107 protein-coding genes and 1 tRNA gene (1 of these 108 cut by a window edge) are annotated in these 112,943 nt (G+C 69.1%); 40 read left to right on the top strand and 68 right to left on the bottom strand.

Annotated elements, in window-relative coordinates:
• Positions 1 to 182: 182 nt before the first annotated feature.
• Positions 183 to 1,388 (bottom strand): endo-beta-N-acetylglucosaminidase H, encoded by a 1,206-nt coding sequence (locus ACFC14_RS04155; protein WP_376101353.1) that lies wholly within the window; start codon positions 1,386 to 1,388, stop codon positions 183 to 185.
• Positions 1,389 to 1,614: 226 nt separating this feature from the next.
• Here ACFC14_RS04155 and ACFC14_RS04160 point away from each other — a divergent pair, with 226 nt between their 5' ends.
• Complete coding sequence (locus ACFC14_RS04160) at positions 1,615 to 1,860, top strand: hypothetical protein (protein ID WP_136042402.1); 246 nt, start codon at positions 1,615 to 1,617, stop codon at positions 1,858 to 1,860.
• A 71-nt stretch (positions 1,861 to 1,931) separates the two neighbouring features.
• Here ACFC14_RS04160 and ACFC14_RS04165 read toward each other — a convergent pair whose 3' ends face one another.
• From ACFC14_RS04165 to ACFC14_RS04255, 19 genes are all read right to left on the bottom strand, one after another.
• Positions 1,932 to 3,566: a fucose isomerase gene (locus tag ACFC14_RS04165; protein WP_376101354.1), complete on the bottom strand. Its 1,635-nt coding sequence runs from the start codon at positions 3,564 to 3,566 to the stop codon at positions 1,932 to 1,934.
• Positions 3,563 to 5,092 (bottom strand): FGGY-family carbohydrate kinase, encoded by a 1,530-nt coding sequence (locus tag ACFC14_RS04170; protein ID WP_376101355.1) that lies wholly within the window; start codon positions 5,090 to 5,092, stop codon positions 3,563 to 3,565. The genes ACFC14_RS04165 and ACFC14_RS04170 overlap by 4 nt, the downstream gene beginning before the upstream one ends.
• A gap of 115 nt (positions 5,093 to 5,207) precedes the next feature.
• The gene (locus ACFC14_RS04175) at positions 5,208 to 6,197 is read right to left on the bottom strand and encodes a LacI family DNA-binding transcriptional regulator (RefSeq protein WP_376101356.1); all 990 of its coding nucleotides are present in this window, start codon (positions 6,195 to 6,197) and stop codon (positions 5,208 to 5,210) included.
• 67 nt (positions 6,198 to 6,264) lie between these two features.
• Positions 6,265 to 7,188 (bottom strand): dihydrodipicolinate synthase family protein, encoded by a 924-nt coding sequence (locus ACFC14_RS04180; protein ID WP_376101357.1) that lies wholly within the window; start codon positions 7,186 to 7,188, stop codon positions 6,265 to 6,267.
• Positions 7,185 to 8,018 carry an SDR family oxidoreductase gene (locus ACFC14_RS04185; RefSeq protein ID WP_376101358.1) on the bottom strand — a complete coding sequence of 278 codons (834 nt, stop codon included), beginning with the start codon at positions 8,016 to 8,018 and terminating at the stop codon, positions 7,185 to 7,187. The genes ACFC14_RS04180 and ACFC14_RS04185 overlap by 4 nt, the downstream gene beginning before the upstream one ends.
• 27 nt (positions 8,019 to 8,045) lie before the next feature.
• Entirely contained in the window at positions 8,046 to 8,918 is an 873-nt protein-coding gene (locus ACFC14_RS04190; RefSeq protein WP_081860046.1) for a carbohydrate ABC transporter permease, read from the bottom strand.
• Positions 8,915 to 9,880, bottom strand: coding sequence for a carbohydrate ABC transporter permease (locus ACFC14_RS04195; RefSeq protein WP_376101359.1), 966 nt, complete (start codon positions 9,878 to 9,880; stop codon positions 8,915 to 8,917). The genes ACFC14_RS04190 and ACFC14_RS04195 overlap by 4 nt, the downstream gene beginning before the upstream one ends.
• 76 nt (positions 9,881 to 9,956) lie before the next feature.
• Complete coding sequence (locus ACFC14_RS04200) at positions 9,957 to 11,249, bottom strand: ABC transporter substrate-binding protein (RefSeq protein ID WP_376101360.1); 1,293 nt, start codon at positions 11,247 to 11,249, stop codon at positions 9,957 to 9,959.
• A gap of 227 nt (positions 11,250 to 11,476) precedes the next feature.
• The gene (locus ACFC14_RS04205; RefSeq protein ID WP_105711546.1) at positions 11,477 to 11,917 is read right to left on the bottom strand and encodes a DoxX family protein; all 441 of its coding nucleotides are present in this window, start codon (positions 11,915 to 11,917) and stop codon (positions 11,477 to 11,479) included.
• 123 nt (positions 11,918 to 12,040) lie between these two features.
• A complete protein-coding gene (locus tag ACFC14_RS04210) occupies positions 12,041 to 12,910 on the bottom strand; it encodes a dihydrodipicolinate synthase family protein (RefSeq protein WP_376101361.1) in 870 nt (289 codons plus the stop codon).
• A complete protein-coding gene (locus ACFC14_RS04215) occupies positions 12,907 to 14,562 on the bottom strand; it encodes a tripartite tricarboxylate transporter permease (RefSeq protein ID WP_376101362.1) in 1,656 nt (551 codons plus the stop codon). The genes ACFC14_RS04210 and ACFC14_RS04215 overlap by 4 nt, the downstream gene beginning before the upstream one ends.
• A complete protein-coding gene (locus ACFC14_RS04220) occupies positions 14,559 to 15,110 on the bottom strand; it encodes a tripartite tricarboxylate transporter TctB family protein (RefSeq protein WP_376101363.1) in 552 nt (183 codons plus the stop codon). The genes ACFC14_RS04215 and ACFC14_RS04220 overlap by 4 nt, the downstream gene beginning before the upstream one ends.
• Before the next feature lie 65 nt (positions 15,111 to 15,175).
• A complete protein-coding gene (locus ACFC14_RS04225; protein WP_376101364.1) occupies positions 15,176 to 16,144 on the bottom strand; it encodes a tripartite tricarboxylate transporter substrate binding protein in 969 nt (322 codons plus the stop codon).
• A gap of 109 nt (positions 16,145 to 16,253) precedes the next feature.
• On the bottom strand, positions 16,254 to 16,916 hold the full coding sequence (locus tag ACFC14_RS04230; protein WP_136042389.1) for a GntR family transcriptional regulator: 663 nt from the start codon (positions 16,914 to 16,916) through the stop codon (positions 16,254 to 16,256).
• A 52-nt stretch (positions 16,917 to 16,968) separates the two neighbouring features.
• Positions 16,969 to 17,382, bottom strand: coding sequence for a heat shock protein transcriptional repressor HspR (locus tag ACFC14_RS04235; RefSeq protein WP_376101365.1), 414 nt, complete (start codon positions 17,380 to 17,382; stop codon positions 16,969 to 16,971).
• Between the two features lie 133 nt (positions 17,383 to 17,515).
• Positions 17,516 to 18,499, bottom strand: coding sequence for a DnaJ C-terminal domain-containing protein (locus ACFC14_RS04240; protein WP_136042387.1), 984 nt, complete (start codon positions 18,497 to 18,499; stop codon positions 17,516 to 17,518).
• 7 nt (positions 18,500 to 18,506) lie between these two features.
• Positions 18,507 to 19,163 (bottom strand): nucleotide exchange factor GrpE, encoded by a 657-nt coding sequence (locus ACFC14_RS04245; protein WP_136042386.1) that lies wholly within the window; start codon positions 19,161 to 19,163, stop codon positions 18,507 to 18,509.
• A 2-nt stretch (positions 19,164 to 19,165) separates the two neighbouring features.
• Positions 19,166 to 21,031, bottom strand: coding sequence for a molecular chaperone DnaK (gene dnaK, locus ACFC14_RS04250; protein WP_376101366.1), 1,866 nt, complete (start codon positions 21,029 to 21,031; stop codon positions 19,166 to 19,168).
• Positions 21,032 to 21,259: 228 nt separating this feature from the next.
• On the bottom strand, positions 21,260 to 22,606 hold the full coding sequence (locus tag ACFC14_RS04255) for a DUF222 domain-containing protein (protein ID WP_376101367.1): 1,347 nt from the start codon (positions 22,604 to 22,606) through the stop codon (positions 21,260 to 21,262).
• A 167-nt stretch (positions 22,607 to 22,773) separates the two neighbouring features.
• Between ACFC14_RS04255 and ACFC14_RS04260 the strand changes: the two genes are divergently transcribed.
• Together ACFC14_RS04260 and ACFC14_RS04265 are read left to right on the top strand one after the other, a co-directional pair.
• Positions 22,774 to 23,574 (top strand): MerR family transcriptional regulator, encoded by an 801-nt coding sequence (locus ACFC14_RS04260; protein ID WP_376101368.1) that lies wholly within the window; start codon positions 22,774 to 22,776, stop codon positions 23,572 to 23,574.
• Between the two features lie 19 nt (positions 23,575 to 23,593).
• Positions 23,594 to 24,256: a hypothetical protein gene (locus ACFC14_RS04265; RefSeq protein ID WP_376101369.1), complete on the top strand. Its 663-nt coding sequence runs from the start codon at positions 23,594 to 23,596 to the stop codon at positions 24,254 to 24,256.
• 27 nt (positions 24,257 to 24,283) lie between these two features.
• Here the strand turns inward: ACFC14_RS04265 and ACFC14_RS04270 are convergent, their stop codons facing one another.
• Positions 24,284 to 24,745, bottom strand: coding sequence for a DUF3817 domain-containing protein (locus ACFC14_RS04270; protein WP_376101370.1), 462 nt, complete (start codon positions 24,743 to 24,745; stop codon positions 24,284 to 24,286).
• Positions 24,746 to 24,900: 155 nt separating this feature from the next.
• Between ACFC14_RS04270 and ACFC14_RS04275 the strand changes: the two genes are divergently transcribed.
• Positions 24,901 to 25,818 carry a helix-turn-helix domain-containing protein gene (locus ACFC14_RS04275; protein WP_376101371.1) on the top strand — a complete coding sequence of 306 codons (918 nt, stop codon included), beginning with the start codon at positions 24,901 to 24,903 and terminating at the stop codon, positions 25,816 to 25,818.
• 27 nt (positions 25,819 to 25,845) lie between these two features.
• Here ACFC14_RS04275 and ACFC14_RS04280 read toward each other — a convergent pair whose 3' ends face one another.
• A complete protein-coding gene (locus ACFC14_RS04280; RefSeq protein WP_376101372.1) occupies positions 25,846 to 27,042 on the bottom strand; it encodes an MFS transporter in 1,197 nt (398 codons plus the stop codon).
• Between the two features lie 125 nt (positions 27,043 to 27,167).
• On the opposite strand from ACFC14_RS04280, the gene ACFC14_RS04285 reads away from it, so the two are divergent.
• Entirely contained in the window at positions 27,168 to 28,286 is a 1,119-nt protein-coding gene (locus ACFC14_RS04285) for a hypothetical protein (protein WP_376101373.1), read from the top strand.
• A 189-nt stretch (positions 28,287 to 28,475) separates the two neighbouring features.
• The gene (locus ACFC14_RS04290; RefSeq protein ID WP_376101374.1) at positions 28,476 to 29,351 is read left to right on the top strand and encodes a serine protein kinase RIO; all 876 of its coding nucleotides are present in this window, start codon (positions 28,476 to 28,478) and stop codon (positions 29,349 to 29,351) included.
• 130 nt (positions 29,352 to 29,481) lie between these two features.
• Here the strand turns inward: ACFC14_RS04290 and speB are convergent, their stop codons facing one another.
• The 4 genes from speB to ACFC14_RS04310 are packed head-to-tail and all read right to left on the bottom strand — an operon-like array spanning position 29,482 to position 35,165.
• Positions 29,482 to 30,429, bottom strand: a complete 948-nt coding sequence (gene speB, locus ACFC14_RS04295) for an agmatinase (RefSeq protein ID WP_376101375.1) — start codon at positions 30,427 to 30,429, stop codon at positions 29,482 to 29,484.
• Positions 30,430 to 30,480: 51 nt separating this feature from the next.
• Entirely contained in the window at positions 30,481 to 32,097 is a 1,617-nt protein-coding gene (locus ACFC14_RS04300) for a thiamine pyrophosphate-binding protein (RefSeq protein ID WP_376101376.1), read from the bottom strand.
• Between the two features lie 10 nt (positions 32,098 to 32,107).
• Positions 32,108 to 33,775 carry an amidohydrolase gene (locus ACFC14_RS04305; RefSeq protein ID WP_376101377.1) on the bottom strand — a complete coding sequence of 556 codons (1,668 nt, stop codon included), beginning with the start codon at positions 33,773 to 33,775 and terminating at the stop codon, positions 32,108 to 32,110.
• Between the two features lie 52 nt (positions 33,776 to 33,827).
• Positions 33,828 to 35,165 (bottom strand): MFS transporter, encoded by a 1,338-nt coding sequence (locus ACFC14_RS04310; RefSeq protein ID WP_376101378.1) that lies wholly within the window; start codon positions 35,163 to 35,165, stop codon positions 33,828 to 33,830.
• 210 nt (positions 35,166 to 35,375) lie between these two features.
• Here ACFC14_RS04310 and ACFC14_RS04315 point away from each other — a divergent pair, with 210 nt between their 5' ends.
• The 3 genes from ACFC14_RS04315 (at position 35,376) to ACFC14_RS04325 (ending at position 38,931) form a co-directional block, all read left to right on the top strand.
• Positions 35,376 to 36,284, top strand: a complete 909-nt coding sequence (locus ACFC14_RS04315; RefSeq protein WP_240745098.1) for an Lrp/AsnC family transcriptional regulator — start codon at positions 35,376 to 35,378, stop codon at positions 36,282 to 36,284.
• A 150-nt stretch (positions 36,285 to 36,434) separates the two neighbouring features.
• Positions 36,435 to 37,841, top strand: coding sequence for an MFS transporter (locus tag ACFC14_RS04320; RefSeq protein ID WP_376101379.1), 1,407 nt, complete (start codon positions 36,435 to 36,437; stop codon positions 37,839 to 37,841).
• Positions 37,842 to 38,013: 172 nt separating this feature from the next.
• Entirely contained in the window at positions 38,014 to 38,931 is a 918-nt protein-coding gene (locus ACFC14_RS04325) for a cation diffusion facilitator family transporter (protein WP_376101380.1), read from the top strand.
• Positions 38,932 to 38,943: 12 nt separating this feature from the next.
• Here ACFC14_RS04325 and ACFC14_RS04330 read toward each other — a convergent pair whose 3' ends face one another.
• Complete coding sequence (locus ACFC14_RS04330) at positions 38,944 to 39,534, bottom strand: MarR family winged helix-turn-helix transcriptional regulator (protein ID WP_376101381.1); 591 nt, start codon at positions 39,532 to 39,534, stop codon at positions 38,944 to 38,946.
• A 103-nt stretch (positions 39,535 to 39,637) separates the two neighbouring features.
• On the opposite strand from ACFC14_RS04330, the gene ACFC14_RS04335 reads away from it, so the two are divergent.
• Positions 39,638 to 40,354, top strand: coding sequence for a MarR family winged helix-turn-helix transcriptional regulator (locus ACFC14_RS04335; protein WP_376101382.1), 717 nt, complete (start codon positions 39,638 to 39,640; stop codon positions 40,352 to 40,354).
• 59 nt (positions 40,355 to 40,413) lie between these two features.
• On the opposite strand, the gene ACFC14_RS04340 is transcribed toward ACFC14_RS04335, so the two are convergent.
• On the bottom strand, positions 40,414 to 41,058 hold the full coding sequence (locus ACFC14_RS04340; protein ID WP_376101383.1) for a TetR/AcrR family transcriptional regulator: 645 nt from the start codon (positions 41,056 to 41,058) through the stop codon (positions 40,414 to 40,416).
• A 73-nt stretch (positions 41,059 to 41,131) separates the two neighbouring features.
• Here ACFC14_RS04340 and ACFC14_RS04345 point away from each other — a divergent pair, with 73 nt between their 5' ends.
• A complete protein-coding gene (locus tag ACFC14_RS04345; RefSeq protein ID WP_376101384.1) occupies positions 41,132 to 42,088 on the top strand; it encodes an alpha/beta fold hydrolase in 957 nt (318 codons plus the stop codon).
• On the opposite strand, the gene ACFC14_RS04350 is transcribed toward ACFC14_RS04345, so the two are convergent.
• Positions 42,042 to 43,385, bottom strand: a complete 1,344-nt coding sequence (locus ACFC14_RS04350; RefSeq protein ID WP_376101385.1) for an MFS transporter — start codon at positions 43,383 to 43,385, stop codon at positions 42,042 to 42,044. The genes ACFC14_RS04345 and ACFC14_RS04350 overlap by 47 nt on opposite strands.
• Before the next feature lie 89 nt (positions 43,386 to 43,474).
• Here ACFC14_RS04350 and ACFC14_RS04355 point away from each other — a divergent pair, with 89 nt between their 5' ends.
• The gene (locus ACFC14_RS04355) at positions 43,475 to 43,891 is read left to right on the top strand and encodes a winged helix-turn-helix transcriptional regulator (RefSeq protein WP_376101386.1); all 417 of its coding nucleotides are present in this window, start codon (positions 43,475 to 43,477) and stop codon (positions 43,889 to 43,891) included.
• 48 nt (positions 43,892 to 43,939) lie between these two features.
• Here ACFC14_RS04355 and ACFC14_RS04360 read toward each other — a convergent pair whose 3' ends face one another.
• Positions 43,940 to 44,320 carry a winged helix-turn-helix transcriptional regulator gene (locus ACFC14_RS04360; protein ID WP_376101387.1) on the bottom strand — a complete coding sequence of 127 codons (381 nt, stop codon included), beginning with the start codon at positions 44,318 to 44,320 and terminating at the stop codon, positions 43,940 to 43,942.
• Positions 44,321 to 44,456: 136 nt separating this feature from the next.
• On the opposite strand from ACFC14_RS04360, the gene ACFC14_RS04365 reads away from it, so the two are divergent.
• Entirely contained in the window at positions 44,457 to 45,971 is a 1,515-nt protein-coding gene (locus ACFC14_RS04365) for an MFS transporter (RefSeq protein WP_376101388.1), read from the top strand.
• Here the strand turns inward: ACFC14_RS04365 and ACFC14_RS04370 are convergent, their stop codons facing one another.
• Positions 45,972 to 46,205, bottom strand: a complete 234-nt coding sequence (locus ACFC14_RS04370) for a MarR family winged helix-turn-helix transcriptional regulator (protein ID WP_376101389.1) — start codon at positions 46,203 to 46,205, stop codon at positions 45,972 to 45,974.
• A 212-nt stretch (positions 46,206 to 46,417) separates the two neighbouring features.
• Here ACFC14_RS04370 and ACFC14_RS04375 point away from each other — a divergent pair, with 212 nt between their 5' ends.
• The gene (locus tag ACFC14_RS04375; protein WP_376101390.1) at positions 46,418 to 47,443 is read left to right on the top strand and encodes an FUSC family protein; all 1,026 of its coding nucleotides are present in this window, start codon (positions 46,418 to 46,420) and stop codon (positions 47,441 to 47,443) included.
• Between the two features lie 24 nt (positions 47,444 to 47,467).
• Here the strand turns inward: ACFC14_RS04375 and ACFC14_RS04380 are convergent, their stop codons facing one another.
• Positions 47,468 to 47,944, bottom strand: coding sequence for a hypothetical protein (locus ACFC14_RS04380; RefSeq protein WP_376101391.1), 477 nt, complete (start codon positions 47,942 to 47,944; stop codon positions 47,468 to 47,470).
• A gap of 1 nt (position 47,945) precedes the next feature.
• Entirely contained in the window at positions 47,946 to 48,551 is a 606-nt protein-coding gene (gene dcd, locus ACFC14_RS04385; RefSeq protein WP_376101392.1) for a dCTP deaminase, read from the bottom strand.
• A 99-nt stretch (positions 48,552 to 48,650) separates the two neighbouring features.
• Between dcd and ACFC14_RS04390 the strand changes: the two genes are divergently transcribed.
• From ACFC14_RS04390 to ACFC14_RS04425, 8 genes are all read left to right on the top strand, one after another.
• Positions 48,651 to 48,724 (top strand) — tRNA-Gly (locus tag ACFC14_RS04390).
• Between the two features lie 216 nt (positions 48,725 to 48,940).
• The gene (locus tag ACFC14_RS04395; RefSeq protein WP_376101393.1) at positions 48,941 to 50,371 is read left to right on the top strand and encodes an MFS transporter; all 1,431 of its coding nucleotides are present in this window, start codon (positions 48,941 to 48,943) and stop codon (positions 50,369 to 50,371) included.
• Positions 50,372 to 50,550: 179 nt separating this feature from the next.
• The gene (locus ACFC14_RS04400; protein WP_136042366.1) at positions 50,551 to 50,763 is read left to right on the top strand and encodes a heavy-metal-associated domain-containing protein; all 213 of its coding nucleotides are present in this window, start codon (positions 50,551 to 50,553) and stop codon (positions 50,761 to 50,763) included.
• Entirely contained in the window at positions 50,760 to 51,719 is a 960-nt protein-coding gene (locus ACFC14_RS04405) for a heavy-metal-associated domain-containing protein (protein WP_376101394.1), read from the top strand. The genes ACFC14_RS04400 and ACFC14_RS04405 overlap by 4 nt, the downstream gene beginning before the upstream one ends.
• 73 nt (positions 51,720 to 51,792) lie before the next feature.
• A complete protein-coding gene (locus tag ACFC14_RS04410) occupies positions 51,793 to 54,057 on the top strand; it encodes a heavy metal translocating P-type ATPase (RefSeq protein ID WP_376101395.1) in 2,265 nt (754 codons plus the stop codon).
• 44 nt (positions 54,058 to 54,101) lie between these two features.
• Complete coding sequence (locus ACFC14_RS04415; protein WP_376101396.1) at positions 54,102 to 54,377, top strand: YHS domain-containing protein; 276 nt, start codon at positions 54,102 to 54,104, stop codon at positions 54,375 to 54,377.
• Positions 54,378 to 54,391: 14 nt separating this feature from the next.
• Positions 54,392 to 56,536: a heavy metal translocating P-type ATPase gene (locus ACFC14_RS04420; RefSeq protein WP_376101397.1), complete on the top strand. Its 2,145-nt coding sequence runs from the start codon at positions 54,392 to 54,394 to the stop codon at positions 56,534 to 56,536.
• 30 nt (positions 56,537 to 56,566) lie between these two features.
• Positions 56,567 to 56,878 carry a metal-sensitive transcriptional regulator gene (locus ACFC14_RS04425; RefSeq protein ID WP_376101398.1) on the top strand — a complete coding sequence of 104 codons (312 nt, stop codon included), beginning with the start codon at positions 56,567 to 56,569 and terminating at the stop codon, positions 56,876 to 56,878.
• A 69-nt stretch (positions 56,879 to 56,947) separates the two neighbouring features.
• Here the strand turns inward: ACFC14_RS04425 and ACFC14_RS04430 are convergent, their stop codons facing one another.
• The 5 genes from ACFC14_RS04430 to ACFC14_RS04450 all read right to left on the bottom strand — a co-directional run bounded on the left by ACFC14_RS04430 (position 56,948) and on the right by ACFC14_RS04450 (position 63,189).
• Entirely contained in the window at positions 56,948 to 58,921 is a 1,974-nt protein-coding gene (locus ACFC14_RS04430) for a twin-arginine translocation signal domain-containing protein (RefSeq protein WP_376101399.1), read from the bottom strand.
• 84 nt (positions 58,922 to 59,005) lie between these two features.
• Positions 59,006 to 59,869, bottom strand: a complete 864-nt coding sequence (locus ACFC14_RS04435; RefSeq protein ID WP_081859916.1) for a carbohydrate ABC transporter permease — start codon at positions 59,867 to 59,869, stop codon at positions 59,006 to 59,008.
• The gene (locus tag ACFC14_RS04440) at positions 59,859 to 60,788 is read right to left on the bottom strand and encodes a carbohydrate ABC transporter permease (protein WP_081859917.1); all 930 of its coding nucleotides are present in this window, start codon (positions 60,786 to 60,788) and stop codon (positions 59,859 to 59,861) included. The genes ACFC14_RS04435 and ACFC14_RS04440 overlap by 11 nt, the downstream gene beginning before the upstream one ends.
• A 4-nt stretch (positions 60,789 to 60,792) precedes the next feature.
• Complete coding sequence (locus ACFC14_RS04445) at positions 60,793 to 62,082, bottom strand: ABC transporter substrate-binding protein (RefSeq protein WP_376101400.1); 1,290 nt, start codon at positions 62,080 to 62,082, stop codon at positions 60,793 to 60,795.
• Between the two features lie 72 nt (positions 62,083 to 62,154).
• Positions 62,155 to 63,189: a LacI family DNA-binding transcriptional regulator gene (locus ACFC14_RS04450; RefSeq protein ID WP_376101401.1), complete on the bottom strand. Its 1,035-nt coding sequence runs from the start codon at positions 63,187 to 63,189 to the stop codon at positions 62,155 to 62,157.
• 122 nt (positions 63,190 to 63,311) lie between these two features.
• Here ACFC14_RS04450 and ACFC14_RS04455 point away from each other — a divergent pair, with 122 nt between their 5' ends.
• On the top strand, positions 63,312 to 64,922 hold the full coding sequence (locus ACFC14_RS04455; RefSeq protein ID WP_376101402.1) for an FAD-dependent oxidoreductase: 1,611 nt from the start codon (positions 63,312 to 63,314) through the stop codon (positions 64,920 to 64,922).
• Between the two features lie 15 nt (positions 64,923 to 64,937).
• Here the strand turns inward: ACFC14_RS04455 and ACFC14_RS04460 are convergent, their stop codons facing one another.
• From ACFC14_RS04460 to ACFC14_RS04490, 7 genes are all read right to left on the bottom strand, one after another.
• Positions 64,938 to 65,975: a LacI family DNA-binding transcriptional regulator gene (locus ACFC14_RS04460; protein ID WP_376101403.1), complete on the bottom strand. Its 1,038-nt coding sequence runs from the start codon at positions 65,973 to 65,975 to the stop codon at positions 64,938 to 64,940.
• A gap of 17 nt (positions 65,976 to 65,992) precedes the next feature.
• A complete protein-coding gene (locus ACFC14_RS04465) occupies positions 65,993 to 68,458 on the bottom strand; it encodes a glycoside hydrolase family 2 protein (protein WP_376101404.1) in 2,466 nt (821 codons plus the stop codon).
• Between the two features lie 115 nt (positions 68,459 to 68,573).
• A complete protein-coding gene (locus ACFC14_RS04470) occupies positions 68,574 to 69,485 on the bottom strand; it encodes an aldose 1-epimerase family protein (protein WP_376107096.1) in 912 nt (303 codons plus the stop codon).
• Positions 69,486 to 69,490: 5 nt separating this feature from the next.
• A complete protein-coding gene (araA, locus tag ACFC14_RS04475) occupies positions 69,491 to 71,014 on the bottom strand; it encodes an L-arabinose isomerase (protein WP_376101405.1) in 1,524 nt (507 codons plus the stop codon).
• A gap of 9 nt (positions 71,015 to 71,023) precedes the next feature.
• Complete coding sequence (locus tag ACFC14_RS04480) at positions 71,024 to 72,628, bottom strand: xylulokinase (RefSeq protein WP_376101406.1); 1,605 nt, start codon at positions 72,626 to 72,628, stop codon at positions 71,024 to 71,026.
• Entirely contained in the window at positions 72,625 to 73,344 is a 720-nt protein-coding gene (locus ACFC14_RS04485) for an L-ribulose-5-phosphate 4-epimerase (RefSeq protein ID WP_376101407.1), read from the bottom strand. Before ACFC14_RS04485 ends, ACFC14_RS04480 begins: the two co-directional genes overlap by 4 nt.
• Before the next feature lie 83 nt (positions 73,345 to 73,427).
• Positions 73,428 to 74,438 (bottom strand): LacI family DNA-binding transcriptional regulator, encoded by a 1,011-nt coding sequence (locus ACFC14_RS04490; protein WP_376101408.1) that lies wholly within the window; start codon positions 74,436 to 74,438, stop codon positions 73,428 to 73,430.
• 57 nt (positions 74,439 to 74,495) lie between these two features.
• On the opposite strand from ACFC14_RS04490, the gene ACFC14_RS04495 reads away from it, so the two are divergent.
• Positions 74,496 to 75,341: an NAD-dependent epimerase/dehydratase family protein gene (locus tag ACFC14_RS04495; protein WP_376101409.1), complete on the top strand. Its 846-nt coding sequence runs from the start codon at positions 74,496 to 74,498 to the stop codon at positions 75,339 to 75,341.
• Between the two features lie 102 nt (positions 75,342 to 75,443).
• On the opposite strand, the gene ACFC14_RS04500 is transcribed toward ACFC14_RS04495, so the two are convergent.
• A complete protein-coding gene (locus ACFC14_RS04500; RefSeq protein WP_376101410.1) occupies positions 75,444 to 76,703 on the bottom strand; it encodes an FAD-binding protein in 1,260 nt (419 codons plus the stop codon).
• Between the two features lie 78 nt (positions 76,704 to 76,781).
• Here ACFC14_RS04500 and ACFC14_RS04505 point away from each other — a divergent pair, with 78 nt between their 5' ends.
• The 6 genes from ACFC14_RS04505 (at position 76,782) to ACFC14_RS04530 (ending at position 83,436) form a co-directional block, all read left to right on the top strand.
• Positions 76,782 to 77,828 carry a LacI family DNA-binding transcriptional regulator gene (locus ACFC14_RS04505; protein ID WP_376101411.1) on the top strand — a complete coding sequence of 349 codons (1,047 nt, stop codon included), beginning with the start codon at positions 76,782 to 76,784 and terminating at the stop codon, positions 77,826 to 77,828.
• A 96-nt stretch (positions 77,829 to 77,924) separates the two neighbouring features.
• A complete protein-coding gene (locus ACFC14_RS04510; protein ID WP_376101412.1) occupies positions 77,925 to 79,262 on the top strand; it encodes an extracellular solute-binding protein in 1,338 nt (445 codons plus the stop codon).
• Positions 79,259 to 80,206, top strand: a complete 948-nt coding sequence (locus ACFC14_RS04515; RefSeq protein WP_376101413.1) for a carbohydrate ABC transporter permease — start codon at positions 79,259 to 79,261, stop codon at positions 80,204 to 80,206. The genes ACFC14_RS04510 and ACFC14_RS04515 overlap by 4 nt, the downstream gene beginning before the upstream one ends.
• On the top strand, positions 80,206 to 81,132 hold the full coding sequence (locus ACFC14_RS04520) for a carbohydrate ABC transporter permease (protein ID WP_376101414.1): 927 nt from the start codon (positions 80,206 to 80,208) through the stop codon (positions 81,130 to 81,132). The genes ACFC14_RS04515 and ACFC14_RS04520 overlap by 1 nt, the downstream gene beginning before the upstream one ends.
• A 52-nt stretch (positions 81,133 to 81,184) precedes the next feature.
• Positions 81,185 to 82,720, top strand: a complete 1,536-nt coding sequence (locus ACFC14_RS04525) for an alpha-N-arabinofuranosidase (RefSeq protein WP_376101415.1) — start codon at positions 81,185 to 81,187, stop codon at positions 82,718 to 82,720.
• A 236-nt stretch (positions 82,721 to 82,956) separates the two neighbouring features.
• The gene (locus ACFC14_RS04530) at positions 82,957 to 83,436 is read left to right on the top strand and encodes a hypothetical protein (RefSeq protein WP_376101416.1); all 480 of its coding nucleotides are present in this window, start codon (positions 82,957 to 82,959) and stop codon (positions 83,434 to 83,436) included.
• Positions 83,437 to 83,627: 191 nt separating this feature from the next.
• On the opposite strand, the gene ACFC14_RS04535 is transcribed toward ACFC14_RS04530, so the two are convergent.
• From ACFC14_RS04535 to ACFC14_RS04545, 3 genes are all read right to left on the bottom strand, one after another.
• Positions 83,628 to 84,032 carry a VapC toxin family PIN domain ribonuclease gene (locus ACFC14_RS04535; RefSeq protein WP_376101417.1) on the bottom strand — a complete coding sequence of 135 codons (405 nt, stop codon included), beginning with the start codon at positions 84,030 to 84,032 and terminating at the stop codon, positions 83,628 to 83,630.
• Positions 84,029 to 84,247 (bottom strand): type II toxin-antitoxin system VapB family antitoxin, encoded by a 219-nt coding sequence (locus tag ACFC14_RS04540; protein WP_136040552.1) that lies wholly within the window; start codon positions 84,245 to 84,247, stop codon positions 84,029 to 84,031. Before ACFC14_RS04540 ends, ACFC14_RS04535 begins: the two co-directional genes overlap by 4 nt.
• Positions 84,248 to 84,310: 63 nt before the next feature.
• Positions 84,311 to 85,321 (bottom strand): LacI family DNA-binding transcriptional regulator, encoded by a 1,011-nt coding sequence (locus ACFC14_RS04545; protein ID WP_376101418.1) that lies wholly within the window; start codon positions 85,319 to 85,321, stop codon positions 84,311 to 84,313.
• 164 nt (positions 85,322 to 85,485) lie between these two features.
• On the opposite strand from ACFC14_RS04545, the gene ACFC14_RS04550 reads away from it, so the two are divergent.
• From ACFC14_RS04550 to ACFC14_RS04565, 4 genes are all read left to right on the top strand, one after another.
• The gene (locus ACFC14_RS04550; RefSeq protein WP_376101419.1) at positions 85,486 to 86,781 is read left to right on the top strand and encodes an extracellular solute-binding protein; all 1,296 of its coding nucleotides are present in this window, start codon (positions 85,486 to 85,488) and stop codon (positions 86,779 to 86,781) included.
• Positions 86,762 to 87,700, top strand: coding sequence for a carbohydrate ABC transporter permease (locus ACFC14_RS04555; RefSeq protein WP_205828689.1), 939 nt, complete (start codon positions 86,762 to 86,764; stop codon positions 87,698 to 87,700). Before ACFC14_RS04550 ends, ACFC14_RS04555 begins: the two co-directional genes overlap by 20 nt.
• Entirely contained in the window at positions 87,697 to 88,590 is an 894-nt protein-coding gene (locus tag ACFC14_RS04560; RefSeq protein ID WP_376101420.1) for a carbohydrate ABC transporter permease, read from the top strand. Before ACFC14_RS04555 ends, ACFC14_RS04560 begins: the two co-directional genes overlap by 4 nt.
• A 95-nt stretch (positions 88,591 to 88,685) precedes the next feature.
• The gene (locus ACFC14_RS04565) at positions 88,686 to 90,938 is read left to right on the top strand and encodes a beta-glucosidase (protein ID WP_376107099.1); all 2,253 of its coding nucleotides are present in this window, start codon (positions 88,686 to 88,688) and stop codon (positions 90,936 to 90,938) included.
• A 6-nt stretch (positions 90,939 to 90,944) separates the two neighbouring features.
• Here ACFC14_RS04565 and ACFC14_RS04570 read toward each other — a convergent pair whose 3' ends face one another.
• From ACFC14_RS04570 to ACFC14_RS04580, 3 genes are all read right to left on the bottom strand, one after another.
• Positions 90,945 to 91,571, bottom strand: coding sequence for a DUF1684 domain-containing protein (locus ACFC14_RS04570; RefSeq protein ID WP_376101421.1), 627 nt, complete (start codon positions 91,569 to 91,571; stop codon positions 90,945 to 90,947).
• A gap of 9 nt (positions 91,572 to 91,580) precedes the next feature.
• Positions 91,581 to 92,423, bottom strand: a complete 843-nt coding sequence (locus ACFC14_RS04575; protein ID WP_376101422.1) for a hypothetical protein — start codon at positions 92,421 to 92,423, stop codon at positions 91,581 to 91,583.
• Between the two features lie 85 nt (positions 92,424 to 92,508).
• Positions 92,509 to 93,159 (bottom strand): MIP/aquaporin family protein, encoded by a 651-nt coding sequence (locus tag ACFC14_RS04580; protein WP_136040545.1) that lies wholly within the window; start codon positions 93,157 to 93,159, stop codon positions 92,509 to 92,511.
• 260 nt (positions 93,160 to 93,419) lie between these two features.
• Between ACFC14_RS04580 and ACFC14_RS04585 the strand changes: the two genes are divergently transcribed.
• Together ACFC14_RS04585 and ACFC14_RS04590 are read left to right on the top strand one after the other, a co-directional pair.
• Entirely contained in the window at positions 93,420 to 94,811 is a 1,392-nt protein-coding gene (locus ACFC14_RS04585; protein ID WP_376101423.1) for an APC family permease, read from the top strand.
• Positions 94,798 to 95,004, top strand: coding sequence for a multidrug transporter (locus tag ACFC14_RS04590; protein ID WP_376101424.1), 207 nt, complete (start codon positions 94,798 to 94,800; stop codon positions 95,002 to 95,004). Before ACFC14_RS04585 ends, ACFC14_RS04590 begins: the two co-directional genes overlap by 14 nt.
• Positions 95,005 to 95,012: 8 nt before the next feature.
• On the opposite strand, the gene ACFC14_RS04595 is transcribed toward ACFC14_RS04590, so the two are convergent.
• The 3 genes from ACFC14_RS04595 to ACFC14_RS04605 form a co-directional block, all read right to left on the bottom strand.
• Entirely contained in the window at positions 95,013 to 95,591 is a 579-nt protein-coding gene (locus ACFC14_RS04595; RefSeq protein ID WP_376101425.1) for an isochorismatase family protein, read from the bottom strand.
• Positions 95,592 to 95,665: 74 nt separating this feature from the next.
• Positions 95,666 to 96,682: a magnesium/cobalt transporter CorA gene (gene corA / locus ACFC14_RS04600; RefSeq protein ID WP_376101426.1), complete on the bottom strand. Its 1,017-nt coding sequence runs from the start codon at positions 96,680 to 96,682 to the stop codon at positions 95,666 to 95,668.
• Between the two features lie 38 nt (positions 96,683 to 96,720).
• Positions 96,721 to 97,998: a serine hydrolase domain-containing protein gene (locus tag ACFC14_RS04605; protein ID WP_376101427.1), complete on the bottom strand. Its 1,278-nt coding sequence runs from the start codon at positions 97,996 to 97,998 to the stop codon at positions 96,721 to 96,723.
• Positions 97,999 to 98,095: 97 nt separating this feature from the next.
• Between ACFC14_RS04605 and ACFC14_RS04610 the strand changes: the two genes are divergently transcribed.
• Together ACFC14_RS04610 and ACFC14_RS04615 are read left to right on the top strand one after the other, a co-directional pair.
• On the top strand, positions 98,096 to 98,407 hold the full coding sequence (locus ACFC14_RS04610) for a DUF2470 domain-containing protein (RefSeq protein WP_376101428.1): 312 nt from the start codon (positions 98,096 to 98,098) through the stop codon (positions 98,405 to 98,407).
• A gap of 81 nt (positions 98,408 to 98,488) precedes the next feature.
• Entirely contained in the window at positions 98,489 to 99,136 is a 648-nt protein-coding gene (locus ACFC14_RS04615; protein ID WP_029264391.1) for a heme oxygenase (biliverdin-producing), read from the top strand.
• A gap of 7 nt (positions 99,137 to 99,143) precedes the next feature.
• Here ACFC14_RS04615 and ACFC14_RS04620 read toward each other — a convergent pair whose 3' ends face one another.
• Positions 99,144 to 100,553 carry an ATP-dependent RecD-like DNA helicase gene (locus tag ACFC14_RS04620; RefSeq protein ID WP_376107102.1) on the bottom strand — a complete coding sequence of 470 codons (1,410 nt, stop codon included), beginning with the start codon at positions 100,551 to 100,553 and terminating at the stop codon, positions 99,144 to 99,146.
• A gap of 114 nt (positions 100,554 to 100,667) precedes the next feature.
• Between ACFC14_RS04620 and ACFC14_RS04625 the strand changes: the two genes are divergently transcribed.
• Positions 100,668 to 101,738: a hypothetical protein gene (locus ACFC14_RS04625; protein WP_376101429.1), complete on the top strand. Its 1,071-nt coding sequence runs from the start codon at positions 100,668 to 100,670 to the stop codon at positions 101,736 to 101,738.
• 33 nt (positions 101,739 to 101,771) lie between these two features.
• Here the strand turns inward: ACFC14_RS04625 and ACFC14_RS04630 are convergent, their stop codons facing one another.
• The 3 genes from ACFC14_RS04630 to ACFC14_RS04640 all read right to left on the bottom strand — a co-directional run bounded on the left by ACFC14_RS04630 (position 101,772) and on the right by ACFC14_RS04640 (position 104,920).
• Positions 101,772 to 103,781 (bottom strand): cytochrome c oxidase assembly protein, encoded by a 2,010-nt coding sequence (locus tag ACFC14_RS04630; protein WP_376101430.1) that lies wholly within the window; start codon positions 103,779 to 103,781, stop codon positions 101,772 to 101,774.
• Positions 103,782 to 103,868: 87 nt separating this feature from the next.
• Complete coding sequence (locus tag ACFC14_RS04635; RefSeq protein WP_017203554.1) at positions 103,869 to 104,156, bottom strand: HU family DNA-binding protein; 288 nt, start codon at positions 104,154 to 104,156, stop codon at positions 103,869 to 103,871.
• A 182-nt stretch (positions 104,157 to 104,338) separates the two neighbouring features.
• Entirely contained in the window at positions 104,339 to 104,920 is a 582-nt protein-coding gene (locus ACFC14_RS04640) for a TetR/AcrR family transcriptional regulator (protein ID WP_376101431.1), read from the bottom strand.
• Between the two features lie 147 nt (positions 104,921 to 105,067).
• Here ACFC14_RS04640 and ACFC14_RS04645 point away from each other — a divergent pair, with 147 nt between their 5' ends.
• A complete protein-coding gene (locus ACFC14_RS04645) occupies positions 105,068 to 105,895 on the top strand; it encodes an alpha/beta hydrolase (protein ID WP_376101432.1) in 828 nt (275 codons plus the stop codon).
• 267 nt (positions 105,896 to 106,162) lie between these two features.
• Here ACFC14_RS04645 and ACFC14_RS04650 read toward each other — a convergent pair whose 3' ends face one another.
• The 9 genes from ACFC14_RS04650 to ACFC14_RS04690 form a co-directional block, all read right to left on the bottom strand.
• Positions 106,163 to 106,987, bottom strand: coding sequence for an endonuclease domain-containing protein (locus ACFC14_RS04650; RefSeq protein ID WP_376101433.1), 825 nt, complete (start codon positions 106,985 to 106,987; stop codon positions 106,163 to 106,165).
• A gap of 464 nt (positions 106,988 to 107,451) precedes the next feature.
• Positions 107,452 to 107,757: a 30S ribosomal protein S14 gene (gene rpsN, locus ACFC14_RS04655; protein WP_017829734.1), complete on the bottom strand. Its 306-nt coding sequence runs from the start codon at positions 107,755 to 107,757 to the stop codon at positions 107,452 to 107,454.
• A 3-nt stretch (positions 107,758 to 107,760) separates the two neighbouring features.
• Entirely contained in the window at positions 107,761 to 107,931 is a 171-nt protein-coding gene (rpmG, locus tag ACFC14_RS04660; protein ID WP_017203558.1) for a 50S ribosomal protein L33, read from the bottom strand.
• A complete protein-coding gene (gene rpmB, locus ACFC14_RS04665; protein ID WP_376101434.1) occupies positions 107,931 to 108,167 on the bottom strand; it encodes a 50S ribosomal protein L28 in 237 nt (78 codons plus the stop codon). Before rpmB ends, rpmG begins: the two co-directional genes overlap by 1 nt.
• Positions 108,168 to 108,320: 153 nt before the next feature.
• On the bottom strand, positions 108,321 to 109,052 hold the full coding sequence (locus tag ACFC14_RS04670; protein WP_376101435.1) for a DNA-3-methyladenine glycosylase: 732 nt from the start codon (positions 109,050 to 109,052) through the stop codon (positions 108,321 to 108,323).
• A 1-nt stretch (position 109,053) separates the two neighbouring features.
• Positions 109,054 to 110,952 carry a hypothetical protein gene (locus tag ACFC14_RS04675; protein WP_376101436.1) on the bottom strand — a complete coding sequence of 633 codons (1,899 nt, stop codon included), beginning with the start codon at positions 110,950 to 110,952 and terminating at the stop codon, positions 109,054 to 109,056.
• Entirely contained in the window at positions 110,942 to 111,754 is an 813-nt protein-coding gene (locus ACFC14_RS04680; protein WP_376101437.1) for a TIGR03943 family putative permease subunit, read from the bottom strand. The genes ACFC14_RS04675 and ACFC14_RS04680 overlap by 11 nt, the downstream gene beginning before the upstream one ends.
• A complete protein-coding gene (locus ACFC14_RS04685) occupies positions 111,747 to 112,787 on the bottom strand; it encodes a permease (RefSeq protein WP_205820305.1) in 1,041 nt (346 codons plus the stop codon). Before ACFC14_RS04685 ends, ACFC14_RS04680 begins: the two co-directional genes overlap by 8 nt.
• Positions 112,784 to 112,943, bottom strand: the final stretch of a protein-coding gene (locus ACFC14_RS04690; protein ID WP_136041922.1) for a Fur family transcriptional regulator. 257 nt of this gene lie beyond the right edge of the window; only the last 160 of its 417 coding nucleotides appear in the window; its start codon lies off the right edge, out of view; its stop codon occupies positions 112,784 to 112,786. Before ACFC14_RS04690 ends, ACFC14_RS04685 begins: the two co-directional genes overlap by 4 nt.

The raw sequence follows: 112,943 nt of genomic DNA on the forward strand, positions 1-112,943 counted from the left end.
ATCTCCACCCGGCTCCCGGGGCCGCGGCGGCGCGCCGTCCGCGCGGGGCTCCTCGGGCGGCTGGTGGCCGGGCGCGGGGGGGTGGCGCGGGCGGTGGCGCCGCGCGGGGGCGGCGGCCGCCCGGCCCCCACGACCCGTCAGCTCGAGTTCTTCGACCTGGACTGATCACTCAGGTGTGCTGATCACGGCGTCAGGACGAACGGCACCTCGGTGCGGTTGCCCGCGACGTCGAACACCTCGAGCGTGTTCGACCCGGCGACGGCGCCGAAGACTCCGGGCTTCACGAAGTTGAGGTCGCTCCACTTGTCGTCCGTGAGGTCCTTCAGGACCCCGTTGACGGACACGCGGTCGATCTTCCCCGCATCGTGGAGCTTGAAGCTGACCTTCGAGTAGCCGCCGTCCGTTCCGGTCGTGAACGGTGTGCCCTTCTTGACGGTCACGGTGGGGGCCGTGGTGTCCTTCGGCGCGGCCCGGTACTCCGTCGCCTCGCCCTTGAGATGCTGCGTGATGCCGGAGAGGAGGTCGGACTGATCCGTCGCCGTGAGGTTGTACGCCACGTAGACGCCGTAGCCGTCTGAGACCGTGCGCTCGGCGAAGTCCGTCGCCGTCGCCGCGCTCACGTTCGAGAGGTCGATCGCCGCTGCTCCGAGGCGGGACCTGTCGTCGAGCCCGAGAACGGTGGGTGCGTTGTAGGTCGGGTAGTACGGGTTCCAGGCGTAGTCGAGCACCGCCGCGGCGTCGAACAGGCTGAAGTCCGTCACGGTGTACGTCTCGCCGATCGCGTACAGGCTGATGATCTTGTCGGGACCGAGACGGTCGCGGAGTGCCGTGGCCAGCCATCCGAACGACTGAGCGTTGGGCTGCGGGGTCCCGTTCGCCCCGTAGTTCGTCCACTCGTCGTCGAAGTCGATGCCATCGAGCCCGTAGGTCGTCACCGCATCGGCGAGCTGCGCGGCGAACGCATCCGCCTGCTCATAGGACGTGAAGTTCGCGAACCCCGCCCCCTGGTGATTGCCGAGCACCGAGAGCAGCACCTTCGTTCCGCGCGCCTGCACCGGGCGGATCTGGTTCGCCGCGTCATCGAGGGTCTCGGTGACGCGCTCGTTGAAGTGCAGGTACGCCTTCTCACCGTCGTAGTTGATGTTGGCGGCGAAGATCATCGCCAGGTCGACGGCCGGTCGACCTGACTCCGCGAGCGTGTAGTCGGCGACATTCACTAAATCGTTCGAGTTCACCTCCACGTAGACGGCGAGCTGCGGATCTTCCCCGGGCTTCTCTGTCGCTGCGGCCGGCGACACGGCGACAGCGCCCGAAGCTGCGAGCGCAAGACCTGCGACGACGGCGAAGCCCTTTCGGAACCTGTGAATCCTGGCGTGCGGCTGACTCATTGCAGATCGTCTCCTTCATCATCGATATCGAGATCAGGCCGCATCAGCGCGGCCTGCGGCCGACTATATCGCTTAAGTGGACGGAGGTGAAGAACGGCGATCGAGAGGCGAACTCCCGTTCTGCACCGAGACGCGAGCCCAGGGTTGCGCCCCCAATTGCCGGCCTCCCGGCGTCGCCGCACCGGAATACCGTGACAACGTGGGCACCCGGATTCAGACTGGAGGCATGCGCTTGAACGACCCACAGGTATGGACGCTGATCGGGGTGTTCGCCGCCGTGATGCTCGGTGGCATGACGCTCATGACGACGCAGCTCAGCCGAGTGATCCGCGCCGAGGTAGGCCGAGTCGACGCCACCCTCTCGGCGCGCATCGACGGGGTCGACGCACGCCTGGGGCGCATCGAGTCGAAGGTCGACGACCTCGACAAAGAACTCACGAACCTCGCCGTGCGGTTCTGGCGGTCACAGTAACCCTCCGCCAAAAACAGAAGACGGGGACGGATGCGCCGGCACCCGTCCCCGTCGTCGCAACCTCCCCCGGTTCAGACCGCGACGTCTCCCACGAGGTTGACCTCGATGCCCATGCCCGCGAACATCGCGGCCTTCGCGATCAGGGCCTTGTCGGCCGTCTCGGCATCCGGAGCGTAGACGAGCTGCGCATGGTTCGCCTTGTGTCGTGCCATGAACTGGTCGCGGGAGACGCCGTGCAGCACGACGTGCGCGATCGGCCACTCCGGGTTCGTGGCATCCTTGCGGCGCTGGGTCTCCTCCGCCGGCAGCTCGACGACCGACGCGCGGAAGATGTCGGCCTGCAGGATCCCGTCGGCGATGAACACACGCGACAGCACGATCTCGCCCGGCTTCGAGACACCGTTGATCGTGGCTCCGCCGGCGGGGAAGAACACGTGCCCCTGCCGCCAGCCCTCGGCGTTCTGCCATCCGCCCAGGTGAGATGCCGGAACGGAGCCCGAGATCTCGTAGACCCAGACGAACTGCCCGTCGTAGTCCTCGCCCCAGCGCACATCGTGCAGGGTGTTGTCGGGCACGAGTCCCATCGCGCGCCAGACACGGTCGGTCACGAGGGCATCGACCGCGACGCCCTCATCGGCCTCGTTGAAGTGCGGGAACGCGCGCCCCTCGTGCAGCACCCGCGAGCCGTCGCGCGAGGTCACCGGCGGCCGCTCGGTCGAGTTCAGGATGCCCTCGGCCAGGTCGGATGCCGGCACCAGGTCCTTCAGACCCTGCTGATACTGGATGCCGACCGCGTCGAGTCCGAAGTCGTCGGCGATGCGGAGCGCGGCGATGTACATCTTCAGCTGCCACTGCACCTGCTCACGGGTGAGTTCGGTGGTGGCGTCCTCGCCGTACCGGAAAGTCATGCCCGCGTCGATCAGCCAGTCGTAGGCGGCGTCCGCCTCGGCCTCGGTGACCTCGAGCATCTCGGCGTACAGCGCCGACTGCGACAGCCGCTCCTTGTAAATGCCCGTCTGGTTGAGCAGCTCGTCGTCGAAGATCGCGTTGTACATGCCCATGCAGCCCTCGTCGAAGACGCCGATGATGGCCTTCTCGGCGAGCAGCTCCGCGGCGAGCGCCTCGCCCAGCTGCTTCTCGGGGCTGTCAGGGAGGGCGGGGAGCGCGCGCACGTGCGAGGCGTCGTGGGTGATGGCACCCGTCTGCGTCCACTCCTCGATGCCCGCCTTGAACCAGTCGTCCGTGTAGTCGACGGACCAGGTCGTGGCGTAGGGCTTGTCCATCTTCGTCAGGCCGGCGTTCAGGCCGAGGAGTCCGACGAGGCCGGGCCAGTCGCCGGCGAAGTTCGCGACCGTGAGGATCGGGCCCTGGTGCGTGCGGAGACCGGCGAGCACGTGGTGGGAGTACTGCCAGTTGGCGATCGCCACGACCAGAGGGGCGTCGACCGGGATGTCTCGGAAGACCTCCAGGCCCATGCGCTGGCTGGAGATGAATCCGTGACCGGTCTCCGGGTCGACGCCGAAGGGGCGGATGACCTCCCAACCGAGATCCGCGAGCACGCCCGTGACGCCGGCCTCGAGCTCGACCTGGGTGGGCCATCCGGCGATGTTCGCGGATTCGCGCAGGTCGCCCGAGGTGATGAGGTACGCCGTCTTCGGAGCGACTGCCGGACGGGATGCCCGTGCGGGCAGGGTGTAGGTGGTCATGATGCCTCCGGGTTGGGGATGGGTGTGGTGCCGCGCTGCTCGGCGGCGAGTTCATGGACGACGCCCTTCGTCGCGTCGTACAGGCGCACGTAACGGTCGAAGAGGGTGTCGTAGGCGAGGCGCAGGTCGGGGTCCGGGGTGATGCGCTCCGTGATGGGGTTCCAGTCGGTGATGAGCGGCGCTTCGCCGTCGGCCGCCACGGCGACGGCGGCCAGGAAGGCGGCGCCGTAGCTCGCACCGATCGTGGTCTGCGGCACCTCCTGCACGAGGCCGGTGACATCGGAGACGATCTGCAGCCACAACCGGCCCTGCGTGCCACCGCCGACGGCGACGATCCGGCGGATATCGGCGCCGGCGGCCCGCATGGTCTCGACGTTGTGCCGCACGCCGAGCGCGGTGGCCTCGAGCGCTGCCCGGTACAGGTCTCCCCTGGCGTGCTCCAGAGTCAGTCCGGCGATCACGCCCCGCGCGTCCGGGTCCTGGATGGGAGTGCGTTCGCCGGCGAAGTACGGGAGCATCAGCACGCCGCGGGCGCCGACCCCCGACGCCTCCGCCTCGGCGAGGAGTTCGGGATAGTCGGTACCCGTCAGCTCCTTCAGCCAGGCGGTCAGCGCGCCGGACGTCGAGAGGCCTCCGGCCAGGTTCCGGGTTCCGGGGAAGGCCCCGGCCGTGGTCCACATCGACGGTGTGCGCAGCGCGGGCTCCCCCGGCGTCACCGCACTGGTGAACACCATGAACATGGTCGTCCCGTACATGAGCATGAGGTCGGCCGTCTCGTGCGCGCCGACGCTGACGGCCTCGGTCCAGGCGTCGATCGTGCCCGTGATGACGGGCGTTCCCGCCGGGATCCCGGTCGTCTCGGATGCCTGCACGGTGACGGCGCCGGCGATGTCGCCCGCCCAGGCCAGTCGCGGCTGCACGATCGTGGTGGCGTAGCGGCCCCAGAACGGGGCATGCCACCGCTCGCTCTCGATGTCGTAGAGCGGGGAGACCTGGCTCGCGGACTGGTGGTCGAAGACGTACGCGCCGGTGAGCCGACGGACGAGCCAGGATGCGGGCATGAACAGCCGTCGGGCGCGCGCCCAGGCTGCCGGCTCCTCTTCCGCGATCCAGGCGATCTTCGGGCCTCCCGCCTGCGAGGAGAGCACCGAGCCTCCGATGCGGGTGATCTCCTCGACGCCGAGCTCGGCGGTGATCCGCTCGATCTGGGCGGATGCGCGGGTGTCGACGCCGTAGAGGATCGCGGGCCGGACCGGCTGATCGTTCTCGTCGGCGAAGAGGATGCAGGGCCCCATCCCGCTGACGCCCACGGCGACGACCTCCGCGTCGGGGTGTGCCGAGAGAAGTTCGCGGGCGATGTCGACGAACTCGTCCCACCAGATCGAGGCGTCCATCTCCACCCAGCCGGTGCGCGGCCGGGAGACGTCGTGCGTCCGAGTGGTGGTGGCGATGATGGTTCCGTCGGCCGCCACGAGCACGCCTTTGGTGCTCGATGTACCGACATCCACCCCGAGGGTGCATCGCATGGTGTCCTCCTTGATCACGCCTGAGGAGATCGTAACTGAAATCGATTTCACAGCGCAAGCGAGAATGATGGTTGCGTATGCAGTCGGCCGACGTCAGGCCGGGATCAGCTCGATGTCAGGCCGGGCGCGGGGCTGTCGCGTGGCGGGTCTCGCCCCGAAGCACGACCGTGCGCGGGGCATGGGTGTCGCCGGCGATGCGCTCGAGGAGCATGCGCGCCGCGGTGACGCCCATGTGCCGGGCGGGCAGCCGCACCATCGTGACGGCGGTCGGCGAGAGCGTCGTGAAGGGCAGGGATCCGACGACGGCGACCCCGACGGCCGGCGGGGTGAGTCCGTGCTCGGTGAGCACCTGGATCGCTCCGACGCCGATGAGGTTGTTCCCGGCGACCACGGCGTCGGGCGGCTCGGGAAGGGCGAGCAGCTCTTCCATCGCCGCACGCGCGCCGTCGACACGGAAGGTCGCGAACCGCTGCAGCTGGTCGATGTCGGCCGCACGTCTCGCCGACGTGAGCGCCGCCCGCCAGCCGGCGGCGCGGTCGGCCGCGGTGTCGATGTCTTCCGGACCGCCGATGTAGGCGATGCGCCGGTAGCCGGCGGCGATCAGGGACTCGGTCGCCGCGACGCCCGCCTCACGGTTCGCCATCACCACCACATCGAGCTCGTGGCGGGTGACGCGGTCGACGGCTACCACCGGCCGACCGGTGGAGAGGATGCTCTCGAGATCCGTCTCCTTCGACGCGGCCGCGATGATGACGCCCGACATGTGCTCGGCGATCGCGATCTGCAGGTACGTCGCCTCTTTGACGGTCTGCGAGTCGGAGTTGCAGAGCACCACCGAGTATCCGGCCTCGGAGGCCACATCCTCGACCCCGCGAGCCATCTCGGTGAAGTACGGATTCTCGATGTCGGGGATGACGAGGGCGATGACTTCTGAGCTCTGCGTGCGCAGGGTGCGCGCGGCGCGGTTCGGCGTGAAGTTCAACTCCTCCGCCGCTGCCCGCACGGCCTCGATCTTCTCGGGCGAGACCCTGGTGCCGTTGAACACCCGCGAGACGGTGGCCGGCGACACGCCCGCGCGCCGCGCGACGTCGTAGATCGTGGTCATTTCCCGCCCTCTGCTGCCCGGATGCTTCACCCTACCGGCCCTCCCGGACGACGCCCGCGATCACACGTCACGAGCCCGCGCGGGCATCCTCCTCGGCGGTGACCGCGATGTTCTCCTGCAGCCGGGCGAAGACCACGTCCAGGCGCGCGCGCCCGTCGTCGTCGAGCGCCGGGAGCGGGGATCGGCAGTCGCCGAGCGGCACCGACAGCTTGCCGCCGAGGTACTTGGCCGCACCGAACACGCCGACCTCGACCATGCCCTCGACGGTGTCGTTGATGCGCACCTGCACGGCGCGCGCTCCCGCGAGGTCTCCCGCGTCGAATCGCCGCCGCAGCGAACGGAAGAGCTCGATCTGCAGACTCACGGTGGTGCCGATCGCTCCGCGGGCGCCGATCGACAGCGCCGGCAGGTAGAACTCGTCGAAGCCGTTGATCAGGGTCAGGTGCGGGTAGCGGCGGAGGATCCGCTCGGCGCCGTAGAGGTTGCGCGAGGTGTGCTTGACGCCGATCACCTGCGGCAGCGCGAGCAGCTCGTCGAAGCCGCCCTCGGAGATGTCCCGTCCCGTGAACTGCGGGATGTTGTAGAGGATGAAGGGAAGCTCGACCGCGTCGATCACGGTGCGCAGGTGCCGCACGACATCCGCGGTCGAATAGCCGTAGTACAGCGGCGGGATCATCGAGATCGCGCCGACCCCGGCATGCTTCGCCGCGGCGGCGATGCGGACCGCCTCTCCCGTCGACATCGCTCCGACGTGCGAGACCACGGGCACGCGCTCCGCGGCAGCCGTCACCGCGGTCTCCGCCACCGCGATGCGCTCGGCCTCGGAGAGCAGCACGCCCTCGCCGGAGGACCCGCAGATGTAGAGGCCTTCGACGCCGCGGCGGATGTCGGCGTCGAGCATGGTCGCCAGCGCCCCGTGATCGACGCTCTCGTCGCGGCGCATCGGGGTGACCGCCGCCGTGAACAGACGCGTGCCGAGCAGGTCAGTCACCACGCGGTCCACCCGCCGTCGACCACCAGGTTGGAGCCGGTCATGTACGTCGAGGCGTCGGACGCGAGGAAGACCAGGGCGCCGTTGTACTCATCGGCCTCGGCCATGCGGCCGATCGGCATCCGCGCGATGTAGTTGGCCTGGAACTTCGCGTCCTGCGTGTCCCGCCGAACCCCCGAGGGCGTGAGCGTGTTGACGCGGATGCCTGCCCGGCCCCAGTACGTGGCGCAGTAGCGGGTGAGGTTGTAGAGCCCCGACTTCGCGGCCGAGTAGGCGACCGGCTTGATGAAGGGGATGCCGGTGTCCTCGGCCTTGTAGGCGTAGATGTCCTGCACGGGAGACACCATGCCGTAGATCGACCCCACGTTCACGATCGAGCCGCCGACGCCGGCGTCGCGCATCCGCCGGCCCGCTGCCTGCGTCACGAGGAACGTGCCGACGAGGTTGGTGTCGACGACCTCGCGGAACACCTCGACGGGGAACTCCTCGAACGGTCCGGAGACCTCGGGCGGCGCGCTGGGCTGCGTGTCGAGACCGGCGTTGTTGACGACGACGGTCGGCACACCCCAGGTCTCGGCGACCCGGTCGAGCCCGGCGTCGACGCTGGCCTGGTCGGTGATGTCCATCGCCACGGCGAGCAGCCGCCCATCCGGGTCTTCGATGCCGAGACGCGCGGCGGGATCGGCCACCTCGCTGCGGGAGGTCACCGCGACGCGCGCGCCCCGCTGGTGCAGCGAGCGGACGAACTCCGCTCCGATCTGGCCGAAGCCGCCGGTCACGACGACCACCTTGTCCCGCACCGAGAAGAGCGGGTCGAGTCCTTCAGACATGTATCGATACTCCAGATTGCAGGGCGGTCAGCCCTTGACGGATCCCGCGGTGAGCCCGGACACGATGCCGCGCTGCGCCCACAGGAAGAAGATGATCGCGGGCAGCGCGAACAGCAGCGCGCACAGCATGACGATGTTCATCGGCGTGTAGAACTGCCCGAGGAACGACGACAGCCCGACGGATGCCGGCCACAGGTCGGACGACGAGATGAAGGTGTTCGCGAACATGAACTCGTTCCAGCCGTCGAAGAACGCGATGACGGCCGCGGCCGCGATGCTCGGCATGATCAGCGGCAGGACGATCGTGGTCAGGATGCGCAGGCGCGAGCACCCGTCGATACGGGCCGACTCCTCGATCTCGTATGGGATCTTGTCGATGCCGCTCTTGATGATGAACATGCTCACCGGCATCACGAACGCGGTGTCGGCGAGGACGAGCCCCCAGTGGCTGTTGAGCAGCCCGGCGCCGGCGAAGATCGCGTACAGCGGGACGATGATCAGCGCCTCGGGCAGCATCTGGGTGCTGAAGAAGATGAAGCCGGCGACGCCGCGGCCGTGGAACTTGTATCGGCTGAGCGCGTACGCGGCCATGGTCGCCAGCACGAGGCTGAGAATCGTCGTGCCGGCGGCGATCACGAACGAGTTGCCGAGCCAGCGCAGGATCGGGATGTCGGAGAGGAACCCGCCCCACTGACCGATGTTCTGCACCTCGGGGAGCAGCGGCTGGCTGCCGCCGTAGAGCGACGCCTCGGTGCCGAGCGATGTGGCCAGCATCCAGTACACCGGGAATCCGGCGAAGACGACCAGCAGCGTGATGAGGACGGCCTTGCCGAGGCTGCCGAACTTGGCGCCGATCCCGCGGCGACGCGGGAGATCGGTGGGGATGCGCACGGTGGTCATCGCTGGCTCTCCTGACGTTCTTGGATCTGCTCGACGATGAAGTAGACGACAGTCACCAGGAGCGACAGCACCAGGCCGAGGGCGCCGATCGCCGCGGCCCGTCCGAGGTTCTGATCCTGGAACGCGGTGCGGTACACGTTCACGACGAGCGTGTTGGTGACATCGAGCGGCCCGCCACCCGTGATCAGGAAGATGATCTCGAAGCGCCGGATCGACCAGATCGTCATAAGCAGCGTGATGACGCGGACGGTCGGCATGATGTGGGGCAGGGTGACCGCACGGAAGGACTGGAAGCGCGTGGCGCCGTCGACCCAGGTCGCTTCGCGGAGCTCGTGCGGCACGCTCTGCAGGGCGCTGAGCATGACCAGCATCACGAGCGGCGTGAGCTTCCAGACCGTCGCGAGTGTCACCGCGAACAGCCCGTACTTCGGATCGACGAGCCAGCCGTGCTCACCGAGGCCGAGCGCTGCGGTGGTGCGGTTCAGGATGCCCTGCTCGTTGTTGTAGATCCAGACGAAGATGAGGGCGGCAGCCACCGTGGGCACCGCCCACGGGATCGTGGCGATGGCGCGGATGATGCCGCGGCCCTTGAAAGCGGTGTTGAGCAGCAGTGCTCCCGCGGTGCCGATGCCGACCGAGAAGACCACCGTGAAGAGCGTGTAGAGGAGGGTCGTGATGACGGACGACCAGAACTTGTCGCTCGAGAGCAGGTACTCGTAGTTCTCCATGCCGACCGGCCGTCCCCCGGAGGGGTTGACGAGCTTTGTCGCGGTGAACGACAGCAGCACGCCGCGGATCAGGGGGAAGACCGTGAAGATCGCCAGGTAGGCGATCGCCGGGAAGAGGAAGAGGTAGGCGCCGTTGCGCTCGATGAAGCGTCCGATCGCGCCGGTGTCGCGGCGTCGCCGGGGCGGCGGAGCAGAGGGCGTCGTGGGTCGCGCCTCGAGCGTGGGGGTGGCCATGGCCGGGGGTCCTTTCGCATGTCGCAGGGATGACCGAGGGGCGGGCGACGGGGGTGAGGCCCGCCCCTCGGAGTGCTCAGCCGAGCTCGGCTTCGAGGCTCTCCTGCACCTCGGCGAGCTTCGCCTTCACGTCGCCGCCGTTGACCCGCAGGTCTTCGACCGCGGTGAGGACCTCACGCCAGACGACCTTGCTCTCGGTCTCGAAGCCCTCGACGAGGGTCGACTTCGAGGTCTTGGCGGCCTCGAGGAATTGCGTCGCCCACGGGTTCGTCTCCAGGAAGGCAGCATCCGGTTCGACGTCGGTGGCCATGGCAGAGGCGCCGAGGCCCGCGCGGATGGCGGTCTGACCCTCTTCGCCGAGCACCCAGCGCACGAAGTCCTTGGCAGCCTCCTTGTTGTCGCTGTTCGCGTTGACGGCGATGATCAGCTGCGAGTTCGAGCCGGGGTTCGCGAGGGGCAGCGGAGCCGCACCCATGTTCTGGCCGTTCACGGCGTTGTCCGGGTTGCTCGTGATGGTCGTCGCGACGCCGGAGTTCTCGAACAGCATTCCGACCTGCCCCTGTCCGAACTTCGCGCGGAAGGTCGACGCGTCGTCGCCGATGGGCGCGACGCCCGAGGCGAACGTCTCGAGGAACGCCTCGACGGCCTCGACGTTCTCGCCCTTGTCGATGGTCAGCTTCTTCCCGTCGCTGAGCTCGCCGCCGAATCCGTAGATCCAGTTGGCCATCTCCAGCGTCCAGCCGTCGATCTCGGCGGTCTGGTGACGGCCGGCCCAGCCGGCGATCCCCAGCTCATCCTTGATCGTCTTCGCCGTGGTGAGGAACTCGTCGAACGTCGTCGGGACCTCCAGCCCCAGCTCGGCGAAGATGTCCTTGTTGTAGATGACGGTGCTGTAGGTCGGACGCTCCCAGTTGAAGCCGTACTGCCCGCCGTCGAACACTCCGGCCTCGTTCGTGTTGTTGAGGGTGTCGCCGAGCTCGTCGGCGATGTCGTCGAGCGGCTCGAGCACGCCGGCGTCGACGAGCGAGGCGAACTGACTGTCCTGCAGCACCATCACGTCGGGGCCGCCGCCGGCACCCAGCTCGGTGCTGAGCTTGTCGGCGTAGTTCGCGAACGGGATCTCGACCTTGGTGAGCTCGATGTTGTCATCGGGGCCCGTGTAGCCCTTGACGGCGTCCCAGATGATCGGGCCCTTGCCGTCTTCGAGGAACTGCCAGTTGGAGAACGTGAGCTCCCCACCGGCGCTTCCGGCATCCGACGAGTCGTCGCCGGCGGCGCAACCCGCCAGGGCGATGGTCGCGACGGCGACGAGGCCGGTGATCCGCAGCGCGCGTGCGCGGCGGGACGGGTGTGCGTGGTTCGACTTCACTGTTCACTCCTTTGGGCAGCAAGTTCTATGCGACGGTGCATCCGAGTTCTCGCCGGGTCTGCGTGAAATCGGTTTCATCACCATAACTCCGCATTCACAGCGGTGTCAAGAATGAAATGGTTACGCAACCTTATCGCGTCTCATCCGTTCACCAGAACGCCGCACATCCCCCGCAGACGACGGATGCCGCGGGGTCACCCCGCGGCATCCGTGTCACTGCTCGCCGGTCAGGCGAGCCAGGCCGGCGCTCGTCCGCGCAGGAACGCGCCGTCGACCGAGAACCGCCCGGCGCCGGTGAACGCGAGGGCCAGCGCCGCGGCGCCGAGGACCGCGACGAACTCGTATCCGCCCTCCCCGACCCAGAGGCCGGCGGGAAGGTGCACGGCGACGAGCGCGACGATCATGTCGACCGCGAGCAGGATGCCGACGGGGCGCGTGAAGAGCCCGAGCATCAGCAGGAGACCGCCCACGAGCTCGACGAAGGCGACGACCGGCGCCGCGATCTCGGGGAGGGGGATCCCCATGCCTGCGAAGCTGCCGATCGTTCCGGGCAGCGTGAACTCGAAGATCTTCTGCGCGCCGTGCGCGGCGAAGATCGCACCGACGACCACGCGCAGGACGAGGAGTCCCAGCGAGGGTGCGGCGGAGGAGGCTTTGGTGTTCGTCATGAGGAGTTCTTCCTTCGTGGCAGGACACCCGCGCGCCAGGCGCGGAGCAGGGTCGTTCCCTGCTCCCACGCTAGGAAGCGCACTTTTCCATCTCCTGTGATCGCGCCTCCTGCACGATCCCGGTCAGCGGTGCGCGGCGACCACCTCGGCGACGGCGGTGCGCTCGGCGTCGGTCGGCTCGGCGATGGCCATGCGGCAGTGGGCGTCGACGACGTCGAGCACGCGGTATGCCTCCTTCATGCGGGCCATGTCTCCACCGATGAGGGAGACGACGTCGTCGACGGCGGCCTGCGCGGCCGCGATCGCCTCGGCATCACCCGATCGTCCGGCGTCCGCCAGCGCGCGGAACGGCTTCGGGGTGACCGACGAGACTCCGGACACGACCCCCTGCGCCCCCGCGTCGACGGCGGCGATGAGGTCGCGGTCGGCGCCGGTGTACAGCTCGAAGTCGGCGGGGACAACCGCGCGGTACGCCGCGATCTCGTCGAGGGACAGCTCGCTGAGCTTGGCTCCGACGATGTTGGGCAGCTCTGAGAGCCGCACCAGAAGCTCGGGCGAGACCGTGTTGCCGCTGCGCGCCGGATAGATGTAGACGTACAGACTCCCGTCGCCGACGGCATCCGACACCGCCTTGAAGTAGTCGAAGATCGCATCCTCGGTCGACTTCAGGTAGTACGGCGTGAGGGCGGCGAACTCGGTCGCACCGAGGCCCTTGGCGATGTCGACGAGCCGCACCGCCTCGAAGGTGCTGGGCTGGCCGACGTGCACGATGACGCGCATGCGGTCCTGCAGTTCCTCGACGGCGGCGGCGACGAGGGCCGTGAACTCGGTGACGTCGACGGCCGGGAACTCCCCGGTCGTGCCGAGGATGAACGCGCCCTCGTTGCCCGATTCGCCGACGAAGCGGAAGATCGCGCGCGACCCCTCCAGGTCGAGGCTGCCGTCGCGGCGGAACGCGGTCGGGACGGCGGTCAGGATGTCGTAGCGGGTCACTTCTCGGTCTCCTCGGAGTTCTTGCGGGACTTGCGGATGCGGCGCGCGGGGACGTCGACGTTGCGGACGGTGGAGGTGAGCAGATCCGGCTGAGCGGCGAGCTCGTCGTGCGCCTTCTCGATCTGCTGGATGCTGTCGTCGTGCAGGATCGAGTCCGCGAGTGCCGCGCGCTCGGCGCGGGGCTTGCGGGCCGCGCGGATGGCCGGCATCACGATCGAGAGCACGGCCAGTGCGAGCAGCACGAGCGCGATGGGGCTGACGACCTCGAAGAACGGCCGTGTGGGGAGGATCGCCAGCGTGCGGGCGAGGTTCTCCTCGGCGAGCGGTCCGAGGAGCAGGCCCAGCACGATCGGACCGGCGGGCACCTGCATGCGCTTGAGCAGCACGCCGATCACGCCGAAGACGAGCATGGTGACGACGGTCGAGAGGCTGTTCGAGGTGGCGTAGGTGCCGATGATGCAGAAGATCAGGATGCCGCTCCACAGGTAAGGCTGCGGCACGTCGAGGAGCTTCACCATTCCCTTCATGCGCACCAGGCTCAATCCGAGCGAGAGGATCGTCGCGATGAGCATGATGCCCACGATCGAGACCACGAGGTCGGGGCGGTTCGTGAACAGCGTCGGGCCGGGGGTGATGCCCCAGATGATCATCGAGCCGATCATCACGGCCATCACCGAGTCGCCGGGGATGCCGAGGGCCATGGTCGTGGTGAGCGAGCCGCCGAGCGTGGCGCTGGAGGCGGTGTCGCTGGCCGCGACGCCCTCGATGGATCCCTTGCCGAACATCTCCGGATGCTTGGAGGCCTTGCGCGCCCTCTCCCAGCCGATGAGGCCGGCGATGTCGCCGCCCGCCGCGGGGATGAGGCCGACGCCGAGTCCGACGGCGCCGCCGACCGCGGTCGCGCGGCCGCTCTGCTTCAGCTCGGCGCGGTTCGGCCACCAGCGGCCGAGGCTCGAGATCGGACGCACGGCGGACTTGCGGTGCGTGAGCAGCTGGTCGAACAGCTCGGCGATGCCGAAGAGGCCGATGATGACGGCGATGAAGTTCACGCCCTCGACGAGTTCGAGCACCCCGAAGGTGAAGCGCTGGTCGGCGGTCGCGGCGTAGGTGCCGACGCTGCCGAGCATGAGGCCGAAGAGTCCGGCGAGGATGCCCTTGAGCATCGACTTCGACGAGATGCCGATCATGATCGCGATGCCGAAGACGACGAGTGCGAACAGCTCCGGCGACTTGAAGTAGTCGCGGGCGAAGCTGGCGATGGGCACCGCCGCGACCGAGAACAGCACGAGCGAGGCGAGGATGCCGACCGCCGAGACGATCGCCGAGATGGTCAGGGCGAGACCCGCCCTCCCCTGCTTGGCCATCGGATACCCGTCGAGGGTGGTGGCGATGGAGGCGGGAGTCCCGGGGGTGTTGATGAGGATCGACGGCACCCGGTCGCCGAAGTTCGCGGCGACGTAGATGGTGAGCAGCACCGCGAGGCCCTGCACGGGTTCGAGGGTCATCGTGAATCCGGCGGCGAGCGCGACGGCCATGGTCGCGGTGATGCCGGGGAAAGCTCCGACCATGAAGCCGAGCACGAGGCCGACGAGCATGTAGAGCAGGATCGAGATGTCGAGGAGCGAGTTCAGCCCCTCCATGAGCGCGTTCACAGGGGGATCCTCAGGAGCATCCCGAACACGACGTAGACGAACGCCGTGACGGAGGCGGAGTAGATGATCAGGCTCAGCCAGCGGCGGTGGCCGTAGAGGAGCATGAGGGCGGCCATCAGCAGCGCGGCGGCGACGGGGAACACCTCGACGCGGTAGCCGAGCAGGATGACCGAACCCAGCGACCAGAGCGCGATGAAGGCGCCGGTGATCGCGAGGGTGGCGATGACGCGCAGGTAGCCGCCGGGCTGGATGCGCTCGAGGTCTTCGCGGGTGGGGGCCGGGCGGGTGATCGCGACGGCGAGCAGTGCGATCGCGATGACCACTCCGGTGACCCCGATGACGAGGGGCCAGAAACGGGCGTCGATCTGCCCGGCGGCGGCTTCGCGGCGCAGCGGGATCTGGGTCGAGAGGAAGAGATAGCCCGAGGTGAAGGCGAGGGCGACGACCGCGAACACGATCTCGAGGCGCCGGGAGGCGGGCGCGCCCTGGTACTCGCCGGCAGGTCCGTCGTGGCCCGCCGGTTCCGCAACGGTGTCGGGGGTGGACATCATTCTCCTTCTTTCGTCGACGAGGAACAGCTGCGGGGCCGGTCTGCACCGGCCCCGCAGTGTTCTCAGCCCAGGAGGTCCTTGAACAGGTCGAACTGCTCGTCCACGAACGTGGTCCACTCGGCGGAGTCGCGGTACACGACCAGGTTCCCGGCGTCGGCCTGGAACTTCTGGTAGCTGTCGGACTCGACGGCCTCCTTGACCGCGGCCTCGAGCGTGGACTTCACGTCATCCGGCAAGCCCTTGGGTGCGTAGATGCCACCCCAGCCGCCGAAGATGACGTTCTCGCCGATGGCCTCGTCGACCGTCTCGACGTCTTCCGCGTCGGGGTGGCGCACGTCGTTCATGACGGCGAGGATGCGCACGGATTCGCCCTGCGCCAGTGCCTCGCCGAGTCCGGAGACGGCGGCGACGGTCTCACCGGATGCGGCCGCCGCGACCGCTGTCGCTCCGCCGTCGTACGGGACCGGGGTGAAGTCGGCGTCGGTCGCACTGCCGAGTCCGACGGTTGCGGCCTCCCAGATGGAGCCGGCGCCGGAGTTGGCGACGGTGACGGCGCCGGCCTTCGCCTGGGTGACGAGGTCTTCCAGTGTCTCGATGCCGCTGTTCGCGCCGACCGTGACGACTCCGGGGGCGAGCATGATCTGGCCGAGCAGGTCGAAGTTCTCGGGCAGGACGTCGGCACCCTGCGTGGTGTTCAGCATCGCGATCTCGACGGGGGCGAATCCGATGACGTAGCCGTCGGGATCCTGTGCGCCCACGTACTCCATCGCGAGGGCGCCGGCGGCACCCGGCATGTTCTCCGGGATGACGCTGACGTCGAGGATCTTCTCGAGCTCCGTGGCGAGCGCACGCGACGAGAGGTCGGATCCTCCGCCGGGGTTGGCCTGGATGATGAGTCGGAGGTCGTTCTCGGGGAAGGCCGATCCGGCCTCTTCGCCCTCTTCGACCTTGGTGCAGGCCGAGACGATGAGAGCGGTGGCTGCGAGGGCGGCGATCGCGGCGGCCGCCCGGGTGATGCGCTTGCGGGGCATCTTTGCTCCTCTACGTGGGTCGACCTTGTTGTCGACACCCCGAGGCTAGCAGTGTTGACTGTTAACAGTCAACACTCGTGCGAGCTCGTCCACCAGCGGATGCGCCCGCTCAGGCGCGGGCGGCGAGCTCGGCGAGCATGCGTTCGCGGGCGCCGTCCAGGTGCTCCGACAGCACCTTCGCCGCCTGCGCGGGCTTCCCGCTGCGCATCACATCCATGAGCTTGACGTGGTCGCCGGATGACTCGTGCAGGTCTTCGTCGTGGTTGATCGTGACCTCGAGCAGAGCGGTGAACGTCGGGAGGTACTGGTTCCACGCACCCTCGAGGCGGGGGTGGTCGGCGAGGGCGTAGATCTGCGAGTGGAACTCGAGGTCGGCGACGACGAAGGCCGCGTGGTCGCCGGCATCCGCCGCCTCTCCCATGCGCCCGACGGCCGCCGCCATCGCGGTCCAGCGGGAGTCGTCTTCGACGCGCATCGCGCGGGACAGCGCGAGCTGCTCGAGGGCACCGCGCAGGCTGTAGAGCTGATCGACGTCGTCATGGGTGAGGCCGACGATGTAGACGCCGCGGGGGCGCTGCACCTCGACGAGCTTCTCGAAGCTCAGCTGTGTCAGCGCGTCGCGCACGGGTCCGCGGCTGACCGAGAACTCCTCCGCCAGCGCCTCCTCCGTGATGCGCGCGCCGGGGGCGAGTTCACCGCGCACGATGCGCTGCCGCAGGACTCGGGCCACCTGCGCGCCGAGGGATTCTCCGCGCTTCACGGACTGCGTCATGGTGACCTCCTGTTAACTGTTGACAGGATACACACCGCGGAGGGCGGGGTGCCTAGGCGCTCCCGCGCGGATCCCAGAGCACGACCTCGGTCGAGCGGCGGATGCGGCGGCCGGTCGGCATGGGCACCACTCCCGCAGAGCCGGCGGCGAACACGCGCACACCGGGACGATTCTCACGCTCGGCGCGCAGGGCGCCCTCGAGCACGGCGATGCGGCTGCGAAGCGCCCGGTTCTCGTCTTCGAGGTCGAGCAGGCGCGCGATCGCGGGAAGGCTCACGCCTTCGGAGGAGAGCTGGGCGACCTCGCGCAGCTGCTCGATGTTGCGAGGCGAGTAACGGCGGGATCCGCCTTGGGTGCGTCCGGGCACGACGAGCCCGATGCGGTCGTACTGCCGCAGCGTCTGCGGGTGGAGGCCGGACAGTTCGGCGGCCGCCGCGATCGCGAACACCGGGGTGTCAGCGTTCATCACAGGAACCTCTCTCCTCCCCCGTCGGTGGCGGGCAGAAGCGCCCAGGCAGGCAGACGCGCCGGAACAGGCGAGTTCTTCACAGAACGGCCTGATCCGGCGCGAACGCCTGCGTCGGCGAGAGTCCGGCTCGTCATCGCCGTGCCTTCGCCATGAGCTCGGCCCGCGGGTTCTCCTCGGGCTCGAGCTCTTGGAACTTCTTCAGTGCTTCGCGTGCGGCGTCGTCGAGGTGCGTCGGCACCGCGACCTGGAGCTCGGCGAGCAGATCGCCGGTGCCCTTGGAGGTGGTGACTCCGCGTCCCTTGACGCGCAGCACCCGCCCGGAGGGGGTGCCGGGTGCGACGCGGAGCTTGACCACGTCGCCGCTGAGCGTCGGGACCTCGATCGTCGCGCCGAGAGTCGCCTCGGTGAAGGTCACCGGCACGACGACCCGCAGGTTCAGACCGTCGCGCGTGAAGACCGGATGCGGGCGCACCGCGATCTGCACCACGATGTCTCCGCTCTCTCCGCCATCGGGCGAGGGACGACCTCGGCCGCGCAGACGGATCTTCTGCCCGTCGGCGACGCCCGCGGGGATCTTCACCTTGAACGGCTTGCCGTCTTCGCCCTGCAGGGAGATGGTCTCGCCCTGCACGGCGGTGACGAAGTCGAGCGTGGTGCGCGCCGTGACGTCGGCTCCGCGTTGCGGGCCGCCGAAGCCGCGGTATCCGCCGCTCGTCTGTCCGAAGCGGCCGTTGCCGAAGCTCGCGCCCTGCCCCTGGTTGAACATCGCGAAGATGTCTTCGAAGTCGGCAGTCTGCCCTCGGCCCTGCTGGCCGAACCGGCTGAACACGTCTTCGAAGCCGCCGGCACCCTGACCGCTCGCCGTGAAGCGAGCGCCGGAACCCATGGCGCGGATCTCGTCGTACTCCTTGCGCTGTTCGGCGTCGGAGAGCACGGAGTAGGCCTCGCTGATCTCCTTGAACTTGGCCTCCGCTTTGGCATCACCCTGATTGGAGTCCGGGTGGTACTTCCGCGCGAGCTTGCGATACGTCTTCTTCAGATCCGCATCGCTGACGTCCTTGGAGACCCCGAGGGTCTTGTAGAAGTCCTTGTCGAACCAATCCTGGCTGGCCATCGATCACCTACTCCGCAGGGACAGCGACGACGACCTTCGCGGGGCGCAGCTCGACGTCTCCGAGGCGGTAGCCCACCTCGACGACCTCGAGGATCGTGGTCTTCTCGGCACCGGGGGTCGGCTGCTGGAAGATGGCCTCGTGGCGCTGCGGGTCGAATTCCTCGCCCTTCTCGCCGTACGCGACCACTCCGAGACGCTCCACGACCGTGCGCACCTTGTCGGCGATCACGGCGAACGGGGTGCCGTCGACGAGGTCACCGTGCTGAGCGGCGCGGTCGAGGTCGTCGAGCACGGGGACCAGGCCCTTGGCGGCCTCGCCCTTCGCCCGCTCGATCTCGACCTGACGCTGCTCTTCGGTGCGGCGACGGTAGTTGGCATACTCGGCCTGGAGGCGCTTGAGGTCGTTCAGCAGGGTCGACTCGAGGTCGGCGAGCACGGCGTCTTCCGCCGCGGCCTCGCCGGTCTGCGTGGCTCCGAGGATGTCGTCGACCGTGAGGTCGTTCGGCGCACCGTCGACGGGGGTCTCGTCCGACCCCTCGGCGGCGGCCGCTTCACGGGAGTCCGGGTGGTGCGGCGCGGGGCCGGACGCCTGAGCGTCCGACCCCTCGCTGCGACCTTCGGCGGACTCAGGATTCTGGTTCTCGTCGAAGTTCTTGTCCGTCATGATTACTTCTTCTCGTCCTCGTCGTCGACGACCTCGGCGTCGATGACGTCTTCCTCAGAGGAGGGAGCGTCACCGGCCGGAGCCTCGCCCTCAGCCGAAGCGCCGGCTGCGGCATCCGCCTGCGAGGAGGCGTAGATGGCCTCGCCGAGCTTGGACTGGGACTGGTTGAGCTTGTCGAACGCGGTCTTCACGGCCTCGTCGTCATCGCCGGCCAGCGCCGTCTTGAGCGCGTCGACGTCGGCCTTGACCTCGGTCTTCACGTCTTCGGGCAGCTTGTCGTCGTTCTCGGTGATCAGCTTGTCGATCGAGTACGCGAGCGTCTCGGCCTGGTTGCGGACCTCGGCGGCCTCGCGGCGAGCCTTGTCCTCAGCCGCGTGCTCCTCGGCCTCGCGGACCATGCGCTCGATGTCTTCCTTCGACAGCGAGGAGCCGCCGGAGATGACGATCGACTTCTCGGTGCCGGTGCCCTTGTCCTTGGCGGACACGTGCACGATGCCGTTGGCGTCGATGTCGAAGGTGACCTCGATCTGCGGGATGCCGCGGGGGGCCGGGGCGATACCCGTCAGCTCGAACGTTCCGAGCGGCTTGTTGTCGCGCGTGAAGTCACGCTCGCCCTGGAAGACCTGGATCGCGACGGACGGCTGGTTGTCGTCTGCCGTGGTGAAGGTCTCGCTGCGCTTGGTCGGGATGGCCGTGTTGCGCTCGATGAGCTTGGTCATCATCCCGCCCTTGGTCTCGATACCGAGGCTCAGCGGAGTGACGTCGATGAGGAGGACGTCCTTGCGCTCGCCCTTGAGGACACCGGCCTGGAGCGCGGCTCCGACGGCGACGACCTCGTCCGGGTTGACGCCCTTGTTCGCGTCCTTGCCGGTCTCGCGCTTGACGAGCTCGGCGACCGCGGGCATACGCGTCGATCCACCGACGAGCACGATGTGGTCGATCTCGGACACCTTGATGCCGGCTTCGCGGATGACATCCTCGAACGGCTTCTTGGTGCGGTCGAGCAGGTCCTTCGTGAGGTCCTCGAACTTCGCGCGGGTGATGGTCTCGGAAAGCGACACGGGGCCCGACTCGGTCAGCGACAGGTACGGCAGGTTGATGCTGGTCGAGGTCGAGGAGGAGAGCTCCTTCTTCGCCTGCTCGGCAGCTTCCTTGAGACGCTGCAGGGCGATCTTGTCGCCCGAGACGTCGACGCCCGTGGTCTCCTTGAACTGCTTGATCAGGTAGTCGACGAGACGCTGGTCCCAGTCGTCTCCACCGAGGCGGTTGTCACCGGCGGTCGAGCGCACCTGGATCGTGGAGAAGTCGTCGTCCTTGCCCACCTCGAGCAGCGACACGTCGAACGTTCCGCCACCCAGGTCGAAGACCAGGATGAGCTCGTCTTCCTTGCCCTTGTCGAGGCCGTAGGCGAGAGCCGCCGCGGTGGGCTCGTTGATGATGCGCAGGACGTTGAGGCCCGAGATCTCGCCGGCCTCCTTGGTGGCCTGACGCTCGGCGTCGTTGAAGTACGCGGGGACCGTGATGACCGCGTCGGTCACCGTGTCACCCAGGTACGACTCGGCGTCGCGCTTGAGCTTCATGAGGATGCGCGCGGAGATCTCCTGCGGCGTCCACTTCTTGCCGTCGACGTCGAAGCTCCAGTCGGTGCCCATGTGGCGCTTGACGGAGGCGATCGTCCGGTCGACGTTGGTGACGGCCTGGCGCTTCGCGGTCTCACCGACGAGCACCTCCCCGTCCTTGGTGAAGGCCACGACCGAGGGGGTCGTGCGGAAGCCCTCGGCGTTGGCGATGACCTTGGGTTCGCCGCCCTCGAGGACGCTGACGACGGAGTTGGTGGTTCCGAGGTCGATACCGACAGCACGTGCCATGTGTTCTCTCCTTTGTTGGAAGTTCTTTGGTTGGGAAGTTCGTTGTGGTGGATCTCCGCTGTGGTGCGGAAATCCGCGGCGATCAGGGAAACCTGAGTCGCAATGGCTCAACTGTACGCCTGCCCCTTGACCGTGTCAAATCAACTTGATACGAGTCGACTCAAGTTTTCGGAACGCGGGCTCGGGGGCCTTCTGCGTCCGATCGGAACCTGCGCTCCGAGCTGCGGATCAGAAGGGCGCCGGGGAATGCTCCTCGACGAACGTGACGGCGTTCTGGGGTTGCGGTCGATCGATGTAGACCCTGCCCGCCGGGCTCGTCCACGCGTAGGTGCCGTCGCCGAGCGCCTCGATGACCCACGGCGAATGGTGCTTGAGCACGTGGTGGCGGCGACACAGATGGCCCAGGTTTCTCGAGGCGGTCGGGCCGCCGCGGGCGGCGTCGTGATGATGGTCGATATCGCAATCGCGTGCCGCGTGCCCGCAGGCCGGGAAACGGCAGCGTTGATCGCGTGCCCGGAGATACCGTTTCAGTTCGGAACCGGGCCGATAGCGATCGACCGCGAGGAGCGCCCCCGTGATCGGGTGGGTGAGGATCCGATCCCACCCGGACGCGGCACCCGCAAGAGCTTTTGCCGTGCCGGCGTCGATCGGCGTGCGCCCATCGAGTTCGGCCGGCGTCGAATCTTGTCCCATCAGGGTCGTGACCGGAACGGTGACCGAGACCGATCCGCGGATCGCAGCGAGGAGCCCGTCGGAGGTGTCATGCCCGGCGGGAGCGCCCGTGAGCAGCAGGTCGAGAGCGAGGTCGGCGCGGAGCTGCGCGGTGTTGCGCTGACCACTCTCCGCCGGCTCCGGCGATTCAGACTCGTGCGACGGCCCTTGCGCCTCCCCTTGCTCCTGCTCCGCATCCGGCGCCGACTCCGGAGACCCCGGCTTCTTCACCTCCTGCGCCATCTGCGTCAATCGCTCGAAGACACCATGAACAAGCGCGGACGGGCCGAGCAGTCCGAGTTGCGACATCCCATCGCCGACGTCTTTCACCCACACCGACCGCTTCTCCCGCGCATCCCGGTGCCGCTCGTCGACCGATCGCGACTGGAACCGCTCCGCCACCCGCCGCCCGTGCCGCGACACCCGGTTCGGGGATTCCGATTCGGCGAACGGGACCATCTCGGCGGAGTAGGCCGCCCGATCCCCCGCTTCTTCCAGATGCTCTGCCGCATCGCAGATCGCTCGCGCATGCGCGGCGCTGATCCGGCCGGCTCCCTGGGCGGCCCACACCAGCGGGAAGCGCTCCACTCGCCACACAGCGTCGGTCATCCGCGCCTGCATCGTGCGGTCGCTGACCCGCAGCGCCGCCGCCATCTCGGCCGCGACCGTGCGAGCCGCGAGGTCGCCGAAATCGGGATGAGCCGCCCCGTCGGCCACCTGCAGCGCCAGCCGGGAACCGACCGCGAGAACGCCGTCGCGCGCGGCCTGCAGACTGCTGATGGTGCGCTCCAACCCCACGAGCATGTCGGTGAGCTCGCCGAGCGTCTTCATCTGCTCGACCGTCGCATCTGCCAGTGCTGCCATATCCCGAGTCAACCAGGGGTCACCGACATTCAAAGGCCCAGATCAGAGCGAGAAAACAATATACCGATATGTGGTCATGGACGCTCCGCAACCGGCCGCGAAATCGACCACACCTTCCCGAACGCGATACTTGACCCTGACACTGTGGCAGACGGGAGAACAGAGACATGTTGTCCATCGGAGCGTTCGCGCAGATCGGCCAGGTGACCCACCGCATGCTGCGGCACTGGGACACGGCCGGCCTGCTCGTCCCCGCCCACGTGGACGAGTTCAGCGGCTACCGCTCCTACGACCCCTCACAACTGGATCGGCTGCATCGGATCGTCGCCCTGCGCCAGCTGGGCTTCGGCCTCGATGACATCTCGTCGATCCTCGACCGGGGAGTCGACGCCGATCGCATCGCCTCCCTGCTGCGGATCCGCCGCGCAGAGGTCGAGCTGGAGCACCGGGTCGCCGCGGAGAGACTCGTCGACGTGGAACGGCGCCTCCACCTCATCGAGAAAGAGAACCACATGTCCCGGATCGAGATCGTCGACAAGCCCCTCCCCGCCGTCCGCCTCGCCGCGATCCGCACGGTCGTTCCCGACCAGCCCTCGGTCGCCGGCGTGGTCGGCCCGTCGTTCGACGCGGTCGCCGCGATCATCGGCGACGAGCACTCCCTCTCCACCCCGATCGCCCAGTACGAGACGCTCGACGACGGCGTGCAGGTCATCGCCGGGTACACCTACTCCGGACCCGCGCACGACGGATTCGAGATCGTCGAGCTCCCCGCCGCAGAGGAGGCCGTGTGCGGCATCCACCTGGGGTCGATGGACCGCATCGCCGAGAGCTGGCACGGCATCCACTCCGAGATCTTCGCCCGCGGTCTGGTGCACGACGGGGCGTGCCGAGAGCTCTACGTGCGCGCCGTGTCGGATGACCAGTCGGACTGGGTCACCGAGCTGCAGCAGCCGGTCAGACGAGGCTGAGGTCGCTAGGCTGACCGGCATGACGTGGACCGCCTCCGCCACCCGCCGCCTCGGAACCGCAGCCGCGATCGTGACGCTCGCGATCCTGCCGCTGAGCGGATGCCTGTACGCGCAGATCCCGGTCGCGTCACCCTCCGAGGCGCCGTCGCCCGGTGACGAGACCGACGAGACGGAAGCGCCCGTCGGAGGAACGACGCTGAGCTTCGACGAAGGCCTCGAACTCTCGAACGACGCCTACATCGAGTGGGGCGACGGGTTCCTCGCCGACGAGCGGTGGGAGACGATCTCGCCCGACGACGGCAACGGCGGCTGGACCTACGGCACGGCCGACGGCACCTGCACGGTGCGGTTCTGGCAGGGGCACATGACCGATGTCCCCGTGGTCGAAGGCGACGACAGCGCATCGTCGGATGCGATCCTCGGCGTGCTGCTGGAGACCCCGACGGCCGACATTACCCCCGTCGCGACCACCGGCGAGTTCAGCTACATGACGGGCGGGACCGGTGGTGTCGAGATGCGTCAGGTCAGCGCCGTGGAGGGCTCCCGCTCCTGGCTCATGGCCGCGCGCGCGTTCACGCAGACCGGAGTCGGCCTCTACACGATCGTGGACTGCACCGCCAACGACGCGGAGAAGATCATGGATGCCGTCAACGAGGCGAACGCGATCGTCGTCACGCCCTGATCGCCACGCCCTCCCCTCGAAGGCAGATCACTTGCCGCCGGGAGGACCGACCAGCAGCAGGATGACGTACAGCGCCACGATGCCGACGGCCAGCAGCAACGCAAGAACCCAGGGCCGGCGCAGGAACCACCGCATCAGCCGGTCGTACCAGCGGCGATCCCGCGGGTCGTCGGTGGCTTCCAGCCGCCAGGCACCATCGAGGCGCCCGGTGCGGTGCAGCCAGATCTCCATCGGGATCGTGGCGTACGGCACCACGGCGCTGACGACCGCGAGCACACCGACGCCGGGGTGCCAGCGTTGGTTCAGCGCGACCAGGATCGCCGTCGCCGCGTAGGCGAGGAACACGAATCCGTGGATGCCACCGCCCACCGTCACCACGACCCCGGGCGCACCGACGGCGCGGGCGATGATCGCGGCGATCAGAATCGTCCAGGTGATCGCCTCCGCGATCGCGAGAACTCGGAACAGGCGGTCGGGGGTGCGGAACACGGGTCTCCTCGGGTGGGGGTCCTCCCACCGTATCCGGCGGTCATCGCGCTCGAATCAACCGAATGGTTGAGACCTGCGGGAAGACGCGGGGCGCTTCGCGCTTCGAAAGAGCTCGACGGCGGAATATCACGCTGTGCGGAGGCGTTGCCGAAGGCATGGTGACAGTGGACGCAGACGCGATCTCGCAGGTGCTCGGCGCCGTCGACCTCCGCGTCGGCATCGGCCGCCGGACGACTCTCGCCCCCGGTGCGCTGCTACCGATCCCGACCGGCGCCATCACCCTCGTGTACATCGTCGACGGCGGCGTGCACGGGCATCCTCCACTCGGCGACGGCTGCCGCCTCGACGTCGACCCGGACTCGCATCGCCTCACGGTCGACCCGGGCAACCGTCGCGATCTCCTCGTCGCGGGCGACGCGTTCCTCACGCTCGGCCGCACGCCGTTCGCGCTGGAAGCCGAGGGCGACACGAGCCTCATGATCGCCGAGATCGTGCTCGCGGATGCGGCGTCACCGCTGCCCGCGCTGCTTCCGCCGTTCCTGTCGGTCACCGGCTTCGACGCCATCGAGCCGGCCGCCGCCGCCCTCGCCCTGAACATGGGCGTCGTCGATCCCACGGCACTCCCCGCACGTCAGGGCGACCCGGTCATCTGCCGCATGATGGCGACGACCGTGCTGCTGTCGGTCATCCGCGCCTGGGCGGCGAACGGCTGCGCACCGGCGGGCTGGCCGTCCCTGTCGAACGACCCGTTCCTGGACCGCGTCGTCGACGCCATCCACGAGGAGCCCGGCCGCGACTGGACGGTCGAGCGCCTCGCAGGCATCGGAGCCATGTCGCGGTCGACCTTCGCCGAGCGGTTCCGCAACGCGGTCGGCCGCTCCCCCGCGGACTACGTCACCGAGGTGCGGGTGGATGCGGCGAAGCGGATGCTCGACGCCGGGCGAAGCGTGTCGGAGATCTCCCGAGAGCTCGGCTACGCCTCGGACGAGGGGTTCAGCCGCGCGTTCCGCCGCCGCACCGGCCTGACCCCCTCGTCGTGGCGGATGGCCAACCGGATCCCCGTCTCCGCCTGACGTTCTCCGCCCGTCCGCGCCAGCCGGTCAGGCGCGACTGCTGACCCTGTTCGACACTCCGAAGAGCACGGCGCCCGCGAGCAGCGCGGCCGCGCCGATCGTGTAGACCAGCTCGACGTTCAGGGTGTCGACGAGCAACCCGCCGATGCCGGCCGCCAGCGTGATCGCACCCTGGAACCCCACGACCACCAGGCTGCCGCCGGCCTCGAGCCGATCCGGCATCCGGTGTCCGACCCAGGTGTTCGCGACGATCAGCCAGGACGAGAAGAAGAAGCCCCACACCACCACCACGATGCCCACGCCCAGGATCGAGCCGGAGAACAGGATCATCGATGTCACGGACACGGCGATCACCAGCGGCGCGAACACGGCGAAGAAGGCGAACGTGCGGTCGATCACGAGTCCGATCGTGATGTTGCCGAGGAGGCCGCCGACGCCGAACAGCGCGAGCAGCACCACGATCGTGGAGGCATCGACCTCGGGGATGCGCTCCAGCGCCAGACGCACGTAGGTGTAGGCGAGGAAGTGCCCGAGCACGACGAGCACGTGCCCGATCATCCCGAGCCCGATTCCCGGCCGGCGGAGGGTGTCGACGAGGAGCCGCAGGCTGGACGCGCGCTCCGCCGGCACCGACGGCAGGGCGAAGCGCAGCACCACCGCGAGGACGACCATCAGCACACCCGCGATGGCGAAGACCATCCGCCAGTCGACCAGTTCGCTCAGCATCACACCCAGCGGCACGCCCGCCACCGTGGCCAGCGAGACGCCGGCCGAGGTGAACATGACCCCGCGGCCGAGGTTCTCCGGACCCGCGAGCCGGGCGGCGACCGTGATCGACATCGCCCAGAAGGCGCTGATCGCGGCCCCCAGCAGGAAACGCGCCAGCAGCACGATGATCAGGTTCGGCGAGATCGCCACGATGAGGTTCGACACCGCCGCGGCGAGCGCCATCCACACCAGCAGCGACCGCCGGTCGAGGCGCGGGAAGATGAGTCCGACCGTCGGCGCGACGACGAGGCCGACGAGAGCCGTTACCGTCACGGTCTGGCCGGCCTGGCCGGGGGTGACGCCGAGGCCGTCGGCCATCTCGGTCAGCACGCCGTTGGGGAGGAACTCGGCCGTTACCAGCAGGAAGCCCATCAGCATCAGGACGATGAGTCCGCCGTAGCGGATGCGGGTGACGGCTGTGGCCGGCGCGGTGGGGACGGGCGCTGTGGTGGTCATGGTTCCACGTTCGCAGCATCCGGATGCCGCCGCCCGACCGGTCGTCCGCCCCAACCGACCATTCGTCCGACGACATCGGCACACCGGTACACCGATCTCCCAGCCGGTGCTTGCAGAGTGTGAGCATGCGGGATCGGGGAGGGGCACGGCGGCGGACGCTGCACGGTGCCGCAGTCGTCACAGCGATCATGTTCGTCTCCGGGTGCACGCCGCCCACGGCCGGACCGGACGACTGGGCCCTGGAGCCGATCTCGTTCCAGAACTCCTTCGTCGGCACCGGACCGCAGGCCACGCCGGCCGGTCCGCCGACCGACCGGACATACGGGATGCACGTGCTGTCGTCCGACGGGGCCGGCGGGTTCTGGACCGCATCCTCCGGGTCGTGGCTGCACGTCGGGGCCGATGGCGAGACACTCGCCAGGTTCGACACCGAACCCGGCGACCCGCTGTCGCGGATCGGGGCGATGGCGCCGCTGTCGCCGACCGAGCTGGTCGTGCTGCAGGGCGATCGTGTCCATGTGATGCCGATGCTCTCGGTGCTCGACACCACGACCATGGCGGTGCGTGATCTGCCGGGCGACACCGTCGGCGACGAGGGCGACCTCGACTTCGGGGACTTCGAGTTCGGCGACGTCGCCGTGCACGAGGGCGACGCGATCGTGGTGCGCTACCAGCCGCGCCCTCCCGACGACTACCTCGACTACGAGGTGCTGCGCGTCGACCTCGACAGTGGAGCCAGGACCCTGCTGCACAGCGGCCCGGTCGAGATCGACGAGGCTCCGAGCGCTCGACCCGGTGTCCCCCCGATCGGCATCGACGTCGACGACGCCGGGCGCGTGTATCTCGCGACCCCGACCGCACGGATCGTGCTCGCCGCCGACGGCACGGAGCTGAGCCGCGAGCCACAGGTCGCGGACCACCCGCTCGTCGCCGTCGCCCCCGACGGCACGGCGCTGTGGTGGGGCGGAGAACCCGAGCAGAGCGACGCCCAGGCCGTGATCGTCGGCGGCTCCTCCGAAGCGCGAGAGGCGGTCGAGCCCCGCATGCACTGTGACGCGACGTCGAGCGACGGCACCCGCCTCCGCAGCGACGCCCTGCGCCTCAGCGACTCCGGCGGACAGCATCCGCTCCCTTTCCTCTGCGGCGCGAACGCCGCCGCGTGGACGGGCGGTTCCTGGGTGGTCGCGACCGGTGGCGAGGGTGACGGCGTGGTGATCCGGCTCACACCGCCCGCCGGGAACTGACACTCGCCTCTGGACACGCCCGCTGACGACGCCCTATGCTCGACGACGCACCGGGACGAGCCCGGGAAGCCCGAGCGGAAGGAGCCGAGGACATGAACATCGTCGTTGTCGCGCTCACCGCCGACCACCTTCCCCTCGAGGCCACCCGCTCCTGATCCTGGCGTGGCCTCCTGCTCCCGGAGCCACACCTTGTCTGAACTCTTCGCTTCTTCGGAAGCCGCGTCCTTCGACGCGTCCTCGTTCGAATCCCTCGAAACCGAACTCTCCTTCGCCGACGTCGATCCCGGAGAGGGGCAGCGCTGGTCCACCTGGCCGGCGATCACCCCGTCCGAGCGCGGTCCCGAGCCATGGCCGGCGTGGGTGGTGACCTCGGCCGGCGCGCTCGACACCGAGCGCGGCATCCTCAAGACCGGCAAGGAGGCCGACGTCTTCCTGCTGGAACGCGCGGTGCCGGACGACCCGACCCAGCGCACACTGCTGGCGGCGAAGCGCTACCGCAGCGCGGAGCACCGCAGCTTCCATCGCTCATCGGTCTACACAGAGGGCCGCAGCACCCGGAACACCCGCGACACCCGAGCACTCGCGAAGAAGTCGGACCACGGTCGCGCGGTCGCCGCGGCACAGTGGTCGTTCGCCGAGTTCGAGGCGCTGTGCCGGATGTGGGAGCTCGGCGCACCGGTGCCGTATCCGGTGCAGGTCAACGGCACCGAGCTGCTGATGGAGTTCCTCGGCGACACCGACGGCACGGCCGCACCGCGCCTTGCCCAGGTGCGCAGCGACCGGCACGAACTGCAGGAGTACTACGCGCAGGTGGTCGACCTGATGCGGATCTTCGCCGCGGCCGGCTTCGCCCACGGCGACCTGTCGGCCTACAACCTGCTCGTGCACGAGGGGCGGGTGCGAGTGATCGACCTGCCGCAGATCGTCGACATCATCGCGAACCCGCAGGGGCTCGACCTGCTGCACCGCGACTGCGTGAACATCTGCGACTGGTTCGCCCGTCGCCGCGTCGACTGCGACGCCGAGGAGCTGTTCGCCGAGCTGCTCGCGGCGTCGTACACGTGATCCGGGCCGCCCATGTCCGTTCCGGTCGCAGTTGCTGCTGCTTCTGTCCGTTCCGGTCGCAGTTGCTGCCGCCGGATCAGCCGTCGGGCGGCACGAACTGCGACCGGAACAGACGGGTCAGTCTCGTGGGCTAGGCGGCGAGACGGGCGGCCAGCAGTGTCACGAGCTCGTACACGACGTGGCTCGCGGCGATGCCGGTCATCTGCGCGTGATCGTAGGCGGGCGACACCTCGACCACGTCGGCGCCGACGATGTTCTGCGAGGTCAGGGCACGAAGGATCCGCAGCAGCTCGCGACTCGTCAGCCCACCGGCCTCGGGGGTGCCGGTGCCGGGCGCGTGAGCGGGGTCGAGCACGTCGATGTCGATCGAGACGTACAGCGGCTTGTCGCCGATGCGCTGCAGGATGCGGGCGATGCCGGCCTCGACCCCGTGCTCCTCGATGTACTCGCTCGACACGATCGAGAAGCCCAGGCGCTCGTCGTCCTCGAGGTCCTGCTTCGAGTACAGGGGTCCGCGGGTGCCGACGTGGCAGCTCGCGGTGAGGTCGATCAGCCCCTCCTCGCTCGCGCGGCGGAACGGGGTGCCGTGCGTGATCGGCGCTCCGAAGTAGGTGTCCCACGTGTCGAGGTGGGCGTCGAAGTGCAGCACGGCGACGGGTCCGTGCTTCGCGGCGACCGCCCGCAGCAGAGGAAGTGCGACCGTGTGGTCGCCGCCGATCGTGACGATGCGCTGCACCTGCTCGCCGAGGGCCAGGGCCGCGCGCTCGACCTCGGTCACCGCCTCGGTCAGGTCGAACGGGTTGACCGGGATGTCACCTGCATCCACCACCTGCGCGATCGCGAACGGCGACACGTCCTGCGCCGGGTTGTACGGGCGCAGCAGTCGCGAGGACTCGCGCACGTGCGACGGACCGAACCGCGTACCCGGTCGGTAGCTCACGCCCGAGTCGAAGGGGATGCCGACGACGGCGATGTCGGCACGCGGCACGTCTTCGATCCGCGGCAGCCGTGCGAAGGTCGCGATGCCGGAGTAGCGGGGGTTCACGGACGCATCGATGGGGCCCACGTTCTCGGTCATTGCTCGTTCCTGTTCGTCTGTTCGTCGGGGTACTTCGTCGGATGCTGGTTCTCAGAGAGCGTGCTGCGGGATGTGCACCAGCTGCACGCCGCCCTCGGCGATCGCGGCGCGGATGCTCGACGCGATGTCGTCGCGCCTTTGCACCCGACGCCCGGTCGCGCCGAAAGCCGTGGCGAGAGCCGCCCAGTCGGGCTGCACGAGGTCGACGCCGATCGGGGTCATGCCGCGGTCGACCTCGTTCTGCCGGATCTCGGCATAGCCGCCGTTGTCGACGCACACGACCGTGACGTCGAGGCGCTGCTCGACCGCGGTCACCAGCTCGTTCACGCAGAACATCAGCGCGCCGTCGCCGATCACCGTCACGACCGGGCGCTCGGTCTGCGCGACCCGCGCACCGATCGCGGCGGGAAGGCCGTAGCCGAGGGTCGCGTAGGTGGGCGTGTACAGAAGGGAGTGCGGATGCTCGGACCGCAGCACGCTGCCGAGCGCCATGTAGACGATCTGGGAGGAGTCGCCCGCGACGATCGCGTCGTCGGGCAGGGCGTCGGCGATGATCTCGGCGAGCGCGACCGTCTCGGGGGCGGTCTCGCGCATCTCGGCGTCGATCGCGGTGCGTTCGGCGGTGAGCTCGCGCGGCGGGCGGAGCTCGGCGGGGAGCAGCTCCAGAAGAGCGCCCGAGACCGCCGCCGCGTCACCCGTGAGACCCACGGTCGCTGCGAGGTTCTTGTCGCGCTGCGCGGGCGAGATGTCGATGCGGATCACGGCTCCGCGGGCTTCGAGTCGCGGCGCCCACAGCTCGGCCTCGCCGAGCTTCGAGCCGACCACGAGCAGCACGTCGGCGTCTTCCGCCACCGCCCGGGCCGCGGCGAGGCGCAGGTTCGAGCCGAGCGAGAGCGGATGCCGCTCGTCGACCACGCCCTTGCCGTTCAGGGTGGTCAGCACCGGGGCGCCGAGGCGCTCGGCGAGGGTCGTGACCTCGTGCGCGGCATCCACCGCTCCGCCACCGGCGACGATCACCGGGGTCTTCGCGGCGGCGAGCAGACGTGCCGCTTCGGCGAGCGCGGCCGACTCGCCGGAGACCCGCGCCGGGACCGGACGCGGCCGCCGCGTTTCGGCGGGAACATCGGCCGAAGCCTCCAGCACGTCGAGCGGGATCTCGATGTGCACGGGACGTGGACGCCCGGTGCGGAACAGGGCGAACGCGTCGTGCACGGCCTCGACCGCCTCGGCGGCGCTGGTCACGCGGCGCGACCACTCGGCGATCGCGCCGACCATGGCCGTAGCATCCTTCGTCTCGTGCAGGGTGCCCACGTCGGCGAACTCCGCCCCGAGCGGCACTCCCGGGGACAGCACGATGAGCGGCCGCGACTCGCAGAACGCCGTGCCGATCGCGCTCATGGCGTTCTGGAGGCCAGGGCCCGAGGTCGTGATGACGACTCCGGGGAGTCCGGTCTGCTGCGCCCAGCCGTCGGCGCCGTAGCCGGATCCCTGTTCGTGACGGTTCGTCACCGCACGGATGCCGAGGTCGGCGAGCGGCCGGTAGAGCTCGAGGTTGTGAGTGCCGGGGATGCCGAAGATCGCGGTCACGCCATAGGCACGGATCGTCTCCAGCACGGCGCGGCCGGCGGTGTCGGCGTACTGATCCGCCGGCGTGGTCTCTGTGCTCATCGTGTCATCCTCACACCTGGTGACGACGCGTGCCGTCGACCCAGGTCTCGCGCACGGTGATCGCCGAGATCTCCTCGGCGGGAACGGCGAGCGGGTCGCCGGAGAGCACCGCGAAGTCAGCGTACTTGCCGACCTCGAGCGAACCCAGGTCGTCTTCGCGGCCGATCGACACGGCGCCCTCGATCGTGTGGGCGCGGAGGGCGGCGAGCGCGGAGACCCGCAGGTCGTCGGGGCCGAGCTTGTGGCCACGGCGGGTGACGCGGGTGACCGCGGTCTGGATGGCCTCGAGCGGGATCGGCTCAGCGACCGGAGCATCCGACGAGATCGTGAACGGCACGCCCGCGCGCTCGAACTCGCCCAGCGGGTTGAAGCGCTCGCCCGGGGTGCCGATGGCCTCCTCCACGCCCTCGCCCCAGTTGAAGTAGTGCTGGGTCTGGTTGACCGGACGGATGCCGGCGACGGCCATCCGCTCGATCTGCTCGGGGGTCGGCAGGCCGCAGTGCTCGATGCGGTGGCGGGCGTCGGCATCCGGATGCTCGGCGAGCGCGGCCTCGATCGCCGACACGACCATCTCGATCGCGGTGGGCGACTGCGCGTGCGTGGCGGTCTGCAGACCCGCGGCGTGCGCCTTGCGGATGAGCCCGGCATACTCGGCGGGCGCGTGGTAGAGCTGACCGGTACGGCAGGGGTCGCCCACGTAGCCGTCGGGGAAGTACGCGGTCCAGCCGCCGAGCGTGCCGTCAGCGTAGAACTTGATGCCGGCGAAGCTGAGGTGCGCGTTGCCGAACTGGCCGACCAGACCCATCTCGAGCGCCTCGTCGAGCAGGTGCGACAGCAGGTACATCGACACGCGCAGTTCCAGGCGACCGGCCTCGGCGAGGCGCAGGTACATGTCGAACTCGCGACGGGTGACCTGGCAGTCGCCGATCGAGGTGACGCCGCCGGCGAGGAACCGCTGCGTCGCGGCATCCAGCTGGCGCAGGTGCTCCTCCGGCTCATCCGCCAGGTGGAAGTTCGGGCCGTGGTGGCCGATCTTCACGCCGTGCACACCAGTGAGGATGTTGCACGCGGCATCCGAGAGCTCGCCGGTCAGCTCGCCGTCCGCGTCGCGGAAGAACTCGCCGCCCTCGGGGTTCGCGGTGTCCCGGTCGACGCCGTTGATCGCGAGGGTGTGGGAGTTCACGACCCCGCCGTGACCCGACGCGTTCATCAGGTACACCTCGCGGTCGGCCGACACCTCGTCGAGCTCGAAGCGGGTGGGGTGCCGCTTCTCGGCGAGGTTGCGCTGCTCGTAGCCGTAGCCGCGCACCGGGCGACCCTCGGGGAGGTCAGCCGCCGCCGCCTTCAGCAGCGCCACGATCTCGGGGATGCTGCCCGCCTTCTCCGGCCCGCAGTCGACCCAGCTCATCATCTGCCCGAACATGAGCGGATGCGCGTGGGCGTCGACGAAGCCGGGAACGATGACCGCGTCCCCCAGGTCGATGCGTTCCGGAGAGAGCCCACCCCGATCGGCCGCCTCCTCGCACTCGGCAGGGGTGCCGATCGCGAGGATCCGCCCGCGGTCGGTGAGCATCGCCGTGGCCGTGGTGGCCGCGGCATCCGCCGTGTGGATCGCGTGCGCGGTCAGCAGGACGGGTGTCGTCTGAGCTGAGCGGTCGAAGGGGGTGAGCTTTCTCATGGCAGCCTGTTCGCGGTCGTGTCGGGTGCGGGTGGTGAAGGAGCGGTCGCGGTCAGGGCAGCCGGTTCGCCGTCGTGTCGGTGCGGGCCGTGAAGGATCCGGTGACGGGAGCCTCGTCGGAGTGCTGCGGCGCGAGACGCGTACAGATACCGGCGATGACGGCCATGCCGATGAACATCGCGATGACCGACCAGATGCTGCCGGTCCAGGCGATGAGCTGCGTCGCGAACCAGGGCGAGAAACCGGCCCAGACCGCCGCACCCACGCCGTAGGAGAGCGCGATCGAGGTGTAGCGGGCCTGCGGACGGAACATCTGCGAGAGCAGGGCGGCGATCGGGGCATACGTCGCACTCATCGCGATTCGCACCAGCGAGGCGAACAGGAAGATGAGCGGTTCGACGCGTCCGGGCAGGATCAGCAGGAACGGCACGAACGTGAGCACCGAGGTGACCAAGCCGATGTACATGACGTTCTTCCGACCCCACTTGTCGCCCAGCCAGGCGACCGGGAGCGTCACGACGAACTCCACGAAGGAGGCGATCGTCATGGCGTCGAGGATGACCTGCTCGCTGATCGCGACCGTGTCGCCGGTGGCGTACGCCGTGGCGAAGGTGGTGGCCAGGTAGTAGCCACCGGTCGAGATCGGCAGGATGCCGATGCCGAGGAGGATCGGACGCCAGTTGGTGCGCAGCGCGAAGGCCAGCGGCATCGACTGCTTGCGGCCCTCGACCTTCGCCTCGAAGACAGGGGTCTCCTCGACGCGGTAGCGCACCCAGAAGCCGACGCCGACCAGCACGATCGACAGCAGGAACGGGATGCGCCAGCCGCCGTTCATGATGAAGTCGTCGCCCATGCGGGTCATGATCGCGAAGATGCCGGAGGCCAGCAGCGCGCCGGCCGGGTTGCCGAGCTGCGTGAAGCCGCCGTAGAAGGTCTTCGACTTCTCGGGAGCATGCTCGACGCTCATGAGCACCGCGCCACCCCACTCGCCGCCGACCGCGAGGCCCTGCACCGCACGGAGCAGGATCAGGAGGATCGGGGCGAGGATGCCGATGTTCTCGTAGGTCGGGAGGCAACCCACGAGCACCGTGGCCGCGCCCATCATCAGCAGCGTGATGACGAGCGACGTGCGCCGTCCGAGCTTGTCGCCGATGTGGCCGAAAATGATGCCGCCGAGAGGGCGGACGAGGAAGGCGACCGCGAAGGTCGCGAAGGCCGCTGCGGTCTCGGCCAGACGGTCGCCGCTCGGGAAGAACAGCGGACCGAAGACGAGCGCGGCGGCGGTCGCGTACACGTAGAAGTCGTACCACTCGATGGTGGTGCCGACGAAGGCAGCGATGCCGGCACGTCGCGCCCGGCTGTGCGTGCCGCTGGTGGGGGTAGTGGTCATGAGGGTGCCCGCTCCTTTGCGGAAGATGTCGGATAGCGAAGGATGCTACGGCGGTACAGGACTGTCAGCAAGGGCAGAACTCCAGCGAGAACGAGGATTCACTGAACATCTGATCGCGGTTTCGTGCAATGCATGCCTTCCCGATGGCGTGGACCCCTCCTACACTGAACATGCGCGCGGCGAAGCGTGCGATCGCGGGAAACTGAGGAAATGGGCGGAACCATGGATTTCGACGCCGAACTGATCCGTGCGCTGCAGGAAGACGGTCGCGCCAGCATCCTCTCCCTCGCCCAGCGACTCGGGCAGTCGCGGGCCGCCGTCGCAGCACGACTGCGCACGATGCTCGCCGACCGGACGGTGCGGGTCGTGGCCGCCGTCGATCCGGTGTTCCTCGGGCAGCATGTGCTCGCCCATGTCTCCATCCGCACCGACGGCGCGGTCGAGCTCGTCGCCGAGCACCTGCGCGACATGAGCGAGACCGTGCTGGTGTCGGCGGTCGGCGGCGCGCACGACGTGGTCACCGAGGTGCGCGTCGGGTCGATGTCGGAGCTGCACGACCTGCTCGCCCTGATCCGCGCGATCGACGGCGTGCTCGACATCAGCACCATCATCTACTCGACCGTGATCAAGGGGTTCTTCGTCTCGGAGTACCACGGCGGCGTCACGCTCGACGCGATCGACGAGGCCCTGATCGAGCAGCTGCAGACCGACGGGCGCAAGAGCTTCCGCGCACTCGGCGAGGAGGTGCGGCTCTCCCCCTCTGCCGTCGCCACCAGGGTGCAGCGGCTGATCGACGGGGGCGTGATCAAGATCAGTGCGGTCGAGGCGCGCGGCCTCGCGCACCGGCAGCTGTCGATGGGCGTGGGCATGACCCTCGGCGACGACGACGATGCCGTGATCGACGAGCTGCGGCGCGGACGCGGGGTGGACTTCGCCGCGCGTACCCTCGGCCGGTTCGACGCCGTGGCCACGCTGGTCGAGCCCTCCGCCGGAGCGCTGTACGCCAGCCTGGAACGCCTGCGCGCGCTGCCCGGGGTGACGCGCATAGAGGCCTGGCTGCACCTCGCCGTGCTCAAGGAGGACTACGCCCGCACCCTCCGGCCGCTGCGCACGGACTGACCTGGGTCTCTCGCGCGTGCTTCCGGTCGCAGTTTGCGCCGCCTTCCGGACGCGCAGGCGTCACCAAGTGCGACCGGAAGCGGGAGAGAGCGGTATATGCGTGCGGCGCGTCGTCACCGGCCGTTCACCGGGCGCCGCCAGACTTCCAGCATGAGCGAACCCGAATCTCGCCAGGGCGTCCCCGAGCCCGTGGCCACCGCGAACAGCGGCGCCGTCGCCGTCGTCGGCCTCGACCTGCGCGGCGAGACGCCGGCACCGAAGAAGCAGGTCTACTCGTGGGCGCTGTGGGACTGGGCGACGCAGCCCTTCAACACCGTCATCCTCACGTTCGTGTTCACCGCGCTCTACCTCATCGGCGAGGGCTTCCTCCCCGCCGATGTCGCAGCCCTCGATGCGAGCGACCCGGCTCGGATGGCCGCGGAGGCAGACCTCGCCTCCGGCCTGGGGCTGGGGTCGACCATCGCCGCCTTCGGCATCCTGCTGCTCGCCCCGGTCCTCGGCCAGCGGGCGGATGCCGCGGGGCGCCAGAAGCTCTGGCTCGGGATCGGCACCGGAGCCCTGATCCTCTGCATGCTGGGCCTGTGGTTCGTCGAGCCGACGCCGAGCCTGTTCTGGCTGGGCGTCGCCCTGATCTCGGCCGCGACCGTGTTCCAGGAGATCGCGGCGGTGAACTCCAACGCGATGCTGATCGGCATCGCGAACCCGAAGAACGTCGGCCGCATCTCGGGACTCGGGTGGGGCTTCGGCTATCTCGGCGGCATCATCGCCCTCGTGATCGTCGTCGTACTCGACACCTTCGACTGGTTCGGCATGTCGACCGACAACGGCCTCGCCTATCGACTGATCGCCGTCGGATGCGCCGTATGGGCGATCGTCTTCAGCATCCCGATCTTCCTCAACGTGCCGGAGCCGTCGCTCGGCCGCCCGGAGCGCAAGGTCGGATTCTTCGCGTCCTACCCGCTGTTGGTCAAGGACGTCGCGGGGCTGTACCGCAACGAGGAGACGCGGCCGACCTTCTGGTACCTGCTGGCGAGCGCCGTGTTCCGCGACGGCCTGGGCGGAGTGTTCGCGTTCGGGGCGATCATCGGCACGGCCGTGTTCCACTTCGAAGCGCAGGACATCATCATCTTCGGCATCGTCGCGAACCTGATCGCCGGCGTCTCCACGATCGCCGCCGGCCGACTCGACGACCGCCTCGGCCCGAAGCGGATCATCCTCGCCTCGATCGGTTCGATGATCGTCGCCGGCCTCGCGGTCTTCTTGCTGCGGGACGCCGGGTCGATGGTCTTCTGGATCGGCGGCCTGATCCTGTGCGCCTTCGTCGGTCCGGCCCAGGCGGCGGCACGCTCCTTCCTCGCGCGGGTCACCCCGGCCGGCCGAGAGGGAGAGATCTTCGGCCTCTACGCCACGACGGGTCGCGCCGCCAGCTGGATGGCCTCCGGCGCCTGGACGCTCCTGATCGTCCTGACGAGCCAGACCGCCTACGGCATCCTGGGCATCATGATCGTCCTGATCGCCGGCTTCCTGCTGCTGCTCCCGGTGAAGGCGCCCCGCTGAGTCGTGAACGCCCGCGGCGGGAGTAGCCTGACCGCCCGCCCGCCCGCACGACCGCACAACTTCGGATCTCGCGGGCGACACGCCGGGCTTGGGCTCCGCATCCCGGCGCGTCGTCATCGAAGTCCGAAGTTGTGTCGGGGTGCCATCGGTGCGGCGGGAGTAGCCTGACCGCGTGACCGTAATCCTCGCCTTCCTCGCCAACATCCTCGTCGCGGTGGCGAAGACGATCGCCGCGATCATCACCGCCTCGGCATCGATGGTCGCCGAGGCGGCGCACTCGTGGGCGGATGCCGGCAACGAGGTGTTCCTGCTGATCGCCGACCGCAGCGGCGCGAAGACGAAGGATGCGCGGCACCCCCTCGGCTACGGACGCAACGCCTTCGTGTGGTCGCTCATCGCCGCGTTCGGTATCTTCACGGCGGGGTCGATCGTGTCGGTCATGCACGGCATCCAGGAGCTGTCCGACACCGGCCCCGTCGAGAGTCCGATGGTCGCGTACATCGTGCTCGGAGTCTCGTTCGTGCTGGAAGGCGCGTCGTTCACCCAGGCGATGGTGAAGTCGCGGCGGCTGGCGAAGGAGCGCGGATCGTCGACCTGGGACTTCGTGCTGGAGACGAGCGACACGACGCTGCGTGCCGTGTTCTTCGAGGACTCCGCCGCGCTCATCGGCCTGGCGATCGCGGCCGGCGCCATCGCGATGCACCAGATCACCGGCGTCGCGGCTTGGGACGCGATCGGCTCGATCCTCGTCGGCGTGCTGCTCGGCGTGGTCGCGGTCATCCTGATCCGGCGGAACATCATCTTCCTCGTCGGGGCCACGGCGGCGCCGAAACTGCGCGCCCGTGTCGGCACCGCGCTGCTCGGACTCGACCAGATCGAACGCGTCACCTACCTGCACATCGAGTACGTGGGTCCGAACCGGCTGTTCATCGTGGCCGAGATCGACCTGGCCGGCGACGCCCGTGAGCACGATGTGGCGCGTCGGCTGCGCGACGTCGAGCGGCGGATCGAGGCGCATGAGGCCGTCGAGACGGTCGTGCTGTCGCTCTCGGTCGACGACGAGCCGTCACTCGAGTTCGCGCGCGACTAGAGCTCGATCGGCTCAGCGCTGCCAGTTGTCGGCGAGCTTGTTCAGCAGCCGGGCGAGCTCGACGCGCTCGTCATCGGTGAAGGATGCGAGTGCGGTCGTGAGCATCTCGCGACGCTCCCCGCGCATGCCCCGCGCGAGCTTGCGACCCTCGTCGGTGAGCGCGATGCGGGTGCGCCGCGCGTCGTCGGGGTCGGCCTCGCGCCGAACGAAGCCGCGCTCTACGCCCTGCTGCACGAGCCGTGAGGCCCGTGGCTGATCGACCCCGATCGCGATGCCGAGGTCGCTGACGCTGAGCGGAGCGGATGCCGCAGCCAGGGCCTCGAGCATGCGCATGCGGGCGGGGCCGCCGAGACGACCGGATGGGTCGGCCATCCAGGGGGGCATGCCCGGGTGACCACGGTGGTGGTCGAAGTGATCGTGGCCATCATCGCCGTGCGGACCGCCATGCCAGCCGTGCGGGCCTCCGTGACCTCGACCACGATCGGCGGGGCCGCGCCCGCCCGGGCCTCGGTCACCGGGACGACGCCCGCGCAGGCGGGACAGCGCCTGCGCGATGGATTCGGCGGGATCCTGCGCGGCGGGGTCGTTCGGTTCGGTGGTCACGGCTCGATTTTACATGCGACTTGACATGCATCGCGACTACATGTCACACTACATGTACATGCACTGTGACATTCACATGCACACTGACAACTAAGGACTACCCATGAACACCTCTGAATCAGAGAACCCCGAGAACACCACCCGCCCCTTCGGCTACTGGCTGAAGGCAGCCGACCGCCTGATGGCGGCGGAGTTCGCCGCCGCCTTCGACGGTGAGCACGCCACCCGCCGCGACTGGCGGATCCTCAACATCGTCGACGGCACCGTCACGGCGGACCGTCCCCTGAACGCACACAAGCTGCACCGACTCGTCGAGCACGGCTGGGTCACCCCCGAGGGCGACGGCTGGACGCTCACCGACGAGGGCCGCGCGGCGAAGGACCGCCTCGGCGCCCTCGTCGACGGCATCCGCGCGAAGGTGTCGAGCGCCGTCTCCGACGAGGAGATGGCCACCACGCTCGCCTCGCTCGAGAAGATCGCCCGCGCCTTCGGCTGGGACGAGGAGACCCCTCTGCCCCGCGGCCGCCGGCACGGCTTCGGCGGACCCCGCCACGGCCGCGGCTTCCCGCGCGGCTTCGGTCGCCCGTTCGGCCGCGGCTTCGGTCACGGACCCGAGCACGGCTTCGGCCCGGATGCCGATACGGATGGGGAGCACGGCTGCCGCCACGGCGGACCGGGCTCGGACCACCGCGGTCACGGCGCCCACGGTCACGGACACCCCGGCCACCGCGGTCACGGTCCGCACCGTGCCGAGCGCATCGCCCAGCACGCGTTCGAGCGCGGCTTCGACGCGGGCTTCACCCGCGGTCGCGACGCCTGACGCCTGCTCCACCCTCTGCGAAACGCCTCGCCCGATTCCCGGATGGGGCGTTTCGTGCGTCAGAGGTCGAGCAGCGACAGGGCCGATCCGTCAGCCCCGGCAGCCCGCAGACGACCTCGCATCGCGGTGGCGGCGACCACATAGGGCCGCTCATCGTCCAGCAGCAGCGAGCGCGAGTTGGCCTCCTCGTTCAGCGCGACCAGCTCGAACGCCAGCACCTCGGGATCGCCCTCGATCTCTCCCGCCTCGACGGCATACCGGAGCTGGGCTTCGACGTAGCCGTACCAGTCGACGAGCGCCGCGCGCACGGCATCGCTGACCGGACCGGACTTCGAGTCGACGTCGGCCGCGGTGGCTGCGAAGAAGCAGCCGCCGGTGAACACCCGGTCCCTCGAATACACGAGGGAGTTGCGCAGCAGCGCTGCCAGGCGGCGCACTCCGCGCGGTTGCTCCCTGGCCGGCGTCACGATCTGCGCCGTGAAGATCTCACGGGCCGCGGCGACGGTGGCCAGCTGCAGGCCCTCCTTGCTCTGGAACAGGGTGGCGATGCTGCTCTTGCTCGATCCGGAAGCCTCGGCCAGCCGCCCGATGGTCAGACCGTCCAGGCCCTCCACGGACGCGAGGTCGGTCGCACTCTGCAGCACGATACGGCGCGAGGCATCACCGCGCGCCCTGCGCCCATCCAGAACCACGTTCTCCGACATGCCCCTAGTATACGAACGATCGTTCGCCTACTATACGTATGATCGTTCGTATTGTTCTGGCGAAGGAGCTTCCATGCCATCCGTCCCCGCACTGCTCGCCCGCAGCATCCAGACCGCCGCTGTCATCTCGCCCCGGCTCGCCGGCGACCTCGCTTACCGCCTCTTCTTCATGACCACGCCGCGGATGCCGGTGCGCGACGCCGATACCCCGACCCACGGCGATGCCCGCCGCGGGCGGTTGACAGTGCGGGGCAACGAGGTCACCACCTACGAATGGGGCACCGGCCCGCGCACGGCCCTGCTCCTGCACGGATGGCGCGGTCGAGCGTCGCAGTTCGCCCCGCTGGTGCGCGAACTGGTCGCGGAACGATTCCGCGTCATCTCGTTCGATGCCCCGGCGCACGGATCCTCGCGCGGCCGGCACACCGACATCCGCGACTGGGTCGACGCCGCCGAACAGCTGCAGGCAGCACACGGGCCGTTCTCGGTGATCGTCGGCCACTCGTTCGGCGCCCTGGCCGCGACGACCGTCGCACGGACGACCGTGCCCACACCCGCGGTCGTCGCGATCGCCGGTGCGGCCGGGCCGGACGCCTTCCTGGCGGAGTTCGCCCGCGAGCTCGACCTCGACACCGCAACGGCCGCCCGCCTGTCGGAGCGGTTCCGCCAGCGGTTCGACATGGATCAGGCCGCCCTGACGGCGCGCTTCGACGCCGTGCGGCATCCACTACCCGACCGCACCGCCCTGCTGGTCGTGCACGACCGCGACGACCGGCGGATGCCCGACGCCGATTCGCTCCGTCTGCACGAGGCCCACGGCGGGCACTCCCGCCTGCTCCGCGCCGAAGGCTTCGGGCACACCCGCGTGCTCTCGGCGGATGCGACGCTCGACGCCGCCGTGGCGCTCGTGGTCGGCGGGCTCGAGGGTGTCGACGCACTCGGCACCACCACGCCCACGACCACGTCGGGGGCGCCTTCGGAAGTCAGCGCACGCGTCGCCGCAGCAGTGGGAGGAGGGCCGCGGCGGTGACCACGGCCGCGGCGACGAGCACCGCCGACACGAATCCGCCCGTGACGAGGACGGCGGCGATCGTGCCGAACACCGCGATGCCGAGCCCGCCTCCGAGCGCGAAGCCCACCTCCTGGATCGCGCCGACCTGGCCGGCCTGATCCTCGGTCGTCACCTCGAACAGGGCGGTGGCGGCGAGGGTCGCTCCGACGCCGAATCCGAGTCCGACGAGCACGAGCGGGACCGCCACGATCGCCGGGTCGAACGCGAGCCAGACGAGCCCGACGGCCTGCAGCACGAGTGCCAGCACTGTCAGCGCGTTCGCCGACAGCCAGCGCAGGGCCAGGGGCGCCACGACGCCGCCGATCGCGATGGCCACAGCCTGCGGCAGCAGTGCGATGCCCGCCTCAGCCGCGCTCTGCCCGCGCGAGTCCTGCAGATGCAGACTCACCAGCAGGACCGATGCCGCTGACGCCCCGCTGCTCACCACGATCCGGATGATCGCGGGGCTGAACCCCGACACCCGGAACAGCCGCATGTCGATGAGCGGATCGCGGAGCCGGCCCTGCCTGCGCACGAAGAACACCAGGCTGAGGATCGCGATCACCGCGGCGACCAGAGCCGATACCGGTGCCGCGAGCGCCTCGTGCAGCGCGAAGACGAGGGCACCGAGCGCGACGATCGAGGAGAGGATGCTGAGCACATCCCACGACGGCGTCTGCGAGCTGCGCGAATCGGGCACGAGCCACACGGCCAGCACCCCGGCGATCACCGCGAGCGGAACACTGCCCAGCAGCAGCCAACGCCATCCGGGCCCCTCTGCCAGCAGACCGCCGAGCACCGGCCCGAGTGCGCTTCCCGTGCCGAAGGTCGCCGTCCACAGCCCGTAGGCGAGCACACGTTCGCGCGCCTGGAACTTGGCACCGATCGTCGCGACCACGCCCGCGATGACGAACGCTTCGGCGACCCCCAGCAGGGCGCGCACGGCGATGAGCACCAGGCCGCTGGCGGCGAGCCCGCCGACCACGTTGAGAACAGCGAAGCCGGCGAGGCCGATGAGGATGATGCTCTTGCGTCCGAACGCATCGCCGATCCGCGCGGCCACGATCAGCGTCGCGGCCAGCGACAGCGCGTAGACATCGACCAGCCAGAGCCCCTCGGTGTCGGTCAGATCAAGCTCGCCGCGGATCGCGGGGAGGGCGGTCGAGACGCTGCTGATCGCCAGGGCGCCGATGAGCACGCCGAGCAGAAGCGGGACCATCGCGAACCAGAGGCGGAGGGACGAACGGGTGCGGACCGAAGTGGGGGTGGAAGTCACGATCCCAGTCTGTAAAGTACAGACAGAAGCCACAAGTACGGTCATTTCTGATACGTACTGACACTTCGGATACCAAGGGAGCCCGTCTCGTGCGAGAGAAGACCGAGCGGATCATCCGCGACTGGACCGAGACCTGCGACGCCGAGGTGTCGATCGCGGTGCTCGGCGGGGCCTGGAAGCCCAGCATCCTGACCCTGCTCGGCAAGCACGAGGTACTCCGCTTCGGCGAGCTCGGACGCCTCCTGGAGAACCCGACCGCGCGCGTGCTCACCCGGCAGCTGCGCGAACTCGAGGAAGACGGTCTCATCACCCGCACCGTGTATCGCGAGGTGCCGCCCAAGGTCGAGTACCGGCTCAGCGAACTCGGGGCGAGCTCCGGGCAACTGCTGACGGAGCTGACCCGCTGGGGCACGCTCTACGCCGGCCGGCAGCGAGCCGGAGCGGGCGAGCGGTCTGTCGCAGAACCCGCGAGCGAGCCGCTGAGCGAGGCGACCGCGTGGTCCTGACGGCCGAAGGTCCCCGCGGCGAACCGCTCGCGGACATCTGACACGACGTCAGGGACGCGGCATCCGGGACGCGTCTGCATGGTCGACGAGGGCGATCTCCTCGCGAAGGATGCGCTCACGGCCCCAGTCACCGAGGGGTTCGAGGGCGGCGCTGAGCGAGGCACCCGCCTCGGTCAGCGAGTACTCCACCCGGGGCGGCACCTCGGCGTACACGCGCCTGTGCACCAGGCCGTCCTGCTCCATCTCACGAAGATGCTGGGTCAGCATCTTCTCGCTCACCCCGGGCAGGCCCCGACGCAGCTGCGCGAACCGCAGGGTTCCGTGCTCGACCAGCTCCCAGAGGATCAGGCCCTTCCACTTGCCGCTCACCACGTCGAGCGCGGCGTCGATGCCGCAGACGTAAGGTCCGCATCTGACGGTGTCCGACATGATCCGCCTTCCACTTACCAAAAGGTAAGTACCGCAGTAAATAGTGGGTACTTCCCCGGTCGGGGGAACCGTCCCAGTATGAGGGACGTGCTCTCCGAGGAGAAGAGCCGGATGCGAGGAGACGATGGATCAGACGATGACGCCCCCGACGACACGCGCCGGGGCGAAGGAGTGGCTGGGCCTCGCGGTGCTGGCCCTGCCCACACTGCTGCTGGCGCTCGACATCACCGTGCTGCACCTCGGAGTCCCCCGGTTGAGCGCAGACCTGCGGCCGACCTCGACTCAGCTGCTCTGGATCATCGACATCTACGGATTCATGATCGCCGGGTTCCTGGTCACGATGGGTTCGCTCGGGGACCGTATCGGGCGCAGACGCCTTCTCGTCCTCGGCGCGGCGGCGTTCGGGGTCGCTTCGGCGGCCGCAGCCTTCTCCGCCACTGCCGAGATGCTCATCGCCAGTCGAGCGGTCATGGGCATCGCCGGAGCGACACTCATGCCTTCGACCCTCGCGCTCATCAGCAACATGTTCCGCGACCCGCATCAGCGCGGACTCGCGATCGGCATCTGGGCGACGATGTTCTCCGCGGGGATCGCGCTCGGCCCGATCGTGGGCGGTGCGCTGCTCGAGCACTTCTGGTGGGGCTCCGTGTTCCTCCTCGGACTCCCTGTCATGCTGCTTCTGCTGATCGCCGCTCCGCTGCTCCTCCCCGAGTACCGCGACCGAACGGCGGGACGCCCCGACCTCGTGAGCGTCGGTCTGATCATCGCCGCCATGCTGACTCTCACGTTCGGGATCAAGGAGTCGGCCGTGCACGGCATCAGTCCACTCGCCACCGCGTCCGGTCTCGTCGGCCTGCTGCTCGGCTCCCTCTTCGTCCGACGACAGGGCCGGCTTGCGGACCCTCTACTCGACCTGCGACTCTTCGCGAACCCCGCGGTGCGCGCCGGGCTCGTCGCACTCCTGATCAGCACCCTGGCCATCGGCGGCATCTACCTCTTCCTGACGCAGCACCTGCAACTGGTGGCGGGGCATCCACCCCTCGTCAGCGGTCTGCTGCTGCTGCCGGGAGCCGCGGCCCTGATCGTCGCCTCGGTCCTCGCGCCGATCCTCGCTCGCCGCGTCCGCCCGGTACTGATCGTCTCCATCTCACTCGCCGTCTCCGCCGCGGGCTTCGTGATCCTCGCGCGCGCGGCGGTGGAGGCGGACACCGTGCTCGTGCTGGTCGGGTTCGCGGTCGCCTACGCCGGGATCGGCCCGGTGACGGCCCTCGCCACCGACCTCGTGGTGGGGTCGGCTCCTCCCGAGCGGGCGGGCTCGGCGTCGGCGCTCAGCGAGACGAGCACCGAGATCGGGGTCTCCCTCGGCATCGCCGTCATGGGCAGCGTCGGAGTGGCGATCTATCGCGCCGGCATCCCCCAGGGATCGGATGCCGAGGGGACCGCCGACGCATTTGGGAGCGCGGCCGAGACGCTGGCCGCGGCATTGCAGGCGTCGGACACCCTTCCCGCCGCCCAGGGTGACGCGCTCCGGGCACTCGCCACCGACGCCTTCGCCGCAGGATTCGAGGTCTCGGCCTGGCTGGGGGCGGCACTGCTGATCGCTGCCAGCGCGGTGACGCTCACAGCGCTGCGTCGCGCACGGGTCGAGTGATCAGGCAGACGCAGTGGCTCCGACGCGTCGGAGCAGGTCGAGGAAGACGACGCGCTCCTCGTCGGCCAGCGGAGCGAGGAATTGCTCCTGCGCCCGGTCGACGACGGCATCGAGCCGGGTGAGCTCGCCGCGGCCGGAGGCGGTGAGGGTGACGAGGTTGCGGCGCCGGTCGGACGGATGCGGCGAGCGCGCGACGAACCCGCCCTCTTCGAGAACGTTCAGCGCGACGGACACATCGCTGCGGTCGATCTCGGTCGCGCGCCCGAGATCGGTCGGGAGATCGCCGCCCTCACCGCACCCCTGTGGCGCGAGATCGAGGACGAGGATGCCGAGGTCGTGACCCGCGTGCTGAACGTCGTCCTCGAACGGAGCCTGACGCTCCTGCGTACGTCGGGCGGGTGACCCCTCGACTTCGACCCGCCCGACGTCGGACGTAGGCTGGATCGGTGGCGGATTCCCGGGGACGAGTATGGACCGGCGTCCTGCGCGTCGGACCGCACCGCGGCGATCATCGCGTGGCGCTCCGGGCCGCGATCAGCGTCGCCGTCCCCCTCCTCGTGCTGTGGATGCTGGGGCGCCTCGACCTGAGCATCTACGCCAGCTTCGGCGCCTTCGCGGCGCTGTACGGCCGCCACGACGTGTTCCGCGACCGCATCCGGATGCAGGCGAGCGCCGGCGGAGTCCTGCTCGCCGCGATGCTCATCGGCACCGCGCTCTCGGTCGTGTCCGCTCCCGCCGCCGTCAGCATCCTCGTGCTCGCCGTCATCGCCTCGGCCGTCACCCTGCTCGCCTACACGATGCGGTGGCACCCGCCCGGGCCGCTGTTCCCGGTGTTCGCGGTCGGCGCCTGCGCGACCATCCCCGCCACGGCCGCCTCCTTCGGCGACGTGCTGCTGGTCGGCGGGGCGAGCGTACTGTTCGGGCTGGCCGTCACCGCGGTCATCGGCCTGTTCACGCACGGCACGCAGGATGCACCACCCCGCTCCCGGCAGCCGGTGGGACCGATCGCGTGGGAGATGGCCGCCACCGTGGCCGTCGCGATCGCGGGTGCGGGCTTCGCGGGATTCCTGATCATGGATTCGCACTGGTACTGGGCGGCGGTCGGTGCGGTCGCCGCGGTCAGCGGCCCCCAGCTCAACGCCCGCGTGATCCGTGGCATCCAGCGCCTCGTCGGCACCCTGCTCGGCATCCTCGTGGCGGCGGGGGTGCTCGCGATCGATCTGCCGCCGCTCGCCGTCATCGCTCTCGTGGTGCTGCTGCAAGCGGCGGCCGAGCTGTTCGTCGGCCGCAACTACGGCATCGCGATGGTGTTCATCACCCCGCTCGCGCTGCTCATGGTGCACCTCGCCGCGCCCACGCCGGTCGACGTGCTCCTGCAGGACCGCGCGATCGAGACCGTGATCGGCGTCGCCGTCGGAACCGTGGTCGCCGTGGCGTCGGCGGCACTCCGGCGGCGGCAGACGAAGGCCTGACGCGGCGTCAGGCTGGAGGCGGCGTCAGACCGGCAGCGTGACGAGCGACGACGGCACGATGACTCCGCCCGCGAAGGGCAGCCCGACCGTGCTCAGCAGCACCACGATCATCACGATCGCGGCGACGAGCAGCAGGAGCAGGAAGGCGAAGATCACGGCGACGAGCCCGCCGTAGCCGCCCGACGTCGGGACCTCGGGCGCGACCGACGGCTGCGCCCAGTCCTCGGCCACCGCGGCCGGCGCGTCACCCTCGAGGATGCGGGGCGTCGGGCGCACCCGGTCGGAGCGGCGCAGCGTGTCCGGCGGAGGCGGCGGGATCACGACATCCGCGTCGGGGATGTCGGCCGACGGCGGCGGCGCGAGCAGCCCCGCAGGTATCGGGATCTCGGGCGGAGGCGGCGGGATGACGGCATCGGCGGGCGGGATCAGCGCCTCTTCGGGGACCGCCGACTCTTCGGGAGAGACCGGCTGTTCCGGGGTGCTGCCGCTGCCGTCCGTCATGTCAGCCTCCGACTGCTCCGACGTCGGTCACGCCGACATCCGTCCGATGGAAGTTCTGGAACGACCGCGAGGCCGTCGGTCCGCGCTGCCCCTGGTACCGGTTGCCGTAGGGGCCGGAGCCGTAGGGGTTCTCTGCGGGCGAGGTGAGCCGGAAGAAGCACAGCTGCCCGATCTTCATCCCCGGCCACAGCTTGATCGGCAGGGTCGCGACGTTCGCGAGCTCCAGCGTGACGTGCCCGGTGAACCCGGGGTCGATGAAGCCGGCCGTCGAGTGCGTGATCAGTCCGAGGCGTCCCAGTGACGACTTGCCCTCGAGGCGGGCGGCGATGTCGTCGGGCAGCGTGACCTGCTCGTAGGTGGCACCGAGCACGAACTCGCCCGGGTGCAGGATGAACGGCTCCTCCGGGTCGACCTCGATCAGACGCGTCAGCTCCGGCTGATCGACCGACGGGTCGATGAACGGATACTTGTGGTTGTCGAAGAGCCGGAAGTAGCGGTCCAGGCGCACATCGATGCTCGACGGCTGGACCATCCCCTGCTCGTGCGGTTCGAGGCCGACGCGGCCGGATGCGAGTTCTGCCTTGATGTCGCGATCACTGAGAAGCACGGCACCAGCCTAGTTGCCGATGCGGATCCCCGCCGCGTGGGCTTTGGCCATCGCCCGCGGTGCAGGTAGGCTTGCCTTCACCTGCTCTCGGGCGGGTTCGGGACTGTAGTTCAATGGTAGAACTTCTGCTTCCCAAGCAGATAGCGCGGGTTCGATTCCCGTCAGTCCCTCCACATCCCTCGTTTCCCTGGGCCTCTCGCCCAAGCAGGATTCGCGCGCGAACGCCAGCTCCACGCTGGGCATCACCCGACCCGAACCCGCATCCGAACCCCGCCCGATCCAGGCGGGGTTTCGTCGTCGCATTCACCATGCGCGATACCCCCACCCCCTATGGGTATAAGTTACATCGCGACCCGGACGTCCCGGCGCAGCTTCCAGGAGGAACGCACATGTCCACAACCCGCCCAATGCCACCCGCGAAGCGGTGGCTCGGCCTCGTGCTGATAGCCACCGCGCAGTTCGTCGTGATCATGGACACGTCGATCATCGGCGTCGCCCTGCCCGACATCCAGCGGGACCTCGGCTTCACCCCGGAGTCCCTGTCGTGGGTGTTCAACGCCTACGTCGTCGCCTTCGGCGGACTGCTGCTCTTGGGCGGACGCCTCTCCGACGCGTTCGGCGCCCGCAAGATCTTCGTGCTCGGCTGGCTCGTCCTCATCGTCGGCTCGATCATGGCCGGAGCCGCCGGTGACATCGGCGTCGAGATCGCCGGCCGCGCCATCCAGGGCGCCGGATCAGCGATGATCGCCCCCGCAGCCCTGACCCTGCTCATGATGCTGTTCGGCGGAACGTCCGACCTCCCCAAGGCCTTCGCCGTCTACGGTGCCGCAGCCCCCATCGGCGGCACGGCCGGAGTCTTCCTGGGTGGCGTCCTGACCGAGTACGTGAGCTGGCCGTGGGTGTTCTACGTCACCGTGCCGATCGCGCTCTTCGTGCTCGCCTTCACTGCGAGCGCCCTCCCCCGCACCGTCCGCAAGGCATCGGGCTCCATCGACATCGGCGGAGCCGTCACGGTGACCCTCGGACTCGCCGCCGTGGTCTACGCCGTCGTCAACGCACCCGAGGTCGGCTGGCTCACCTGGTCCACGCTGGGGATGCTGGCAGCCGGCATCGTTCTGCTGCTGATCTTCTTCCTCATCCAGGCCCGCAGCCGCAACCCGCTGCTGCGCCTCGGCCTGTTGCGCGCCCCGCTCCTCGGAGCCGCGAACGTCGCCCAGCTGATGCTCGGCGCCGCCTGGGTCTCGATGTGGTTCTTCCTGAACCTGTACCTGCAGCAGGTGCTCGGCGCGAGCGCGTTCGCCGCCGGAGCCGCGCTGCTGCCGATGACCGGACTGGTCGTGCTCGTCATGATCGCACTGGCACCCCGGCTCCAGGAGCGGTTCGGCGCCAAGGCGCTGATCGTCAGCGGACTCCTCCTGCTGGCCGGCGGGCTGGCGTGGCTCGCGTTCGTCCGACCGGACGGCACCTATGCCGTCGACGTGCTGCCCGCGTCGCTGCTCGCCGCTCTCGGCATGTCGCTGGCCTTCGTGCCCTCGCTCGGCACCGCCATCAACGCGGTCCCTCCGGCCGAGACCGGCGTCGCCTCGGGCCTCGTCAGCACGAGCTACCAGATCGGATCCGCGCTCGGACTCGCCGTGCTCACGGCGATCGTGTACGGCATCGCCGGCCACGACTCGTCCACGGTCGAGCTCACCCAGGGGTACTCGGCAGCGTTCATCGGTGCGGCGATCCTCGCCCTGCTGGGCGCGGTCATCACCGCGATCGCCATGAGGAAGCCCCACGCGGCGGCCTTCGTCTCCGAGGAGTCAGTATCGGCCTGATCCACGACTCTCCGACGACGACCAGTGACCCCTGACCGCCGCGGCAATCGTGGATGCCGCCGAAACCGCCGAACCGGCCGGGTCCGCACGACGGATCCGGCCGGTTGAGGAATACCCCTCATGGGTATACCGTTGTCACTAATACCCAGTAGGGGTACCAATCGAGAAGAGGATACGCGATGAGCACGAACGAATTCCAGGTGACCGGGATGACCTGCGGACACTGCGAGATGTCGGTCCGCGAAGAAGTCGCCGAGGTCCCCGGCGTCGAAGACATCCAGGTGAGCGCACAGACGGGCGTGCTCCTCGTCACCGGCTCCGACTCCCTCGACGACGCGCAGATCCTGGCCGCCGTCGCCGAGGCCGGGTACTCGGCGGTGCGGAAGGCATGAACGCCGGGGGGCGGCTCGCCATCTACGGGGCGGGGCTGGTGGTGGCGTTCGGTGCGGCATTCGGCCTCGCCCAGGTCATCATCCCCCCGAGCGTTGTCAGTGAGTGGACGAAAGGTACCGAGATGGAAGAGCACGGCGCACACGGCGGGGCCGCGACAACCGACGAGGCGGCGAGCGCGGCAGCGGACACCCTCAAGGGACTCTCGCTGAGCCTCGAAGGATATGCACTGTCGCCCGTCGCGGCACCGGCGGGCGTAGACGAGTCCGGCGAGCTGAACTTCGAGATCCGCGACGCGCACGGCGCCCCGGTCACGGAGTACACCACCGCGCACGACAAGGACCTGCACCTGATCGTGGTGCGCTCCGACGGAAGTCAGTTCCGGCACGTGCACCCGACACTGGACGAGGCCACGGGCGCCTGGTCGCTGCCGTGGGAATGGGACGCCGCCGGCACCTACCGCGTCTTCGCCGACTTCACGCCGGCCGGCCCGGACGCACCGTCGCTCACCCTCACGCAGACCGTGCAGGTCGCCGGCGAGTTCACGCCCGTCGCACCCGCGCCGACGCAGACCGCCCAGGTCGACGGATTCACGGTGTCGCTCGAGGGGGCACTCGCCGCCGGATCCGCGAGCGACCTGACCTTCACCCTCACGAAGGACGGCACTCCCGTGACCGGCCTGGAGCCGTACCTCGGCGCCTTCGGCCACCTGGTCGCGCTGCGCGAGGGCGACCTCGCCTACCTGCACGTGCACGCCGCGGGAGACGAGCCGAAGGCGGGAGAGACCTCCGGTCCGGAGATCGCCTTCGCCGCAGAGGCCCCGACCGCGGGCCGCTACCTCCTGTACCTGGACTTCCAGGTCGACGGCGAGGTGCACACCGCCGAGTTCGTGCTCGATGCCGCCCCGGCAGGGGACGCACCGGCATCCGACGACGACGCGCACGACGACGGCCACTGAGCCTCGCACGCCGCCCGGCCCACCGGCCGCCTGCCGCGGCCCCGAGCAACAGTCAGAGCAGAAAGAGAAGGACATGAGCACATCAGCACCCTCGAGCGTGGGGTCCGGCGTCGAGTTGGAGATCGGCGGGATGACCTGCGCCTCCTGCGCGATGCGGATCGAGAAGAAGCTCAACAAGCTCGAGGGTGTCGTGGCGACCGTCAACTACGCGACCGAGAAGGCGAGGGTCACCGTTCCCGACGGCTACGACCCGGCGTTGCTGATCGCCGAGGTCGAGAAGACCGGCTACTCGGCGGCACTGCCGGCACCGAAGACGAAGCGCACCGACGACGGGTCGACCGGCGACGACGAGGACCCGGAGCTGCGTTCGCTGCGCAACCGGCTGATCGGCTCCGTCGTGCTGACGGTGCCCGTGATCGCGATGGCGATGATCCCCGCCCTGCAGTTCATGTACTGGCAGTGGGCGTCTCTCGCCCTGGCCGCGCCCGTGATCGTCTGGGCGGCCTGGCCGTTCCACAAGGCCGCGTGGACCAACCTGCGCCACGGCGCAGCGACCATGGACACGCTCATCTCGATGGGCACCTCGGCCGCGTTCCTGTGGTCGCTGTACGCGCTGTTCTTCGGCACGGCCGGCACGCCGGGCATGACGCACCCCTTCGAGTTCGCGCTGGCCCCCTCCGACGGAGCAGCCAACATCTACCTCGAGGTGGGTGCCGGGGTGACCATGTTCATCCTCGCCGGACGCTACTTCGAGAAGCGCTCCAAGAAACAGGCGGGCGCCGCTCTGCGCGCTCTCCTCGAACTCGGCGCGAAGGAGGTCGCGGTCCTCCGCGGCGGCGTGGAGACGAAGATCCCCGTCGAGGACCTGCAGGTGGGCGACGAGTTCATCGTGCGTCCGGGCGAGAAGATCGCCACCGACGGCATCGTCGTCTCCGGGACCTCGGCGGTGGATGCATCCATGCTCACGGGCGAGGCCGTACCGGTCGAGGTGGCCGAGGGCGATTCCGTCACCGGCGCGACCACGAACGTCGGCGGTCGAATCGTGGTCCGCGCGACCCGCATCGGCTCGGACACGCAGCTGGCACAGATGGCGCAGCTCGTCGAAGACGCGCAGACCGGGAAGGCCGAGGTGCAGCGCCTCGCCGACCGCATCTCCGGTGTGTTCGTGCCGATCGTCATCGTGATCGCGGTCGTGGCGCTCGGCGGCTGGCTCGGCGCCGGATTCCCGGTGACCGCGGCGTTCACGGCGGCCGTCGCCGTGCTCGTGATCGCCTGCCCGTGCGCACTCGGCCTCGCCACCCCCACCGCTCTGCTGGTCGGCACCGGCCGCGGCGCGCAGATGGGCGTGCTCATCAAGGGCCCAGAGGTGCTGGAATCCACCCGCAAGATCGACACCGTCGTGCTGGACAAGACCGGAACAGTGACGACCGGCAGGATGACCCTCGTCGACGTGTTCGTCGAAGACGGCACCGATCGCGCGGAGGTGCTGCGACTCGCCGGCGCACTGGAGGATGCCTCCGAGCACCCCATCGCGCAGGCCATCGCCAAGGGCGCGACGCAGGAGGTCGGCGCACTGCCGACACCCGAGGACTTCGCGAACATCGAGGGCAAGGGCGTGCAGGGCGTCGTCGACGGCCACGCCGTGCTGGTGGGCCGTGATTCGCTGCTCGCCGAGTGGTCGCAGAAGCTCAGCCGCGAGCTCGCCTCGACCAAGGCGCGCGCCGAGGGCGAGGGCAAGACCGTCGTCGCAGTCGGCTGGGACGGGCAGGCACGCGGCATCCTCGTCGTGGCCGACACCGTCAAGCCCAGCAGCGCCGAGGCGATCGCCCAGTTCAAGGCGATCGGCTTGACCCCCATCCTGCTCACCGGCGACAACGAGGCGGTCGCCCGCCAGATCGCCGCCGAAGTGGGCATCGAAGAGGTCATCGCCGAAGTCCTCCCGAAGGACAAGGTCGACGTCGTCACCCGGCTGCAGCGCGAGGGCAAGACCGTCGCGATGATCGGCGACGGCGTCAACGACGCCCCCGCCCTCGCTCAGGCCGACCTCGGCCTCGCCATGGGCACAGGGGCGGATGTCGCGATCGAAGCATCCGACATCACCCTGGTGCGCGGCGACCTGCGCAGCGCGGTGGACGCGATCCGCCTGTCCCGCAAGACCCTCGGAACGATCAAGACCAACCTGTTCTGGGCCTTCGCCTACAACGTCGCCGCGATCCCGGTGGCAGCCCTCGGGATGCTGAACCCCATGCTCGCCGGTGCGGCCATGGCGCTCTCGAGCGTCTTCGTCGTCGGTAACAGCCTGCGCCTGCGCGGCTTCCAGAGCATCGCCAAGCCCTGACGCGCCTTCCCCCACCACCGAAGAATGAGAGAGGAACCACCCGCATGACGAACGACACCGAGGCACCCGCCAGCTGTTGCAGCATCACCGCAGTGAACCCCGCAGCGGCAGGAAACGGCCGCGCAAACCTGCTGGCCGGCGGTGCGAGTGACGATCTGACGACCTGCCCGGTCATGGTCGGCAGCCCGGTCAGCAAGAAGGCCGCGGAGGCTGCGGGGCTCTACCGCGATCACGAGGGCGAGCGGTACCACTTCTGCTGTGCCGGATGCGGGCCGGCATTCGACTCCGACCCCGCCAAATACGCCGCCAACATGGCCTGAGAGAGGATGACCCCATGACCGATCCGCACGCGCACCACCACTCGCCCACGCCTTCGGTGGAGACTCCGGACGCCCCGGGTGCGCACGCCGGGCACGAGAGCCACGGCAGCCACGAGGGTCATGGCGGTCACGAGAACCACGGCAGCCACGAGAACCACGGCGGTCACGGCGGTCACGGCGGTCACGGCGACCATGTCGGGCAGTTCCGACGGCTGTTCTGGATCAACCTCGTCATCGCCGTGCCCGTGGTGGCGTTCTCTCCGATGTTCGCGATGATCTTCGGCTACGAGGTCCCCGGGTGGGCGCGGTTCATCGCGCCAGTGCTGGGAACGGTCATGTACGTCTGGGGCGGCTGGCCCTTCCTCACCGGCGCCGTCAGCGAGCTCAAGACGCGTAAGCCGGGCATGATGCTCCTGATCGGCCTCGCCATCACGGTGGCGTTCCTCGCCTCGTGGGGCGCGACGCTCGGGCTGCTCCATCACGAGCTCGAGTTCTGGTGGGAGCTCGCCCTGCTCATCGTGATCATGCTGCTCGGCCACTGGATCGAGATGCGGTCCCTCGCGCAGACCACATCGGCACTCGACTCGCTCGCCGCCCTGCTGCCGGATGAGGCCGAGCGCGTCGAGGGCGACATCGTCGTCACGGTCTCCCCCGCCGATCTCGTCGTCGGCGATGTCGTAGTCGTCCGTCCTGGCGGAAGCATCCCGGCCGACGGCCGCATCATCGACGGCACCGCGGCGATGGACGAGTCCATGGTCACCGGCGAATCGCGTCCGGTCACCCGCACCTCGGGCGACACCGTCACGGCGGGAACGGTCGCCACCGACTCGGGCCTGCGCGTCGAGATCACGGCCACCGGCGACGACACGGCCCTGGCCGGCATCCAGCGTCTCGTCACCGAAGCGCAGAACTCCTCCTCGCGCGCCCAGCGCATCGCCGATCGCGCCGCCGCGCTGCTGTTCTGGTTCGCCCTGCTCTCGGCCGCCCTCACCGCGGTCGTCTGGACCCTGGTCGGCAACCCGGATGCGGCCGTGGTGCGCAGCATCACCGTCCTCGTCATCGCCTGCCCGCACGCGCTGGGCCTCGCGATCCCGCTGGTCGTGTCGATCGCGACCGAGCGTGCCGCCCGCGGAGGTGTCCTGATCAAGGACCGGCTGGCGCTGGAGAGCATGCGCACGGTCGATGCCGTGCTCTTCGACAAGACCGGCACGCTCACCAAGGGAGCACCGACCGTGACCGCCGTCGAGCCCTCCGGAGACATCGACGCCGACAGCCTGCTGGCCCTCGCCGCATCCGCCGAGGCCGACAGCGAGCATCCGCTCGCCCGCGCCATCGTGCGCGCTGCCCAGGAGAAGGGCATGTCTCTCGCGAAGGCGTCGGGGTTCACCTCGTCGCCCGCGGTCGGCGTGACGGCGACGGTCGACGGCCGGGAGGTGCGCGTCGGCGGCCCGAAGCTCCTCGACGAGGTCGGCGGGCATGAGATCCCGGCCGCCGACGAGTGGCGCGGCGAGGGCGCCATCATCCTGCACGTCGTGGTCGACGGACAGGTCATGGGCGGGCTGAAGCTCGCCGACGAGGTGCGCCCCGAATCGCAGCAGGCCGTGGACGCCCTGCATCGGCTCGGCGTCGAGGTGGTCATGATCACCGGCGATGCCCAGGCCGTCGCCGAGTCGGTCGCCGCCGAGCTCGGCATCGACCGCGTCTTCGCCGGTGTGCGGCCCGAAGACAAGTCCGCCAAAGTCAAGGAGCTGCAGGCCGAGGGCAAGAAGGTCGCGATGGTCGGCGACGGCGTCAACGACGCTCCCGCCCTCGCCCAGGCCGACGTGGGCATCGCGATCGGCGCGGGAACGGATGTCGCCATCGCCTCGGCCGGCGTGATCCTCGCGAGCTCCGACCCGCGGTCGGTGGTCTCCGTGATCGAGCTGTCCCGCGCCGCGTACCGCAAGATGAAGCAGAACCTGTGGTGGGCGGCCGGTTACAACCTGCTCTCGGTCCCCCTCGCCGCCGGCGTTCTGGCGCCCATCGGATTCGTCCTGCCCATGTCGGTCGGGGCTATCCTGATGTCCCTGTCGACCGTCGTCGTCGCACTGAACGCGCAGCTGCTGAGACGCATCGACATCACCCCCGAAGCGAGCACGCGCGCCGTCCTCGGCCGCTGAGAACCCGATCATGCGACGAAGGAAGCAGAGATGACCCCCGAAGCGACGGCCCACGAGCACACCCACGGCTACATCACCGACAAGACCAAGTACCTGAACCGGATGCGCCGCATCGAGGGTCAGGCACGCGGAATCACGAAGATGGTCGACGACGAGAAGTACTGCATCGACATCCTCACCCAGATCAGCGCACTCACCAGCGCACTGCAGGCGGTGGCGGTCGGCCTCCTCGACGACCACCTCAAGCACTGCGTCGTGGACGCGGCGCGCATGGGCGGCGACGACGCCGACGCGAAGATCAAGGAAGCATCCGACGCGATCGCGCGGCTCGTGCGGTCCTAGCGGGACGGGACGACGCCGCCGGTCCGCGTCGGCGCCGCAGAATCGCCGGCACCGACGCGGACCCGGGGATCAGACCGCCGGCACGACCTTCAAGTCGACGGCGAGCGAGTTCGCGAAGCTGATCGTGAGGATCCGGTGCGTTCGATTCCCGAGGTACGACCGGTCCATCGGCGCGTACTTCGCTTCGCGGTCCACACCCCAGTCGATGACGAATCTCATGCCGCCTCGGGTGACCGTGATCCCTCGGGTGACGGTGATCGTCTCCTGTCCGTACGGCGCCGGCGTGCCGTTGGCGAAGACCACCTGATCGTCGGTGCCGATGATGAGCGGGATGCGCTCGCGTGACGCTCCCGGTGTCGTCAGCGCACGCCTGATCCCATCCGGGCGATGGGTCACATCCGTGGTGACGGCGCCGTCCGCGGTCACGTACCTGGTGGTGAAGGTACCCGTGTATCCCGTCAGCGCATCCACCGGGATCACGGTGCCCGATGCACTGGAACCGGCATGATGCGTCGCCGTCACCGGACCCCGCGATGAGGCCGTCCCGACCGTGTCCGCGACGGTCGTCCAGTCATCCGGACCCGTGCTGTTCACGGTGAGGGCGAGCATCCCCGCGACGGGGTGCCAGAACGCGTTCGTCCCCATTCGCTGGAGCGAGTTCTGCCGCACGCCGTAGAGGCCGGCGGTGTAGTAACCAGGGCGGCGGACGAACACGTACTGCTGATCGAGGGTGCCCTTGCGCAGCTCGGTGAACGTGCTCTCCGCCCGATAACGCAGCGCGGCGACCTGAGCATCGCGCTGCGCGGCGGGCACCCCGATCGGTGCCTGCGGGACATGCATGTGCAGCCGTGGAGACGAATCCTGCTTCTGTCTCGGGGCCACGGGTGCCGAGGACGAGCCCCACGCGTTTCGCGCCTGCGTCTTCTCCTCCGCGCTCGCGTAGAAGGCACGCAGCGCGGGCACGTGCGGGAGCAGCGTCCGCGCGAGGGCGCTGCGATCCAGATCGTCCACCGGGGTGGTGACGAACGTCGCGACGATGTTGCGCGCACTCGTCCCGGAGAGGATGAAGCCTTCGTTCCGCCCGGGTTCCATGACGACGACGTACCCCCACCACGCGGCGAACCGCTCCGCCAGCTGGATGATCGACGGGTCAGGCAGCCGCTTGTAGAGGGCGCCGAGATCGGGCAGCATCACGTCGAAGTTGTATCCGGCATCCGGCGCGACGGGTTCGTGGAAGAACCCGGCCGGAGCCTGGCCGTCTTTCAGGATGATCTGCAGCCGGTTCGGAACGGAGGCGCTCACCGCGGGCTCGCCGAGGATGTGCGCCGCCTCGACCACTCCGGAGAGGCCGGCGACCACCTGATTGGCGAACTGCACCGGTCGGTTCCAATGCGGGCGCGAGGTGTCCACGAGCCAGGCCGAGCTCTTGCGGATGGCGTCGCGGATCTGCAGACGGCGGTCGTGGAGTTCGCCCGCGGCGCGGAGGTCTCGGAGGACCGCGGCGAGCGCCACGGTTCCGAATCCGGTCGGCGACAGGTGATGCTCGGTGGGCGAGTACTCCGGGTACGAGCCGTCGGCGTGCTGCAGCGAGAGGTAGTGGCCGAGCGCCGCGTCAAGCCGTCCGAGGAGAGCGGGGTCGCGGTAGTACGGGTTCCACGGGCGGTCGTTGGCGTAGAACCACGAGAGCGTCGCGACATGCTCCATGATGCGGGTGTTGTACGGCTGGTTCGGAGTGCGCCACCAGCCGTCCTCCATCCATCCGTAGTTCGGCGCGACGTCCCTGACGCTGTTGGCGAGCGGCGCGACGATCATCAGATTAGCGGCCAGCACCTGCTCGTTCGGGGCGAACTGGGAACGCACCGGCTGCCCGGCAGGGAGCGGCGCGACGAGCGGCAACACTGTGCCGGCCGATGTCGCCAGCGCGGGCGACGCCCCCGCGTTCCCTATCGCGAGCAGCGCCGCGGCGGCACTCGCACCGACCAGGAAGTTCCTTCGGCTGAGCGCCGGCAGCATCTGCGGGCGGGTCTCATCCTCATGCATCATCTCGACTCCTTCGTCTCTGACCGGGGCATGGTGAGTGGCGACGACGCCCGGTCCGCGTCGTCGCTGTGAGGGGGGAAAGTCAGCTCATCCCTTGAGCCCTGTCTGGGCGAGGCCCTGAACGAACTGCTTCTGCGCGATGAGGAACACCACGAGGATCGGGACGACGGTGAGAGACGCTGCGCCGAGCTGCGTGTTCCACATCTGCTCGCCGTAGAAGTCCTGATAGCGGGTGATCGCGAGTCCGAGGGTGAACTTCTCCGGTGTGCGCAGGAAGATGAGCGCCTCGAAGTACATGTTGAACGAGCGCAGGAACGCCATGATCCCGACGGCCGCGATCGCCGGCGTCGCCAACGGGAGGGCGATGCGGAAGAACACCCCGGCCCGTGTGACGCCGTCCAGCCTGGCCGCTTCCTCGTAATCCTTGGGGAAGCTGAGGAAGTGCTGCCGGAAGATGAACACGGAGACGACCGCGGTCGGCCCGAAGATCGGGAGGATGATGAGCGGCCAGTGGGTGTCGTTCAGCCCCATGGCGTTCACCGCCGTGAAGATCGGGATGATCGTCACCTCGGTCGGCACCATCATCGCCGCGAGCAGCAGGGTGAAGGCCGCGTTGCGCAGCGGGAACCGGATCCGCGCGAAGGCGTAGCCGGCCATCGCCGAGAGCAGGATCGACGACACGGTGACGATCGCCGCGATGTACATCGAGTTGCCGTACTGCTGCAGGAACGGCTGCGCCGTGAACACCTGCACGAAGCCGTCGAGGGTCCACTCCCTGGGCAGCAGCGTCGGCGGCTGGAGGAAGATCTCGTTCGCCGGCTTGAACGACGAGAAGAACATCCACAGGGTCGGATACAGGAACGGCACCGACACCACGACGAGCAGCACGTAGAGCACGACGGTGTTGATCCTGGAGCGGCTGCGGGCCGCCTTCGATGTCTCAGACCTCATCGTGCACCCACTTGCGTCGCGTGGTCCACTGCAGCATCGTCAGGGCCAGGATGATGGCGAACAGCACGACACCGATGGCGCTGGCATAGCCGAACTGCTGGCTGACGAAAGCGGTGCGGTAGAGGAGGAACGGCAGGACGTTGGTCGAATCCCCTGGGCCACCTCCGGTGAGCAGCTGCACGGGCGCGAAGACTTCGAGCGATCCGATCGTGGTGAGGATGCCGGTGAGCAGGATCGTCGGCGCGATCATCGGCACGGTGATGGCCCAGAACGACCGCCACGGCGTCGCACCGTCGAGCTGCGCCGCTTCGCGGATCTCCTCGGGCACGCTCTGCAGCGCGGCGAGGAAGAGCACCATGTTCATACCGACTCCCTTGAAGACCTGCACCACGACGAGCGAGATCAGGGAGGTGGAGGGATCAGCCAGCCAGTTGGGCCCGTCGATCCCGAGCATCCGCAGCGCTCCGTTGATGCCGCCATCCGGGGCGAGGAGGAACCCCCAGGTCACCGACCAGGCGACGACCGACACCACGACGGGCGAGAAGAAGATCGTGCGGAACCCGGTGATGCCCTTCATCCGCCGATTGAGGAGCACGGCGAGGCTGATGGCGATCACGAGGTTCAGGATGAGCACGCCGGCACTGAACAGCAGGCTCGCGACGACAGAGGCCGAGAAGGTCGGGTCAGCGAAGAGACGCGAATAGTTGTCGAGCCCGATGAACTCCATCCCGCCGGTGAGCGGACGCCACTCGTTGAAGCTGTACCAGATGACGAAGAGGAACGGGACGACGCCGAGGACGATGACGCCGAGGACCTGGGGCGCGACGAAGGCCACGCCGAGCCAGCGGTCCCCGTCAGGACGGGGACGCCGGCTCGGCAGGGCTCTTCGATCGTTCGCCGCGACGGTACGTGCGGTCACGCGGTCAGCCCTTGAGCGTCGGCGAGATCTGCTCGCAGATGCCGGTGACCGCGGTCTCGACGTCGCCACCGGACCACACCGGGTCGAGACCGGCACGGACCTTGTCGGAGAACTGGGAGAGCACCGGATGCTGCGGCTTGACCGAGGCGTCGGGGACCACGTCGATGATCGCCGACTGGATCTCTTCGGGCGAGAGCTTCGGCGCTGCCTGCGAGAGCGTCTCCACGTTGAGCAGGGACTCACGGGGCGGCGGGAAGAACTGCGCGAGGAGCTCGGCATTCGTGGGGTTGGTCAGGTAGGCGAGGAAGCCTGCTGCCTGATCCTGGTTCTCGCTGCGCTCGAGGACGCTCACCCCCGCCTGGCCGACGATCGGGTGGTACCCCTCCGGTCCCGCGGGCAGCGGGAGGAACGACCACTCGAAGCTGTCGTCGAGGCTCCCCGATTGGCTGAGCTGAGCGACGCTGAAGGCGACGTCACCGCTCGCGAACGCAGCGGGCGCCGCGTTGCCGGAGACGGCAGGGATCGCTCCCCTGTCGATCTGGTCCTGGTACCACGTGAGGTACTCGATCATCTCGGGAGAGGCGAACTCGCAGGTCGTGCCGTCTTCGGACCACGGCGCGGCGCCCCAGGCATTTCCGAGCATGGTCACGGCGCTCCAGTTCGTCGGGTTGAACGTGGGCACGTTCAGGCCCGCTGCTCCCGTCTCGCTGTTCACTGCCGCAGCGATGTCCGCGACCGTCTGCCACGTGTAGTCGGGGGTGCCCACGAGGGACTCGACGTCCGGCTGGCCCGCCGCGGCGACGAGGTCGTCGTTGACGTAGAGCGCGAAGGGGGAGTTCGAGAACGGATACGCGTAGACGCCTCCATCGTCGTCCTGCCACGGCGCGAGCGCGGCCGGGAGGATGTCGTCGAGGTCGTAGCCGTCGGCGCTCTCCAGGGTCTCGCGCACGTCGTGCAGGATCCCCGAATCGACGAACTCGGGGCCGCTCGCCTCCGGGATCCAGGCGAGGTCGGGAACGTCGCCGCCGGCGATCTGTGTCGTCAACCCGGCGATGTAGTCCGGGTTGGTGACGGGTTCGAACGTGATCGACGCGACCTCGTCACCGTGTTCTTCGACGTAGGCGTCGCCGATCTCCTGCAGCAGCGCCAGGTGACCTTCGTTGGAGGACCAGAGCGCCATCGTCAGGTCGACGGGACCTGAGGCGCCGCTGTCGGTACCGGCGCAGGCGCTGAGGGACACCGCCAGAACTCCGGTGAGCGCGATGGCAGCCCCTCGGGATCGGGTAGCTCGCATGAAGTACTCCTTCGGACTCATAACGCGCCTCGTAGCGCGCTGAAAGAAAAAGTACCAGAACTATCGAGAATATCAAGCGATATTTTCGGAAGCTTGCGGCGGGGCAGTCGACCCTCGCACGACGAGTTCCGTCGCGAGGTCGGTGTGGAAGGCCGGCGGCGCCGAGCCGAGCAGCAGCTTGTGGGCGACCTCCACCGCATAGGAGCCCATCGCCTCGGACGGCTGCCGGATGGTCGTCAGCTGCGGGGCCGTCATCCGCGCGACGAGCTGGTCGTCGAAACCGATGACGCTGAGCTCGTCCGGGACGGACACACCGGCGCGTCGCGCGGCCTCCAGAACCCCGGCCGCCTGCGCGTCGCTCGCCGCGAAGATCGCCGTCACCCGGTCCACTCGACCCAGCAGGGTCTCCCCCGCCTGCAATCCGGATTCGTATGTGAAGTCGCCCTCTTCGATGATGTCGTCCCCGGGTTCGATCCCCGCTGAGGCGAGAGCGGCGAGATGCCCATGCTTGCGGGCGATCGAGGCCTGCGTGTCGGAGACCCCACCGAGGAACCCGATGCGCCGGTGCCCGAGTGAGAGCAGATGCTGCGTCGCAGCCATTCCCCCCGCGAAGTTCGTGGCACCCACGGAATACGAGTCGTTGTCCGGCAGCTGGTAGGTGTCGACCTCGACGAGAGGGACGCCGTTCTTCGCCAGCTTCGCGCGCTCCTGAGTCCTCAGCCGCGACTTCAGCGCGATGACAGCGGTCGGACCGTTGCGCTTGGTCCGCTCGATCCAACCGGCGGCGGGCGCTCCATCCGGAAGGTCGAGCAGCACGAGCTCGAGCCCGGCCACGTGCGCCGCACGCATGGTGCCGCGCAGGATCTCGACCGTCAGCGGGGACGACATGCTCGAGCTTGCGAGCACGACCACCACCGTCGCCAGATCACTGCGCGAGCGCTGCTTCGGCGACAGGTACTGCTTGTCGCGGAGCACCGACTCCACCCGCACGCGAGTGTCGGCCGCGACGTCGGGCGCTCCATTCACGACCTTCGAGACGGTGGAGATCGAGACCCCCGCCTCACCTGCCACCTCGGCAAGCGATGGTCGACGCTCCTTCGCGCGCATGGGCACCCCTTCACTCAGTCAGCGTTCTGGAATTCTATGGCGAACCCGTCTCCTCTAGAGATTTTACTTGGACATGTTCGAGAAAATTACCTAGAGTTCTCGGGAAAGAAAGGTGTTCTTCCGTGACACGACAGCAGGCCGACCTTCTCATCATCGGCGGTGGCGTCGGCGGCGTCTCCGCCGCCCTCGCCGCTCTGCGCCGCGGCAGATCGGTCATCATGACCGAGCAGACCTCCTGGCTAGGGGGCCAGCTGACGAGTCAGCTCGTACCCAGCGACGAGCACCGACGCATCGAGGCGACGGGTCGCAACCGCAGCTACGCCCAGTTCCGCGACCTCGTCCGGGATCACTACCGGACGTACTACCCGCTCACCGCCGCCGCGAGAGCCGACCGGCATCTCAACCCGGGCGCGGCCTGGGTGAGCCCGCTCAGCGTCGAGCCGAAGGTCATCCTCGCGGTGATCCACGACCTCCTCCGGCCGTACGAGGCCTCCGGCCGACTCACTCTGATGCTCGAGACCACGCCTGTCGCCGTCCACACCGACGGCGACCGCATCGCCGCGGTGACCGTGCGCGATCGCGAGGGCGTCTCGCGCGAGCTCTCCGCGCCGTTCGTGCTGGATGCGACCGAGCTCGGTGATCTCCTGGAGCTCGGCGGAGTGGAATACGTCACCGGCCGCGAGGCTCGAGGCGAGACCGGGGAGCCCGGCGCCCCGGAAGCCGGCGACCCGCTCGACATGCAGAGCGTCACCTGGTGTTTCGCAGTCGAACACCTCGCCGGTCAGGATCACACCATCGATCGCCCCGACGACTACGACACCTTCCGCGAGTGGCGGCCGCCGCAGCTCGACGGCGAGAAGATGCTCGGATTCCGACGCGCCGCGCACGACGGCTCCATCGCCCGCGAGTACACGCTGCGGGTGAACGACGATGATGACCCCTTCGCCATCGACGTCGATCACCGCAACATGGACGGCGCCCCGGAACTGTGGAACTACCGCCGCATCGCCGCACGGCGCCAGTTCGAGGACGGCGCCTATGAGAGCGACATCGTCATCGTGAACTGGCCGATGAACGACTATGTCGGGGGGCCGCTCTTCGGTGTCGACGACGCCGCCATCCACTGGGATCGTTCGAAGGCTCTGAGTCGGTCGCTGCTCTACTGGCTGCAGACGGAGGCTCCTCGACCCGACGGCGGTGTCGGCTGGCCGGGGCTCCGCCTCGCGCCGCAGGTCACCGGGACGCCCGACGGTTTCGCGATGATGCCCTACTTCCGCGAATCGCGTCGCATCCGGGCTGAACGAACGATCCTCGAGCAGGACTTCGACCGCAACCTCCGCGACGGACGGGGCGCCGAGCGCTACCCCGACACCGTAGGGGTGGGCCACTACTACTGGATCGACCGGCACGCCACGACCGGCGGCAGCGCCGGTGGCGGCGGGCTCCCGGAGCCGTTCGAGATCCCGCTCGGCGCCCTTCTGCCGCAGCGCGTGCGCAATCTCCTCCCCTCGGCGAAGAACATCGGCACGACGCACATCTCGAACGGCAGCTACCGGCTGCAGCCCGTCGAATGGTCCGTGGGCGAGGCGGTGGGCGCCCTCGCCGCGTACTGCCTCGACCACGGCGTCGAACCGTCGATGGTGCGCGCGGATGCGCGGCACCTCGACGACTTCCAGCGCGACCTCGAACGCGGAGGCGTGCAGCTGCGGTGGGACCCCACCCTTCGCTGGTAGACCGTCGTCGGCGGATCAGGCCTCGGTCGGCGCAGGACCGGTCGAGGCCCTGATCTGCAGCATCGGTGTCGCCTCCTGATAGACGGCCGGCTCCGCACCGTCCATGACGTCGAGCAGCCGTCGGGCGGCCTCTGCGCCGAGGGCGACCACATCGTGGCTGAGCGCCGTCAACCCCGGCGTCACCAGTCGGCAGAGAAGCGAGTCGTCCCACGCGATGAGCGACACATCGCCGGGAACGGACAGTCCCCGCTGATGCGCCGTGGTCAGGGCGGCGACGGCCATGATGTCGTTGTCGAAGATCAACCCCGTCGGCGGGCGCGGCGACGAGAGCACGGCGCGCGTGGCGACCGCACCGGCATCCTCCGAGAGGTCGCTGCGGACGATGTCGTGGTCGAGGCCGCACGCACGGGCGGCCTGATCGAACGCGTCATCGCGGATGGCCGTGTACGCATACCGTCGGGGCGCCGCGACCCGGGTGATGCGGCGATGGCCGAGAGCAGCGAGATGCTGGACGGCCTGTCTCATCGCGGCGGCGTCGTCCGTCCACACGGTCGTCAGCCCGGCCGCAGCACTCGGATCGCCCACCGCGACCGCGGGGACCCCGGCTTCCCTGACGACGGCGATCCGCTGATCGTGTGGCCTCAGGTCGGTGAGGAGCACACCGTCCACGCGCCGCGACCTGCGCCAACGCCCGATCGCCTCGACCTCGGCATCGGCATCGGCGACGACCTCGAGCAGGAGACCGAGGGAACGAGCTGTGAGTGTCGACTCCACCCCCGCAATGAACTGCATGTAGAACGGCTCGACGGAGAGATCACGAGGATCCTTCGTGAGCACCAGACCGATCGTGTCCGCACCGGCACCCGCCAGGGCACGCGCGGCGCTCGCCGGCGACCAGCCGAGTCGGGCCGCCACTTCGAGCACCCGTTCCCGCGTGGCCTCGGAGATCCCCGGACGACCGTTGAGGGCATAGGAAACGCTCGCGGTCGACGTCTGCGCCTCGCGCGCGACATCGGCGATCGTGACCCGCCGGGCCCGCGCAGCGCTCGTCATCACCGATGCAGCTCCCGTCAGTCGGGATCGATGATATCCCGCAGCGAGGAGACGACGAACGCCTCCCGCGCCGAGTCGGGATCGAGCGGCTCCGGCGCGCGGACGCGGAAGATCGCGGTCTCCCCCGGGAGCACGGTGGTGAAGCCGCGATCGACCGTCGCCTCAGGATGGAGGCGATCCGGCTGGACGAGTACGTCGCGGGCGAGGAGACGTGAGCGGACGCTGATGTCCACACCACCGGCGACGACGTCGACGGCGACTTCCAGCGGTACGTGAGCGTGCGCGCCACTCGGCGGAGCGAAATGCCAGAGGGCTCGCTGGTCGTCGACGGTGGCGACCACGAACTCCTCCGCCGGATCCCGCGGCTCGGCGATGATCGCCGGCAGCTCGATGCGGGCCACCGAGCGCGGAGGCAGGGAGAGCGGGAGCGACTGCTCCGCCGCAGCCATCCCGTCGGCCCGCCGCCGCGCGAATCCCACCGTGGAGTGCCACGCCTCGTCGTCGTCGTTGATGACGCACAGTTCGAGCCCGCCGTCCCGCGGCTCGATCGTCAGCACCCGCGGTGCGTACATGTCGCGCAGGGCGAAGTAGAGCGGCTTGCACCGGCCCGCACTGTCGATCGCCGACCACGACGTCACCGGCCACAGGTCGTTGAGTTGCCACACGATCGTGCCCGAGGTGCGCGGCCAACTCGCGCGCCAGTGCAGCACGCCGGTGCGGACGGCCTCGACCTGCATCCACTGCGTCTGCAGATGCCATCGGTCGAAGTCGTCCGTCGGCGGGAGGTGGCGGGCGAGATTGCGGGCGAGCTTCGCGTGCCCGTCGATGGCCTTCTGGTGATGCCGGACGTTCTCGGAGTCGAGACGAAGTTCGGGGTCCGAGACCGCATCGCGCAGCGTCCTCCAGGCGGCTGCACCCTGCCAACCGAACTCGGAGACGAAGCGCGGAGAACTGTCACGGTAGACCGAGTAGTCGTCTTCGTTCCAGGCATCCCAGGAATGGAAGGTCTGGTGATCCGGGTCGTTCGGATCATGAGCCCAGCTGCCCGACCAGGGACTCCCCTCCGTATACGGGCGGGTCGGGTCGAGCTCGCGGACGAGGTCGGGCAGCCACTCCAGGTAGTACCGCTCACCCCAGGTGAGCTCTCCACCCGGCTGCGATGCCCAGTCCTTGTCCAGGCGCATCCAGAGGTTCTCGTTGTTCCCGTTCCAGAGGGCGAGGCTCGGGTGCGAGCTGAGCCGGACGATGTTCTCGCGGGCCTCGGCCAGCACCTCTGTTCTGATCGGATCCTCCTCGGGATAGGCGGCGCAGGCGAAGAGAAAGTCCTGCCACACGAGCAGGCCGAGCTCATCGCACGCGGAGTAGAACGCCTCGCTCTCGTAGACGCCTCCGCCCCACACCCGAACGAGGTTCACATTCGCCTCCGCTGCCTGCTCCAGGCGCATGCGGACGCGGTCGGCGACATCCTCACCGGGGAAGACGCTCTCGGGAATCCAATTCACGCCCTTGATGAACATCGGGCGGTCGTTCACCGTGACGACGAACGGCGTGCCGAGCGCATCGGGGGTCCGATCGATGGCGACGGTCCGGAAGCCGACCCGCGTGCGGTGGTCGTCGAGCCGCTCTCGCTCCGACCAGAGTGAGACCTCCACCGAGTACAGGTGGGGTTCGCCGAGTCCGCGCGGGTGCCACCGCTGCACATCGGGAACGGCGACCACGATGGTCGCCGACTCTTCGCCCGGCGGCACCTCGGCATGAACGGCCTGCCCCGCGATCTCGATCTCGAGATGCAGCGGGATGCTCGCGCCGGAGGCCGTTCGCTCGAGGTCGATGTGAGCGGTGAGGATGCCGGTCTGCTCGAAGACGTCGACCAACGGACGGACCGCGGCGATCCGCGCCGTGCTCCAGCTCTCGATCCTGACGTCACGCCAGAGCCCGCATCCGGGAAGGGTCGGCCCCCAGTCCCAGCCGAAGCTGCTGGCCATCTTCCGGATGAAGGCGAACGGCTGCGGGTACGCGCTGGGACGCGCGCCGAGCGCACGTTCCTGCTGCTCGGCATACGTGTATGCGGAGGTGAAGCAGACATCGACGCTGTTCTCCTCCTCGATCGCCGCCGTGACGTCGAACCGGTACGCCCGATGCATGTTCCGCGTCTGTCCGACGGATCGCCCGTTGACGGCGATCGACGCGATGGTGTCCACACCGTCGAGGACGAGATCCACCCGCTCCGCGTCGCCGTCCAGGGAAAAGGTGCGATTCAGGCGCCAGTCGCATCGCGCGACCCAGGACACGGCCTCCTCGTTCCGGTCGACGAAGGGGTCCGGAATGAGGTCCGCGTTCCGCAGATCGAGGTGGATCGCCCCGGGCACCTGCGCGGCGACGGCCCTCCCGACGAGCGGCGCGGCCTCTTCCGGGACAGGAGTGTCCCCCTCGGCGTCGACCGTCCAACTCCAACGCCCCGCCAGATCCGACGTCGTACGCATGCAGGTCCTCCTCGTTGATCCCTGAGGAGTCCACTGTAACCTAAGCGCTTAAGTAGGTGGCGCCTGCGCCCGTTGATCTCGCTCTGCTGGATGATGCCGCGTACGGATCGACCCGCTACACCGCGAAGATCCGCCACGACGCTGCGTGCGTCGCCCCGGGGTCCAGCGTCACGAGATCCACGCCCGAGTTGAACGCGTCGGGCGGGCACGTCATCGGCTCGACCGCGAGGCCGATGCGGTGCGTGTCCGCAGCGGCGGGAGTGTCGGCGGTGTGCACCTGCACCCAGGGGCAGCGCTCGTCCCACACCATCCCCACGCCGCGACCGTCGGCGGCCGTGAGCCGCACCTCGGCAACACCGCCGTCACGAGTGAGCCCAGTGAAGGCGTGATCGATGAAGACCTCGCCGATGGGACGCGCCGAGCGGAAGTCCCATTCCGGATGCTGCGACACCGGCTCCACCGCGACCGGGCTGAGCCGGTCGGGCGTGACCGTGAGCACCTCGGATGCCGGGAGCAGCAGGGTCCAGTCGTCGACGCAGCCCTGGCCGGCCACGAGGTACGGGTGCGGGCCGGTGCCCCAGGGCGCGGCATCCGCCCCGACGTTGTGCGCGGTCACCGTCTGCTGCAGCCCCTCGGCATCGAGACGGTACTCGACCTCGACCTCGACGCGGAAGGGGTAGCCGGTCTGCGGCACGATCACGGCGGCCAGCACGACCCGGTCGTCGAGCACCAGACGGTCCTCGAACTCGACCCAGGCGAGCAGCCCATGCAGAGCGTGGCCGCGTTCCGGCTCGGTGAGCGCCAACTGCTGCTCCGCCCCGCCGAACGAGTAGCGCCCGTCCACGATGCGGTTCGGCCAGGGGGCCAGCGTCGCGCCGCGGTATCCGGGGCGCACGGCATCCGCGTCGAACGGCACCACCAGGTCGCGGTCCTCGAACGTGAGCGTTCGCAGCGTCGCCCCGATGCTGGCGATCACAGCCTCGTACCCGTGCGCGGCGATCCGCAGCTGACGGCCGGAGCGCGGCATCGTCGTCACAGGCCCTGCGCCAGACGGTAGTAGGCCTGGTTCCAGCGCACCTGCTTCTGGAACTCGGGCAGCGTGGTGCTGTCGTCGATCACGAGCAGCTCGACCTCGGCCATCTCGGCGAAGTCGCGGAACGCCTCGATCCCGACCGCGGTCGACATGACGGTGTGGTGCGCGGCACCGGCGGTGAGCCAGGCGGCGGCGCTGGTGGTGAAATCGGGCTGCGGCTTCCACACCGCGCGTCCGACCGGGAGCTTCGGCAGCGCGGCCCGCGGCGGCACGTTCTCGACCACGTTCGCGGTGAGCCGGAACCGGTCGCGCATGTCGCTGAGCGCCACCACGACGGCGGGGCCGGGATCGGCCGTGAAGACCAGGCGCACCGGGTCGTCCTTGCCGCCGATGCCGAGCGGGTGGATCTCGAGCGTGGGCTTCGCGGAGGTCAGCGATGGCGACACCTCGAGCATGTGCGCCCCGAGGATCAGCTCATCGCCCGGGGTCATGTCGTAGGTGTAGTCCTCCATCAGGCTCGCGCCACCCGACAGGCCCGCGCCCATGACGTTCGCGATGCGCACGAGCACGGCCGTCTTCCAGTCGCCCTCGGCACCGAAGCCGTACCCCTCGGCCATCAGCCGCTGCACCGCGAGACCCGGCAGCTGCTTCAGCGCACCGAGGTCTTCGAACGAGGTCGTGAACGCACCGAAGCCGCCCTCCTCGAGGAACGACCGCAGCCCGATCTCGATCGCCGCGCCGTCACGCAGCGACTCGTGACGCTCGCCGCCGCGCCGAAGCTCGGGCGCGACCTCGTACAGCTCCTCGTACTCGGCGACGAGTGCGTCGATGTCGGCGGCGGATGCCGCGGCCACCGCCTCCGCCAACTCGTTCACACCCCAGGTGTTCACCTGCACGCCGAACCGGAGCTCGGCCTCGGTCTTGTCGCCCTCGGTCACCGCGACGAAGCGCATGTTGTCGCCGAAGCGGGCGAGCTTCAGGTCGCGGGAGGCCGCGAGGCCCGCCGCCGCCCGCTGCCAGGTACCGAGCTCACGCCGCAGCCGCGGGTCGGAGGCGTGCCCGACGATGGTCTTGCGCGGCACGCCCAGGCGCGTCTGGATGTATCCGAACTCGCGGTCGCCGTGCGCGGCCTGGTTCAGGTTCATGAAGTCGAAGTCGATGTCGGCCCAGGGCAGCTCCACGTTCGCCTGCGTGTGCAGGTGCGCGAGCGGCTTCTGCAGCGCGTCGAGTCCGGCGATCCACATCTTCGCCGGGCTGAACGTGTGCATCCACGCGACGAGGCCGATCACGCGGTCGTCGGCGTTGGCTTCCAGCGCCGTGCGCTTGATGGCGGCGGCATCCGTCAGCACCGGCTTCCAGACGATCCGGACCGGAACCTCGGGCGACTCGTCGAGCAGCCGCGCGATCTCCTGCGACTGCGCCGCGACCTGCGCGAGCGTCTCAGGACCGTAGAGGTGCTGACTGCCGGTGAGGAACCAGACCTCGTAGCCGTCGAGGGACGTGGTGAGCGGGGTGCGGGTCATGAACGGTCCTTACAGAGATGCGACGGCGGCGGCCTCGATGGCCAGGCCCGCTCGGTAGCGGTCGAGGTAGGCGGAGAACCCGGCGACATCGGCCGGGTCGGGGTCGGCGGTGGTGAGGGATGCGGTGGCGAACACGCGCTGGTCGAGGTACTCCGCCAGCGAGAGGTCTTCGGCATGGGAAAGGTAGGAGGCGAGCACGGCGATGCCCCACGCGCCACCCTCCGCGGCGAGCTCGCCCACGGCGACCGGAGCATCGAGCGCACCGGCGAGGAAGCGCTGGGCGACCCCGGCGGTGCGGAACATGCCTCCGTGTGCGAACATCCGGTCGAGCTGCACACCCTCCGCCGCGAGCACCTGCATGCCGAGCGCGAGCGTGCCGAACACGCCGTAGACCTGGGAGCGCATGAAGTTCGCGAGCGTGAGCGCGCTGTCGGGGGTGCGCACGAACAGCGGACGGCCCTCGACCAGACCCGCGATCGGCTCGCCCGCGAGGTGGTTGTAGGCGAGGAGGCCACCGGCATCCGGCTCGCCGTCGAGCGCCTCGCGGAACAGGACGTCGAATGCGGCATCGTCGTCGACCGGCTGACCGGCCGCGGCGGCGAAGCGCGTGAACAGTCCAGCCCAGGCGGCGAGTTCGCTGGCGCCGTTGTTGCAGTGCACCATGGCCACGGCATCGCCCGCCGGGGTGGTCACGAGATCGAGCTCGTGGTGCACCTCGGCCAGCGGATGCTCCAGCACGACCATCGCGAAGATGCTCGTGCCCGCGCTCACGTTGCCGGTGCGCGGGGCGACGGAGTTGGTCGCGACCATGCCGGTGCCCGCATCGCCCTCCGGTGGACACAGCGGGATGCCGGGGCGCAGTGCGCCGCTCGGGTCGAGGAGGGCCGCGCCGTCGACAGTGAGGGTGCCGGCCGCGGCTCCCGCGGGGAGCACGCTCGGCAGGAGGTGCGCGGCCGATGCGGGCAGACGCTCGCCGACGAGGGTGTCGTAGGCGCGCAGCATCCGCTCGTCGTAGGCTCCGGTCGCCGCATCGATCGGGAACATGCCCGAGGCGTCGCCGACCCCGAGCACCCGCTCGCCGGTGAGGCGGTGGTGCACGTAGCCCGCGAGGGTGTTCACGCTCGCGATCCGGGCGAGGTGCGGCTCGGCGTCGAGCACGGCCTGGTGCAGGTGCGCGATCGACCACCGCAACGGGATGTTCACCCCGAACAGCTCCCCCAGTTCGGCGGAGGCCGCGCCCGTGCTGGTGTTGCGCCAGGTGCGGAACGGCACGAGCAGCTCGCCGGACTCGTCGAACGCCAGGTAGCCGTGCATCATCGCCGAGACCCCGATGGCGCCGAACGTGTCGGGGCGGATGCCGTGGCGCTCCTGCGCATCGTCGACCAGCGCGGCATACGCCGCCTGGAGGCCGCTCCATACCTCGTCGATCGCGTAGGTCCAGCGGCCGTCTTCGAGCCGGTTCTCCCATGAGAAGGAGCCGGTGGCGAGCACCTCGGTCGCATCGGCGCCGATCAGGCAGGCCTTGATGCGGGTCGAACCCAGCTCGATGCCGAGACTGGTGCGCCCCTCGCGGATGTCGCCGAGCGCGGTCACTGAGCTCTGTCGAAGGGTCATCGGCGGGTGTCCTCGGACTGGCCGTACACGTTCTGGTAGCGGTCGAACAGGCTGTCGATCGCGGCCTGCGGAATCGGGATGAGCGGCCCGGCCTCGCGGGCGAAATGCACTGTACGGGCGACGTCCTCGACCATGACGGCGGCCTTCACGGCATCCTCCGCATCCGCGCCGATCGTGAACGGACCGTGGTTCTGCATGAGCACCGCCCGAGAGCGGTGCCCGCTGAGGGTCTCGACGATGCCGCGGCCGATCGAGTCGTCGCCGATGATCGCGAAGGGGCCGATCGGGACGGGCCCGCCGAACTCGTCGGCCATCGCGGTGATGACGCAGGGGATCTCCTCGCCGCGGGCAGCCCAGGCGACGGCGTAGGTCGAGTGCGTGTGCACGACACCGCCGACGGTCGGCATGTGCCGGTAGACGTAGGCGTGCGCCGCGGTGTCGCTCGACGGTGAGCGGTCGCTGCCGGGCGTGCCGGGGATGACGTTGCCGTCGAGGTCGCACAGGATCATGTTCGAGGCGGTGAGGTCGTCGTAGCTCACCCCGCTCGGCTTGATCACGAAGAGGTCGGCGCCGGGCACGCGGCCCGAGATGTTGCCGCCGGTCCAGACGACCAGCCCGTAGCGGACCAGTTCGCCGTGCAGACGGGCGACATCCGCGCGGACGGCCGCGATCGCGTGCTCGATGTCGGGTTCGAAGGTGGGGGCGTCGTCGCTCACAGCTGCCTCTGGGTTCGCATCCGGCCACTGTGACCGGTCACGGAAGTCTGTCACGCGAGTTTCGTGTCGTCAAGGATTGTGCATCAGCGGGGCGGGGCGACGGAGGCGCGGGAGACCAGCACCGGGGCGACGGGGACGAGAGCGGATGCGGCGGCAGCGGTTCCGCCGATCACCGCGGCGACCGCCCGACGTGCGAGCTCCTCGAAGTCCTGCCGCACGGTCGTGAGCGGGGGCCAGTAGTACGCGGCATCCGGGGCGTCGTCGAACCCGACCACGCTGACGTCACCCGGAACGGTGAGCCCGGCTTCGTGCAGGGCGCTGAGCAGCCCGAGCGCCATCTGGTCGTTCGCCGCGAACACCGCCGTGACCCCGGACCCGCGAACAGCATCTACCGCCGCATACCCCGACCCGGCCGACCAGTCCCCCGCGATCACGGGGCCCGGCGTCAGCCCACGAGCCGCGAGCTCGGCGGCGAACCCCTCGGCGCGCGACTCGGCCTCGAGCCAATCCGCAGGCCCCGCAAGGTGTGCGATGCGGGTGTGCCCGGCGTCGGCGAGCGCGGCGACCGCCAACCGGGCGCCCGCGGCCTGATCCACCGAGAGTCCCGTCGCACCGAGGCCGGCGGAGTGCAGTGTCACGACCGGTGCGTCGATGCGCAGCGCGGCGAGCGCCTCCAGCGTCTGGGCGTGCGGGGCGACGACCACGATCCCCTCCACCCCCTGCACGACGAGGTGATCGACCGCCGCGACAACGGCTCCGGCATCCGCGGCATCCGCGAAGGCCGCGCTCACCCAGTACCCGGCCTCGCGGGCCGAGGCCTCCAGCGCGGCGAGACTGCGCGAGGGTCCGTACTGCAGCGCATCCGAGGCCAGCACGCCGAGCGTCCGCGACCGCCGGGTGCCGAGCGCGCGGGCGGCGTTGTTCATGCGGTAGCCGAGCTCCGCCATCGCGGCGACGACGCGCTCCTTCGTCTCGGTGGCGACGTCGGGGTGGTCGTTCAGCACCCGCGACACGGTCTGCCGGGACACCCCGGCACGGGCGGCGACGTCGCGGACGCCGATGGATCGGCTGCGGCCGCTGCTCGTGTCACTCACGCCGACGAGTGTACGACGCCCGGTCCACTCGCCCCGCCGCCGTGGCACTCTGGTGACATGCGCATCGCTCTCACCGGCTCCTCCGGCAAACTCGGCCGCGTCGTCGCGCGGGAACTCCGTGCGAACGGCTACGACGTCATCGGCATGGACCTCACCGGCACCCGCGGCCCCGACTTCGTGCAGGTGGATCTGACCGACTACGGCCAGGTCGTCGACGCGTTCACGGCCGTCGGCGACAGGCACGACGGCATCGACGCGGTCGTGCACCTCGGGGCGATCCCGGCCCCCGGCATCCGCACCGACGTAGCGACCTTCCACAACAACATGCCGGCCACGTTCAACGTGTTCTGGGCGGCCGTGCGCCTCGGCATCCGACGCATCGTGTACGCGTCGAGCGAGACGGTGCTCGGACTGCCGTTCGACGTGCCGCCGCCCTACGTGCCGGTCGACGAGGACTATCCCGCGCGCCCGGAATCCGTGTACTCGCTGGTGAAGACGCTCGAAGAGCAGCTCGCGACCGAGCTGGTGCGCTGGCATCCCGACCTGTCGATCACGGCGCTGCGGTTCTCGAACGTGATGGTTCCCGAGGACTACGCGGAGTTCCCCTCGTTCGACATCGAGGCCCTGCGGCGCAAGTGGAACCTGTGGGGCTACATCGACGCCCGCGACGGAGCTCAGGCGGTGCAGCGCGCGCTCGAGGTCGCGGCCCCCGGATTCGACCGGTTCATCATCGCGGCGGCCGACACCGTGATGTCACGCCCCAACGACGAGCTGCTCGCCGAGGTCTTCCCCGACGTGCCGCGGCGCCGCGAGTTCGGCCCGAACGAGACGCTGCTGTCCATCGACCGGGCACGCCGCGTGCTCGGCTACGACCCGCAGCACTCCTGGCGCGACCACGTGTGACGGCCGGGCCGGTCTGACGGCTCTGTTCCGGTCGCACTTTCTGCCGCTTCACGCGCGTTATAGCGACACGAACTGCGACCGGAACGCAGTCGCAGCCGCGGGCTACAGGCCCAACCGCTCCAGGTAAGGGTTCACCAAGCGGCGCTCGGGGTCGTAGCGGGCGGCGAGCGCGGCGAAGTCGCCCCACCGCGTGTACCGCGAGCGCGTCTCGGCACCGTCGAGCGTGAACACCTTGCCCCAGTGCGGGCGGGCCGTCTCGGGCAGCGCGGCCTCGATCGTCGGCAGCAGGGCGCGCACCGCGGCCTCATCCGGCTTCCATGTGAAGTGCAGGCCGACGGCATCCGTACCGTGCGACGAGCTGAGCCACAGGTCGTCCGCGCGCACCGTGCGGATCTCGTTCACCAGCAGCAGCGGGGCGATCTGCCCGGCGAGGGTGCGCACGGCCTGGATCGCGGCGACCGCATCCGCGCGGGGCACGAGGTACTCACTCTGGATCTCGGCACCGGCCGAGGGCGTGAACTCGAGCTTGAAGTGCGCCAGCCGCTCGAACCACGGCCCCGGCACCCCGAGCTGCTCGGTGCACGCGGCCGGGTCGACGCCGAGGATCGGATGCCGCTTGCTCACCGCCGGCGTGGCGCCGAGCTTCTCGAACAACGACTCCCGCGCGGCCTCGCGCGCCTCGGGCTGGCGCTGCTTCACCCAGATCTGGTCGACGAAGTCGGTGCGCTCCCAGGTCGAGAACAGGCTCACACTGGTGCCGATCGAGGTCACCTCGTCGAAGTCGGCGAGCACCGCATCCCAGTCCGGCCGTTCGAACACGTGCTGGGCGACCGCGTAGGTCGGCTCGACGTCGAGCGTCACATCGAGCACCGCGCCGAGCGCGCCGAGGCTCACGACCGCACCGTCGAAGTCGGCGTCGCCACGCGCGAGCGCGCGGGTCTCACCCGACGGCGTGAGGATCGTGAGGCCGCGGACCGCGCTCGCGAGCGAGCCGATCGCGTCACCGGAGCCGTGGGTGCCGGTGGCGATCGCACCCGCGATCGAGATGTGCGGCAGAGAGGCGAGGTTGGCGAGCGCGAGCCCCTCGGCCTCGAGGAGCGGCGCGATGTCGCCGTAGCGTGCGGCTCCGGATACCCGGACCGCATCCCGCCCGGGAGCGACCTCGAACACCGCGGGCAGCCGGTCGAGCGCGATGAGCACACCGTCGGTGTCGGCGATGTCGTTGAAGCAGTGCCGCGACCCGAGGAAGCGCACCGGTCCGCCCTGCGCGAGCAGCGCCCCGAGCTGGTCGACCGATTCGGGGTGCGCGATCGTCGAGGCCCGGTACGTGAGGTTGCCTGCCCAGTTGCGTTCGGTGGTCATGGCGCCATGATAGCCAGGGCATCCGCGACTACATCGATGTACTCCATCCGCTCCCGGCCTCGACGCTAGGCTGACCGGATGACAGCGCAGCCGCCGCCCCGCGCCACGATGAAAGACGTCGCGGCCCTCGCCGGGGTGTCGCCGAAGACGGTCTCGAACGTGGTCACCGGCACGGTTCCCGTCAACGAGAGCACGCGGGCCAAGGTCGAGTCCGCCATGGCGCAGCTCGACTTCGTGCCCAACCTCAGCGCCAGGGGACTGCGCAAGGGACGCTCCGGGATCATCGCCGTCGCGCTCCCGGATCTGGCCACCGCGTTCTCCGCCGAACTCGTGCACCGCATCGTCGAGGCCGCCCACGAACGGGGCCTCGCCGTGCAGATCGAGGAGACGGCGTCCGAGCCCGAGCGCGAGAAGGAGCTCGTCTCCCGCGCGCGGGCGCATCTGGTCGACGGCCTCATCCTCAACCCGATCCGCCTCGAGGACAGCGTGCTCAAGTACGCCGACCGCCTCCCCCCGCTCGTCGTGATCGGCGAGGTCGAGCAGAACCGCGCGGATCACGTGCGCATCGACAGCCGACAGGCCGCCGCCGACGCCACGCGCCATGTGCTGTCCCGCGGCGCGACGCGGATCGCGGTGGTCGGCGCCGACGACGATCCGTCGATCGCCACGGCCACCAGCCGCCTGCGCCTCGAAGGCGTGCACGACGCCCTGCGCGAAGCGGGCATCCCCCGGGATCCGGCACTCGAGATCAACCGGCTGCCGTGGTCGATGGACGGTGGGGCGGATGCCGTGCGCGCGCTGCTCGACCGTCGCGTTGCCTTCGACGCGATCGTCGCGTTCACGGACTCACTCGCGCTCGGGGCCCTGCACACCCTGCACGACAACGGCATCCGCGTGCCCGACGACGTGATCGTGACCGGCTTCGACGACGTCGAGTTCTCGCGATACACCTCGCCCGCCCTGACCTCGGTGGCGTTCGATCGGCAGGCGTTCGCGATCGCGGCGCTCGGTCTGCTCGAGTCGCGCATGGATGATCGCGCCGCTGCTCCGCGCGCCCTCACCCTCCCGCATCACCTCCTCGAGCGCGCGAGCACGCAGGGCCGCCCGAGCGGTTACCGCCCCTGACACCCGCCCACTCTTCCCTCCGCATCTCACGCTTGCGCAGTCGATTACATCGATGTAATGATGAGGCGTCCACCGCACAGTCACGAAGGAGTGACGATGACACCCCCACTCGACCTGTCCCGCCGGCAGTTCCTCACTGCCGCCTCGCTCGCCGCCGGCACGGCCCTGCTCGCCGGGTGCGCGCCCGGCACGACCCCCGCCTCCGGTCCGCAGACCCTGCAGTTCTGGCACCTGCTCTCGGGCGGCGACGGCGTCACGATGTCGGCCCTGCTCGATGAGGTCAACGCCGCGCAGTCCGCGTTCCGCATCCGCCCCACCGTCCTCGCCTGGGGCACCCCGTACTACACGAAGCTCGCGATGGCGGGTGCCGGCGGCCGTGCCCCCGACGTCGCCATCATGCACGCGACGCGCACCGTCGGCTGGGCACCCGGCGGGTTGCTCGACCGTTGGGACGTGGACCGGCTCGCCGAGCTCGGCGTCGACAGCTCGACCTTCCCGAAGCCGATCTGGGAGAAGGGTTTCGTGGGCGAGGGCATGTACAGCATCGCGCTCGACGCGCACCCCTTCGTGATGATGTTCAACACGGACATCTGCGACGCCGCCGGGGTCCTCGATTCGGACGGAAAGCTGGCCGAGACATCTTCCCCCGAGGAGTTCCTCGACCAGCTGCGCACCGTCGGCGGCAAGGCCGAGAGCCACGCGCTCTCGTACGGCTATCTCGGCGACGGCGCACAGATGTGGCGCCTGTTCTACACCTTCTACTCGCAGCACGGCGGCGCGATGGAGCTGCCCGCGGGCGGCCCGGCCGTGATCGACAAGGACGTCGCGGTCGAATCGCTCACGCTCATGCAGACACTGCTCGACGGCGAGATCGCAGCCGCGCAGAACGACTACGGCAGCGCCATCGCCGAGTTCGCCACCGGCAAGAGCGGCATGCTCTTCACCGGAGTCTGGGAGCTGCGCACCATGCAGGCCGCCGGCATCCCCTTCGACGCGACGATGATCCCGACGCTCTACGGCACCCCGGCCGTCTACGCCGACTCGCACTCCTTCGTCCTCCCCCACCAGTCCAACGCAGACCCGGTGCGGCGCGATCTCACCTACGAGTTCGTCGCCGACATGCTGAAGAACTCCTTCGGCTGGGCCGAGGCCGGCCACATCCCCGCGTTCCTCCCCGTGACCGAATCGCCGGAGTACGCCGACCTCATCCCCCAGGCGAACTACGCCGAGGCCGCGCAGCACGTCGTGTACGACCCGACCGCGTGGTTCACCGGCTCGGGATCCAACTTCCAGGCCGAGTTCGGGGCGGCCGTGCAGGGCGCACTGCTCTCGGGCGACGACCCGGCAGCCGCGATCGACCGCTTCGAAGCACGGGTGAACGCCCTGCTCCGACAGCCCAACCCGGCAGACCCCGAAGGGACGTTCGGATCATGACCTCCGCCACCGATTCCACCCGCACGATCGTCACCGGGTCGCGCACCACTCCGCGGGGTCGCCGCGCCGGCTCCCGCAACCGCGAGCAGCTCATCAGCTGGGCCTTCCTCGCACCGTTCCTCGTGGCCTTCGTCCTGTTCCTCGTGTGGCCGATCATCCACGGGATCATCCTCAGCTTCACCGACCAGTCGCTCACCGGCGCCGGCGGCTCCTTCATCGGATTCGCCAACTACGCGGAGGCGTTCGTCGACCCGAAGATGTGGCAGTCGATGGGCAACACCGTCTGGTTCACGCTGCTCTCCACGGTGCCCCTCGTCGTGATCGCCCTCGCGATGGCGGCCCTCGTCGACCGCGGCATCCCCGGCCAGTGGCTGTGGCGACTGTCGTTCTTCATGCCGTTCCTGCTCGCCTCCACCGTGATCTCGCAGATCTGGGTCTGGATCTTCAACCCGCAGGTGGGCGCGGCCAACAACATCCTGGAGTTCTTCGGCCTGGAGCCGCTGGCGTGGCTGCAGAACCCCGACACCAACATGCTGTCGATCGTGATCGCCACCGTCTGGTGGACGGTCGGCTTCAACTTCCTGCTCTACCTCGCGGCCATGCAGAACATCCCGCCGCAGCAGTACGAGGCCGCCTCCCTCGACGGCGCAGGCGCCTGGCGCCAGTTCTGGTCCATCACGCTCCCGCAGCTGGGACCGGCGACGGTGCTCATCCTGATCCTGCAGATCCTCGCCTCGCTCAAGCTGTTCGACCAGGCGTATCAGATGCTCGGCGGGGTCGCGAGCGACACGACGCGCTCCATCGTGCAGTACATCTACGAGGCCGGATTCGTCAGCTACCGGTTCGGCTACTCGGCCGCCATCTCCTACGTCTTCTTCGCCCTCATCGTCATCCTCGGCGTCGCGCAGGCCCTGATCACGCGCCGCCGGAAGGAGCAGTTCTGATGTCCACCGCCACCGCATCCCCCATCGTCACCACCGCCACCGAGACGATCACGACGCCGTCGTCGCGTCGCCCCCGGCGCTCGCACCTGCCCGGCCAGAAGCCGTTCGGACCGCTCCGCATCACCGCGTTCGTCGTCCTGCTGCTCCTCGCGATCGGGTGGCTGCTGCCGTTCCTCTGGGCGGTCGCGACCGCCTTCAAGACCGAGACGGATGCCGCATCCGGCGACCCCGGCTGGATCGGCGCGAGCGGCCCCACCATCGAGGCGTTCACCGCGATCCTCTCGCAGGGCAACGTCTACACCTGGGCGCTGAACAGCCTGCTGACCTCCGCGGCGATCACCGTGATCACGCTGGCGATCTCGGCACTCGCGGCTTACGCCTTCTCACGCCTGGATTTCACCGGCCGCAAGTGGCTGTTCGTGGTGATCATCGCCTCGATCGTCGTGCCGCCGCAGGTGCTGATCATCCCCCTGTTCTACGAGATGCTCGCCTTCAACATGGTCGACACCTACTGGGGTCTGATCCTGCCGCAGGTCGTGGCACCCGCGATGGTGTTCATCCTCAAGCGGTTCTTCGACGCCATCCCGATCGAGCTGGAAGACGCGGCGCGCGTCGACGGCGCCGGACGATTCCGGATCTTCTGGTCGATCGTGCTGCCGCTCTCCCGTCCGATCATGGCCTCGGTCGCGATCTTCGTGTTCATCAGCGCGTGGAACAACTTCCTCTGGCCGTTCCTGGTCATCAACGACACGACGCTGATGACGCTGCCGGTCGGGCTGCAGACCGTGATCAGCGCCTACGGCGTGCAGTACGCCCAGGTCATGGCCCAGGCCGTGCTCGCCGCGCTGCCGCTCATCATCGTGTTCATGATCTTCCAGAAGCAGATCGTCAAGGGAGTCGCGACGAGCGGCTTCGGCGGTCAGTAGTCACCCACCCGACTCCCCCACCCGACTCGAGAGCCAGAAATCTAGGAGAGCAATGTCTCAGGCCCGCATCACCATCGACCGCGACTTCACGATCGCCGACGTCCCCCGGAGGCTCTTCGGGTCGTTCGTCGAGCACATGGGGCGCTGCGTCTACACCGGCATCTACGAGCCGGGGCACCCGCAGGCCGACGAGCGCGGCTTCCGGCAGGACGTGCTGGCGCTGGTGAAGGAGATGGGACCGACCGTGGTCCGCTACCCCGGCGGCAACTTCGTCTCGGGCTATCGCTGGGAAGACGGCGTCGGCCCGGTCGAGGACCGCCCGGTGCGCATCGACGGCGCCTGGCACACGATCGAGACGAACGCGTTCGGCCTGCACGAGTTCATGGACTGGGCGAAGGAGGCGGATGTCGAGGTGATGGAGGCCGTCAACCTCGGCACCCGCGGCGTCGAGGAGGCCCGCGCGCTCGTCGAGTACGCGAACCACCCCGGCGGCACGTACTGGTCGGACCTGCGGCGCAAGAACGGAGCCGAGCAGCCCTTCGACATCAAGCTGTGGTGCCTGGGCAACGAGCTCGACGGCCCGTGGCAGATCGGCGGCAAGACCGCGACCGAGTACGGTCGACTCGCCCAGGAGTCCGCCAAGGCGATGCGTCTGGTCGACCCCTCGATCGAGCTCGTCGCGGTCGGGTCGTCGGGGCGGACGATGCCGACGTTCGGCACCTGGGAGCACACGGTGCTCACTCACGCTTACGACGAGGTCGACTTCATCTCGATGCACGCGTACTACCAGGAGCACGACGGCGACGCCGAGTCGTTCCTCGCCGAGTCCGTCGACATGGACGCGTTCATCGAGGGGGTCATCGCCACGATCGATGCGGTCAAGGCGTCCGGCAAGCACACGAAGCAGGTCGACATCTCGTTCGACGAGTGGAACGTGTGGGACCAGGTGAAGTACAACGACGTCGAGGCCGGGGAGATCGAGAAGGCGGGGTGGCGACAGCATCCGCGACTCATCGAAGACACCTACTCGGTGACGGATGCCGTCGTCGTCGGCACCCTGCTCAACAGCCTGCTGCGACACGGCGACCGCGTGAAGATCGCCAACCAGGCGCAGCTCGTGAACGTGATCGCCCCGATCCGCTCGGAGGAGAATGGTCCGGCCTGGCGGCAGACGAGCTTCTGGCCGTTCGAGCGGATGGCGCGCCTCGCGAAGGGCCGCATCCTGCGCCTCGCGGTCTCGGCTCCGCAGATCGAGACGAAGCGGTACGGCGGAGTCGACGCGGTCGACGCCGCCGCGACCTGGGACGAGGCGACCGGTCGCGTGGTCGTGTTCGTCGCGAACCGCTCCCTCGACGAGTCGAGCGACCTGACGATCGACCTGCACGGGCTCGGCGACCTGCGCGTGGTCACCGCCGAGACGCTGACGATCCCCGATGGTGGCGACCGTCACACCTCGAACCTCGAGACCGCCCCCGACAGCGTGCACATGGTGCCGCTCGGCGCCGCCGAGGTCGTGGACGGCGCCGTGCGCGCGACGCTGCCGCCGCTGTCGTGGTCGGTCATCGAGCTCGACGTGGCTCGGGCCTGACGCACCTTCGGGCTCAGCGGCCTCTGGGTCGCTGAGCCCGCGGGACGCACGCGGCATCTAAAATTTTACATGTCTCCCATTTGGCCTACAGACAAGCGCTCCGCGGCTCCGTAGCGTGACGACCAGAAGAGTGTTCGCGAGTCCCGGGAGGCTGAGAGTCGATGCGAGATGCGGCTGCTGCACCCGGTGGATATCGAGGACATCGAGTGAAGCCGTCCCAACGAGGCGAGTCACGCATGGTCGCAGCGATTGCGGGAGCCGCGACCGTGCTCGTGATCGCACTGTTCTGCATGTACGCCGAGGCATTTTCGTGGGCGACAAGCCGCGGGACACTTCTTGACTTCTCTCTCACCCCCGTGGCCTACCCCACGCCCATGGTGTCGTGGACGTTTGTCCTCGCAGAGGGACTCGCATGCGCCTCGTGCGCGATCTGGCTGGTGCGCGACCCGGTGGCCGCGCACAGGCGTGCCCGGCTGAAGTCAGCGATCGCGACAGGCGCGATCATCCTGCTTCTCGCGATCCTCTCCCAGATCACGACCCCCGCTGGTTGGCCTCTAGACGCGCTCCCGATCTGGCAGCGCGGCGGACACTTCATTGCAACCTCGAGCGCTTTCGTCATGTTCACAGCGTTCCTCTTCATGTGGAGCCTTTCAATGACGCCGAGCAGGTCGCAGTCGAGCGAATCAGCCGAGGAACATCTTCTGGTTCGCGAGTGACGAACGAAAAGAACACTTTTCGTCGTCATCATCATCACGCTCGCTTCAGGTGACGAAGCGACCGGTGCAACCCAGATAGCCGCTGCAGGCTTCCCGGCGGCCGGAATCGTCGTGACGACGATGTTCTCCATTGCGCTGGGCCGTGCGCAACGACCCGACTAGATCCCGTCTGGTGACCTTGAGCGCAGCGGTCAGGCCGCTACGTACTGCTGTCGCACGCGCCCTTCGGTCGCCAGCTCGATGTACCCGAAATCGCGGTCGGAATTGAGGATCACGGCGTCGTTGACCTGCGCGTAGGCGGCGATGAGACAGTCGAACGCCGCGGCGGCGCGCACGAGTCCGCCGTCCCAGAGCGCCTGCTGGATGTCGAGAGCATGCCGTTCGTCCGGATGCTCCCACGCCGGCAGCAGACCCGCCATGTCCTCGCGCAGCTCTGCATACTCCCGAGGATCCCGTGCCGAATGACAGTACTCGAGGACCTGCGGCGGACACGTGATGATGAGATGGTTCGGGGAAAGCGACCGCAGCGTGTCAGCGATTCTCACGCTGGTGCCGGCCTTCTGCCAGATGCTGTTGTCGACGAGATACGTCGTCACGCGGTCGTGCTCGCAGCCGGGGCGATCGTCGACGCATCGATCTGATCGGGCGTGAAGCGACGACCGATGATGCGCTCGACGGCTGCAGGCTGACGACGAACCGCGATGAGCGTGCGCAGCGCGAGGTCCACGGTTTCACGATTGGATGTCGTGCCCGCCAGCTCCTTCGCCTGCTTCAGCTCGTGAGGGTCGATGTCGATGGACGTGACGGTCATGACTCCTCCTTCGCGATACTTATATAAGACAGTATATACCACGCGAGGGCAGGCGTCGTGATCTCATCCCTCGCCGTTGCGGAGCGCCGCGGTGGTCGCCCGCACCACCAGCCTCGTCGGCAGGGTCACGTGCATCTCCTCGACGGGCTGCCCGGCGAGGAGGGCGAAGACCATCTCGGCCGCCACCGCACCCAGGCGACGCATCGGCTGCTGGATCGTGGTGAGCGGCAGGGCGCGGCGGGAAGCCTCCGGCACGTCGTCGAACCCGACCACCGAGAGGTCTTCCGGCACCCGGAGCCCGAGCTCGTGCGCGACCTCGATCACGGCGATGGCCGAGAGGTCGTTCGCGGCGAACACGGCCGTGGGCCGGGACGGTCCGGCCAGCAGGATCCGCGCCGAATCCCGCGTGGTCTCCAGCTCGTAGCGTCCCGAACGGATCAGGTCGGGATCCACCGGGATGCCGGCGTCGCTCAGCGCGCGTCGATACCCGGCATCGCGCAGACCCGCGGAGCGCAGGTCGGGGCGCCCGCCCAGGAAGCTGATGCGGCGGTGGCCGAGTTCCAGCAGGTGCCGGGTCGCCGTCAGCGCGCCGCCGAAGCTGTCCGACTCGACGGTGGGCAGATCGGCGCGGCCGGTGTGCGGGTCGATCGCGACGACGGGGATCTCGGTCGAGGCCCCGACGACCGTGGGCGTGACCATGATCGCGGCATCGATGAGGGTGCCGGAGAGCCGACTGAGTGACCGCCGCTCCCACCCTTCGCCCTGGCCGTGCCGCGATCCGCTGTACGCCAGCAGGTCGAAGGCCGTGTCGTGCACGGCCGCACCGACGCCCTTGAGGATCTCGGCGCTGAACGGCTCGAAGTCGGCCAGGAGCACGCCGATCACCCCGGTGCGTCTGGCCCGCATGCTGCTGGCCACCAGGCTCGATTCGTAGCCGAGCTCCTGCACCACGTCGAGCACGCGGCGCACCGTCGCATCCGCGATGCCGTAGCGCCCGTTGACCGCCTTCGAGACGGTCGACACCGAGACACCGGCCGCCTTCGCGACGTCGTGGATCGTTGTTCGCCCGCTCATGATCGCCCAGCGTATCCGCCCACAGGGCCTCGATGGAAACTGTTTTCGAAAACGTTTGACGACTCCCGGGAACGACAGCAGACTGCAACGCGACGCGGTCACACCCCCTGATGCCGCGGCGCCCGCAGCGACGCGGCGCAACTCTCGATGAGGAGAACCATCACATGAACAGCACACGGCGTTCCTTGATCTCCGTGGCGGCGATAGCCGCCGTCGGAACTCTCGCACTCAGCGGGTGCACGGCCAGCACCCCCGACGGCGGAGGCGGTGGCGATGCCGCCATGACCCTCTGGCACAACTCCACCACCGGCCCGGGCGTCGAGTTCTGGGAGCAGACCGTCGCCGACTTCGAGAAGGACAACCCCGGCGTCACGATCGAGATCCAGTCGATCCAGAACGAAGACCTCGACGGCAAGCTCCAGACCGCCCTGAACTCCGGCGATGCTCCCGACATCTTCCTGCAGCGCGGTGGCGGCAAGATGGCCGCGATGGTGAAGGCCGGCCAGCTCAAGGACCTGACCGACTCGATCGAGGGCGGTGCCGCGGAGGAGATCTCCGATGCCGCCTACTCGGCCAGCAGCCTGGACGACAAGATCTACGCGATGCCGGTGGCCGTGCTCCCCGGCGGACTCTTCTACAGCCAGGACCTGTTCGACGAGGCCGGCATCACCGAGAACCCGACCACGATGGACGAGCTCGAGGCCGCGACCGAGAAGCTCAAGGCCGCCGGCATCGACCCGGTCGCCCTCGGCGCGAAAGACGCCTGGCCCGCCGCCCACTGGTACTACTGGCTCGCGCTGCGCGAGTGCAGTGCCGAGACGCTCGCCAAGGCCGCCGACGAGATGAACTTCGACGACGACTGCTGGGTGCGCGCGGGCGAAGACCTGCAGGCGTTCGCGGCCACCGAGCCGTTCAACTCCGGCTTCCTCACCACCACGGCCCAGCAGGGTGCCGGCAGCTCGGCCGGGCTCATCGCCAACCACCAGGCCGGCATGGAGCTGATGGGCGCGTGGAACCCCGGCGTGATCGGATCGCTGACGCCCGACCAGAAGCCGCTGCCCGACCTGTCGTGGTTCCCGTTCCCCGAGGTCGAGGGCGGCGACGGCGAGGCCGGCTCGATGATGGGCGGCGTCGACGGATACTCGTGCTCGGTGGATGCGCCCGACGCCTGCGTCGACTTCCTCAACTACCTCGGCACGTCCGACGTGCAGACCGCCTACTACAAGGCGTTCAACGCCCCGCCGGTGAACACCGTGGCGCAGGAGGCCGTGACCGAGCAATACCTGAAGGACATCCTCGCGGCCTACAACGCGGCGCCGTACGCGACGCAGTGGCTCGACACGGTCTACGGACAGAATGTCGGCAACGCGCTCAACGTCGCCGTGGTCAACATGCTCGCCGGTCAGGGAACCCCGGAGGACATCGTCAAGGCCGTCCAGGATGCCGCAGCCAAGGCATAGGGCGGCTGCCCGGCTGGAAGTGATCCTTCTGGCCGGGCCCGCCCTCCTGGTCTTCCTCGCCTTCGTCATCTTCCCGGTGCTGATGGCGGGCTACTACGGCTTCTTCAGCTGGCAGGGCTACGGCCCGCCCACCGACTTCGTCGGGTTGAAGAACTATCTGACGATCCTGCAGGATCCGCTGTTCCACGATGCCCTGGCCCACAACGGGTTCATCCTCGTGTTCTCGCTCATCCTGCAGGGACCGGCGGCGATCCTGCTGGCACTCCTGCTCAACCGGCGCATGCGCGGTCAGTCGCTGATCCGCGTGCTGATCTTCATCCCGTATGTGATCTCCGAAGTCGTGGTGGGCACGGGCTGGAGCCTGATGCTGCAGACCAGCGGCGCGTTCAACGACCTGCTGGAGAAGATGGGCCTCGGGTTCCTCGCGAACGACTGGCTGTCGAACCCCGACATCGCGATCTGGACGCTGATGGTGATCATCACCTGGAAGTACGTCGGGTTCGCGGTGATCCTCTTCCTCGCCGGGCTCCAGGGGATTCCCGAGGAGCTGCACGAGGCCGCCTCGATCGACGGCGCCTCGTACTGGCAGATCCAGTGGCGCATCACGCTGCCGCTGCTCGCACCGACCCTGCGCATCTGGGCGTTCCTGTCGATCATCGGCTCGCTGCAGCTGTTCGACCTGGTCTACATCATCTGGGGGCAGTACATCGCCTCCACCGCCGGCACCTCGACCATGGCGACCTACATGGTCTCCGAGGGACGCAACGCCGGCAACTTCGGGTACGGCAACGCGGTCGCGGTCGTCCTGTTCCTGATCTCGCTCGTCGTCGCGCTGATCTACCAGCGCGCGGTGCTGCGACGCGACACGGACGGCGCCCTGACCGGCGCCCCTGCACGGAAGAAGAGGACGACGCGATGACCGCCACCTCGGTACTCGTCACCCAGCGCACCGGCCGCACCGGACGCACTGGGCGCCCAGGGCGCACCCCGCGCCCGCCCTGGGCCAACCCGACCGTCTACTTCGTCGCGCTGATCGTCGTCGGGCTCATGCTCGCCCCGATCGCGTACATCATCATCGGCGGCTTCCGCACGAACGCGCAGATCACGACCGACCCGTCGGGCCTGCCGCAGCCGTGGGTGTTCTCGAACTACCTCGACGTGATCACCGGCGGCGTGTTCTGGCGGCAGGTGCTCAACTCCACCATCGTCGCCCTCGCCACCACGATCGGCGTCGTCGCGCTCGGACTGATGGCCGCGTACGTGCTCGCCCGCTACCGGTTCGCCGGCCGCGGCGTCCTCTACGCGTTCTTCGCCGCCGGACTCATGTTCCCGCTCACGGTCGCGATCACCCCGCTGTACATCGTGGTGCGCAGCCTCGGGCTGATGAACTCCCTCGGCGGGGTCATCCTTCCCCAGATCGCCTTCGCCCTGCCGACGACGATCATCATCCTGGTGCCGTTCCTGCGCGCCATCCCCGACGAGATCCAGGAGGCGGCGTTCATCGACGGATGCAGCCGGATCGGCTTCTTCTGGCGCATGGTGCTGCCGCTGTCGATCCCCGGCGTGATCACCACCGGCATCCTCGCGTTCATCGGCAGCTGGAACGGATACCTCCTTCCCCTGTTCGTGCTCAACGATGCGGCGGCGTTCACGCTCCCGCTCGGCGTGCAGTCGTTCGCGTCGCAGTACTCGGTCGACACCGCGAAGGTGCTGGCCTTCACGTCGCTGTCGATGATCCCCGCCCTGATCTTCTTCAGCCTGTTCGAGCGCCGCATCGTCGGCGGGCTGACCGGCGCGGTCAAGGGCTGACCATGTCGACGCACACCCCACAGAAAGAGACGCACGTGCTCGCTCCCACTCCCCGCCCCCGATTCTCCGCGCGCGTCGAGGGACTCCTCGAGCAGATGACGCTCGAGGAGAAGCAGGCGCAGCTCGTCGGCTTCTGGGTGGATCAGGGAGACGAGCTCGTCGCCCCGATGGCCGGCGAAATGAAGACCTCGACCCGCTACGAGGATGCGACGGCGCACGGCATCGGCCACCTGACCCGCGTGTACGGCACCCGCCCGGTCGACCCGATCGAGCGTGCGCACTGGCTGTGGGGCGAGCAGGCACGGCTGCAGCGCGAGACCCGGCTGGGCATCCCGGCCCTGGTGCACGAGGAGTGCCTGACCGGACTGGCCGCCTGGCAGGCGGCGACCTTCCCGACGCCTCTGGCATGGGGAGCATCCTTCGATCCGGAGCTGGTCGAACAGGTGGGGCAGGCGATCGGATCGTCCATGCGGGCGCTGGGGATCCACCAGGGGCTCGCCCCCGTGCTCGACGTCATCCGCGATCCACGGTGGGGGCGCGTCGACGAGTGCATCGCCGAGGACCCACTGCTGGTGGGAACCGTCGGCACCGCCTATGTCCGCGGCATGCAGTCGGCGGGGGTGCACGCCACGCTCAAGCACTTCGTCGGCTACTCGGCGTCGACCGCGGGCCGCAACCACGCCCCGGTGCACGCCGGACGGCGCGAGATCGAAGACGTGCTGCTCCCGCCGTTCGAGATGGCCGTGCGCGAGGGCGGCGTACGCAGCGTCATGAACTCGTACACCGACATCGACGGGGTGCCGGTAGCCGCCGATCCGTACTACCTCGACGAAGTGCTGCGCGGACGCTGGGGATTCGATGGGGTGGTCGTGTCGGACTACTTCGCCGTCGACTTCCTGCGGAGCATGCACCACGTCGCCGCCGACTCCGCGCAGGCCGCAGCTCTCGCGGTCACCGCCGGGATCGACGTGGAGCTGCCCTCACCCGACGCGTACACGACCCTCGCAGCGCAGGTGCGCGACGGGTCGCTGGACCGGAACATCCTGGACCGGGCGGTCGGACGCGTGCTCGCGCAGAAGGAGGAGCTGGGTCTACTGGATGCCGACTTCACGGTCGCCCCCGACGCGATCGACCTGGATTCCGCGGAGCATCGCGCACTCGCCCGCCGTCTCGCGGAGGAGTCGATCGTGCTGCTGAGCAACGACGGCGTGCTGCCCCTCGAGGCATCCCGTGCGTCACGGATCGCGGTCATCGGGCCAAACGCCGACAGCGCGGAGGCGCTCATGGGGTGCTACTCGTTCGTGAACCACGTGCTCGCGCACCACCCGGAGGTGCCCGCCGGCATCGCCCTGCCGAGCGTGCTCGACGGACTCCGGGCCGAGCTCCCCGCCGCGACCATCACGTCGGTCGCCGGCTGCAAGGTCGAGGGCGATGACCGCAGCGGGTTCCCGGGCGCGATCGACGCCGCCGACGATGCGGAACTGGCGATCGTCGTGGTCGGCGACCGGGCCGGGCTGTTCGGACGCGGCACGGTCGGCGAAGGCAACGACGTCGATTCGCTGGAGCTCCCCGGTGTGCAGCGCGCGCTGGTCGAGGCCGTCGTCGCGACCGGCACTCCCGTGGTGGTCATCGCGCTCACCGGTCGGCCGTATGCACTGGACTGGGCGCTGCCGCACCGGGAGTCCGGGGCCGGGCTGACCGCCGGTCTCGGTTCGGTGAACTCCCCCGCAGCGGCCGGTGCCGCCACCGCCGCGACACGCCTGCTCCCGGCGGCTGTGCTGCAGGCGTTCTTTCCCGGGGAGGAGGGTGGTCCGGCCGTCGCCGCCGTGCTGAGCGGGGCTGTCTCCCCCTCCGGGCGACTGCCGGTCTCGCTCCCGCGCTCGGCCGGCGTGCAGCCGTACTCGTACCTGCATCCCGCGCTCGGTGGGCGCACGGATGTGTCGAGCGTCGATCCGTCGCCGGCGCGGCCGTTCGGGTTCGGACTCGGCTACACGACCTTCGCGCGCGAGCAGCTGACGGCCGACGCGACGGTCGGCGCGGGCGCGGAGTTCCGGGCCTCTGTACTCGTGCGCAACTCCGGCTCACGGAAGGGAACCGACGTCGTGCAGCTGTATGCGCACGACGAGGTCGCGAGCGTGGCCCGCCCGGTCGCGCAGCTGATCGGATTCCAGAGGGTGACATTGGATGCGGGCGCGGAGCGTCGTGTGGAGTTCACTGTGCCGATCGACCGCCTCGCGTTCACCGGTGTCGACGGCGAGCGGAGGGTGGAACCGGGGCGGATCCGGCTGTGGGTCGGGGCGGCCTGCGACGACGAGGAGACCTCGACCGCGATCGAGATCGTCGGCTGAGGGCTCTCAGTACATCTCCCCGACGGGGACCGGAACGTCGAGCACGTTGCCCGGCTGCGCGAGCGGGCATGCCCAGGCAGGATCGTACGCGCAGGAGGGGTTGTAGGCGAAGTTGAAGTCGAGCACGATCGTGCCGCGCGCGGCATCCGATCCCAGGTCGGCACCCTTGATCGTGTCGATCAGGTAGCGGCCGCCGCCGTACGTTCCGCCCTCGCGCCCGGCGAGCGCGTCGCGCACCGGGATGAACAGGCCGCCGCCGTAGGTGGTGAGCCGCCAGACGTCGAGCGATCCGGCATCGGGGATCTCGACGCGGCCGATACGCTCGAACGGCACGACACCGTCGGTCCCGGTGGCGAAGTCGAAGCCCCCGGGTTCGGCGGGCAGGATCGGCAGCTCGAAGCGCCAGTCCGGATCGTACGACGCGAGGGGAAGTCCCTCGAACAGCGGCCGGTCCTCCGGCAGCAGCGGGGTCGCGGGGTGGTGCAGCATCAGCTCGTCGCGCTCCATCCGCCACAGCTCATGGGCGTCTTCGGGAGAGTCCGCGAGGCGCACGGCGTCGTACAGGGCGAAGACCCGGCGGCGCCAATCGGCGACCTCGAGGGCGGTGCGGGCGCTCGTGCGGGTGCTCGTCATGCGTCCAGGCTACGGGCCGGGCAGCGGGTGCGAGGCGGATCCGGCGATCATCTCCGCGTAGCCCGCTTCGTAGGTGGGGTAGTCGAGGCGCCCGAGCAGCGAATGGAGCAGCGACCCGTCGTACACGAGTCCTCGCGGGCCGTCGGATGCCTCGTGCGGAGGCACCGCGACGCCCAGCTCCCCGGCGATGAAGCGGACGACGTCGCCGAGAGGGGCCGGTCGCTCGTCGACCGCGTGCACCAGCCGCGGCGGATCGTCGGTGCGCAGCAGCAGGTCGAGCGTGCGCACGAGGTCGGTCTCGTGGATGCGGTTCGTCAGACGTGAGTGATCGACCGCCGCGCCGTCGCGGACCTTGCGCAGCAGGAACTCGCGACCGGGACCGTAGATCCCCGCCGGGCGCACGACCACCGCGTCGAACAGCTCGCTCGCCGCCCGCTCGCCGTCGCGCAGACCCCGCGAACGCGCCGTCTCGGCCGCGGGCTCGTCCTGCTCGGTGAGAGGACGGTCGGCCTCGAAGACGGTCCCCTCGAAAACACCCGTGGACGACACGAACACGGTGCGGGCGGGCATCGTCGGCAGAGCATCCCGAAGGTGGGTGAGCGCCGTGCGGTAGGCGCCCTCTGAGGCGCCAGGCGGCAGCGTGATCACGACGGCGTCGACCGCGGGCAGCGTCGTGGTGAGCGGCAGGGAGACATCACCGCGGATGCCGACCACGCCGACGGGCAGCTGCCCGTCACTCCGCCGCAGCGCGAAGACCTCACCGCCGTCGTTGAGAAGCCGTGGCGCGAGGCGCGCGCCGAGCTTGCCGAATCCGACCAGGAGAGTGCGCCGCGGCGCCGGGGTGGTGTCCATCGATCCCAGGCTCCCACAGGTCTCTGACACGCAGAAGCGCCGCACCCTCCGAGGAGGATGCGGCGCTCCGGCCGTGCAGGGGAAGTTACTCCGCTGCGGCGATCTTCTTGGCGTCGTCCGTGTTGAGCACGCGGAACAGGATCGCGGCGATCACGGCGCCCACGACGGGGGCGACGATGTAGAGCCACAGCGAGCTCCAGTCGAAGTGGCCGCTGACCGAGAGGCCGAGCGCGACGGCCGGGTTGAAGCCGCCACCCGAGATCGAGCCGACCGTGGCCGCGCCGACGAAGACGGTCGCACCGATCGCGAGGCCGTAGAACGAGTTGCCGGCGGTGTCCTTCGAGGTGGCGGTGTTGAGCACGACCCACACGAGGATGAGCGTGAAGAGCGCCTCGACGAGGAACGCCGGGCCGACCTCGATGACCATCGCCTCTTCGCCGAAGGGCCACACGGCCAGGCTCACGAGTGCGGCCAGCGCGCCGCCGACGAACTGGGCGATCAGGTAGGCGATGAAGTCGGCGACGCTGAGGCCGCCGCGCAGGAACACGCCGACCGAGACGGCCGGGTTGAGGTGGGCGCCCGAGATGTGGCCCGTGGAGAACACGAGCACCATCAGGGTGAAGCCGATCGCGAGGGGCGTCAGCGGGCTGTCGCTGTTCACCGCCGCGATGATCGCGAGAACGAAGAGGAAGGTGGCGACCGCTTCTGCGAGCGCCTTGCGTGCCGTACCAGTCATGAGAGAGCCCTTTGCTTGGGAATTCCGGAGAGGGGAAGCCACCCGTTTGCCCGCGCACCTGGCCGACGCACCCCTCGTGCGGCACCGACGTTATCGCCGCGCGCGCTGGAATATCGGGATGCCGCGCGGTGATTCTGTGAATCCGCTGAACTCAGGGCCGCGCGACGATCGCGGTGACATCCACGCCGCTCGGATGCCGGAGACCGGCCGGGGATGTCAACCCCGTGGCCCGCGCTCCCCCCTCCCCGTAGCGTGCGAGGATGACCACCGAGACTGCCTCCGGCTCCGAGGCCCCCACGCGGCTGCGGCGAGCGATCACCGGTCCCCTGCTGTTCGCCTTCATCCTCGGAGATGTGCTGGGCGCCGGCATCTATGCGCTGATGGGTGTGCTGTCCGAGAAGGTGGGCGGCATGCTGTGGGCGCCGCTGCTCCTGGCGCTGCTGCTCGCCATGCTCACCGCCGGATCCTACGCCGAGCTGGTCACCAAGTATCCTCGCGCCGGCGGTGCCGCGGTCTTCGCCGAGCGTGCGTTCCATAGCCCGCTCGTCTCGTTCCTCGTCGGTTTCAGCATGCTCGCGGCGGGCGTGACCAGCGCGGCGGGGCTCGCCATCGCGTTCGCGGGCGACTACCTCGGCACCTTCCTCGACCTGCCGACCATCCCGGTCGCCATCGCCTTCCTCGCCCTCGTCGGCCTGCTGAATGCCCGCGGCATCCGTGAATCCCTGGGTGCCAACCTCGTGATGACCGCCATCGAGCTCAGCGGACTCGTGATCGTGATCGCCGTCGTCGCGATCTTCCTCGGCGGCGGAGGCGGAGACGTGTCCCGCGTGACCCAGGCGCCCGAGGGCACGAGCGTCGCCATGGCCGTGCTCTCCGGAGCCGTCATCGCGTACTACTCGTTCGTCGGCTTCGAGACGTCGGCCAACATGATCGAAGAGGTGAAGAACCCCCGGCGCACCTACCCGCGCGCCCTGTTCGGAGCGCTCATCACCGCCGGCGCGGTCTACGTCCTGGTCGGCCTCGCGAGCTCGATCGCCCTCCCGCCCGCCGAGCTGCAGGAGTCGAGCGGACCGCTGCTCGCGGTGGTCGAGGCCACCGGCGTCAGCATCCCCTCCTGGCTGTTCAGCCTCATCGCCCTCGTCGCCGTCGCGAACGGCGCCCTGCTGACCATGATCATGGTCAGCCGCCTGACCTACGGCATGGCCGAGCAGGGCCTGCTGCCCGGTGCGCTCGGTCGCGTGCTGCCGAAGCGGAAGACCCCGTGGGTCGCGATCCTCACCACCACCCTCGTCGCGATGGGGCTGACCCTCGTCGGCGATCTGGCCACCCTGGCCGAGACCGTGGTCCTGCTGCTCCTGGTCGTCTTCCTCAGCGTGAACGTCTCGGTGCTGGTCCTCCGGCGCGATCACGTCGAGAACGATCACTTCCGGGTGTGGACCTTCGTCCCCGTCCTCGGCATCGCCTCCTGCATCCTGCTGCTCACCCAGCAGCGTCCCGTCGTCTGGCTCTTCGGAGCGATCCTGCTCGCCGTCGGCGGCATCCTGTACCTGTTGGCCCGCTGGAGCCGGAAGCGCAGCGGAGGCGCCCCGCTCGGGACCGCCCTGAATCCTGATTCCGCACCCGACCCGAAGGAGAACCATGAGCACGCCTGAGAACAGCGCCGAAGAGATGACGAGCGCCGAGAAGCGCCACGATCAGCTCACCTCCGCACCGGATGCCACCGAGGCCGACGCCGCCCCGCGCATCGAGGTCAGCGAGCACGACGGCAACACCCGGATCGACATCGCCCCCGACGCTCCGGTGCGACCGGGCCCGGGGCCCGGGGTCGAGGTCGACGAGGACTGATCCGCGGTTCAGACGCCCGCGTTCGCGCCGATCCGCTCGCGCGTGCTCGTGACGGTCGCGAACCCTCGGGCCGAGAGGATGCTCGCGGTGCGGCGCATGATGTCGTCCCCGGAGACCGCGGCGAGCGCGCCGACGGCGGGGATGGCGGAGGTGGTCGTCGCATCCGTGACGAACTCGACCTCGAAGCCGAGGTCGGCGGCGACACGGGCGGTCGTCTCGCAGCACTGCTCCGTGCGGATGCCGCAGATCGCGACGCGGCGGATGCCGGCGCGTCGCAGTCTCTCCTCGAGGTCGGTGGAGCCGAACGCGTTGACGGTCGTCTTCGTGAGGGCGTCCTCGGATTCCCGGGGCTCGAGCTCCTCGATCACGCGCACGAATCCGTTGGCGGGATCGAACACGCCCCCGGTGCCCGGTTCGGAGTGCGTGATCCACACGACCCGGTCGCCGATCTCGCGGGCGTGCGCCACGAGGAGAGCGATGTTGTCGAGCACCGCCGGATTCGCGGTGGCCGTCCAGTCGTCGGCGCGCTGGCGGAACGACTCCTGAGCGTCGACGACGAGCAGGGCGGTGTCGGAAGAAGTCGTCATGGACTCATCGTGGTCGCCGTCGTAGAGCCGGGCAAGATCCGATCCGGCCAACGACCGCACGGTTCCGGCCAGCGTCAGAGCCAGCCCTTGCGCTTGAACACCGCGTACAGGCCGAAACCCAGCGCGACCATCATGGCGATCGCCATCGGATAGCCGAACAGCCAGTGCAGCTCGGGCATGTGGTCGAAGTTCATGCCGTAGATCGTGCCGACCAGCGTCGGGGCGAACAGGATCGCCGCCCATCCGGAGATCTTCTTGACCTCGTCGTTCTGACGGATGCTGAGTTCCGTCATCCGCCGCATCTCCTCGTTCTGCCGGCGGGCGACGATCGTCGACTCGACGGTGAGGGCGTTGTCGAGGACGGTGCGGAAGGTCGTCGCGCGGTCGCTCACCCGGAGCGTGTGGTCCAGCACGTCGCGCAGGTAGCGTCGCAGCTCTTCCTCCACCTGGTACTTGTCCGACCCGCGCAGCAGCGCCTCCAGCATCCCGGACAGCGGCTGCGTCGCACGCTGGAAGTCGATGACCTCCCTGCCGAGCTCGTAGATGCGCTGCGTGGCATCCGAGTCCTCTTCGAAGAGCTGGCTCTCGATCTCGTCGATGTCGTTCTCGAGCCCTGCGAGCACCGGCGCGTACTCGTCGACCACCTCGTCGAGGATGGCGTACAGCACGGCTTCGGGCCCATGGGCGAGCAGCGCGGGGTCGTTCTCCAGCCGATGCCGCACGCGCCCGAGGTCGGGCGATTCGGCATGACGGATCGTCACGACGAAATCGGGGCCGACCAGCACGTGCACCTCGCCGAACTCCACCTCCTCGGCCTCGTCGAGGTAGCGGGCCGGGCGCAGCACCATGAACAGCACGTCACCGTAGCGCTCCAACTTTGCGCGCTGATGCCCGGAGAGCGCGTCCTCGACGACGAGGGCGTGGATGCCGAACTCGTCGGCGACCTCGCGGATCTCCTCCTCGCTGGGCCGGTACAACCCGATCCAGCTCATCCCGCCGCGCTCCCGCATGCGCTCGAACGTCTCGCTCAGGCTCTGCGGATTCTCGGTACGCACGCCGTCCACGTAGATCGCGTTGTCGATGATCGCCATCGTCGCCCTTCCCTGCCGCACCGAGGTCGGGCGGGTGATCACTCCGCAGCGGGCGGCACGCAGGCGAGCGCGGACTTCGAGATCGCCTGGTGGTACTGCTCCGCGGTGAAGGGGAGCCCGAACTCCGGCGCGGTCTGACCCGACGCTGCGGGAGCCTTCGATGCGATGGCCGCGAGCTCCCACGACAACTGCTGCGCGATCGCCACACCGGCGGTCGAATCGTTCAGCACCACTGCCACGGTGAACCCGGTAGCCGGGTCGGAGTATGCGGCCGTGGCATAGCCGGGAACCGAGCCGTGCTGACCGACCATCGAGCCTACGAGGAACGCCCCACCGGCGGTCTGGAACCAGGAAGGGTCGTGTGCGCCGGCCGGGAGCGGCGCGCCGAAGCGTGCCGGCTCGTCCTTGGTGCGCAGCACCTGCTTCGCCTCCGCCTGCACGTAGCGGCCGAGGTCGGTGATGTTCGAGACCACGCCGGAGTCGGTGTAGCCGGAACTGGCCGAGAGCGTGGTGATGTCCACCGGGGCGGCGCAGTTGTAGCCACCCTCGACAGCCGACATGTAATGCCCGTTCATCGGGGTGTCGCCCGGGGCAGCCGGCGTCGCGCCGGGAAGCGAGGTGGCGGAGAGCTCGAGCGGCTCCGTCACGTACTCGGCGATCAGCTCGGATGCCGACATGCCCGTGGCCCGCTCGAGCGCGAGGCCGAGCAGCAGGTACCCCGCATCGGAGTCGCGGTAGCTCGTCGCCGGTGCCACCCTCTCGCGGCCCAGGCCGTAGCCGGCGAGCTCCAGCGGAGCCCAGATCCGCTCCGGAGTGTTCAACAGCGCGCCCTTGATCGTCGCCTCGGACGACCCGGCGCCGCTCGTGCCATTGCACAGGTCGAGGAGCGTGACATCCTTCATGTCGGCCACTCCCGAGACGTACTTGGGAACCTTGGCATCGAGCTTGACCGTTCCCTCGTCGGCGAGGGCGTAGAGCACATCACAGGTCATGAGCCGGGTCACGTCCGCCACGCGGAAGGTCATGTCGGTGGACAGTTCGCCGCCGTCACGGTTCTGCGTGCCCGACGCGGCGACCCAGCTGCCGCTCCACGGGACCCAGACGCCCACGATCGCCCCGGAGGCGCCGGATGCGGTGAGCGCGTTGTCGACCGCCGCTTGCATGGCCTCGACCGTCGCGTCGGGCAGAGCGCCGTCGACCTGAGCCGGTGGAGTGTAGGTGAAGGAGTCTTCGGAGGAGCATCCGGTGAGGACGAGAGCGAGCACGGCCGCACTGGCCGCTGCGGCACGCCAACGGCGCGACGAGAGAAGCTGCATGTAGAACCCCCGAGGATGTGTCTCCCGAGTCTAGAACGCGGATCCTGAAAGTCGGCCCCGCGCCGGGCGTTCCCAGCGCGCGCGTAAGGTGAGAATCGTGCCCCACCTCTTCGATGCCGACGTGATCACCGCCGTTCTGCGCCACATGAACGGCGACCACACCGACGACAATCTGCTCATCGCCCGCGCCTTCGCCGAGACCGAGACCGAGATCACCGAGTCCGTCATGACGGGTTTCGACGGCGACGGCGGAGTGTGGGAGATCACCGCGGGTGGTTCCAGCTCCGAGCTGCGCGTGCCGTGGCCCGGCGGACCGATCGCCGACCGCCCGTCGGTGCGTCGCGAGGTCGTCGCGCTCTACGACCAGGCCTGCGCGCGCCTCGGAATCGAGCCCCGCCCGCACGCCTGAACGTCTCCGTCGCGCTCGACGACCCGACTTCCGTCGACTCCGGGCTTTCCTCTGAGGTAAGGCTCCCCTTACACTGAGGTCATGCCCGAGATCCTCTCCTTCTCCGCCGCCCTGCGCGAGCGCTCGTCCGGATCGCACTCCCGCAGCGAGACCGCCGGCTTCATGTCCGACCTCCTGAAGGGCGAGGGCTCGCGCGAGGACTACATCTCGCTCGTCGCTCAGCACTACTTCATCTACGAAGCGCTCGAGAGCGCGGGCGACCGGATGCGCCAGGACCCGATCGCCTCGGTCTTCATCAGCGACAAGCTCACCCGCCTTCCCGCGCTCGAGGCCGACCTGGAGTTCCTCCTCGGTGCCGACTGGCGCGAGCAGATCGTGCCGCTGCCCACCACACAGCGCTACGTCGACCGCATCCGTCAGGTCGGAGCGACCTGGGCCGGCGGCTTCGTGGCGCATCACTACACGCGCTACCTCGGCGACCTCTCCGGCGGGATCTTCATCGGCCGCGTGATGGCCCGTCGCTTCGGCTTCGAGACCAACGGCATCGGCTTCTACCTGTTCGACGACATCGCCGACCCGTCGGCTTTCAAGGACGTGTACCGCGAGCAGCTCGATGCCGCCCCGTGGGACGACGCCGAGCGGGAGCGTGTGATCGACGAGGTGCTCCTCGCCTACCGCTTCAACACCGAGCTCTTCGAAGACCTCGACCGGGCGCGCGCCGCGGCCTGAGCCGGGCTCAGCCCTTCGGCAGCTCCGGGGTCGATGCCGCGAGCCAGGCGTCGCGCATGAACCGGCGCACGTCCTCATCCACCCGGATGTCGCGGGGCCGCAGCGGGCGCGAGAGATACAGCCCGTCGAGCGAGGTCAGTCGGCTCAGCGCGACATAGGTCTGCCCCGGCGCGAACGCCCCGGAGCCGAGGTCGACGATCGCGCGCTCATAGGTCTTGCCCTGCGACTTGTGGATCGTGACCGCCCAGGCCAGCCGCAACGGGAACTGGGTGAACTCGGCCACCACGTCACGCGACAGCTTCTTCGTGTTCTGGTCGTACGCGTACCGGAACCGCTCCCAGACGGCGGGTTCGACGTCGACCTCCTCACCGTCGATATCGACGCGCACCGCACTGCCGATGATGCGCGTGACCGTGCCGATCGTGCCGTTCACCCAGCGCGGCGGCTCTCCGGACATCGCCGTGTCGTTGCGGAGGAACATCACCTGCGCCCCGACCTTGAGCTTGAGCTCCGATTCCGCCGGCAGCGACGCCTCGCCGCGACCGAAGTCGCCGCTGACCTCGGCGCGCGCGGTCTGCTCCTTGCCGGGCAGCGCCGCGAGGTGCCTGCTGTTGATGCTGTTCACGATGTCGTTGCGCGTGGCGAGGGTGATCATCGGCACCTCGCCCGGCTCCGGCTCCGGCGGTGTCCGCGCGCCCTGCGTGTTCAGCACCCCGGCGATCTCGGCGGTCACCCGCCCGTAGCGCACGGCGTTGAGCATCGCTTTGAATCCATCGTCGGACTGGCGATGGATCTGCACCAGCTCCCGCACGTGCAGCTGAGCACGGGTGTCGACCTCGAACAGGCCCTCCTGATCGGACGACCCGAATCCGTGGGTTCCTGAGCCCGTCGAAGGGCCGGCCCACACCTTCGCGTCGAAGAACCAGAACGAGCGGTAGTGGTCCTGCACGTAGCGGGCCTCGTCGCCGCGAGGGGGAACCGGTGCGAGCTGATAGGGATCGCCGAACATGACCACCTGCACGCCGCCGAACGGCTCACCCCTTCGCCCTCTGGCCTGGCGCAGGGAGCGGTCGATCGCATCCATCAGGTCGGCGTTGACCATCGAGATCTCATCGATCACGAGCGTCTCGATCGCATTGAGGATGCGGCGGGTGGCATCGTTCTGGTCGATGTCGGCGTCGCCGATCAGACCGATCGGAAGCCGGAAGAGGGAGTGGATGGTCTGCCCCTCGACGTTCAACGCCGCGACGCCGGTGGGCGCGCAGATCGCGATCTGCTTCTTGGTGTTCCAGGCGAAATGCTGGAGGAGCGTGGACTTGCCGGTGCCGGCGCGCCCGGTGATGAAGACGTGCTCGCCGGTGTCCTCGATGAGCCGGAACAGCTCTTGCTGCTCCTCGGACAGGGCGGGAAGGGACACGGCACTCACAGGGGAAGCAGGCGGAAACGGGGCGTCACCCATGCTACGTCCCGGCATCCGGCTGCGGCTGCCGACGCTCGGCGTCCCCCCAGGACGCCCTCCTAGACTGACGCCATGGGACGGGTCGGCACGCGCGCGCCCCGGCGATCGCGCCTGGGCGTCGATCTGGCGATGCTCGCCGTCGTGGGCCTCATGCTCGTGGCCGCCCTGGGTGCCGGCGGGGCGACTCTGTACCAGCAGTTCTACGGCCCGTCCGCTTTCGTGGTCCGCTATCTCGACCTGCTGTCCTCCGGCAGCGCTGCCGACGCGCTCCGCATTCCCGGGGTCGCGATCGACCGCGAGACGCTCGAGAAGGCGGGCATCGACCCGTCGGCGTCTGAGGCGATGCTCCGGCGCTCGGCGCTCGCTCCGCTGACGGATGTGAAAGTGGAGTCGGAGAAGCCCGCAGACGGCGGCACCGCGGTCACCGTGAGCTACCAGGCGAGCGGCCACGCTGGCTCCAGCACGTTCCTCATCGTGCAGGACGGCTGGGCGGGCGTGACCCCGAACTGGCGCTTCACCACCAGCCCGCTGGCCGTGATCGACCTCACCGTGCGGGGCGCAGACCAGTTCGCGGTGAACGGCTTCGAGGTCGACCGTCGACAGGTGTCGGCCCTCGGCCCCGAGGCGGGCGCGCTCGACCCGCTGCCGCTGCTGGTGTTCACCCCGGGGCTGTACTCGGTGACCGTCGACACCCCCATCGCGACCGCATCCGGCCACGGCGTGCTCGCCGATACGCCGCTCGCCGTCACGCCGCTCGACGTGCAGACCGAGCCGACCCAGGAGTTCGTCAAGGTCGTGCAGCAGCAGGTCGAGCAGTTCCTCACAGAGTGCACGACGCAGGAGGTCCTGCAGCCGACCGCCTGCCCGTTCGGCCTGCGGGTCACCAACCGGATCACCGCACCGCCGAAGTGGTCGATCGCCAGCCAGCCTCAGGTGACGGTCGTCCCCGACGAGGGCCAGTGGAAGATCCCGACCACCGAGGCCGTGGCGCACGTCGACGTCGAGATCCAGTCGCTGTTCGACGGGTCGATCGCACCACTCTCGGAAGACGTGCCCTTCCAGCTGAACGGCACGATCGTGATCATGCCGAACGGCTCGGCGTCGATCAGGGTCGGTGCCCCGGGCGAGGTCCCGGTCGACTGAGTCCCGGTCGACCGACCACCGCCGCGACGGTTGTCAGCGGCCGTCGCGCTCCTCGCGGCGCTGATCGCGCTCGGCGAGGGCCGCGAGCTTGGCGTTGTACTCCTCGAGCTCGGCGTCGCCGGTGCGATCCGCGTGCCGGTCGGCCCGACGCTGCAGCTTGGTGTCGCTGCGGCTCCACTGGATGGCGACCGTGATCGCGAGGATGAGCGTCGGGATCTCGCCGATCGACCACGCGATGCCGCCGCCGACGTACTGGTCCTGCATCGGGCTCACGCCCCAGTCGCGGCCCATCGCCCCGAACCAGTCCGCGACCATCAGCCCCTCCTGCATCATGATCGCGATGCCGAAGAACGCATGCATCGCCATGACGGCGATCAGCGTGATCAGGCGTCCGGGATACGGCAGCCGGTACGGAACCGGGTCGGCCCCGATGAGGCTCATCACGAACAGGTAGCCGGAGATCAGGAAGTGGATGACCATCCACTCGTGGCCGAGGTGCTCGAACATCGACCAGCGCACGAGATCGGTGAAGTAGAACGCCCACAGCGACAGTATGAAGATCGCCGCCGCGACGAACGGATGCGTGACCACACGGGCGAACGGCGAGTGAACCGCCCACATGATCCACTCCCGACCGCCGCGGGTGCCGTCGTCGCGCTTGTGGATCGCGCGCAGCGCGAGTGTGATGGGGGCGCCGGAGACCAGCAGCAGCGGGATCGCCATCGACAGCATCATGTGCCCGAGCATGTGGATGCTGAACAGGTATTCCTGGTACGCGTTGATGGGCCCGCCGGTGACCCAGACGAGCAGCAGCATCCCCAGCACCCAGAAGATCGTGCGATGGATGGGCCAGCGGTCGCCGCGCACATGCAGGCGCCGCACGCCGGCCAGGTAGAAGAACAGTGCCAGACCCGCGGCGATCAGCCAGAGCACGTCGATGTCCCACGCCGTGAACCAGCGCTCGAGGGTGAGCTCGGGCGGCAGTTCCGACCCGGTGAGGATCTGGGCGGGCGTCTGCAGGAACGCGGTCTCGCCGGTGGGCGGCGGTGTGCGGGCCAGAGCGGCCGCGGCACCGGAGGCCAGGCCCATCAGCGCGACCTCGCACAGCACGAGCAGCCAGAACCAGCCGGCGGCGCGGGCTCCGGCGAGCTTCGGGATGAGGCGGGCGCGATACCAGGCACCGAGCAGGCCCATGCCGCCCAGCAGCGCGACCTTGGCGAGCACGATCCAGCCGTAGGGCGTGGTCCACAGCGCGTTCCAGTCGCCGACGGCCACGATCGATCGCGTGACCCCCGAGACGGCGACCACGGCGAAGGCGGCGATCGCGAGCGACGAGTAGCGCCCGACGAGCCGCGCCGTGTCGACGTCGGCACGTCCGCGCAGCAGGATCAGCAGCAGCAGGCCACCGAGCCAGACGGCTGCGCCGATCGTGTGCAGCAGGATCGAGTTGACCGCCATGTTGTGCCCGGCGAGATCGCCCGCATGACCCTGCGTCGCGAGCGGGAGGAAGGATGCCGCGGCCAGCAGCGCCGTGATGAGCGTGGGCGTCCACGAACGCCAGGCGAATGCGAGCACCGTGATGATCGCACCGAAGAGCGTCGTGATGAGCCAGGACTGGCCGAGCGGCAGTTCCAGCAGGAAGCGCCCCAGCTGCGTGCCGAACTCGCGCTCGATGCTGAGCTTCGGGTTGAAGGCCGCCATGAAGGCGAGGAATCCGGCGAGACCCGCGGAGATCGTGAAGACCGCGGCGCCGACCGAGGCGATGTTCAGAGCGGCGTCGAAAGAGCGCTCCCCCGCGCGCAGGCCGAACAGCGCCAGCACCAGCGAGCCGAGCATCACCGCGCCGGACATGTTCATCACGAGCTTGGCGATCGGCGTGCCCCAGAGCACGAACGGGCCCGGATCCTGCAGGAGCGGCGGCTTCGCGCCTCCGCCGACGAGAAGTGCGAGCGTCAGGGCGACCAGAGCCGCGACGAGGAGGATGACGATCCCGGCGATGCGATACGCCGAGATCCGACTCGTCGACTCGCTACGGGAACTCACCCCTCCAGCCTAGGCGCGCCCGGAGGGAGGAAAGCACGAAGGCCGCCCCCGTCGGAACGGGAGCGGCCTTCGATGAGGTGCGGTCGATTACTTGACGGCAGCCTTGAGCTTGGAGCCAGCGGTCACCTTGACGCGCTTGCCGGCCGGGATCTTGATCTCGGCGCCGGTCTGCGGGTTGCGGCCCGTGCGAGCAGCGGTGTCGACCTGCTCGAAGGAGATCCAGCCCGGGATGGAGACCTTGCTGCCCTTGGCAACAGCGTCGGAGACCGTGGCGAACAGCGAGTCGAGGACACCGGAGACGGTGGCCTGGCTCTGGCCCGTGGCGCTTGCGATGCTCGCGACGAGCTCGGTCTTGGTGATGGACTTGTCAGCCATGTCATCCTCCAGCGACGAGATCCCGTCGCATCGTTGTGGGTATCGGAGCGGATGCTCCTGGTCTAGTGACCGCCTTGAATGTATCAACCACCACCCTCATTTCCGCGTCATTTCGCGGGTTTTGGGCAATTACTGGGCGTGTCGCACCACTTTTGTCACTCCAGTCACAGATTCCGGGGTCGTCAGTGCGCCCGGTGAGCGTCGATCACGGCGCCGGCCGTGCGCTCGAAGGCGGGCGCTACGCGGTTCTCCCCGTCGAGATACCCGCCGACGAGCGCGGCGTCGCGCAGCAGCACGAGCGACGCGGCGACCTCGTCCGGACGCTCGAGACCGGCCGCCTCGGCGACCTGCTGCAGAGTCGCGCGGAACCACTCCCGATGCTCGTCGATGAGCTGCCGCACGGCCCCACCGGCATCCGGATACTCCGCGGCCGCGTTGATGAAGGGGCAGCCCCGCGTGTGGTGTTCGCGGATGTCGGCGGCGATGCCCTGGACCACCGCGTCCAGCAGCGCGTCGGGGTCGGATTCGGTCGCTCCCGCCTCGGTGAACATCGCGCGGAGCATCTCGTCCTCGTGACCGAGGTACGCGAGCACGAGGTTCTCCTTGCCGCCGAACTGCTTGTAGAGGGTGGCGCGAGTGACCCCGGCCTCCTCGATCACGCGGTCGACGCCGACCGCGTGGATGCCCTGCTCATAGAAGAGGCGGGTGGCGGCATCGATCAACCGGGCGCGGGCGGGGCTGGGGCGCTTCGTCGTGGTGTCCATGGTCTTCCTCTCATCGTGTCATCCGAACCCCGGCATCCGAATCCGATTTGACAGTTTCGGGAATAGGTTGCGGTAGATAGAACGTTCGGTCTACTATCAGCGTAACGCACTTCCGATCAGCGGGAGCCGAACAGAGAGAAGAAGATCATGAACACCACCGACAAGACCCCCATCGTCCTGATCCACGGCCTGTGGATGACCCCCGCGAGCTGGAACACCTGGGCCGAGCGCTTCCGCGCCAAGGGCCACGAGGTCATCGTCCCGGGATGGCCCGGCATCGACGACCGCTCCGTCGAGGACATCCGCCGCGACCCGTCCGCCCTGAAAGGCATCGGCCTGAAGCAGATCGTCGATCACTACGAGCGCATCATCCGCGCACTTCCCGTCAAGCCGATCGTCATGGGCCACTCCTTCGGCGGGGTCATCACCCAGATGCTCGCCGACCGCGGTGTCGGAGCCGCGTACGTGGGCGTCGCTCCCGGACAGACCGCCGGCATCACCACCCTGCCGTTGTCGACGCTGTGGACCGGCACCCCGATCCTCGCGAACCCCTTCGGTCGCAACGGCGCCAAGCCCCTGTCGAAGCGCCACTTCCACTTCACGTTCGGCAACGACCTGAGCCGCGCCGAGTCCGACCGCCTCTGGGAGGAATCGGCCGTGAACTCCTACAACCGGGTCTTCTTCGAGGGCGTCGCCGCAGCATTCAACGAGAAGGGCGGCGTCACCCACGTCGACTACGCGCGCACCGACCGGGCCCCGCTGTACGTGATCACGGGCGAGATCGACCACGTCGTACCGCCGGCCATCGGTCGCGCGATCGTGCAGAAGTACCGCTCCACCGGGAGCCCCGCCGTCGTCGACTACAAGGAGTACCCCGGACGCACGCACCGCCTCGTCAGCCAGGACGGCTGGGAGGAGATCGCCGATGACGCCCTCGCCTGGGCCGTCGCGCACACCACCACCCCCGTCGCGTGACGCCGGGCTGCGCCGGTGCTGGGGGGCTGGGGCTGGGGGCTGGGGGCTGGGGGGCTGGGGGCTGGGGGGCTGGGGGCTGGGGGCTGGGTCATGACGCCTGGTGCAGCGTCAGCAACTGCCCGCACAGAATGAAGGAGATCTCACGGAATGAAGGAGTGGATACAGCATCCGCTCCTTCATTCCGTGAGATCTCCTTCGCGTTGTGCGTGGGAATGCTCAGGCCTTGGGGATGCTCAGGCCTTCGGGATGCTCAGGCCTTGAGGATGCTCAGGGGAGGTGCGCGCCCTGTGCGACGGCCTCCATGATCACCGACTGCACCTCGGGCCAACGCTGCATGACCTGCTCATAGCTGAAACGAAGAACGCGGTAGCCGCGAATCATCAGCTGCGCGTCATGCGCGATGTCCTTGGTCCGCTGCTCGCCCGCGTGCGTCGCCCCGTCGATCTGGATGACCAGCCGATCCCCGATGAGCAGGTCCACCCGCCGGTCGATGCACCAGGCCTGAGGCAGCATCCGAAGCCCCAGCCAGCGAAGCCGGTGGATGACGATGGTCTCCAGTCCCGAGTCGGCGAACGGTCGCGCCCGTTCGAGGACCCCTCGGGCCGGCGGCGGAAGATCGAGCCCACGAAGCCGCTCGCGGTCGACGAGCCCCTTGTTCATGGCCGACTCCCAGACGACGAGCGCCGTCTCGAACGGCTGGCATTGAGCGACCAGGGCGAGAGCGTTCAGCAACTCATCCACCGTCGCGTCGGGTGGCCGCACGACGACCGGCTTCGACCAGTGCACGACGACGTGTGCTGGCACCTGGATCCGCGCGGCATTCGGTCTGGCAACGACATGCAGTGCGGGCTTCTCGGGAACCCAGAGCCCCTGCCGGGCGGCCGCGGTGACACAGCTCAGCACCACGCCGTGCGCGACGGCGCCGACGACCTTCGGATCAGCTTCCGGGAGCGCCACCCACCCCTGCCGCACCGTTGAGATCTCGCGCCGCTCCTTCGACCGCCGAAGCGCGTGCGCGCTGACCCCGGCTGCTCGGAGAGCCCGCACCGGCGCGACTCCCCCACGACGCATCAGCTCATCCACGGGATCCATCGAACGATCCTGCCTCCGATGAGCAGCCGCATGTCGCCGCGGTCCCGGCATGCGGACAGACTTTCCTCAGCGCAGGCCCCGGTGCAGGAGAACAGCGCCCGGGCAGCCGCTGGCCTGCTGGCCTGCTCGCCTGCTCGCCTGCGCGCCTGCGCGCATCCCCCACCCCTCTCGAAGCGAAGGAGATCTCACGGAATGAAGGAGTGGATGCGGCATCCGCTCCTTCATTTCGTGAGATCTCCTTCAGAGCGCGAGGGACCCGGGAACACAGAAGCCCCGGGAATGTAGAAGCCCCCGAGCCACAGAAACCCCCGAGACGCGAAGCCCCGGGAACACAGAAGCCCCGGGAATGTAGAAGCCCACGAGACACAGAAACCCCCGAGACGCGAAGCCCCGGGAACACAGAAGCCCGGGGACGCAGAAGGGGCGAGGATCCGAAGATCCTCGCCCCTCCTGTCTGCTGAGTCTTACCAGCTCGACTTGGTCACGCCGGGCAGCTCGCCACGGTGTGCCATGTCACGGAAGCGGACACGCGAGATGCCGAACTTCGTGAGGACACCGCGGGGGCGGCCGTCGATGACGTCGCGCGAACGCACGCGAGCCGGCGACGCGTTGCGCGGCAGCTTCTGCAGGCCGACGCGTGCGGCCTCGCGGGCCTCGTCGGTGGCGTTCGGGTCGACCAGGGTCTTCTTCAGCTCGGCGCGACGCTCGGCGTAACGCTCGACGATGACCTTGCGCTGCTCGTTGCGAGCGATCTTGCTCTTCTTAGCCATTGATCAACGCTCCTCTCGGAATTCGACGTGCTGACGGATGACCGGGTCGTACTTCTTGAGCACGAGGCGGTCGGGGGTGTTGCGGCGGTTCTTCTTGGTCACGTACGTGTATCCCGTACCTGCCGTCGAACGCAGCTTGATGATCGGACGTACGTCCTGAGCCTTCTTGGCCATTAGAGCCTCACACCCTTCGCCTGGAGGTCCTTGACCACGTTCTCGATGCCACGGACGTCGATCACCTTGATGCCCTTGGCGGACACATTGAGCGTGATCTTACGACCGAGCGACGGAACGAAATACGTCTTCTTCTGCACGTTCGGGTCGAAGCGGCGCTTCGTCCGGCGGTGCGAGTGCGAGACATTGTGTCCGAAGCCGGGAACAGCTCCGGTCACCTGGCACACTGCTGCCATGATGTGACTCCTTCTATACCGTGAGACCGGACGGCCTCACCCAAGATCCCTTGTCTGCACGCCGCGGGCCCTTCGACCCCTTCGACAGGCTCAGGAACCGAGAAACACCCAGCGGCACGCGAACTGCGCACAGGAGTGTGCGCAGACAAAGAGTCAGTTTAGCACGGGCGGAGTGCCAGGAACTGCCGCAGCCTCGGCGGCACCGCGGCCCCACCGGAACAGCGACACCGTGGGGTCGCCGTCGATCCAGAAACGCCAGGGGAACGCATGCGTACCGGCGACCCCCGCGACGCCGACCCGCGGCCCGCTCACCACGTCGTCCCGCGGTTCGCCCAGCCACAGTTCCGCCCGTGCACCGTGCAGCCGCTCCCCCGTCACGGCATCGATCCCGTCGTGCAGAGGATGCCGCAACCCGACGGCCTGACCGAGACGTCCCGGACCACGGGCGAGGTCGCGAAGAGCGATGCGCCCGAGAGGCAGCGCCGCACCCCGCCGCCGAGCCGCGGCATCCGCTCCGGACACGACCTCACCGGCACGCAGCAGCACGCCATCGCCCTGCCCCTCGGGCCCGCACACGACGTTGACACACGAGTGGATGCCGTGACTCAGGTACACGTACAGGTGTCCGGGCTCGCCCCACATCGTGGCATTGCGGGCGGTCGGCCCCATCCGCGCATGCGACCCCGGGTCCGCGATCTCCCCGGTACCCCGACCGTGATATGCCTCGACCTCGGTGATGCGCAGCCGCACTTCGACCGGGTCGGTGTCGTCGGGCCCGACGACGAACGTGCGCAGTTCCGCCCCGAGGAGTCGCGGTGCCACGTCGACTGCGGAGCCGCTCAGATCGGCGCGGACGGCACGGCGCAGAGCATCGTGCGTCGACATGTCAGAACCGCGGTGCCGTCTGGCACCAGGAGACATCGAAGCCGGTGAGGGCGACCATCTCCTTGCCCGACTCCATGTCGATCAGGTGCGTCTCGACGTTCTCGGGCAGCGGGAGCAGCATCCCGTCATACGGGTTGCTCGCCAGTTCGGGCGCGATGACGACGGCCGCGTACTGGCCGCTCGGCGACGCGCACGCCTGCAGGATCGAATCCGCCGAGCTGACCTCGACCAGCGGAGTCGCCTTGCCGTCGTCGTCGACGCGGATCACCGCCTGCCCGACCGGAAGCCCCGCATCGTCACGCGAGACCACGTGCCGCAGGGTGCCGCCGGGGTAGGGCGTGATCGAGGAGGCCGTGCCGTAGTCGGGATCGGATGCCGCGAGCGGCTGCTCGGATCCGTCGGCGAGATTGAGTTCGACAACGGTGGCGTCGAGTCGCTCGACGATCGCCGTGTACGTGCCCCGGGAGATGCCCTGGATGGTCGCGGCGAGCCCGAGGGACTGCACCCCCGCGTCGGTGGAGCGGTCGACGAGCGAGAGCGCTCCGTCGAAGTCGATGAACAGCACGGCGGCGCTGTCGGGCACGAACTGCCAGACGAAGACGCTTGCCTCCTTGCCCGCGACCTCGATGATCTGAGGATCGTCCTTGCCGTTCAGCGACTGCGTGACCAGCACGCTCGCTCGCCCCTCGTCGTCGCTCAACTCACGGTCGGAGTAGCTGTAGCCGACGAGGCCGCCGCGCTCGGAGACCTGGATCGCGCCCACGTAGCCGTCGCCCGGGAGTTTCAGCTCGCGCTGGTTCTTCCCATCACGATCCATCACGAGCAGCCGGGACCCCTCGTCCTCCTCGACCGCGACGACGAGCTGGTTCGAGGTCGCGCGGAAGTCGTTGATCTTGTCATGCTCGTAGACCGCCACCCCGTCGCCCTTGAGGTCGGTGAGGAAGATCTTGTCCTTGCCGTCGACGTCGCGGCGCAGGATGAAGATGTGAGACGCCGGGGTCTCGAAACTCGTCGTCAGCGTCGTCGACGGACCTCCGCCGGCACCGGTGACATCGGCGACGCGGACCGTGTACTTCGTGGAGTCGTCGAGCGGAACCGTGAAGCGGACGCCGACGCCGCGCCCCGATGCGTCGACCGTGAACGGCACGGCCGGCTCGACGGTGACCTGCTCGGGGTCGATCGGCGCGAGGGCTTGATTCGCCGTGAGGATGACCCTGCTTCCGGACGACTCGATCGCCTGAGCGGCATCGACCTGCACCTCGCTGACCCGTGGCCCCTGCAGGAGACTCACGATGCCGAATCCGGCGCCCACGAGCACCAGCACGCCGAGGACCGCACCGATCGTGAGGAGGAAACCGCGTGACGTCGCGGGAGTGCGGGCGGGCTCGCCTGCGGACGGACCACGGGAGTCGGTCGGAGCGGATGCTTCTTCGCGCGCGGCGGCGGCCTCCACCTCGAGCTCGGGCTCTCCGGCGACGGGAACCGAGCCGGCGGGAGTGGCGCCGATGAAGACGGGCGCCGTGGGGACGGGCACGGAGGGGAGTGCCGTAGCCTCGGCATCTTCCCTAGCGGTGGCCTCGAAGGCGGCCATCTTTCGGGCAGCGGCTTCCTGCTCGGCGACCTCGCGATCGCCCGCCTCACGGACGGCGGCTTCGCGAGCGGCGGCTTCGCGAGCGGCAGCTTCCCGAGCGACGGCTTCACGAGCGGCCGCCTCACGCGCAGAGGTCTCGCCCGCATCGGCACGCGGCTCGTCGACGCTCGGCTCGGTCTCATGGTGCGTCGCGAGCGCGCGGTCGATCCGTTCGGCCTCCGCCGCCTCGGCCGCCTCTCTGGCCGCGCGCATCTCCGCACGGGTCTGCGGAACGGCGGGCACCTCGGGGCGATCGTCGTCAGTACTCATACGGATCCCCCGGCTCGTCGATCGCGACGACATCGGTCGGCTCGATACGGAGCTTTCCGTCGGCGTCCGCCCGCACGGTGCCGGTGATCTCGACCCACTGGCCGGTCGCATAGTCTTCCGGATCGACGTCGACGGGCAGCGCAGCGGTCTGCGCGTCGATCACGCAGTGCGTGATGACCAGTCGCGTGAGGTTCACGCCGTCATCGCCCGACGAGTCGGGCGTCACGAAGCCCGTGAGCGTCACGGGTGCACCGTCATAGGCGGCGGTGTTCGTGGACGCGGCGAAGACGCTCGCCCAGTCGCCCACGCCGAAGGTGGACGTGTCGGCGACGCCGAGCGCGACCGTGTCGGCACCCGCGAACAGGGCGCTCTGCTCCCCCGCGCGCGACATCGCGAGCTCGACCGACAGCGAGGCGGGCGGCAGCACGAGGGCGGCTGCCACGACACCCGTGGCGATCACACCGCCCGCGACCGCTCCGACACCCGCGAGCGAGCGTCGACGGGATGTGGGGGACGAGCCGTGATCCGCGTCATCGACGGCATCCGATGTTTCCGGAGCAGGCCCGTGGTCGTGTCCGTGGTCGCCCTCCTCCCCCAGTGGGAGAGTGCAGGACCAGATCGCACCGGCGAGTGTGACGACTGCGGCGGTGCACGCGAACCACACCGACTCGGGACTGATGTAGAGGTTGAGGCGCCCGGTGAGGCCGAGTCCGAGTGTGACGACAGAGATCACGGCCGCGAGGCCCACACCCAGCCAGCGGGTGCCGAGCGCGCGCACGCGGGCGACGGTCTGCTCAGACAAGGACGTTCACCCCGATCCCGATGGCGAAGGCCGAGGCGAGCACGATTCCCACGATGCCGACGAGGGTGCGCGTCGTGAACGTGGTGCGCATGAGCGCGAGCATCTTGACGTCGACGAGCGGACCGACCAGCAGGAAGGCGACGATCGCACCGGACGAGAACGTCGAGGCGAACGACAGGGCGAAGAAGGCGTCGACGTTCGAGCAGATAGCGACGGTCATCGCCAGGATCATCATCGCGACGATCGACAGCACCGGGTTCGACCCGATCGCCAGCAGCCACTCGCGCGGGATGAGCACCTGCACGGCTCCCGCGAGCGCCGAGCCGATCACCAGCGCCGGCATCACGGCACGCAGCTCGACGAGGAACTGCGTGAGACTGCGCCGCACCGGCGTGCCGGGCTCGTGCGTCACGCGGTCGCACGTGTCGACGAAGCGCTGCGTGAGCATGCCGTCGGGGTCGGGGTGGCGGCTGTAGATCCAGCCGATCAGGTTCGCGATCAGGTAGCCGCCGACGAGACGGGCGACCAGGATGCCGCCGTCCCAGCCGAACGCCGCATGCGTGGTGAGGATCACGATCGGGTTCACGATGGGCGCCGCGATGAGGAAGGTCATCGCCTCGGCCGGAGCGAGCCCGCGCATCATCAGGCCGCGGGCGAAGGGCACGTTGCCGCACTCGCACACCGGGATCAGCATGCCGAGCAGCGACAGCACGGCACGGCGAGCCCATGCCCGCCGGGGCAGCCAGCGGTGGATGACGTCGGCCGGCAGCCACACCTGCACCACGATCGACAGCAGCACGCCGAGGATCACGAACGGCAGCGCCTCGATCAGCACGCTCAGCGCGAGGGTGAGGCCGTCCTGCGCGCGGGTCGGGAGAGCTGCGGGGAAGAGCTTCGGAAGGAAGGCGTCGATCAGGAACAGCGCCGCGATGATGACGGCGCCGAGGCCGACGCCGATCCATGCCGATCGGGGCGAGGGTGCCGGGCGATGGGAGTGGCCGTGACGGGTCGCCGTTGCTGCGGAGGGGCTCACGCGGACGCGGCCCTCTCGGCGTCGCGCTTGTTCGTGCACGGCGTGCACAGCCCGAAGATGTCGACCACGTGCGCGGCATCCGTGAATCCGTGCAGCGCCGCGGTGCGGTGCGCCCACTGCTCGACGTCCTTGGCCTCGATCTCGACCGTCAGGCCG

The organism is Microbacterium sp. NPDC055988 (assembly GCF_042269505.1).
GTDB lineage: Bacteria > Actinomycetota > Actinomycetes > Actinomycetales > Microbacteriaceae > Microbacterium.

Excerpts from the sequence above, each read along its gene's own strand:
- ACFC14_RS04285 (WP_376101373.1), top strand. The coding sequence starts at position 27,168 with ATGCGGGATCGGGGAGGGGCACGGCGGCGGACGCTGCACGGTGCCGCA.
- ACFC14_RS04500 (WP_376101410.1), bottom strand. The coding sequence starts at position 76,703 with ATGACCACCGAACGCAACTGGGCAGGCAACCTCACGTACCGGGCCTCG.
- ACFC14_RS04165 (WP_376101354.1), bottom strand. The coding sequence starts at position 3,566 with ATGACCACCTACACCCTGCCCGCACGGGCATCCCGTCCGGCAGTCGCT.
- ACFC14_RS04640 (WP_376101431.1), bottom strand. The coding sequence starts at position 104,920 with ATGGACACCACGACGAAGCGCCCCAGCCCCGCCCGCGCCCGGTTGATC.
- ACFC14_RS04450 (WP_376101401.1), bottom strand. The coding sequence starts at position 63,189 with ATGCGCGCGAAGGAGCGTCGACCATCGCTTGCCGAGGTGGCAGGTGAG.
- speB (WP_376101375.1), bottom strand. The coding sequence starts at position 30,429 with ATGACCGAGAACGTGGGCCCCATCGATGCGTCCGTGAACCCCCGCTAC.
- ACFC14_RS04195 (WP_376101359.1), bottom strand. The coding sequence starts at position 9,880 with ATGGCCACCCCCACGCTCGAGGCGCGACCCACGACGCCCTCTGCTCCG.
- ACFC14_RS04155 (WP_376101353.1), bottom strand. The coding sequence starts at position 1,388 with ATGAGTCAGCCGCACGCCAGGATTCACAGGTTCCGAAAGGGCTTCGCC.
- ACFC14_RS04635 (WP_017203554.1), bottom strand. The coding sequence starts at position 104,156 with ATGGCTGACAAGTCCATCACCAAGACCGAGCTCGTCGCGAGCATCGCA.
- ACFC14_RS04345 (WP_376101384.1), top strand. The coding sequence starts at position 41,132 with ATGCCATCCGTCCCCGCACTGCTCGCCCGCAGCATCCAGACCGCCGCT.
- ACFC14_RS04205 (WP_105711546.1), bottom strand. The coding sequence starts at position 11,917 with ATGACGAACACCAAAGCCTCCTCCGCCGCACCCTCGCTGGGACTCCTC.
- ACFC14_RS04320 (WP_376101379.1), top strand. The coding sequence starts at position 36,435 with ATGAGCGAACCCGAATCTCGCCAGGGCGTCCCCGAGCCCGTGGCCACC.
- ACFC14_RS04260 (WP_376101368.1), top strand. The coding sequence starts at position 22,774 with ATGTTGTCCATCGGAGCGTTCGCGCAGATCGGCCAGGTGACCCACCGC.
- ACFC14_RS04585 (WP_376101423.1), top strand. The coding sequence starts at position 93,420 with ATGACCACCGAGACTGCCTCCGGCTCCGAGGCCCCCACGCGGCTGCGG.
- ACFC14_RS04400 (WP_136042366.1), top strand. The coding sequence starts at position 50,551 with ATGAGCACGAACGAATTCCAGGTGACCGGGATGACCTGCGGACACTGC.
- ACFC14_RS04315 (WP_240745098.1), top strand. The coding sequence starts at position 35,376 with ATGGGCGGAACCATGGATTTCGACGCCGAACTGATCCGTGCGCTGCAG.
- ACFC14_RS04220 (WP_376101363.1), bottom strand. The coding sequence starts at position 15,110 with ATGTCCACCCCCGACACCGTTGCGGAACCGGCGGGCCACGACGGACCT.
- ACFC14_RS04675 (WP_376101436.1), bottom strand. The coding sequence starts at position 110,952 with ATGAGTACTGACGACGATCGCCCCGAGGTGCCCGCCGTTCCGCAGACC.
- ACFC14_RS04580 (WP_136040545.1), bottom strand. The coding sequence starts at position 93,159 with ATGACTGGTACGGCACGCAAGGCGCTCGCAGAAGCGGTCGCCACCTTC.
- ACFC14_RS04185 (WP_376101358.1), bottom strand. The coding sequence starts at position 8,018 with ATGTCTGAAGGACTCGACCCGCTCTTCTCGGTGCGGGACAAGGTGGTC.
- ACFC14_RS04460 (WP_376101403.1), bottom strand. The coding sequence starts at position 65,975 with ATGACGAGCGCTGCGCGGGCCCGGCGGGTCACGATCGCCGATGTCGCG.
- ACFC14_RS04575 (WP_376101422.1), bottom strand. The coding sequence starts at position 92,423 with ATGGACACCACCCCGGCGCCGCGGCGCACTCTCCTGGTCGGATTCGGC.
- ACFC14_RS04445 (WP_376101400.1), bottom strand. The coding sequence starts at position 62,082 with ATGCGAGCTACCCGATCCCGAGGGGCTGCCATCGCGCTCACCGGAGTT.
- ACFC14_RS04405 (WP_376101394.1), top strand. The coding sequence starts at position 50,760 with ATGAACGCCGGGGGGCGGCTCGCCATCTACGGGGCGGGGCTGGTGGTG.
- rpmG (WP_017203558.1), bottom strand. The coding sequence starts at position 107,931 with ATGGCCAAGAAGGCTCAGGACGTACGTCCGATCATCAAGCTGCGTTCG.
- ACFC14_RS04230 (WP_136042389.1), bottom strand. The coding sequence starts at position 16,916 with ATGACGCAGTCCGTGAAGCGCGGAGAATCCCTCGGCGCGCAGGTGGCC.
- ACFC14_RS04530 (WP_376101416.1), top strand. The coding sequence starts at position 82,957 with ATGGTCGCAGCGATTGCGGGAGCCGCGACCGTGCTCGTGATCGCACTG.
- ACFC14_RS04395 (WP_376101393.1), top strand. The coding sequence starts at position 48,941 with ATGTCCACAACCCGCCCAATGCCACCCGCGAAGCGGTGGCTCGGCCTC.
- ACFC14_RS04550 (WP_376101419.1), top strand. The coding sequence starts at position 85,486 with ATGAACAGCACACGGCGTTCCTTGATCTCCGTGGCGGCGATAGCCGCC.
- ACFC14_RS04420 (WP_376101397.1), top strand. The coding sequence starts at position 54,392 with ATGACCGATCCGCACGCGCACCACCACTCGCCCACGCCTTCGGTGGAG.
- araA (WP_376101405.1), bottom strand. The coding sequence starts at position 71,014 with ATGACCCGCACCCCGCTCACCACGTCCCTCGACGGCTACGAGGTCTGG.
- ACFC14_RS04435 (WP_081859916.1), bottom strand. The coding sequence starts at position 59,869 with ATGAGGTCTGAGACATCGAAGGCGGCCCGCAGCCGCTCCAGGATCAAC.
- ACFC14_RS04310 (WP_376101378.1), bottom strand. The coding sequence starts at position 35,165 with ATGACCACTACCCCCACCAGCGGCACGCACAGCCGGGCGCGACGTGCC.
- ACFC14_RS04160 (WP_136042402.1), top strand. The coding sequence starts at position 1,615 with ATGCGCTTGAACGACCCACAGGTATGGACGCTGATCGGGGTGTTCGCC.
- ACFC14_RS04175 (WP_376101356.1), bottom strand. The coding sequence starts at position 6,197 with ATGACCACGATCTACGACGTCGCGCGGCGCGCGGGCGTGTCGCCGGCC.
- ACFC14_RS04570 (WP_376101421.1), bottom strand. The coding sequence starts at position 91,571 with ATGACGAGCACCCGCACGAGCGCCCGCACCGCCCTCGAGGTCGCCGAT.
- ACFC14_RS04280 (WP_376101372.1), bottom strand. The coding sequence starts at position 27,042 with ATGACCACCACAGCGCCCGTCCCCACCGCGCCGGCCACAGCCGTCACC.
- ACFC14_RS04540 (WP_136040552.1), bottom strand. The coding sequence starts at position 84,247 with ATGACCGTCACGTCCATCGACATCGACCCTCACGAGCTGAAGCAGGCG.
- ACFC14_RS04190 (WP_081860046.1), bottom strand. The coding sequence starts at position 8,918 with ATGACCACCGTGCGCATCCCCACCGATCTCCCGCGTCGCCGCGGGATC.
- ACFC14_RS04555 (WP_205828689.1), top strand. The coding sequence starts at position 86,762 with ATGCCGCAGCCAAGGCATAGGGCGGCTGCCCGGCTGGAAGTGATCCTT.
- ACFC14_RS04505 (WP_376101411.1), top strand. The coding sequence starts at position 76,782 with ATGACAGCGCAGCCGCCGCCCCGCGCCACGATGAAAGACGTCGCGGCC.
- ACFC14_RS04305 (WP_376101377.1), bottom strand. The coding sequence starts at position 33,775 with ATGAGAAAGCTCACCCCCTTCGACCGCTCAGCTCAGACGACACCCGTC.
- ACFC14_RS04495 (WP_376101409.1), top strand. The coding sequence starts at position 74,496 with ATGCGCATCGCTCTCACCGGCTCCTCCGGCAAACTCGGCCGCGTCGTC.
- ACFC14_RS04510 (WP_376101412.1), top strand. The coding sequence starts at position 77,925 with ATGACACCCCCACTCGACCTGTCCCGCCGGCAGTTCCTCACTGCCGCC.
- ACFC14_RS04515 (WP_376101413.1), top strand. The coding sequence starts at position 79,259 with ATGACCTCCGCCACCGATTCCACCCGCACGATCGTCACCGGGTCGCGC.
- ACFC14_RS04545 (WP_376101418.1), bottom strand. The coding sequence starts at position 85,321 with ATGAGCGGGCGAACAACGATCCACGACGTCGCGAAGGCGGCCGGTGTC.
- rpsN (WP_017829734.1), bottom strand. The coding sequence starts at position 107,757 with ATGGCTAAGAAGAGCAAGATCGCTCGCAACGAGCAGCGCAAGGTCATC.
- ACFC14_RS04645 (WP_376101432.1), top strand. The coding sequence starts at position 105,068 with ATGAACACCACCGACAAGACCCCCATCGTCCTGATCCACGGCCTGTGG.
- ACFC14_RS04170 (WP_376101355.1), bottom strand. The coding sequence starts at position 5,092 with ATGCGATGCACCCTCGGGGTGGATGTCGGTACATCGAGCACCAAAGGC.
- ACFC14_RS04590 (WP_376101424.1), top strand. The coding sequence starts at position 94,798 with ATGAGCACGCCTGAGAACAGCGCCGAAGAGATGACGAGCGCCGAGAAG.
- ACFC14_RS04425 (WP_376101398.1), top strand. The coding sequence starts at position 56,567 with ATGACCCCCGAAGCGACGGCCCACGAGCACACCCACGGCTACATCACC.
- ACFC14_RS04615 (WP_029264391.1), top strand. The coding sequence starts at position 98,489 with ATGCCCGAGATCCTCTCCTTCTCCGCCGCCCTGCGCGAGCGCTCGTCC.
- ACFC14_RS04410 (WP_376101395.1), top strand. The coding sequence starts at position 51,793 with ATGAGCACATCAGCACCCTCGAGCGTGGGGTCCGGCGTCGAGTTGGAG.
- ACFC14_RS04650 (WP_376101433.1), bottom strand. The coding sequence starts at position 106,987 with ATGGATCCCGTGGATGAGCTGATGCGTCGTGGGGGAGTCGCGCCGGTG.
- ACFC14_RS04565 (WP_376107099.1), top strand. The coding sequence starts at position 88,686 with ATGACGCTCGAGGAGAAGCAGGCGCAGCTCGTCGGCTTCTGGGTGGAT.
- ACFC14_RS04430 (WP_376101399.1), bottom strand. The coding sequence starts at position 58,921 with ATGATGCATGAGGATGAGACCCGCCCGCAGATGCTGCCGGCGCTCAGC.
- ACFC14_RS04560 (WP_376101420.1), top strand. The coding sequence starts at position 87,697 with ATGACCGCCACCTCGGTACTCGTCACCCAGCGCACCGGCCGCACCGGA.
- ACFC14_RS04365 (WP_376101388.1), top strand. The coding sequence starts at position 44,457 with ATGACGCCCCCGACGACACGCGCCGGGGCGAAGGAGTGGCTGGGCCTC.
- ACFC14_RS04255 (WP_376101367.1), bottom strand. The coding sequence starts at position 22,606 with ATGGCAGCACTGGCAGATGCGACGGTCGAGCAGATGAAGACGCTCGGC.
- ACFC14_RS04235 (WP_376101365.1), bottom strand. The coding sequence starts at position 17,382 with ATGAACGCTGACACCCCGGTGTTCGCGATCGCGGCGGCCGCCGAACTG.
- ACFC14_RS04245 (WP_136042386.1), bottom strand. The coding sequence starts at position 19,163 with ATGACGGACAAGAACTTCGACGAGAACCAGAATCCTGAGTCCGCCGAA.
- ACFC14_RS04415 (WP_376101396.1), top strand. The coding sequence starts at position 54,102 with ATGACGAACGACACCGAGGCACCCGCCAGCTGTTGCAGCATCACCGCA.
- ACFC14_RS04265 (WP_376101369.1), top strand. The coding sequence starts at position 23,594 with ATGACGTGGACCGCCTCCGCCACCCGCCGCCTCGGAACCGCAGCCGCG.
- ACFC14_RS04470 (WP_376107096.1), bottom strand. The coding sequence starts at position 69,485 with ATGCCGCGCTCCGGCCGTCAGCTGCGGATCGCCGCGCACGGGTACGAG.
- corA (WP_376101426.1), bottom strand. The coding sequence starts at position 96,682 with ATGGCGATCATCGACAACGCGATCTACGTGGACGGCGTGCGTACCGAG.
- ACFC14_RS04300 (WP_376101376.1), bottom strand. The coding sequence starts at position 32,097 with ATGAGCACAGAGACCACGCCGGCGGATCAGTACGCCGACACCGCCGGC.
- ACFC14_RS04380 (WP_376101391.1), bottom strand. The coding sequence starts at position 47,944 with ATGACGGACGGCAGCGGCAGCACCCCGGAACAGCCGGTCTCTCCCGAA.
- ACFC14_RS04465 (WP_376101404.1), bottom strand. The coding sequence starts at position 68,458 with ATGCGTACGACGTCGGATCTGGCGGGGCGTTGGAGTTGGACGGTCGAC.
- ACFC14_RS04225 (WP_376101364.1), bottom strand. The coding sequence starts at position 16,144 with ATGCCCCGCAAGCGCATCACCCGGGCGGCCGCCGCGATCGCCGCCCTC.
- ACFC14_RS04605 (WP_376101427.1), bottom strand. The coding sequence starts at position 97,998 with ATGCAGCTTCTCTCGTCGCGCCGTTGGCGTGCCGCAGCGGCCAGTGCG.
- ACFC14_RS04525 (WP_376101415.1), top strand. The coding sequence starts at position 81,185 with ATGTCTCAGGCCCGCATCACCATCGACCGCGACTTCACGATCGCCGAC.
- ACFC14_RS04240 (WP_136042387.1), bottom strand. The coding sequence starts at position 18,499 with ATGGCCAGCCAGGATTGGTTCGACAAGGACTTCTACAAGACCCTCGGG.
- ACFC14_RS04625 (WP_376101429.1), top strand. The coding sequence starts at position 100,668 with ATGGGACGGGTCGGCACGCGCGCGCCCCGGCGATCGCGCCTGGGCGTC.
- rpmB (WP_376101434.1), bottom strand. The coding sequence starts at position 108,167 with ATGGCAGCAGTGTGCCAGGTGACCGGAGCTGTTCCCGGCTTCGGACAC.
- dnaK (WP_376101366.1), bottom strand. The coding sequence starts at position 21,031 with ATGGCACGTGCTGTCGGTATCGACCTCGGAACCACCAACTCCGTCGTC.
- ACFC14_RS04595 (WP_376101425.1), bottom strand. The coding sequence starts at position 95,591 with ATGACGACTTCTTCCGACACCGCCCTGCTCGTCGTCGACGCTCAGGAG.
- ACFC14_RS04520 (WP_376101414.1), top strand. The coding sequence starts at position 80,206 with ATGTCCACCGCCACCGCATCCCCCATCGTCACCACCGCCACCGAGACG.
- ACFC14_RS04340 (WP_376101383.1), bottom strand. The coding sequence starts at position 41,058 with ATGTCGGAGAACGTGGTTCTGGATGGGCGCAGGGCGCGCGGTGATGCC.
- ACFC14_RS04670 (WP_376101435.1), bottom strand. The coding sequence starts at position 109,052 with ATGTCGACGCACGATGCTCTGCGCCGTGCCGTCCGCGCCGATCTGAGC.
- ACFC14_RS04480 (WP_376101406.1), bottom strand. The coding sequence starts at position 72,628 with ATGACCCTTCGACAGAGCTCAGTGACCGCGCTCGGCGACATCCGCGAG.
- ACFC14_RS04335 (WP_376101382.1), top strand. The coding sequence starts at position 39,638 with ATGAACACCTCTGAATCAGAGAACCCCGAGAACACCACCCGCCCCTTC.
- ACFC14_RS04275 (WP_376101371.1), top strand. The coding sequence starts at position 24,901 with ATGGTGACAGTGGACGCAGACGCGATCTCGCAGGTGCTCGGCGCCGTC.
- ACFC14_RS04360 (WP_376101387.1), bottom strand. The coding sequence starts at position 44,320 with ATGTCGGACACCGTCAGATGCGGACCTTACGTCTGCGGCATCGACGCC.